General features: G+C 57.6%; 84 protein-coding genes and 5 pseudogenes (2 of these 89 cut by a window edge). 35 read left to right on the forward strand and 54 right to left on the reverse strand.

Annotation, left to right across the window (positions count from 1 at the left end; all coding sequences use genetic code 11):
- Together BOH68_RS10270 and BOH68_RS10275 are read left to right on the forward strand one after the other, a co-directional pair.
- A protein-coding gene (locus BOH68_RS10270; RefSeq protein ID WP_077377558.1) for a CocE/NonD family hydrolase crosses the window boundary here: on the forward strand, positions 1–45 show its 3' end. 2,016 nt of this gene lie to the left of the window's left edge; the window shows 45 of its 2,061 coding nt (coding positions 2,017–2,061); the start codon falls outside the window, past its left edge; its stop codon occupies positions 43–45.
- A 94-nt stretch (positions 46–139) separates the two neighbouring features.
- On the forward strand, positions 140–1,126 hold the full coding sequence (locus BOH68_RS10275; protein ID WP_077377561.1) for a LysR substrate-binding domain-containing protein: 987 nt from the start codon (positions 140–142) through the stop codon (positions 1,124–1,126).
- 34 nt (positions 1,127–1,160) lie between these two features.
- On the opposite strand, the pseudogene BOH68_RS10280 reads toward BOH68_RS10275, so the two are convergent.
- Positions 1,161–1,991: pseudogene (locus tag BOH68_RS10280) on the reverse strand (LysR family transcriptional regulator); the annotation flags it as partial.
- A 206-nt stretch (positions 1,992–2,197) separates the two neighbouring features.
- Here BOH68_RS10280 and BOH68_RS10285 point away from each other — a divergent pair.
- Positions 2,198–3,625: a sodium:solute symporter family protein gene (locus tag BOH68_RS10285; RefSeq protein ID WP_077377567.1), complete on the forward strand. Its 1,428-nt coding sequence runs from the start codon at positions 2,198–2,200 to the stop codon at positions 3,623–3,625.
- Between the two features lie 245 nt (positions 3,626–3,870).
- On the forward strand, positions 3,871–5,157 hold the full coding sequence (locus BOH68_RS10290; protein WP_077377570.1) for an NAD(P)/FAD-dependent oxidoreductase: 1,287 nt from the start codon (positions 3,871–3,873) through the stop codon (positions 5,155–5,157).
- A gap of 175 nt (positions 5,158–5,332) precedes the next feature.
- Here the strand turns inward: BOH68_RS10290 and BOH68_RS10295 are convergent, their stop codons facing one another.
- Positions 5,333–5,521 (reverse strand): CopG family transcriptional regulator, encoded by a 189-nt coding sequence (locus tag BOH68_RS10295; RefSeq protein ID WP_077377572.1) that lies wholly within the window; start codon positions 5,519–5,521, stop codon positions 5,333–5,335.
- Between the two features lie 293 nt (positions 5,522–5,814).
- On the opposite strand from BOH68_RS10295, the gene dauA reads away from it, so the two are divergent.
- Entirely contained in the window at positions 5,815–7,587 is a 1,773-nt protein-coding gene (gene dauA / locus BOH68_RS10300) for a C4-dicarboxylic acid transporter DauA (RefSeq protein WP_077377575.1), read from the forward strand.
- Between the two features lie 121 nt (positions 7,588–7,708).
- Here the strand turns inward: dauA and BOH68_RS10305 are convergent, their stop codons facing one another.
- The 4 genes from BOH68_RS10305 to BOH68_RS10320 form a co-directional block, all read right to left on the reverse strand.
- Positions 7,709–8,410 carry a FadR/GntR family transcriptional regulator gene (locus tag BOH68_RS10305; RefSeq protein ID WP_077377578.1) on the reverse strand — a complete coding sequence of 234 codons (702 nt, stop codon included), beginning with the start codon at positions 8,408–8,410 and terminating at the stop codon, positions 7,709–7,711.
- Positions 8,411–8,571: 161 nt separating this feature from the next.
- The gene (locus tag BOH68_RS10310; protein ID WP_258038306.1) at positions 8,572–10,092 is read right to left on the reverse strand and encodes a tripartite tricarboxylate transporter permease; all 1,521 of its coding nucleotides are present in this window, start codon (positions 10,090–10,092) and stop codon (positions 8,572–8,574) included.
- On the reverse strand, positions 10,092–10,562 hold the full coding sequence (locus BOH68_RS10315) for a tripartite tricarboxylate transporter TctB family protein (RefSeq protein WP_077377581.1): 471 nt from the start codon (positions 10,560–10,562) through the stop codon (positions 10,092–10,094). The genes BOH68_RS10310 and BOH68_RS10315 overlap by 1 nt, the downstream gene beginning before the upstream one ends.
- A gap of 76 nt (positions 10,563–10,638) precedes the next feature.
- Positions 10,639–11,604, reverse strand: coding sequence for a Bug family tripartite tricarboxylate transporter substrate binding protein (locus BOH68_RS10320; protein ID WP_077377584.1), 966 nt, complete (start codon positions 11,602–11,604; stop codon positions 10,639–10,641).
- Between the two features lie 647 nt (positions 11,605–12,251).
- Here BOH68_RS10320 and BOH68_RS10325 point away from each other — a divergent pair.
- The 8 genes from BOH68_RS10325 (at position 12,252) to BOH68_RS10360 (ending at position 21,847) form a co-directional block, all read left to right on the forward strand.
- Complete coding sequence (locus BOH68_RS10325) at positions 12,252–13,028, forward strand: SDR family NAD(P)-dependent oxidoreductase (RefSeq protein WP_054557138.1); 777 nt, start codon at positions 12,252–12,254, stop codon at positions 13,026–13,028.
- Between the two features lie 222 nt (positions 13,029–13,250).
- Positions 13,251–14,846: an aldehyde dehydrogenase (NADP(+)) gene (locus BOH68_RS10330; RefSeq protein ID WP_077377587.1), complete on the forward strand. Its 1,596-nt coding sequence runs from the start codon at positions 13,251–13,253 to the stop codon at positions 14,844–14,846.
- Between the two features lie 144 nt (positions 14,847–14,990).
- Positions 14,991–16,013, forward strand: coding sequence for a sugar kinase (locus BOH68_RS10335; RefSeq protein WP_077377674.1), 1,023 nt, complete (start codon positions 14,991–14,993; stop codon positions 16,011–16,013).
- A gap of 165 nt (positions 16,014–16,178) precedes the next feature.
- Entirely contained in the window at positions 16,179–17,192 is a 1,014-nt protein-coding gene (locus BOH68_RS10340; protein ID WP_077377677.1) for a 2-hydroxyacid dehydrogenase, read from the forward strand.
- Between the two features lie 195 nt (positions 17,193–17,387).
- A complete protein-coding gene (locus BOH68_RS10345) occupies positions 17,388–18,530 on the forward strand; it encodes a LacI family DNA-binding transcriptional regulator (protein WP_077377590.1) in 1,143 nt (380 codons plus the stop codon).
- Positions 18,531–18,705: 175 nt separating this feature from the next.
- The gene (locus BOH68_RS10350) at positions 18,706–19,770 is read left to right on the forward strand and encodes a TRAP transporter substrate-binding protein (RefSeq protein WP_077377593.1); all 1,065 of its coding nucleotides are present in this window, start codon (positions 18,706–18,708) and stop codon (positions 19,768–19,770) included.
- Positions 19,771–19,925: 155 nt separating this feature from the next.
- Positions 19,926–20,543 carry a TRAP transporter small permease gene (locus tag BOH68_RS10355; protein ID WP_077377595.1) on the forward strand — a complete coding sequence of 206 codons (618 nt, stop codon included), beginning with the start codon at positions 19,926–19,928 and terminating at the stop codon, positions 20,541–20,543.
- Entirely contained in the window at positions 20,540–21,847 is a 1,308-nt protein-coding gene (locus tag BOH68_RS10360; protein WP_077377598.1) for a TRAP transporter large permease, read from the forward strand. The genes BOH68_RS10355 and BOH68_RS10360 overlap by 4 nt, the downstream gene beginning before the upstream one ends.
- Positions 21,848–21,953: 106 nt before the next feature.
- On the opposite strand, the gene uxuA is transcribed toward BOH68_RS10360, so the two are convergent.
- Positions 21,954–23,129, reverse strand: a complete 1,176-nt coding sequence (gene uxuA, locus BOH68_RS10365) for a mannonate dehydratase (RefSeq protein ID WP_077377601.1) — start codon at positions 23,127–23,129, stop codon at positions 21,954–21,956.
- A 506-nt stretch (positions 23,130–23,635) separates the two neighbouring features.
- Between uxuA and BOH68_RS10370 the strand changes: the two genes are divergently transcribed.
- The 6 genes from BOH68_RS10370 (at position 23,636) to BOH68_RS10395 (ending at position 30,830) form a co-directional block, all read left to right on the forward strand.
- Positions 23,636–24,382: a ribonuclease activity regulator RraA gene (locus BOH68_RS10370; protein ID WP_077377604.1), complete on the forward strand. Its 747-nt coding sequence runs from the start codon at positions 23,636–23,638 to the stop codon at positions 24,380–24,382.
- Between the two features lie 131 nt (positions 24,383–24,513).
- Positions 24,514–25,569: a Bug family tripartite tricarboxylate transporter substrate binding protein gene (locus BOH68_RS10375; protein ID WP_240499698.1), complete on the forward strand. Its 1,056-nt coding sequence runs from the start codon at positions 24,514–24,516 to the stop codon at positions 25,567–25,569.
- 113 nt (positions 25,570–25,682) lie between these two features.
- Positions 25,683–26,228: a tripartite tricarboxylate transporter TctB family protein gene (locus tag BOH68_RS10380; RefSeq protein WP_077377607.1), complete on the forward strand. Its 546-nt coding sequence runs from the start codon at positions 25,683–25,685 to the stop codon at positions 26,226–26,228.
- A gap of 3 nt (positions 26,229–26,231) precedes the next feature.
- On the forward strand, positions 26,232–27,776 hold the full coding sequence (locus BOH68_RS10385) for a tripartite tricarboxylate transporter permease (protein ID WP_077377610.1): 1,545 nt from the start codon (positions 26,232–26,234) through the stop codon (positions 27,774–27,776).
- 270 nt (positions 27,777–28,046) lie between these two features.
- Entirely contained in the window at positions 28,047–28,643 is a 597-nt protein-coding gene (locus BOH68_RS10390; protein WP_077377613.1) for a hypothetical protein, read from the forward strand.
- A 231-nt stretch (positions 28,644–28,874) separates the two neighbouring features.
- Entirely contained in the window at positions 28,875–30,830 is a 1,956-nt protein-coding gene (locus BOH68_RS10395) for a TonB-dependent receptor domain-containing protein (RefSeq protein ID WP_077377616.1), read from the forward strand.
- 127 nt (positions 30,831–30,957) lie between these two features.
- Here the strand turns inward: BOH68_RS10395 and BOH68_RS10400 are convergent, their stop codons facing one another.
- A complete protein-coding gene (locus BOH68_RS10400; RefSeq protein WP_077377619.1) occupies positions 30,958–31,707 on the reverse strand; it encodes a siderophore-interacting protein in 750 nt (249 codons plus the stop codon).
- A 1-nt stretch (position 31,708) separates the two neighbouring features.
- On the reverse strand, positions 31,709–32,185 hold the full coding sequence (locus BOH68_RS10405) for a MarR family winged helix-turn-helix transcriptional regulator (RefSeq protein WP_077377622.1): 477 nt from the start codon (positions 32,183–32,185) through the stop codon (positions 31,709–31,711).
- A gap of 256 nt (positions 32,186–32,441) precedes the next feature.
- Between BOH68_RS10405 and BOH68_RS10410 the strand changes: the two genes are divergently transcribed.
- Positions 32,442–33,119: an HAD family hydrolase gene (locus tag BOH68_RS10410; RefSeq protein WP_077377625.1), complete on the forward strand. Its 678-nt coding sequence runs from the start codon at positions 32,442–32,444 to the stop codon at positions 33,117–33,119.
- A 470-nt stretch (positions 33,120–33,589) separates the two neighbouring features.
- Here the strand turns inward: BOH68_RS10410 and BOH68_RS10415 are convergent, their stop codons facing one another.
- From BOH68_RS10415 to BOH68_RS10440, 6 genes are all read right to left on the reverse strand, one after another.
- A complete protein-coding gene (locus BOH68_RS10415) occupies positions 33,590–33,925 on the reverse strand; it encodes a hypothetical protein (protein WP_077377628.1) in 336 nt (111 codons plus the stop codon).
- A gap of 115 nt (positions 33,926–34,040) precedes the next feature.
- A complete protein-coding gene (locus BOH68_RS10420; RefSeq protein ID WP_170877455.1) occupies positions 34,041–34,628 on the reverse strand; it encodes an ankyrin repeat domain-containing protein in 588 nt (195 codons plus the stop codon).
- Between the two features lie 89 nt (positions 34,629–34,717).
- Complete coding sequence (locus tag BOH68_RS10425; protein WP_279854845.1) at positions 34,718–36,265, reverse strand: catalase; 1,548 nt, start codon at positions 36,263–36,265, stop codon at positions 34,718–34,720.
- 563 nt (positions 36,266–36,828) lie between these two features.
- Positions 36,829–38,436 carry a BCCT family transporter gene (locus tag BOH68_RS10430; RefSeq protein ID WP_219815834.1) on the reverse strand — a complete coding sequence of 536 codons (1,608 nt, stop codon included), beginning with the start codon at positions 38,434–38,436 and terminating at the stop codon, positions 36,829–36,831.
- Positions 38,437–39,033: 597 nt separating this feature from the next.
- Entirely contained in the window at positions 39,034–40,803 is a 1,770-nt protein-coding gene (locus tag BOH68_RS10435; protein WP_077377634.1) for a GMC family oxidoreductase, read from the reverse strand.
- 89 nt (positions 40,804–40,892) lie between these two features.
- The gene (locus tag BOH68_RS10440) at positions 40,893–42,410 is read right to left on the reverse strand and encodes a CoA-acylating methylmalonate-semialdehyde dehydrogenase (RefSeq protein ID WP_077377637.1); all 1,518 of its coding nucleotides are present in this window, start codon (positions 42,408–42,410) and stop codon (positions 40,893–40,895) included.
- Between the two features lie 471 nt (positions 42,411–42,881).
- Between BOH68_RS10440 and BOH68_RS10445 the strand changes: the two genes are divergently transcribed.
- From BOH68_RS10445 to BOH68_RS10465, 5 genes are all read left to right on the forward strand, one after another.
- On the forward strand, positions 42,882–43,778 hold the full coding sequence (locus BOH68_RS10445) for a LysR family transcriptional regulator (RefSeq protein WP_077377639.1): 897 nt from the start codon (positions 42,882–42,884) through the stop codon (positions 43,776–43,778).
- 66 nt (positions 43,779–43,844) lie between these two features.
- Positions 43,845–44,417 carry a PH domain-containing protein gene (locus BOH68_RS10450; protein ID WP_219815835.1) on the forward strand — a complete coding sequence of 191 codons (573 nt, stop codon included), beginning with the start codon at positions 43,845–43,847 and terminating at the stop codon, positions 44,415–44,417.
- 50 nt (positions 44,418–44,467) lie between these two features.
- The gene (locus tag BOH68_RS10455; RefSeq protein WP_077377645.1) at positions 44,468–44,821 is read left to right on the forward strand and encodes a hypothetical protein; all 354 of its coding nucleotides are present in this window, start codon (positions 44,468–44,470) and stop codon (positions 44,819–44,821) included.
- Between the two features lie 131 nt (positions 44,822–44,952).
- Complete coding sequence (locus BOH68_RS10460; RefSeq protein ID WP_456821147.1) at positions 44,953–45,129, forward strand: hypothetical protein; 177 nt, start codon at positions 44,953–44,955, stop codon at positions 45,127–45,129.
- Positions 45,130–46,298: 1,169 nt separating this feature from the next.
- Positions 46,299–47,510 (forward strand): Hint domain-containing protein, encoded by a 1,212-nt coding sequence (locus BOH68_RS10465; protein WP_077377648.1) that lies wholly within the window; start codon positions 46,299–46,301, stop codon positions 47,508–47,510.
- Positions 47,511–47,629: 119 nt separating this feature from the next.
- Here the strand turns inward: BOH68_RS10465 and BOH68_RS10470 are convergent, their stop codons facing one another.
- The 4 genes from BOH68_RS10470 to BOH68_RS10485 all read right to left on the reverse strand — a co-directional run bounded on the left by BOH68_RS10470 (position 47,630) and on the right by BOH68_RS10485 (position 51,830).
- The gene (locus tag BOH68_RS10470; RefSeq protein ID WP_077377650.1) at positions 47,630–48,298 is read right to left on the reverse strand and encodes a DUF938 domain-containing protein; all 669 of its coding nucleotides are present in this window, start codon (positions 48,296–48,298) and stop codon (positions 47,630–47,632) included.
- 101 nt (positions 48,299–48,399) lie between these two features.
- Positions 48,400–49,452, reverse strand: coding sequence for a glycosyltransferase (locus BOH68_RS10475; RefSeq protein ID WP_170877456.1), 1,053 nt, complete (start codon positions 49,450–49,452; stop codon positions 48,400–48,402).
- A gap of 291 nt (positions 49,453–49,743) precedes the next feature.
- Positions 49,744–50,778, reverse strand: a complete 1,035-nt coding sequence (locus tag BOH68_RS10480) for a glycosyltransferase family protein (protein ID WP_077377656.1) — start codon at positions 50,776–50,778, stop codon at positions 49,744–49,746.
- Positions 50,778–51,830 (reverse strand): phytanoyl-CoA dioxygenase family protein, encoded by a 1,053-nt coding sequence (locus BOH68_RS10485; RefSeq protein ID WP_077377659.1) that lies wholly within the window; start codon positions 51,828–51,830, stop codon positions 50,778–50,780. The genes BOH68_RS10480 and BOH68_RS10485 overlap by 1 nt, the downstream gene beginning before the upstream one ends.
- 321 nt (positions 51,831–52,151) lie before the next feature.
- Here BOH68_RS10485 and BOH68_RS10490 point away from each other — a divergent pair.
- Positions 52,152–53,006, forward strand: a pseudogene (locus BOH68_RS10490) (integrase core domain-containing protein).
- A 161-nt stretch (positions 53,007–53,167) separates the two neighbouring features.
- Here BOH68_RS10490 and BOH68_RS10495 read toward each other — a convergent pair.
- Positions 53,168–53,854: pseudogene (locus BOH68_RS10495) on the reverse strand (DDE-type integrase/transposase/recombinase); the annotation flags it as partial.
- A gap of 60 nt (positions 53,855–53,914) precedes the next feature.
- On the opposite strand from BOH68_RS10495, the gene BOH68_RS10500 reads away from it, so the two are divergent.
- A protein-coding gene (locus tag BOH68_RS10500) for an IS5 family transposase (protein WP_456821148.1) occupies positions 53,915–54,768 on the forward strand; the annotation gives its coding sequence in 2 pieces (ribosomal slippage) (positions 53,915–54,269 and positions 54,269–54,768; 855 coding nt in all).
- On the opposite strand, the pseudogene BOH68_RS10505 reads toward BOH68_RS10500, so the two are convergent.
- Together BOH68_RS10505 and BOH68_RS10510 are read right to left on the reverse strand one after the other, a co-directional pair.
- A pseudogene (locus BOH68_RS10505) lies at positions 54,766–55,004 on the reverse strand (IS481 family transposase); the annotation flags it as partial. The gene BOH68_RS10500 and the pseudogene BOH68_RS10505 sit on opposite strands and share 3 nt — an antisense overlap.
- A gap of 92 nt (positions 55,005–55,096) precedes the next feature.
- On the reverse strand, positions 55,097–57,940 hold the full coding sequence (locus BOH68_RS10510; protein ID WP_077373645.1) for a glycosyltransferase: 2,844 nt from the start codon (positions 57,938–57,940) through the stop codon (positions 55,097–55,099).
- 101 nt (positions 57,941–58,041) lie between these two features.
- On the opposite strand from BOH68_RS10510, the pseudogene BOH68_RS10515 reads away from it, so the two are divergent.
- Positions 58,042–58,857: pseudogene (locus tag BOH68_RS10515) on the forward strand (IS30 family transposase).
- A gap of 343 nt (positions 58,858–59,200) precedes the next feature.
- Here BOH68_RS10515 and BOH68_RS10520 read toward each other — a convergent pair.
- From BOH68_RS10520 to BOH68_RS10650, 27 genes are all read right to left on the reverse strand, one after another.
- Positions 59,201–61,657: a glycosyltransferase family 2 protein gene (locus BOH68_RS10520; protein WP_139345429.1), complete on the reverse strand. Its 2,457-nt coding sequence runs from the start codon at positions 61,655–61,657 to the stop codon at positions 59,201–59,203.
- A 27-nt stretch (positions 61,658–61,684) separates the two neighbouring features.
- A complete protein-coding gene (locus tag BOH68_RS10525) occupies positions 61,685–63,085 on the reverse strand; it encodes a hypothetical protein (RefSeq protein ID WP_139345430.1) in 1,401 nt (466 codons plus the stop codon).
- Positions 63,086–63,094: 9 nt separating this feature from the next.
- On the reverse strand, positions 63,095–64,096 hold the full coding sequence (locus BOH68_RS10530) for a glycosyltransferase family 2 protein (RefSeq protein ID WP_139345431.1): 1,002 nt from the start codon (positions 64,094–64,096) through the stop codon (positions 63,095–63,097).
- Between the two features lie 13 nt (positions 64,097–64,109).
- Complete coding sequence (locus BOH68_RS10535) at positions 64,110–65,126, reverse strand: glycosyltransferase family 61 protein (RefSeq protein WP_139345432.1); 1,017 nt, start codon at positions 65,124–65,126, stop codon at positions 64,110–64,112.
- Positions 65,127–65,184: 58 nt separating this feature from the next.
- Positions 65,185–65,997 carry a polysaccharide pyruvyl transferase family protein gene (locus tag BOH68_RS10540; protein ID WP_077373657.1) on the reverse strand — a complete coding sequence of 271 codons (813 nt, stop codon included), beginning with the start codon at positions 65,995–65,997 and terminating at the stop codon, positions 65,185–65,187.
- A 1-nt stretch (position 65,998) separates the two neighbouring features.
- Positions 65,999–66,982 carry a hypothetical protein gene (locus BOH68_RS10545; protein ID WP_139345433.1) on the reverse strand — a complete coding sequence of 328 codons (984 nt, stop codon included), beginning with the start codon at positions 66,980–66,982 and terminating at the stop codon, positions 65,999–66,001.
- Positions 66,979–67,911: a hypothetical protein gene (locus BOH68_RS10550; RefSeq protein WP_139345434.1), complete on the reverse strand. Its 933-nt coding sequence runs from the start codon at positions 67,909–67,911 to the stop codon at positions 66,979–66,981. Before BOH68_RS10550 ends, BOH68_RS10545 begins: the two co-directional genes overlap by 4 nt.
- Positions 67,911–69,836 carry a rhamnan synthesis F family protein gene (locus BOH68_RS10555; protein WP_077373665.1) on the reverse strand — a complete coding sequence of 642 codons (1,926 nt, stop codon included), beginning with the start codon at positions 69,834–69,836 and terminating at the stop codon, positions 67,911–67,913. The genes BOH68_RS10550 and BOH68_RS10555 overlap by 1 nt, the downstream gene beginning before the upstream one ends.
- 12 nt (positions 69,837–69,848) lie before the next feature.
- Positions 69,849–70,892 (reverse strand): hypothetical protein, encoded by a 1,044-nt coding sequence (locus BOH68_RS10560; RefSeq protein ID WP_077373668.1) that lies wholly within the window; start codon positions 70,890–70,892, stop codon positions 69,849–69,851.
- A gap of 103 nt (positions 70,893–70,995) precedes the next feature.
- A complete protein-coding gene (gene rfbC / locus BOH68_RS10565) occupies positions 70,996–71,544 on the reverse strand; it encodes a dTDP-4-dehydrorhamnose 3,5-epimerase (protein WP_077373671.1) in 549 nt (182 codons plus the stop codon).
- Positions 71,534–72,565: a hypothetical protein gene (locus tag BOH68_RS10570; protein ID WP_139345435.1), complete on the reverse strand. Its 1,032-nt coding sequence runs from the start codon at positions 72,563–72,565 to the stop codon at positions 71,534–71,536. The genes rfbC and BOH68_RS10570 overlap by 11 nt, the downstream gene beginning before the upstream one ends.
- 5 nt (positions 72,566–72,570) lie before the next feature.
- Positions 72,571–73,449, reverse strand: coding sequence for a glucose-1-phosphate thymidylyltransferase RfbA (gene rfbA, locus BOH68_RS10575; protein WP_077373674.1), 879 nt, complete (start codon positions 73,447–73,449; stop codon positions 72,571–72,573).
- Positions 73,450–73,597: 148 nt separating this feature from the next.
- Positions 73,598–74,491, reverse strand: a complete 894-nt coding sequence (gene rfbD, locus BOH68_RS10580; RefSeq protein ID WP_258038193.1) for a dTDP-4-dehydrorhamnose reductase — start codon at positions 74,489–74,491, stop codon at positions 73,598–73,600.
- Positions 74,491–75,564 carry a dTDP-glucose 4,6-dehydratase gene (rfbB, locus tag BOH68_RS10585; RefSeq protein WP_077373680.1) on the reverse strand — a complete coding sequence of 358 codons (1,074 nt, stop codon included), beginning with the start codon at positions 75,562–75,564 and terminating at the stop codon, positions 74,491–74,493. The genes rfbD and rfbB overlap by 1 nt, the downstream gene beginning before the upstream one ends.
- On the reverse strand, positions 75,561–76,235 hold the full coding sequence (locus tag BOH68_RS10590; RefSeq protein ID WP_077373683.1) for a sulfotransferase family 2 domain-containing protein: 675 nt from the start codon (positions 76,233–76,235) through the stop codon (positions 75,561–75,563). Before BOH68_RS10590 ends, rfbB begins: the two co-directional genes overlap by 4 nt.
- Positions 76,235–77,089, reverse strand: coding sequence for a glycosyltransferase family 2 protein (locus BOH68_RS10595; RefSeq protein WP_170877372.1), 855 nt, complete (start codon positions 77,087–77,089; stop codon positions 76,235–76,237). The genes BOH68_RS10590 and BOH68_RS10595 overlap by 1 nt, the downstream gene beginning before the upstream one ends.
- Positions 77,086–77,934, reverse strand: coding sequence for a sulfotransferase domain-containing protein (locus BOH68_RS10600; protein WP_077373689.1), 849 nt, complete (start codon positions 77,932–77,934; stop codon positions 77,086–77,088). The genes BOH68_RS10595 and BOH68_RS10600 overlap by 4 nt, the downstream gene beginning before the upstream one ends.
- Before the next feature lie 3 nt (positions 77,935–77,937).
- The gene (locus tag BOH68_RS10605; protein WP_077373692.1) at positions 77,938–81,351 is read right to left on the reverse strand and encodes a glycosyltransferase; all 3,414 of its coding nucleotides are present in this window, start codon (positions 81,349–81,351) and stop codon (positions 77,938–77,940) included.
- Between the two features lie 33 nt (positions 81,352–81,384).
- On the reverse strand, positions 81,385–82,470 hold the full coding sequence (locus BOH68_RS10610) for a chain-length determining protein (protein WP_077373695.1): 1,086 nt from the start codon (positions 82,468–82,470) through the stop codon (positions 81,385–81,387).
- 139 nt (positions 82,471–82,609) lie between these two features.
- Positions 82,610–83,509: an ABC transporter ATP-binding protein gene (locus BOH68_RS10615; protein WP_077373698.1), complete on the reverse strand. Its 900-nt coding sequence runs from the start codon at positions 83,507–83,509 to the stop codon at positions 82,610–82,612.
- Positions 83,506–84,366, reverse strand: a complete 861-nt coding sequence (locus tag BOH68_RS10620) for an ABC transporter permease (RefSeq protein WP_308457325.1) — start codon at positions 84,364–84,366, stop codon at positions 83,506–83,508. The genes BOH68_RS10615 and BOH68_RS10620 overlap by 4 nt, the downstream gene beginning before the upstream one ends.
- 2 nt (positions 84,367–84,368) lie before the next feature.
- Positions 84,369–86,084, reverse strand: coding sequence for a polysaccharide biosynthesis/export family protein (locus BOH68_RS10625; RefSeq protein ID WP_077373701.1), 1,716 nt, complete (start codon positions 86,082–86,084; stop codon positions 84,369–84,371).
- Positions 86,085–86,311: 227 nt separating this feature from the next.
- Positions 86,312–86,740 (reverse strand): DVU3141 family protein, encoded by a 429-nt coding sequence (locus tag BOH68_RS10630; RefSeq protein ID WP_077373704.1) that lies wholly within the window; start codon positions 86,738–86,740, stop codon positions 86,312–86,314.
- A gap of 62 nt (positions 86,741–86,802) precedes the next feature.
- Entirely contained in the window at positions 86,803–88,713 is a 1,911-nt protein-coding gene (gene cysN, locus BOH68_RS10635) for a sulfate adenylyltransferase subunit CysN (RefSeq protein WP_077373707.1), read from the reverse strand.
- A gap of 156 nt (positions 88,714–88,869) precedes the next feature.
- A complete protein-coding gene (gene cysD, locus BOH68_RS10640; protein ID WP_077373710.1) occupies positions 88,870–89,811 on the reverse strand; it encodes a sulfate adenylyltransferase subunit CysD in 942 nt (313 codons plus the stop codon).
- Positions 89,812–89,975: 164 nt separating this feature from the next.
- Positions 89,976–90,815, reverse strand: a complete 840-nt coding sequence (cysQ, locus tag BOH68_RS10645; protein ID WP_258038195.1) for a 3'(2'),5'-bisphosphate nucleotidase CysQ — start codon at positions 90,813–90,815, stop codon at positions 89,976–89,978.
- Between the two features lie 185 nt (positions 90,816–91,000).
- Positions 91,001–92,779, reverse strand: a complete 1,779-nt coding sequence (locus tag BOH68_RS10650; protein WP_308457326.1) for an SLC13 family permease — start codon at positions 92,777–92,779, stop codon at positions 91,001–91,003.
- A 399-nt stretch (positions 92,780–93,178) separates the two neighbouring features.
- Between BOH68_RS10650 and BOH68_RS10655 the strand changes: the two genes are divergently transcribed.
- From BOH68_RS10655 to BOH68_RS10675, 5 genes are all read left to right on the forward strand, one after another.
- Positions 93,179–95,524, forward strand: coding sequence for a capsular polysaccharide export protein, LipB/KpsS family (locus tag BOH68_RS10655; protein ID WP_077375517.1), 2,346 nt, complete (start codon positions 93,179–93,181; stop codon positions 95,522–95,524).
- Between the two features lie 3 nt (positions 95,525–95,527).
- On the forward strand, positions 95,528–96,982 hold the full coding sequence (locus tag BOH68_RS10660; RefSeq protein WP_077373713.1) for a capsule biosynthesis protein: 1,455 nt from the start codon (positions 95,528–95,530) through the stop codon (positions 96,980–96,982).
- Positions 96,983–97,179: 197 nt separating this feature from the next.
- Complete coding sequence (locus BOH68_RS10665) at positions 97,180–98,073, forward strand: SDR family NAD(P)-dependent oxidoreductase (protein WP_258038197.1); 894 nt, start codon at positions 97,180–97,182, stop codon at positions 98,071–98,073.
- A 125-nt stretch (positions 98,074–98,198) separates the two neighbouring features.
- Positions 98,199–99,950, forward strand: coding sequence for an LTA synthase family protein (locus tag BOH68_RS10670; protein ID WP_077373716.1), 1,752 nt, complete (start codon positions 98,199–98,201; stop codon positions 99,948–99,950).
- Entirely contained in the window at positions 99,947–108,082 is an 8,136-nt protein-coding gene (locus BOH68_RS10675) for a type I polyketide synthase (protein WP_077373719.1), read from the forward strand. The genes BOH68_RS10670 and BOH68_RS10675 overlap by 4 nt, the downstream gene beginning before the upstream one ends.
- Before the next feature lie 101 nt (positions 108,083–108,183).
- Here BOH68_RS10675 and BOH68_RS10680 read toward each other — a convergent pair whose 3' ends face one another.
- The gene (locus BOH68_RS10680) at positions 108,184–108,870 is read right to left on the reverse strand and encodes a Hint domain-containing protein (protein ID WP_077373722.1); all 687 of its coding nucleotides are present in this window, start codon (positions 108,868–108,870) and stop codon (positions 108,184–108,186) included.
- Positions 108,871–109,374: 504 nt separating this feature from the next.
- Here BOH68_RS10680 and BOH68_RS10685 point away from each other — a divergent pair.
- On the forward strand, positions 109,375–109,713 hold the full coding sequence (locus BOH68_RS10685; protein ID WP_077373725.1) for a hypothetical protein: 339 nt from the start codon (positions 109,375–109,377) through the stop codon (positions 109,711–109,713).
- A 280-nt stretch (positions 109,714–109,993) separates the two neighbouring features.
- Positions 109,994–111,370, forward strand: coding sequence for an aminotransferase class I/II-fold pyridoxal phosphate-dependent enzyme (locus tag BOH68_RS10690; RefSeq protein ID WP_374700402.1), 1,377 nt, complete (start codon positions 109,994–109,996; stop codon positions 111,368–111,370).
- Between the two features lie 155 nt (positions 111,371–111,525).
- Here BOH68_RS10690 and BOH68_RS10695 read toward each other — a convergent pair whose 3' ends face one another.
- The 4 genes from BOH68_RS10695 to BOH68_RS10710 form a co-directional block, all read right to left on the reverse strand.
- A complete protein-coding gene (locus BOH68_RS10695; RefSeq protein ID WP_077373728.1) occupies positions 111,526–112,176 on the reverse strand; it encodes a DsbA family oxidoreductase in 651 nt (216 codons plus the stop codon).
- A gap of 114 nt (positions 112,177–112,290) precedes the next feature.
- A complete protein-coding gene (locus BOH68_RS10700) occupies positions 112,291–113,598 on the reverse strand; it encodes an O-antigen ligase family protein (protein ID WP_077373731.1) in 1,308 nt (435 codons plus the stop codon).
- A gap of 251 nt (positions 113,599–113,849) precedes the next feature.
- A complete protein-coding gene (locus BOH68_RS10705; RefSeq protein WP_077373734.1) occupies positions 113,850–115,016 on the reverse strand; it encodes a nucleotide sugar dehydrogenase in 1,167 nt (388 codons plus the stop codon).
- Between the two features lie 99 nt (positions 115,017–115,115).
- Positions 115,116–115,343, reverse strand: partial view of an EpsG family protein gene (locus tag BOH68_RS10710; protein ID WP_077373738.1) — the end only. It continues 765 nt past the right edge of the window; 228 of the gene's 993 nt are visible here — the last part of the coding sequence; its start codon lies off the right edge, out of view; the stop codon is at positions 115,116–115,118.

Below are 115,343 nucleotides of genomic sequence, written 5' to 3' on the forward strand. Positions count from 1 at the left end.
CATCGTCGTGACTGGCAACGCACGGTGCCACGCACCTCTGTCTGAGCGGGCTGCCGCATGAGCTGAATGCACCACGAGCCTCACGGGTCGTCATGCTATCCTTGGCCGAGCCATTCCACGCTCTGCTCCAAGGACTCGCATGCCGGCCCGTGATGCCCTCCCTCCGCTGCAATGTCTGCGCGCCTTTGAAGCCGCTGCCCGCCACGGCAGCTTCACGCAGGCCGGACGCGAGCTCAACCTGACCCAGAGTGCCATCAGCCGACAGATCAAGCGCCTGGAGGATGACCTCGGCCGTCCGCTGTTCGAGCGAGATCCCGAGGGCCTGCGCCCCACTCCCGCCGGGGAAGACTATTACCGCGTGATTCGACGCGTGCTGCGCGATCTCGCCGATGAAACCACTCGCCAGCGCCGCCGTGGCAATGAGCGCCAGCTCACCCTCGCCACCAGCCCGACCGTCGCCTCCACCTGGCTTGCCCGCAGGCTGACCGACTTTCGCGACGCCCACCCCGACATCGAACTGCGTATCCTGACGGTGGAAGACCCCTACCGCCTGGACCTCGCCGAATTCGATCTCGGCATCTACTACCACCTCAGCAACGAGATCGACCCGCCCGGCCTGAGTGCAGAGGCCATCTTCCATGAGGAAGATGTCATTGCCGTCTGCAGCCCCGCCTATCTCGAGCGCTACGGCCCCATTCACGACGCCGAGGACATGCTCGCCAACCACACCCTGCTGGTAGTCGAGGACTTCTTCAAGGACTGGCTGACCTGGCAGCACTGGTATCAATCGCTAGGCCTCGACTGGCAGTCACCCGCCCACAGTCTGCGTGCCAACAGCTATCAGCTGCTGATCCATGCCGCCTTCGCCGGACAGGGGGTCATCCTGTGCTGGTCGCGCCTGCTCGGTGAGGACATTGCTGCAGGCCGGCTGGTCAAGGCATTGCCACATGCCTTGACCAGTATCGGCACCTTCTCGCTGCTCACCCCTCAGCATCGCCACATGAGTCAGGCCGCACAGCGCTTTTCCCGCTGGTTGCTGGGGCAGCGCCCGCCTCAAGAGGCAGGCCATGAAGACGATGAGAGCGCTGCTGCCAGGCCGCCAGCTCCGCCGTCAGATAGGGCATGAAGCGCTGCCCCTGACGCGAGACGGGATGAAAGCGCGAGGTGACCAGCGCGACGTCCAGATTGATGGTCGGTGTGAAGGGCACGATGCGAAGATGGCAATCACGGCGCGCCAGCATCGCCTCCGCCGTGACCGGATCGATCAGGGCGATCCCCAGCCCTTCGTTGACAAGCATCGCGACCGAGGGAAACAGATGGGTCTCGATGCTCGCCTGCAGTGTCATGCCGGCATGTTGGAAGGCACGCGCAAGTTTCAGAGTGCTCTGGTGATGCTGGTCCAGCGTGATGATGGTTTCCCCGGCCAGGTCCGCAGGGCTCAGTGACGCCTTCTCGGCGAGAGGATTGCCTTCGGGAACCGCAAGCGCCATGCACAGCCGGTACTCCTCGAGCACCAGTTCCTCGATGGCGGCATCCGACTCGATCACGCCGAGATCGAACTGGCCCTCAGCGACCCACTCGGCGATCTTGCGCGAGCTGAACGTCTGCAACGACAGGCGGCTGTCAGGGAAGTCGACGAGATAGCGCGCCATCACTCGGGGCATCACAGTGGGAGACAACCCCGGCATCGAGGCCACGGTGAGCTTGCCGGCATGGCCGTCACGCAGACCATCGGTCAACTCATCAAGGTGGCCCACCGAGGCCAGCACCTTGTCGACCCCTTCGGCCAGATGGACGGCTTCCGGCGTCAACTGGGTGCCATAGTGGTTTCGCCGAAAGAGCAGAAAGCCGACTTCACTTTCCAGATTGGTGATCGCCGTGCTCACGGCAGGCTGAGTGATGGCCAGACGACGCGCTGCCTGGGAGAGACTACCCGTGCGTACCACTTCCTGAAAGATCTGCAATTGACGCAAGTTGTGTCTGAGTTTCATGACGGCTGGGCTCTCATCTCATGGCAGGGCTCTGATGGCAGAGCTCTCGCGGTGGGGCACTCATGTCTGGAGTCTCGAGACTAGTCTCCCTCGGGCAGACCCTAAATTATTCTTATGACTTAATAGATCTCCTTTAGTTGTGTTTATACCCCCTGTGGGAGGAAGCTGACTAGACCCTCATAACCAACAACAAAGGGCCACAGACAATGCATATGATCGACCTCATGGGGCTATTGCTGTATTTCGCGATATTGCTCTACATCGGCTACCGCAGTGCCAAGAAAACGTCCAGCAGTGCCGACTTCGCCGTCGCCGGCAACAAGATCATCTGGCCGGTGCTGTTCGCCACGCTCGCCGCTTCCTTCCTCGGCGGGGGCGCCTCGATGGGCCGCGCCGGCAAGGCCTTCGATGAGGGCTACGCCTTCATGTTCGCGGCCTCCGCCTTCCCCATCGCCACCATCATCGCAGGCCTCTACATCGCACCGCGCCTCAAGCGCTATGCGGGCGCCCAGACGGTCGGTGACATCATGGCGCATCACTATGGTCGCAGCGCCCGCCTGCTAACCGGCATCTTCTCGCTGATCTTCTGCGTCGGCATCCTCGGCGCTCAGGCGCTGGCCATCGGCACCGTCTTCAATGCCATCCTGGGCATCGAGATCAGCACGGGCATCCTGATCGGCATGGCGGTAGTACTGGTGTACTCCACGGCCGGCGGCATGTGGGCCGTGATCCAGACCGACGTGGTGCAGTTCGTGATGCTCGCGGTCTTCCTGCCCATCACCATGATCGTCGGACTCGACAAGATCGGTGGCCCAGATGCCCTGATCGCCGCGCTGCCCACCGAGCACTTCAGCCTCATGGGCGATTACACGCCGCTGATGTTCATCAGCATCTTCATCGCCTTCCTGCTCGGCGAGACCCTCGTCCCGCCCTACACCCAGCGCGCCCTGTCGGCACCGGATTCCCGTCATGCCAAGATCGGCTACTCGCTGGCCGGCGGCTTCGGTCTGCTGTTCTATGCCGTCAGCTCCACCATCGGCCTGATCGCGCTGGTGCTCTATCCGCAGATCTCGCCGGATCAGGCGATGCCGGAACTGATTCGTGACGCCCTGCCGCTGGGCCTGACCGGTCTGGTGCTCGCCTCACTGCTGGCCGTGGTGATGTCGACGGCGGATTCCTACCTGAACTCGGCAGCGGTCATCTTCGTGACCGATATCTACAAGCCCTTCATCAATCCTGCCATGTCCGGCAAGCAGCAATTGTGGATCGAGCGCGGCGTCAATCTGGCCATCGGGCTGGGCGCCATCGTCTTCGCGCTTTACGCCACCTCGATCATCGATGCGCTGCTGCTGAGCTACGCGCTGTGGGCACCGACCATCCTGCTGCCGTTCATCTTCGCCGTGCTGTTCAAGATTCGCTGCAAGCGTGCCGGCATCGCCGCGATGCTCGCCGGGGCACTGGCCACCAGCGTCTGGAAGTGGAGCGGCCTGGAGCTTGAGGCATTAAGCGGCATCACACCGCTGATCGCCGGCGTCATCGCCAATATCGTGGTCTTCACCCTCGTCTATCAGTTCTTGAACGCGGCGCCGGACCACAACGGCAATAATGCCCCGACCCAGCCCACCCACTCCTGAGGACCTGACCATGTTCGGACTGACCCTGTATGTGATCTGCCTGCTGAGCATCCTCACCGCCGTGGGCATCGCCATCGCCTCCTGGAAGTTCTACCGCGACAACTGAGCCATCGGCAGGGCCTGCGCCGCTCGACCATGAGTTTTTCAGGCCCTGTTATGGCCCTGACACGGCCCTGCCATCGTCTTCACCACGCCGATCATGTCGGGCAATCCGCCCGGCATGACCGGCAAAGAGAGTACGCGCGATGACCCCGCAATCCTCCGCCGCCGAAGCGGCGAGTCACGCCAGCATTGCCGTCATTGGCGCCGGCATCATCGGTCTGGCGACCTGCCGCGCCTTGCAGGCACGTGGCTATCACGTTCGACTGTATGACCCGAATCCCATCGGCGAAGGCACCTCCTTCGGCAATGCCGGCCTCATCGCCAACTACGCCACCTCACCGATGGCCAGCGGCGATACCCTGCGTCAGCTGCCGGGTCACCTGCTGAGCAGGCAGCCCTCCCTTGCCATCGCCCTGCGCCACACGCCTGCCCTCGTGGACTTCGGCTGGCGTTTCCTCAAGGCGGCAACGCCCTCCAATTTCCAGCGCCACAAGGCGGACCTGATCGCCCTGCTGGCCAATGCCGTCGAACGACAGCATGCCCTGATCGATGACCTGCAGACCAAAACGCCCACTGCACTGGCCAGCCAGACAGGTTGCCTGCAGATCCAGCGCGACACCGCCATCACCCCGGCATCGCTTGAGAAGATGGCCCAGGCGAAACGTCACGACGGAGTCGAATGTCAGGCACTGGGCGCAAACCAGCTGCGGGATTTGGAACCGTCGCTCAACTCGAAGGGACTGGCAGGCGGCCTCTACTACCCTGATACCCGCCATCTCACCAGCCCGCTGTCACTCAGCCGCCAGCTCTTCGCCCAGCTCGAAGAAGGCGGTCTTGAATGGACGGCGCAGCAGGTCGTTGCCCTCACACCGCTTTCCAGTGGTGGCTGGCGCATCGATACCGCCACCACCTCGCAGGAGGTCTCGCATGTGGTGATCTGCGCCGGTATCGCGAGCAATACGCTGCTGGCAGGGCTCGGCAAGCGACTGCCGGTGGTCAGCGAGCGCGGCTATCACATCGAACTCGCCACCTCGCTGCCACTCTCACGCCCGGTGGGCTGGCTGGCGCACCACTTCTACGCCTCGCCCATGGCCGCAGGCATTCGCCTGGCGGGCACCACCGAGTTCTGCGCGCCATCGCGGCCCGCCTCCCCGCAGCGCTGGCAAGCCCTCAAGCAATGGGGTGAGACACTCTTCGGTCAGCCGCTCGACGTCGCCCGCCACTGGGTGGGCGTGCGCCACTCCACCCCCGATGGCCTGCCAGTAGTGGGAGAAATGCCTGGATGCCCCGGCCTGCTGCTCGCCTACGGGCACGGCCATCTGGGCCTGACACTCTCAGCCGAGACGGGCGACCTAGTGGCCCGGATGGTGGCAGGCGAGCCCCTGCCGGAGTACACGCATAGCCTGTCACCGGTCAGGTTCTGCCAATGATCTCGCCTATCTGAGAGAGCTGGGTGAATGGCCTGGCCCATGAACGTGAAAGCCCCTGACAGGCGAACCTGTCAGGGGCTTCTTGTCTCTAGCGTCAGCGCAGAGCTTGTCAGCGCAGGCCACTTCAGCGAAGACCAAGTCACGGCTTGCCAGAAGGCCCTTCACACCCGTTCTTTCAGGAAGATGGTGGTTGTGGACGCACAGGCTGGGACGCGTACTCGACGCCATGCGCCTGCAGATACTCGCGGATCAACTGACGGACGACCTGAGACGGCGTCTGATCCTGCGAGGCACACAGCTGCTCGAAGGCCTGCTTCTTGTGCGGGTCAATCATCAGGGTCAGGCGTGCGGTCTTCTTTTCCATCTTCAGCTCTCCCGAAATCATTAACATCAGATGGTAATGCCGGGACGCCGATACCGACAAGCCAATCCTTGTGAACCCGCGTCGAACCTCCGGGTAAGCGAATGACGATCATGCCAATTACATGTTAATGTTTTTATCATGTGATTAGCATATGATCATGACAGGGCAGTCCGTCACAGACGGCTGGCCTGCTGTCGCCTGGCGCAGTGACATGTTCGGACATGCCACGCCATGCCCTGAAACGGCCAGCACCAGGTTCAGCGTCGAGATCCCCTCCGCGAGGACCCGTCCCGATGACCTCCAAGCGCTCTCCCATGCGCCTGCCCCCGATTGCCACCGGCCTGCGCAGTGCATGGCACTCAGGCTACGGCCTCACCGATCTGCGTCAGGACATCTTGGCCGGGTTGACCATCGGCACCGTGGCAGTGCCGCTGTCCATGGCACTGGCCATCGCGGCCGGGATCGCGCCACAGCATGGCCTCTACACGGCCATCGTCGCGGGGGCAATCATCGCCATGACGGGCGGCTCACGCGTCAACGTCTCCGGGCCCACTGCGGCCTTCGTGGTGATCCTGTTTCCCATCGTTCAGCAGTACGGACTCGGCGGCCTGTTGATTGCCACCATGATGGCGGGGGCGATTCTGATACTACTGGGGCTGACTCACATGGGACGGCTGATCCAGTTCGTGCCCTATCCGGTCGTGCTCGGTTTTACCGCCGGCATCGCCGTGGTGATCGCCGTCCTGCAGGTGCCTGACTTTCTGGGTCTGAGTGTCGGCCAGCTCAGCGAGCACTTCGTCGAGAATGTCGGGCATATTCTGGCCGCCCTACCGACGCTGAATCCTCATGAACTCTCCATCGGGGTCTTTTCACTGGCCGTCATGCTGCTGTGGCCACGCCTGCACCTGCCCATCCCCGCACCACTGGTCGGCTTGGTCGTCGGCGCACTGGCGGCCCATACTCTCGAACTCGCCATCGGCGGCGACACTCAGGGCCCGCTGGTGGAAACCATCGCCTCCCGCTTCAGCTGGGAAGCGGCGGACAGCAGCGGCACGGGCATTCCGCCCATCGCCCCAACGCTGGTGGCTCCCTGGCAGCTGCCCGGCGCGGATGGCCAGCCGCTGACACTGGATTTCGAGCTGATCCGTGCACTGATGGGGCCCGCCATCGCCATTGCCATGCTGGGGGCGATCGAATCCCTGCTGTGCTCGGTGGTATCCGATGGACTGACGCGAACGCGCCATGACCCGGATGCGGAGTTGATCGGCCAGGGCCTGGGCAATCTGATAGCGCCGTTGTTCGCGGGCATCACGGCCACTGCCGCCATCGCACGCACCGCCACCAACATTCGCTGCGGAGCCCGTTCACCACTGGCGGCAGTGGTGCATTCCGCGGTGGTACTGCTTGCGGTGATCGCACTGGCGGATCTGCTGGGCAAGGTGCCGATGGCGACATTGGCGGCACTGCTGTTCATCGTCGCCTGGAACATGAGTGAGGCTCGCCACTTCGTGCATAGCCTGCGTTCCGCCCCGGGAGGCGATGTGGCGATCCTGTTGATCTGCTTCGGCCTCACCGTGCTGTTCAACATGGTGCTGGCGGTGGCAGTCGGCGTCGGTCTGGCGGCGGCGTTGTTCATACGCCGCATGATGCAGCTGACGCAGACCCGCCAGATCACCGACACGCCACAGGGCGAGGCGCTTCGCCAGACACCATGCGAGGGAAGCGACAGCAGCGCCATCGCGCTCTACGATATCGATGGCCCCCTGTTCTTCGGCGTGGCCGAGAAGGCGCTGACCTCACTGCGCCTGGTCGATGATAGGGTCCGGGTCGTGATTCTCGACATGAGCGATGTACCGAGCATGGATGGTACGGCCATCGTGGCCCTGAAATCCCTGATCGATGACATGCGCCACCAGCACGTGGCGCTGGTCCTGTCGGGGCTCCCCAGCCATCTGATCGTCAAGCTGCGCCGGGCCGGCATTCGCAAGCGCACGGGAGAACTGACCTGGTGCCGCAACCTGCCGCGCGCCTTCGCGGTCGCACGGCGCTGGCTGGCAGACAAGTGACGAGCGCAGCCATCACGGGGTCAGCATTGCTCTCCAGAGACGACAATGCCTCTGACCGGGAATGATCAGAGGCATTGTCGTGGAGCTGAAATGGCAGGTGGAGCGCCCGCACCCTGTGAAGCTAGGGCGTGTGCACCCCCTCGAACATGCGCCGACGCGCCCCCTCGAGATGGGCTCGCATGGCGCTTTCCGCGGCGGGGGAATCCTTGCCGGCGATCGCATCGATGATCGCCTGATGCTCATCCTGGACGATCCGCAGGCGCTCTTCGGAGGCACGCAGTGACAGACCGCGCGTCAGATTCATGCCTTCCTTGATGCTCTGATTCAGCGAACGCAGCACGGTGGCGTAGTAGTGATTGCTGGCGGCTTCGGTAATCGCGAGGTGGAACTCGAAGTCTTCCTCGGAGGCGCGATCATGATTGAGGTTGGCCTGATTGATGGCCTCGAAACGCTGACGTATGTGCTCCAGCTGCTCTGGCGTGCGCCGCTGCGCGGCGAGGCCCGCCGCACTGGCCTCGACATTAGTGCGAAACTCGAAGCAGCGTTGTATGTCGGCGATGCTTGAGATCCGTGCGAACTCGAGCACGGCACTGTCAGGCCGATTGATGACGAAACTGCCAGACCCTCGCCGCGACACGACGAGATTGTCCTCGCGCAGACGCGCCAAGGCATCCCGCAGTACCGGACGGGATACCTCATACAGCTCGCAGAGGCGCGCCTCGGTCGGCAGCTTCTTGTTGACGGGATAGTCACCGCTGATGATGGCGGCGAGTATCTTCTCGTAGACCACCAACGACAGTGAATGCTTGGCTGCGTCACTCATCGTGTCATGTCGCCCTTTCTCATCACTCTTGGTCCACCTTCAGGCATGTCAGATGGTGTGCGATTCTACCGGAAACCCTGCCGCATGAGGAAAGGCTACGGGGCAGCTCCCTCAATGGGTGCTCCCCCGCAGGTCCCTCTCGGTCCGACGCGTCATCTCACTCAGGCATCCTGAGGGAGTTCCGATGCCGGTGTCTGCGGTACTCGACGCCCTGCTTTCACCCCGTTCACGATGATCATGGTCCAGACCGCCACTGCGGCAATCGCCAGCACCATGGCGATGGGACGATCCACGAAGGCCGTCAGATCCCCATTGGACTTGAGAATCGAGCGCATGAAGTTGCTCTCGACGATCGGCCCCAGAATCACCGCCAGAATCATCGGCCCGACCGGGAAGTCGTTCTCGGCCATGAAGAAGCCCACCAGCCCGATACCAAGCATGATCCAGATATCGAACATCGCATTGTTGGCTGCGAACGCCCCGACGATGCAGAACATCAGGATCAGCGGGAACAGGATACCGGTGGGAATCGACAGGATGTGTCGCGCCCCACGGATCGCCATGAAGCCCAGCGGCAACAGCAGCAGATTGGCCAGCACGAAGACCATGAAGATGGCATTGACCAACGGTGCCTGGTCGACGAAGACGTCAGGACCCGGCGTGATGCCCTTGGTCATCAGGACGCCGATGATGATCGCCGTGACCGTATCCCCCGGAATCCCGAAGACCAGTGCCGGAATATAGGCCCCGGACAACGAGGCATTGTTGGCGGAACTGGCCGAGACCAGGCCTTCTGGATGCCCCTTGCCAAACTTCTCCGGAGTCCTGGAGAGCTTGCGACTCACGGCGTAGCTGATCCAGGACGCGATATCGGCACCGGCGCCCGGCAAGGCCCCGATCACGGTCCCCAGGGCACCGCCGCGAACGACACCGCCCTTGTATTTCCAGAGCGCTGCGCCAACGCCTTCGAAGGGACGCTTGATGACGGGCGGCACCAGCGGCGCGGTATTGCGGGTTTCCGGCATGCGACGGATCAGCTCGGAAATCGCGAACAGTCCGATCAGCACCGGCAGAATGGAGATACCGGCCAGCAGGTCATAGTTGCCGAAGGTGAAACGCATCTGACCCGAGACGCTGTCCATGCCCACCATCGCGATGACCAGACCCGCTAGCATCGAGATCCCGCCCTTGAGAGGGTCACTGCCGGAGACGAGGATCGCGCAGGAAAGCCCCAGCAGCGCCAGCCAGAAATATTCGTCACTGGTGAACTGGATGGCGAACTCGGCAATGCGCGGCGCGAAGAAGGCCAGGATCAGCACCCCGATCACCCCACCGATCATCGAGCAGGTCACGTTCAGCCCCAGTGCCAGCCCGACCTTGCCCTGCTTGCCCATCGCGTAGGCTTCCTCGGTATAGACCGCCGAGGCCGGTGTGCCGGGAATCCTCAATAACGCCCCGGGAATGTCGCCGGCCACGATGGCCATGGCAGTCGCGGACACGATGGCGGCGATGGCCGGCAGCGGCTCCATGAAGAAGGTGACCGGCACCAGCAGTGCCGTGGCCATGGTGGCCGTCAGGCCAGGGATGGCGCCCATGAAGAGCCCGAAGAGGGAGGCTGCCAGAATGATCAGCATCACTTCCCACGTGAACACCATCGTGGCGGCTTGCAGTAAGTCACTCATCAGTAGATCACCTTTTCCAGCAGGCCCAGCTCTAGCGGAACGTGCAGCAATTGGCCGAAGACTTCCCAGATCACTCCCGTGGCCACCAGCGCGATACCTCCGGCAGGCAACCAGCGACGATGATGGAAGGCATAGAGCAGCAACGTGAGCAGCACGAAGGACACCACCGGGAAACCGATGACTGGCGTCAGGTAGATATAGGCCACGATGGAGGTACAGATGGCCGCCAATGTCATGATGAAGGTGATCAGTGGCACAGGGTGCTGCCAGGCAAACCAGACTTCACGATTGCGCAGCCCACGGACGAGCAGGATGGCCCCGAACAGCATCAGCAGTGCGCCGATGACCGTGGGAAAGGTACCGGCCCCATATTCCTGGCGCGGCAGGTTCTTCAAGTCGAGGGAGGCATATATGACGGCAGCCCCGAAGGCTGCCGTCACCACACCCGTGACCTTGTCGTTGGTACGCATGTGCGGTTACTCATGAAGACTCAGGAAGAAACGGTCGAACACGCTGAATGGCAGACGCTCACGGCGACCCGCGCGTTCAGTTGGCCAGACCCAGCTTTTCGATGGTGGCAGCGTTCTTCTCATCCTGATCTTTCATGAAGGCACGGAAACCTTCGGCATCTTCCCAGACGGTGCCGTAACCGCGACCGGACATGAAGTCCTGGAACTGCTCGGACTTCCAGACCTTCTCGGTGGCTTCTGACAGGCGTGCGGTCACCTCTTCCGGCAGGCCCTTGGGCCCGACCAGGCCACGCCAGGAGCCCTGGATCCAGTCATCACCCGTGACTTCCTTGACGGACGGAATGTCTTCAAAGGAATCGACACGATCATTGGCCAGCACCGCCAGCGCCTTGACGCGTCCGGACTTGCGCATGGACTCGATTTCCGGAAGCGAGGAGAACACGATATCCACACCACCGGCTGCCAGCTCCTGCAGACCCGGCGCGGCACCTTCACTGGGCACCAGTGTCACGTCATTCGGATTGATGCCCTGCTGATCCAGGAAGCCGGCGAAGGACAGATGATAGGCAGCCCCGGGCGCGGAGCCGGAGACGGTGTAATCGCTCGGATTGGCCTTCAGCGCCGATAGGGCATCATCCAGGGTCTTCCACTCGGAATCGGCGTTCACCGTGAAGGAGGCGTAATCCAGGTTCAGCAGCGCGATGGGCGTGAAGTCCTCATAGGACAGCTGCGCGGTGCCGATATGCTGATAGGTGGCAATCTCTGCGGTGCCAAGCCCCAAGGTGTAACCGTCGGGGCGCGCCATCTTCATGGACATGTGACCCACCACCCCGGAACCGCCGGTCTTGTTGACCACATTGACAGGCTGACCGAGCTCTTCCTGAAGACCCGCCGCCAGCTGACGGCCGACCGCATCGCTGCCACCACCGGCAGACCATGGCACGATCAGCGTGATGGGCTTGTAAGGGTAGTCAGCTGCCATCACCGCGGAGGCGGACAGGGTCAGCACGGAGGCACAGAGGACTTGTGACAATTTACGCATGGCGAAGACTCTCTCGTTGTCTTGTTATGGAGGCGTTGCGTGGCTATGTCTGTTGCAGCATTGCAGCGTGGGACAGCGTCATGAAGGTTGGCGTTGGCTGCCCCAGGCACTGAGATCAGTGTCAGCGGGATGCACGAATTTTACAAGTTATGACAACTTGAACTTTAGACCAATCCAAAAATGAGCATCAGGAGGGAGGTAAGGGTTGGCTGTCGTAGGGGTCTGACGGGATCTACCTCTAGGATAGCCGAACCGGGCCAGCGAGACCCTTATCCAATGGCCGCAATCCACGGCGTATCCTGCGCATGTCCGACCACGACCAACCTTTATAACTTATTGATTTTACTTATTTATCTGTCAATCAACGACAAATCACCCTTTCCTTCATTCCAGGAAATCTCGCCTACCCTACCCCGAAACCAGCCCGCGTCCTGCCAGGTGCCATTGGCGGGTGATCCAGAGATACCCAACGGAGAACTGCACTAAAGCACTACTCGCCAGTTGTCATTATTTGTTTGTCGATCGTGTCTGCCTGGGCTAAGGTGACTCGTGCCGAGAGGGAGCCAATGCTCGCCGCAACTTCCTCCACCTTTCATTCGCCATGCCGCCTCCAAGAGCGTACGGCTTTCCACCGTCAGGAATCCCACATGTTCACCGATCTCAAGCAGAAGAAAGTCCTCATCACCGGCTCCACCAAGGGTATTGGTCTGGCAGCCGCCGTGGCCTTCGCCCGTGAAGGGGCAGTGGTCGGCATCAACAGCCGCCAGCAGGATGACGCCGCTCGCGACGCCATCGCCCAGATGGAAGCCACAGGCGCCCGCTTTGAATATTTCGCGCGCGACCTGTCCACCAGCGAAGGCTGCGCTGCACTGGTAGAAGACTTCACCAAGGCCTTCGGCGGCATGGACGTGCTCGTCAACAACGCTGGTGGCCTGGGCGTGCGTGCCGGACTCGAGAGCCTGGATGATGCCGCCTTCGACCTGGTGATGGATCTGAACCTGCGCTCCGCGATCATGACGACCAAATATGCCATGCCGCATCTGAAGGCCTCCGCCAAGGATTCCGGCACCACCGCCAGCGTCATCAGCACCGGCTCCATCGCGGGCCGCGAGGGCGGTGGTCTCGGCGCCTCCCTGTACGGCGGCACCAAGGCCATGTTGCACAACCTGCACCGCAACTGGGTGAAGGAATTCACCAAGGACAACGTGCGCTTCAACATCGTGTCGCCGGGCACCATCGATACCGTCTTCCACGCCGACAAGAGCGAAGAGCTGCGTGCCAAGATCGCCGGCAGCATCGCCATGGGCCGCTTCGGCACCTCCGAGGAATGTGCACCGACCTTCCTGTTCCTCGCCTCCCACGCCACCAGTGGCTACATCACGGGCCAGGTGATCGACATCAATGGCGGCCAGATGTGCCCGTGAGGCATACCGCCCACGACGGCATCGCGCCCATGAGACGCGCCCCAGCAGCCTGAATGTCTCGCCCTCGGCCTCATGACATGTCGGCACGCAACAGTCCCGCCATGCACCGTCAGTCGAGACGAGCATTCCCTTGTCCCGCGTCGCGCCCCATGAGGGCGATGGAGGCGGGACATTCCGGACTGTGCCCACGAAAAGAACGCCCCACGAAAAGAGAGACGCCTTATGTCACCTTCCGATCAGACGACACTGCGCGGCCACCAGATCATCGGACAGCAGAGTCTGCTGGCCGACGGCAAGCCGGTACACGCCATCAATCCTGCCAGCGGTGAGCGCCTGGCGCCGGGCTATCCGGCCGGTGGTGCCCGTGAGGTGGAGCTGGCCTGCCAGCTGGCACACGACGCCTTTGACAGCTTCCGGGAAACGGATGCTGAAACCCGCGCCGGCTTCCTCGAGGCCATCGCCGAGGAAATCGAGGCCATCGGCGAGCAGATCACCGAGCGCGCCCTTCAGGAAACCGGCCTGCCGCGGGCTCGTCTGGAAGGGGAACGTGGCCGTACCTGCGGTCAGCTGCGCCTGTTCGCCGGCGTCGTGCGCGCCGGTGAGTGGCTGGATGTGCGCATCGACCCGGCCATGCCGGAACGCAGCCCGATGCCGCGCGCCGACCTGCGCCAGCGTCGCATCGGCCTCGGCCCTGTCGCCGTCTTCGGGGCCAGCAACTTCCCGCTGGCCTTCTCGGTAGCCGGTGGCGATACCGCCTCGGCACTGGCGGCTGGCTGCCCGGTCATCGTCAAGGCACACTCCGCTCACCCGGGGACGTCCGAGCTGGTCGGCGGCGCCATCCAGCGCGCCGTGACACGTTGCAACCTGCCGGAAGGCGTCTTCTCGCTGCTCTACGGCAGCGGCAACACCTTGGGTCAGGCACTGGTCAATGATCCGCGCATTCAGGCCGTGGGCTTCACCGGGTCACGCAGTGGCGGTACCGCACTGCTCAAGACCGCCCAGGCACGTCCTCAGCCGATCCCGGTCTACGCCGAGATGAGCAGCATCAACCCGGTACTGCTGATGCCGGCCGCGCTGGAAGCCCGCGCCGAAGGGCTGGGACAGGCCTTCATCGCCTCGCTCAACATGGGCGCCGGCCAGTTCTGCACCAACCCGGGACTGGTGCTGGCCCTCGAAGGCGAAGCGCTGGAGCGTTTCCTCAAGACCGCCGCCGACAATGTCGCGGCCAGTGCCTGCCAGACGATGCTGACGCCGGGCATACACGACGCCTACCGGGGTGGCGTGGAGAAGCTCTCCGCCCTGCCCCAGGTACAGGAAGTCGCACGCGGCGCACTGGATGGCGACAACGCAAGTCCGTGTCAGACCGCGCTGTTCCGCACCACCGGCAGCGACTTCCTGAGTGAAGCCGCATTGCAGGAAGAAGTCTTCGGTGCCAGCTCGCTGGTCATCGCCTGTCGCGATCTGGACGAGATGCGTGCGGTCTGCGAGCACCTGGAAGGCCAGCTGACCGCCACCCTGCACCTGGACGATGCCGATATCGACGCCGCCCGCACCCTGATGCCGGTGCTCGAGCGTCGCGCCGGTCGCATTCTCGCCAATGGCTGGCCGACGGGTGTCGAAGTCTGTCAGGCGATGGTACACGGTGGCCCCTGGCCGGCAACCTCTGACAGCCGCACCACCTCGGTGGGCAGCGCGGCCATCGAACGCTTCCTGCGCCCGGTGTGCTACCAGGATCTGCCCGAGGCACTGCTGAGCCCGACCCTGCGTGACGGCACCCAGGGCCTGCCGCGTCTGGTGGACGGCAAGCGCCAGCTCTGAGTCATTGCCCAAGTGACGTACAGTGAGTGACGTCTGACCGACAATACGCAGTACGGCAATTTCCATGACGGCGCGGCTTCGCCAGCCGTGTCGTCATGCAGGACAAGCACAAGGAACGGCTCCAACTACACAGGACACGCCATGATGTCTGAGCAAGCCAACGCGTCATCGACGCCCGCCTCTTTCTCTTCTTCCTCGCCACTGGAAATCCTCGCCTTTGGCGAAGCGATGGCGCTGCTGGTCGCCGAAAGCGAGGGCGATCTTGCACAGGTCTCGCACTACGAGCGACGCATCGCCGGCGCCGATACCAACGTGGCCATCGGCCTCGCCCGGCTGGGATTTCATGTCGGCTGGCTGAGCCGCGTGGGCGACGACAGCCTCGGACGCTATCTGCGCCAGACCCTGGAAGACAACGGGCTGGACTGTCGCCACCTGACCCGCGACGGCGATGCCCCTACCGGCCTGATGTTCAAGGCACGCGCCAGCCAGGGGGAAGATCCGCATGTCGAGTATTTCCGTCAGGGCAGCGCCGCCAGCCGCATGAATGCCAGTGACGCCGATGGCATCGACTTCAGCGCCCTGCGCCACCTGCATGCCACCGGCATTCCGCCGGCCATCTCCTCCAGCTGTCGTGAACTATCGTTCCATCTCTTCGAACAGGCCCGCCAGTCCGGTGCCAGCATTTCCTTCGACCCCAATCTGCGCCCTACCCTGTGGTCAAGCGAGCAGGAGATGCGCGACACCCTCAATCAGCTGGCAAGCCGCGCCGACTGGGTGTTGCCGGGGCTTGCAGAAGGCGAGCGACTGACCGGCCAGAAGACGCCTGAGGCCATCGCCGGCCACTATCTCGAGCAAGGTGCCAAGGCCGTCATCATCAAGCTGGGCCCTGAGGGCAGCTATTACCGCGGGATGATCGGCGGCCAGGAAGCCGCCTTCAGCGTTCCGGGCCTGCGGGTCGACAAGGTCGTCGATACCGTGGGGGCAGGCGACGCCTTTGCGGTAGGTGTCGTCAGCGCACTGCTTGAAGGGCTCTCCCCGAAAGACGCCATGCATCGCGCCAATCTGCTCGGCAGCCGTGCCGTTCAGGTGCGGGGTGACATGGAGGGCCTGCCGGATCGCGCGACGCTCAAGGCGCTCGAAGCGGGTAATGCCGTCAGCGTGTCCTGAGTTCGCGGCCGGTTTTCGGTGATACACCCAGTGGTGACACAACCAGTGATGACACGACCAAGGGTGACACACTCCTGACGGCAGTCTGCCGGTCAGTTCATCGCCCACGCTCTCAAGGAGGCAAGGATGCATGCACAGCACTACTCGGCCCGAGGTAACAGCCATATGACAAGTGACGCAGACGAGTGCGTGACCCGCCGCAAGGTTGTGGTGCTCAAGGCGCTGGATGAGGAGCAGATGGCCACCCTGCGCGAGCGGCATGACGTCGTGCTGCTGGAGGGGCATGACAGCGCCGAGGCGCTGGATGCGGCACTGCACGACGCCCTGCACGATGCCCATGGACTCATCTGCTCTGGACACAGGATCACGGAAGCGCTGCTGGATGCCGCCCCCGCACTGCGGGTGATCTGCACGGTCTCCGTGGGCTATGACAACTACCCGCTTGAAGCGATGGACGCGCGCGGCATCCTGCTGTGCAACACCCCGGACGTGCTGACCGAGACCACTGCCGATGTCGGCTTCCTGTTGATCATGGCCACGGCACGACGCGCGGTGGAGCTGGCCAACATGGTGCGCGACGGCCAATGGACACGTGGCCTCACACCGCCTCACTTCGGTACGGACGTGCACGGCAAGACACTCGGCATGGTGGGCATGGGCCGCATCGGCGCGGCGATCGCGCGGCGCGGTGCACTCGGCTTCGGCATGCGGGTCCAGTACTCGAATGCCTCCCCCAAGCCTGCGCTGGAGAGCGAACTGGGCGCGAGCCGCGTCGAGCTGGACACCTTGCTAAAGACCAGCGATTTCGTCTGCGTCACCGTCCCGCTCAGCGAGCAGACCGAACGCCTGATCGGCAGGCGTGAGCTGGAACTGATGCCCGCCAGCGCCATCCTGATCAACATCGCCCGCGGGCGTGTCATCGATGAAGCGGCCTTGATCGAGTGTCTCGAGCGTGGCGGTATCCGCGGCGCCGGGCTGGATGTCTTCGAGCAGGAGCCGCTTCCGGCAAGTTCACCGCTGACGCGCCTGCCACAGGTCGTGGCACTGCCGCACATCGGCTCTGCCACCCATGAGACACGCCGCGCCATGGCGCAGCGTGCGCTGGACAACCTGCTGTTGGCACTGGCGGGGAAATCGCCGCTGAGTGCGGTCAATGAAGCCAGCTGGACGCGCCGGTAGACCGTTGGCCGGCAGTCCGGTGGCTGGCAGACCTGTGACGCCGCCCCTTCGACACATGGCTGCCAGACCAAAGTGCTGAGGGGAGCGCGGGCGAATTGCTCTATGCTCTGGACATGGATTTGGAACCATCCAAAAACGTCTCCACCCCGGCCATGAGTTCGGGATGACAACAAGAAAACGCCCAGGGAAGACGCCATGAAAGATCCCATCACGACACCGCCGGCCAAGGCAGATGCCACGGTGTCATCGCAGGCCCCGTCATCACAGGTCCCGTCATCGAAGGCCCCATCATCACAGAGCGCCTCGAGCAGCATCACGCTTCAAGATATCGCGGCACATGCCAAGGTCTCGCGCAGCACGGTCTCGCTGGTGCTGCGCGAAAGCCCGCTGGTGGCGAAGCGCACCCGCGAGAAGGTCCATGACTCCATCAAGGCGCTGGGCTACGTCTACAACCGTGGCGCCGCCGCCATGCGCGGCAGCCGCACCGCGACCCTTGGCGTGGTGGTCTATGACATCGCCAACCCCTTCTTCGGCTCCATGGTCGCGGGGATCGATGCCGCCCTCCATCAGGAAGGCTATGTGTCATTTCTCGCCAACAGCGAGGATTCCCCTGAGCGCCAGCAGCGCTTCATCGAGCGCATGCGTGAACATCGTGTCGATGGCCTGTTGCTGTGCCCCGCCGAACACTCAGACCCGAACCTGATCCATCAACTGGCCGACTGGGGCATGCCCTGCATCCAGGTGATGCGCTACCTGGACGCCCCGCCCTTCGATTACGCCGGCACCGATTTCCGGCGCGTGGCCGAGATGGCCGTCAATCACCTCGTCAGCCTGGGCCATCAGCGCATCGCCTTCATCGGCGGCGCGGACCACTCGGTCAGTCATGACCGCTGGCTAGGTTATCAGGCCGCGCTGGATCATCACGGCCTGAGCTATCGCCGCCTGGTGCGCGGCAATGGCGTGACGCGGCGCGTCGGCCATGAGCTGATCAAGACCCTGATGCAGGAAAGCCCTCGCCCGACGGCCGTGGTCTGCCACAACGACCTCGTGGCCTTCGGTGCCATGCTGGGACTGCGCCAGATGGGGCTGGAACCCGGTCGCGACTGTGCCGTGATCGGCACCGATGATGTCGAGGAAGCCGAACTGGGCGACCCGCCCCTGACCAGTATCGCCACGCACCCCTACGCCATCGGGGAGCAGGCGGCGCGACTGGCATTGCGACGGATCGCCAATCCCGGCGGCGAGCGAGAAAGCGTCATCATGCCGCCGGAACTCAAGATACGCCGCTCCTGCGGGAGCCCTGACGACGCCATCGTCGAGACGCCTCGCCCGGACTGACGCCAACGCTTTCTCTGAACGGCGAGTCATGCCTGGAGAGCATCGACTAGCCGCGCACCCCCGAGCATGGACCGGCCGTCTGGAGACTGCCGGTCTGGCAAGCCGCAAGACAGAAAGACTGCAAGACGGAAAGACGCAAGGCACAACAACAAACAACGCCAAGGAAAACGCCATCATGCTGAATTGGATCAATCCAACTACGTCCACCCCTGCTATTTCCCAGCGCTCACCTGTGGGCGCCCGACTGTCCAGAGGGCTGAGCAAGGGCCTAGCCGTCGCGGCCACCACCGGCACCCTGCTGGGCGCCACGCTCGGCTTCTCGGCCAGTGCCCAGGCAATGGAGCTGCGCTTCGGCCACGCCGGCACCGAAGATACCGCCTACCAGCTCGGCGCCGAGCGCCTGCGCGACCTGCTCGCCGAGAAGACCGATGGCGACATCACCATGACCATCATGGGCAACTCGGTGCTGGGCCATGAAACCGAGATGTTCGAGCAGCAGATGGCCGGCGCGCTGGACATGTCCATCGTCAGCCCCGGGCTGATCACCGACTTCTCGCCCACCGCCAACGTGTTCACCATCCCGTTCCTGTATCGCGATGTCGACCACTGGCAGAAGGTGCTGGATGGCGAGGTCGGGGAAGAAATCGCCCAGAAGATCAGTGACGAGACCGATGTAAAGGTGCTGGCCTATTTCGGTGGCGGCAAGCGTCACATCGTCAGCTCGCGCGAAGTCACCTCACTCGATGACCTGCAGGGCCTCAAGCTGCGCACCAATCCGACCAAGCCGTTGATCGTCGCCTGGCAGGCACTCGGGGTCGAACCGAGCGTGGTGGCCTGGAAGGAGATCTACACCGCCATCCAGCTGGGCGCGATCCACGGCCTGCTCAATGAGCCGGAATGGACACTGCGCATGCGCTTCCACGAAGTCGCCCCCAACATCGCGCTGTCCGAGCACGACATCACCGTGCGCCTGCTGACCATGTCCAAGATGTCCTGGGATAACCTGGATGAGCAGCAGCAGAAGACATTGATGGAATCCGCGCACGAAGCGGCGGCCTACGCCCGCAAGGTGCAGCTGGAACAGGACGCGGCAGCCCTCGCGGAGCTGGAGAAGCAGGGTGCCAAGCTGCATGAGATCGACCGTGAGCGCATGCAGGAGATCGTCGCCGAGCCGCTCAAGGAAGTGATCGCCGAGATGGGACTGCAGGACATCTACGACAAGGTACGCGCCGTCAGATAAGGCATGTCAGGCGGGGCGCCTCACCTGCAGCCAACTCTGGCCTCAGGACAGGCGCCCCGCCACCTTCCTCTGCCCCTGGCGCACGTCACCTCGCGTGTCATCACTCTCGTGTCGTCGCTCTCCTTCCCTCGCACTCTTCTTGAAAGGACAGTGCCATGCCTTCTGTGCTCGCAGGGCTCTCACGCCTGAATCGGACGCTCGAACGTCTGCTCTATCTCGTCTTGCTGGTACTGCTGGCAAGCTTCATCGTCTTCATCATCTATCAGATCGCCAGTCGCAACCTGGCCTTCCTGCCTCGCCTGTTCTGGACCGAGGAATTCAGCCGCTTCGCCTTCCAGTGGATGGTGATGCTGGGCACCGCCGTCGGGGTGCTGCATGCCGATCACTTCGTGCTCGAAGCCTTCCCTCGCGGCAGTCGCGCCGACCTCGTCACGCGCTGGATCCGTGATCTCGCCTGCCTGCTGCTGGGGGTGCTGTTCATCGTCCACGGCAAGGACTTCGCGCTGTCGGGCCTGCGCCGCAGTGCCATGGCCTCGGGGCTGTCGATGATCTATGTCTATTCGGTGTTCACCGTCAGTGGCGTCTTCATCGTGCTGTTCAGTCTGCAGCGACTCTTGCATGCCTGGCTCTACGGCATGACCGCCATGGAAGCGGCACTCAATACGCCCAACGAGGCGGAAGAACTGGCGACGCCGGAGGAGACGCAGGCCGTCCTGTCCCCCGTCATCGCCGGCCATGCGCATGACGCCACTGATCGGAGAACACTGCCATGATGCCAATGGACTGGCTCTACCTGATGCCCTGGCTGCTGTTCGGCGTGCTGGGCATCCTGATCGTGACCGGCATTCCCATCGCCATGGCATTGGTGCTGACGGCGACCACGCTGATCCTGCTGGACCCGCGCCTGACCTACTGGATCATGTTCCAGCGCATGTACAACGGCATGGATTCCTTCGTGCTGCTGGCCGTGCCGCTGTTCCTGCTCGCCGGCAACCTGATGAATGCCGCGAGGATCACCGACCGCCTGATCACGCTGTGCATGCGACTGGTCGGCCACTTCCGTGGTGCGCTGGCCCACGTCAATGTGCTGGTCAGCATGCTGTTCGCCGGGGTCTCCGGCTCCTCCACCGCTGACAGTGCCGGCGTGGGCACGGTACTGATTCCGGCCATGAAGCGCGAAGGCTATCCGGTCAGCTTCGCCGTCGCGGTCACCGCAGCCTCCTCCGTGATGGGCACCATCATCCCGCCGTCGATCAACATGATCGTCTGGGGTGCGCTGACCAACACGTCGATCGCCGGCCTGTTTCTCGGCGGCATTCTGCCCGGCGTGATGATCGGTGTGGCTCAGCTGCTGCTCAATACCCGCTACGTGCGCCGCTACAACGTGCCGGTACGCAAGCGTGCCACCCTCAAGGAGCTGGCAAGCTCCGGCAAGGATGGTCTGCTGGCCTCAGGGATTCCGATCGTGATCATCGGCGGCATCACCCTGGGCATCGTGACGCCGACCGAAGCCGCGGTGATCGCGGTGGTCTACGCACTGGTGCTGGGCTTCGTGATCTATCGCGAGCTGGATCTCACCAAGCTGCTCAATGCCTCCACCGACACCGTCAGGCTGTGCTCGCTGTCGCTGTTCAGTCTGGTGGGCGCGGCCATCTTCGGGTATCTGATCAGCTTCTATCAGATTCCGCCGAAGCTGATGGCAGGCGTCAGCATCACGGACCCGACCGTGCTGCTCATCGTGATGACCATCGTGCTGCTGGTGATCGGCACCTTCATGGACGCCCTGCCCGCCATGGCGATCATGGCACCCATCTTCTACCCGCTGGCGATGGCGGCAGGCGTGCACCCCGTGCAGTTCGGTGTCATCGGCGTCATGGCGCTGGGCCTGGGGCTGATCACGCCGCCCTACGGCCTATGTCTGATGATTTCCGCCAAGATCGGCGGCATCCCCCTGCTCAAGGCCATGGCGACCACCATGCTGTACCTGGGCGTGATGCTGGCCGTGATCGTGTTGATGATCCTGTTCCCGGAATTCGTGCTTGCGATCCCGCGCCTGATCGCTCCCGATTTCGTCTAGCAGCCCCCTGGCCAGACAGACCTGTCTGTCTGGCCTCATGAACAAGAACGGCCACCCCGGTCTAGACACCGGGGTGGCCGTTCTTGTTTGAGTGGCGTACCCGCCGTCAGGCCAGTCTTTGGATCGCCATCTCGAGGCCACGGATTTCCGCCAGCCCTTTCATGCGCCCATACAGCGGGTACCCCGGGCGGGTCTCGCGGCGTGCATCGTCCAGGATGTGGTGGCCATGGTCCGGGCGCATCGGCAGGGGGGCTCCACCAGACGCCAGGCGGCGGCGCTCTTCTGCCACCAGCACACGGATGATCTCCACCATGTCCAGATCCCCCTCGAGATGCTGTGCTTCATGGAAGGAGCGCTTGTCCTCGCTGTCACGCCCGGTGGCTCTGAGATGAGCGAAGTGGATGTGAGAGGCAAAGCGGCGCGCCATGATGCTGAGATCAATATCCGGATTGGCACCGTAGGAGCCGGTACAGAATGTCAGGCCATTGGCCGGGCTGGGCACGACACCCAGCAGCCAGTCGGCATCCACCATGCTCGAGACCACGCGCGGCAGGCCAAACATCGGCCGCGGCGGATCATCGGGGTGAATGGCCATTCGAATGCCGACCTCTTCCGCCACCGGCACGATAGCCTTGAGGAAGGTGGCCAGATGCTGGCGCAGGCGCGCGGCGTCAATTCCGTCATAGGCCGCCAGCGCGGCGCGGAATTCCGCCAGGCTGTAGCCCTCTTCTGCACCGGGCAGTCCTGCAATGATAGTGCGGATCAGCCTCTCGCGACTGGCATCATCCAGCGTCTCGAGATGCTGCCGCGCGGCCTGCTGCTCCTCGCTGGTGTATTCGCGCTCGGCGCCGGGGCGCTCCAGCAGATAGAGATCAAAGGCCGCGAAGGCATCCTGATCAAAGCGCAGGGCCGTTCCACCTTCCGGCAGCTGCCAGGCGAGATCGGTGCGCGTCCAGTCCAGTACCGGCATGAAATTGTAGCACACCGTGGTGATGCCACACTCCGCCAGATGGCGCAACGACTGCTGGTAATTGGCGATATGGCGATCACTGCCGGGCGCTGCCTGCTTGATGCTCTCATGGACGGGAATGCTCTCGACCACCGACCACCTGAGACCGGCCGCCTCGATCTGCGCCTTGCGCTCGCGAATGGCGGCCAACGGCCAGACCTCGCCATTGGGTATCTCATGCAGCGCCGTGACGATACCTGTCGCGCCAGTCTGACGAATTTCCTCGAGCGTGATGGGATCCTCGGGACCGAACCAGCGCCATGTCGCTTCCATGTCATCTCCTTGACGGTCAAAAAAGGGGCGGACAACACCCACCGACAAAATATGACAACTTGTGTCAGGTGCTGCCATGCGACCTATGTCGCTGGCGATGACGAGCCGGCTCATGTCGCTTCCTGCCACCGACATGCTTCCTCATCGGAAAGCCGTATCGTGGAACTGGGCGAGACCACCTCTCGCACTGACACCCACAAAATAAATCCATCAATATCAACATATTGAGCGACATTACGAGTAACGAGAGCAGAACGTGACGCTCGCGTGCCCCACGACGTCCTTCGCGTGCCATGCCGGTCAGCCATGGTGATGAGTGCCATTTTCGCTTCCGACACTAGACTTATTGATCATCCAAAGTTGTCAATATTTGTTTGATCAGTCATCTCAAGCCCCCTATAGTGATCTCGGAAACCCCATCAGACGCACGTGTCGACTGATCACTCTGGCCAGGCACGTTGCCGAGAGCCGAGCCTCCTTACCCATAGACTGACGACGGACGCCATATGACTGCCATTACTTCTACCGAGCACGCCAGCTACGCCGAGCTCTCCTCCGTGACCCGCGAGCGTTTGATGCGCGCTTCCACCGCCTCTCTGCACACCCTGCTCTTCAAGCGTGGCCTGCGAAACACCTTCATCCAGAACGTGGTGCAGATGAACCGCAAGACGACTCACATGGTGGGCCAGGCCTTCACACTGCGTTATATCCCGGCACGCGAAGACATCGACACCGTCGCCGCCTTCCGCGACCCCAAGCACCCGCAGCGCCTGGCGGTGGAAACCGTCCCGTCCGGGCATGTCATGGTGTCTGACTGCCGTCAGGATGCCTCGGCCGCCAGTGCTGGCAGCATCCTGCTGACCCGCCTGGAGTATCGTCAGTGCGCCGGTTTCGTCTCCGACGCCGGCATCCGGGATTCCGGCGCCGCCGCCGAGATGAACCTGCCGATCTTCTGCGCCAAGCCCAGCGCCCCGACCAACCTGACCAAGCACCATGCAGTAGAGTTGCAGGTGCCGATCGGTTGCGGCGGCGTGCCGGTCTTCCCGGGCGACGTGCTGGTGGGCGACGCCGATGGCGTGATGGTCATCCCGCTTGAGCTGGCCGACGAGATCGCCGAAGAAGCCAGTCAGATGGAAGATTTCGAGGATTACGTGCTGGAGAAAGTCCGTAACGGCACGCCCGTGATCGGCCTGTATCCGCCGACGGACGAGGCCCGCGCAGAATTCGAACGCTACATGGCAGCCAAGCAGTAATCTGCATGTCGCCCATACCGTCTTGTCCACGGTAACCCCGGACGACAGGTCACGCCGGCCTGTCGTCCACCGCCCCTCCTGCATCAATGCGTATCGAGTGACCACAACCATAACAACACTGGAGTCGTGCCATGCTCTGTCAAGACAATCGCCAAGACACCCGTCAAGCCAACTCACGTCGTCTCACGCCGAGCGCTCGCTCAAGGACCCGCTCCCGTTCACTGCTGGCGTTGCTCGCCCCGATTGCCCTGTCCGGCATGGTCGCGGCCTCGCCCTTCGTCAGCACCGGTGTGCAGGCTGACTATCCGGTGCGTGACATCCGACTGATCGTGCCGTGGCCCGCCGGCGGCGGCGCCGATGCCATCAGCCGCAAGATCAGCAACCTGGCCGAGCAGGACCTGCCGAAATCGATCTACGTCGAGAACATCGGTGGTGCCATCACCGCCACCGGCCTGATGCAACTCAGTAAGGCCCGTCCGGATGGCCATACCGTCGGCGTGATGACCTATGACAGCATCATCACCCTGCCTCGCGGCAACCTGGTGCCCGGCTACTCGCTGGACCGCATGATTCCCTTCGCTCGCATCACCAAGGAAGCGGACGCCATCGTGGTATCCAAGCAATCCGGTTACGAGAATTATGAGCAGCTGATCGAGGCGGCACGCGCCAACCCCGGTACCGTGCGTATCGGTGTCGCCCCGCGAGGTTCCGGCCCCTACCTGGCAGTTCGCCGCCTGGAAGCCGCAGCCGGTGTCGAATTCAATGTCATCACCTATCCGGGCTCTTCCACCGCCGAAGCCGAGGCCCTGCTGTCCGGCGAGATCGACGGTGCCATCTCGAGCCTGGGAGACTTCTCCGGCATTCTGGAATCCGGGGATGCCCAGGGCATCGTCGAATTCTCGTCAGAGCAGAACCCCGCCTACCCGGAAGTGCCGCCGATGAGTGAACTGGGTGGCAATCTGGAAACCGGCAGCTTCATCGTGCTGGCCGTGCCCAAGGGCACGCCGGATGAGGTAGTCAGCACGCTGGAGAATGCCTACCACACGGCCTACGAGACACCGGAATTCCAGAAGTGGATCACGGGCGTCGGCGTCACGCCCAGCTGGCTGGGCGGCGATGAGGTCAATGCCTGGATCGAGGATTACCAACAGAAGACCTTCACCGCCATGGATGAACTCGGCCTGTAGACGTGCCGGCAAGCGGCACCACTGAGTGTCGATGCCACTCGACGTCTACCCGTCCTCCTTCACTTCCATCGTCAAGCGGCGTCCAGCAACGGGCGCCGCTAAGGAATTCTGTCATGTCCTCATCCGCTTCCCCTCCCCGACGCCACTGGTTGATCAGCGGGGCGACACCGTTGACGCTGGTCATGACGGCCGTCAGTGCGCTCTATCTGATCAGCGCCTTCCAGATGGCGCCGCCATTGGACAATGGCCGTCTGACGGCCTCGTTCTTCCCTGCCCTCATCGGGTGCATCGCGCTCGTGCTCTGCGTGGCCCAGCTGGTCAGCCAGCACCGCGCCAGCCGCGGCGCTGCAGCGGATGACGGCAAGGAGTCTTCCACGACCGACGGCGACGCCAGCGCACCGCTGTTCTCACCGGCGCTGCGCCTGATGCTGGTGACCGCCCTCTATATCCTGGCGTTTTCGCACTTGGGGTACCTGCTAGCGTCCGCGCTCTATGTCTTCAGCGTGATGCTGCTGTTCTCGGGGCGTGAGAAATGGATCAGCAAGGCATTGATCGCCTGCGCCATCTCCGCACTGGGCTATCTGCTCTTCGAACAACTCTTCAATGTCCACCTGCCGACCTTCGAGCTGTCCGCTCTCGTCGCCACGAGTGGAGGATGACGCATGGAATTCATCGCTCAGGTATTTTCAAGCTTCGCCCTGCTGCTGGACCCGGTCATCCTGTTCTACGTGGTCGCCGGCTTCGTCATCGGCACCATCTTCTCGGCCATTCCGGGCCTGACCGCCACCCTGGCGCTCGCCCTGCTATTGCCGCTGACCTATAGCCTGGACGTGACTACCGCCCTGATGGCGTGTGCCAGCATCTACATGGCCGGCATGTGTGGCGGCAGCATCACCGCCACCACCATCAACATCCCCGGTGCCCCCTCCTCGATGATGACGGCACTGGAAGGCTATCCCATGCAACAGCGTGGCGAAGGTGCCCTGGCACTGGGTCATGCCTCCTTTGGGTCGATGGTCGGCGGTAGTCTCGGCGCATTGCTGTTGATCGTGCTGGCACCGTTCATCGCCGAAGCCTCACTGCTGGTCAAGACCACCGGCAAGTGCGCGCTGATCGCCTTCGCGCTGATCGTGATCGTGGTCGCCCAGCGCGGCAACATCCGCAAGGCCGGCATCACCGCCTGCCTGGGCCTGATGCTGGCGACGATCGGGCTGGACGCCATGCAGCCACTGGCGCGCTTCACCTTCGGCATCAGTGAGCTGACTGCCGGGATCGACCTGATGCCGGTCATCATCGGCACCTTCGCCATCAGCGAGCTGCTGATCCAGGTCGGCAATCGCAAGAAGGACGCCGCCATCCGCCAGCAGCTCAAGGCCAGCCAACAGCTCAAGCGTCGTGATTTCATTCCGCCGCTGAGCGCCATTCGCGAGATCGGCATCGGCTGCTATCTGAAGTCGACGCTGATCGGCTACATGGTCGGCACCCTGCCCGGCGCAGGCGGTTCGATGGGCGGCTTCCTCGCCTACGTGGAAACCGTGCGCACCTCGAAGAAGCCCGAGAGCTTCGGCAAGGGCAATCCCCAGGGCATCGCCGCCGCCGAAAGTGCCAACAATGCCGTCTGTGGTGGCGCTCTGGTGCCGATGCTGACCTTCGGGATTCCGGGCGATCCGGTCACGGCCATCGTGCTGGGCGTACTGGTGATCAACGGCATCCAGCCGGGGCCGCAACTGATGGCGTCACAATCCGGACTGATCGCGCCGATGCTGGCCTCGCTGCTGTTCAGCGCCCTGATCCTGATTCCCCTGACGCTCTATCTGATGGGTCCCTACTTCCTGCGCATCGTCACCATCCGCAAGGACGTGCTCTACGGTGCCATCGCATTGCTGGCCGTCGTCGGCAGTTTCGTGGCCACCTACTCCGTGTTCCAGATGATGATGACGCTGGTGCTGGGCATCGTCGCCTACCTGATGCGCAAGCATGATTATCCGGTGATCACGCTGCTGCTCGGCTTCATTCTCGGCCCGAATCTGGAAGAGTTCCTGCGCCGCGCGCTGACACTCTCCAATGGCAACCCGATGACCTTCCTCACCACCCCGGACAGCCTGTTCTTCGTCGTGCTGACAGTGGTCTTCGTCTACTTCCTCGGTATCCGCAAGCCGGTGCAGTTGAAGCAGGCGGCCCCCGAGAAGGCAGGCTCGACGGGCTGAACGCTCCTTCGCGTCTCGCACCTGCGAGGCGCTGAGTGATCCAGGCAAGAGTCGCCTGAAACGCTAGACGTCGGTGAAAGACAAGACAGCCCGCCATCCATGATAGCGGGCTTTTTATGCGTTATCGCAAATAAACCGGACCCGAGTGATTCTCTTTCCGTGACTACGATATATTTACGTGACAAGTATCACATCGCATACTGGCCGGCGAAGACTCGATGAAATCAGTCCTCTCATACCAATATTGAATTGAATGATAGGGAACATCATATGAAATATTTCGCTGGCATTGCCATATCGTTTGGATTGTTTTCAGGGTGTGCCGCTCTGCAGTCAGAACCCGCTCACTACGACAATAAACAGAACGCTTTCCTGGCTCCTGGCTTCCCGATGGGACGCGTCAACAAGCCTGAAGGGTTCAATGTTGTCGCCATTGATTCAAGCAGCGAAGTCAAGGACTACACAGCTACCGCTGCGGATGGGCAAGCAAACGAGAATATGCAGGCTGTCGCTTGGAATACCACGGAAGATAACACCGCGGTAATGACAGTTGCAGCTTTCAAGCTGACCATTGGATCGCGCTACCTTGAAGAAACCGATACCGATGGCTACACGTTCCAGGGTAGACACAAGATTCAATACAAATTCTCTGATGGTCGTTTTCAGGATCTAGTGCCAGATACCAGCATGCTTCCACATTTAGCGCCTGATTGTGCAATATCCATTACTCTCGGTAGCAATAATGAACGCAAACGAATCGTCGGCACCTATATGGAAGGCGTGACCTGCTACGATCTGCCGTTGATCAATGATTATCATCGCGAGCAACTTCGCCAGAAAGCCTTCCGTCTGTTCGGTCTGAAATAACGCGACTCAGTACATGCCTCTGGCACCGCTTATCGCCAGAGGCATCGGTTGATTCTCACCCTCTACCGCCCCGGCTCACCTACCACAGCGCAATCCGCTCGCGCCTGACAGGCTCGTGACGACTCAGGAGAGGCGTCTGACGATAAATTGTGCAAGGATCTTGCAAACAGTTAGTAAGAACGATTAGCATTGCCAACCGTTAGATATAACTATTCAAGCAAGGGAATCCACGTGCATCTCCGTCTCCATCCGCTTACCGCCGCCGTCCTTTCCGCCAGCACACTGACTCTCGGCGCCACGAGCCATGCGCTCGCCGGCGACATGTCCACGCTTGTCGTCAGCGAAGACCGTCTTGAACAGAATGTCGTGATCAGCGCCGAAGAGATCGAAGAACGCCAGGCTCGTGACTTGGAAGACCTCTTCCGTGCCGAACCGGGGGTCAGTGTCGGTGGCGGCATCGCCATCGGCCAGAAGGTCTATGTTCGTGGACTGGAAGACACCAACCTGAACGTCACCATCGATGGCGCGCGTCAGGGTGGCTATCTCTTCCACCATACCGGCCGACTGACCATTGACCCTGCCCTGCTCAAGCAGGCGGAAGTCGATACCGGCCCTGCGACGGCGGATGATGGCCCGGGGGCGCTTGGCGGCAGCCTCCGCTTCGAGACCAAGGATGCGCAGGATCTGCTCAAGCCCGGTCAGGATATGGGGGCGCGCGTCTCCGTCGGTACCGAGAGCGCGGCGGACGCCACCTCCGGCACCACGGCGTTCTATGGTCGTCTGGGAGAGAATCTCGGTCTGATGGGATATGTCAGTGGCCGCAACAGCGATGATTATGAGGTCGGCGGTGGCGGTGAACAGGAGCAGACCGCAGGCCAGCAGCGCGGCTACCTGCTCAAGATGTCTCTGCTTGACGTCAATGATCAGGACCTGCGCATCAGTGCCGAGCGCACCACCGATCACGGCACCTACTTCACACGCCCTCACATGCCGAGCTTCAGCAGCCAGCAGCCGACCTATCAGGAAATGGAGCGTGAGACCTTTACCGTCAATCACGCCTGGCACCCGGGCAATGACCTGATCGATACGAAGACCACCCTCTATCACACCACCCAGGAACTGGATCGTGTCGAAAGTGGCAGCACCAGCCGCTCCCGCGAATTCGGCGCGGATGTTCGCAACACCTTCCGCCTGAAGACGGGTGATGTGGCGCATGCCCTGACGGCTGGCGTGGATTTCTATGATCAGGACACCCGTCGCTCCGATGACGCAGGCAGCTCTGGCCCCAACAACGAAGACACCTCACGCAACCTGGGAGTCTACGCCCAGAACCGCATGACACTGGGCCCGTGGGCTCTGTCCGTTGGCGCGCGCCTGGATGATTACGACAGTGATTACGGCGAGGCGGGTAGCGTCAGTGGCAGCGAGGTCTCCCCCAACGCGATTCTGAGTGTCGATGCCACTGACAACCTGACCCTGCATGCCGGTTACGGCGAGGCCATCCGGGGTGCCAAGGCGCGGGAAGTGATCCTGATCGGGGATGACGTCACCATCGCGGAAGGACTGGAGCCGGAACGCGCTCGCCAGCACGAGATCGGTCTCGATTGGCACCAGCAGGATGCGTTGACCCAGGGCGATCGCCTCGGCTTCGCGCTGACCGGCTTTCATACCGATATCGAGAACTACCAGGCCTATGATCGCGGCAGTGATCCGGCGGTGCTCTACAACCTGGATGGCGACGTCGAGAGTCGTGGCTATGAAGCCAGCGTGAACTGGGGAGTCGGTGGCTATGACACCCGCCTGGGCTACGCCAAGGTCGTCATGAAGAACAACGACGGCGACCCGCTGGGTGACGAGATGAACATCGGTGCCTCCACCGGCGACAAGTGGACCTGGGATCACCAGTACCGTCTTCCGCACCACGACATCACGCTGGGCTACACCCTCAATGCGGTGGAGCGCCTGGAGCGCGTGGCACAAGGCGATGAGGAAAAGCCGGGCTACGTGACGCACGACATCCGCGCCCAGTGGACACCGGCCGCCTGGCAGGATCTGACTCTGACCTTGGCAGTCAACAATCTGTTCGACAAGCGCTATAGCGATCACAGCAGCTACCTGCTCAGCAGTGGCGACAGCATGCTGGAGCCAGGTCGCGACATCCGGCTGGGTGCCAGCTACCGCTTCTGAGTTCATCCGCTGTTTGCGGGTCAGTCAGCCGATGCTCGCGATGCGTTGACCGTCAGATTGCCCCACAGGCCTGCCTGTGGGGCTTTTTCGTGTCCGGACCACCCGCCTTGCACCTGACGCGCCGGTGTCAGTCCGCCTGCTCGGTCTCGGCGTCCTGTTGCTTGGCCAGCTTGTGACCATCTTCTGACTGACCGATCTTCCAGTAGCTCGAGACATAGAAGTGGGACTTGGGAATCTCGTAGGCCTGCTTGAGGTGAGCACGTAGCGCACGCATGCTGCCGAATTCACAGGCCGCCCAGACAGAGATCTGACCTTCCAGTCTCGGCAACGAGGCTACCTTCTCCAGCAGCGGCTGGCCTTCCGGGTCTGGCTGCGGGTTGATCAGCCAGTGCAGCTCGATTCCCGGCGGGTGCTCAAGCGTCTGGATGTCAGCCGCATCCGGCACTTCAATGATGGCGTGTCCTCGGGCATCCGCCGGCAGCTCGGCCAGATTGACACTGATCGCCGGCAACGCCGTCATGTCACCCGCCAGCAGGAAGCTGTCGGCCGCCATGTTGATCAACTTCCTGGGCCCCGGGCCGCCGATGGTGATGCTGTCACCCGGCCTGGCACTGGCCGCCCAGACAGACGCCGGGCCTGCCTCTTCATGCAGCACGAAATCGACATCGATCTCGGTCGCGCGCTGATGACGAATGGTGTAGGTGCGCATCATTGGTCGCTCACCTTCCCCACGCGCGAAGACCAGCTTGATGTAGGCACTCTCCTGGTCTTCGGGAAGGGAGCCGATATTCTCGCCCCCCAGCGTCACGCGCAACATGTGTTCGGTGACACGCTGGGTACGAATCACCTCGAGGTCTCGCATCGCGGGCTTGGCCATCTCACGCACTCCTGTCGTCGTTGCCATTGGGCACATCAGCACTGAAATCCCCGCATGCGGAGACGTTGTCCATCATGCGAGTCGCCGTGTTCAGAAAGGTCGCGATCTCCTCATCACCGAGATCACCGGCCATGCGCTGGGCCGTCTCCTGTTCCAGCACCTTGACTCGCTCCAGCATGTCACTTCCCGACGCGGATACCTGCAGCAGCTGACTGCGCCGGTCCTGCGGATTCTGGTGTCGTGACACCAGCCCGCGGGTCTCCAGCTCGTTCAGGACGCGAGTGACACGCCCCTTGTCCTGCCCGAGCAGCTGCCCGACCTTGTGGGCGGTGCATTCGGGAACCCGGACGATGCTCTTCAACATCCGGATGTGCAGGACAGGCAAGTCGATGCCGTGCTGCTGGATGCCATCGCGGAGCTGCTTGCGATAGACGTGCATCAGACGATGCAGCACTTCATGCAAAGCGGTCGTTGCCATGGTCTTCCATCAGTTGGTTGCTAAATAGCAACTATATGCACAGTTGGTTGACACTGTCAACAAATATCCAAAGAAGACGTATTCTCATTGGATCGCCCAACTCAGTCGCCCATGTCAGTCGCGCCGGGCAACTCCGCCGCCCAGACGCATTTCATGCGCCATGAGAGGTGTGAATTCAACGACTTGTCCCATGGCCGCCACCCTCAGGAAACTGCTAATGTCGTGACTATCACTTCCGACACTCCACGAGGCATCAATGGCCGAACTCTGCCTGCTGTTTGACTCTGACGGGACTCTGGTAGACAGCGAAGTCCTGCTGGCAGAAGCGCTTGCCAGCACGTTACCCGGCTACGGCCTGCCCTTCACGGCCGCCCGGTATCTGGATCATTTCCGGGGCGTACGTTTTCGCAGCATCGTCGCGGAACTCGAGGCACATCATGGCGCGCTGGCCCCCGAGCGGCTGGATGAGATGGAGGCCCGCATGCGTGCCACCCTCGAGGACCTGATGGCGGCTCGCCTCACGGCCATGCCCGGCATGCCTCAGGCACTGGCGGAGCTCTCCGGCTACCCCTGCGGCGTGGTCACCAACGGGCCGGAACGCAAGGTACGCCTGGCGCTGGATACCACCGGGCTGGCGCGCTTCTTTGACGGCCATATCTTCAGTGCCTACACCCTGGGCGTCTGGAAACCGGACCCACGCCTCTATCGCCTTGCCGCCGAGCAGATGGGATTCGCGCCGCAGCGCTGCGTGGTGATCGATGACGCCGCCGTCGGCGTGAAAGCCGGGCTGGATGCCGGGATGCATGTCATCCACTTCGCCCACCATGAGGACGGCCTTGGCACGCCCTCCGGGGCACTGAAGATGCGCAGTGCACGCGAGCTTCCGGCGCTGATCAGAGAGATCTCGCAGCGCGTGGCACGCCTCGACCCCTGATCGGCCAGAGCCGGATTCCTGGAGAGCTGATGCACCGCGAACCGGCGCGCAAGACAAAAAAGCCCGCACGGAGGCGGGCAAGGAATGTCGGGACAGGACATTCAGGGCAGGGTCATCTTCCGACAAGGTCACCTTTGGGCAAAGACACGTCCTGCATGCTGCTGCATCAGGGGCGATGGCCCGAGTCAGTCACATGCATTTGCGCAAGGATGCCATCGCGGCGGGCAATGCTCGCACGCTTCTGACGACGCGGCCTTTCGGCCGGCGCTGAGCGCGGAGGCAGAGTTCCACGTGTGGTCCTGGGGGCTTTCCCGGGACCTTCTGCGAGCCTCTCTCCAGGGCTTTCTTCAGGGCTTTCCAGAGATCTTTTGAGTCATCGAGCGCGAGGCAAGGACGGGCTTCGTCTTGAGTCAGCCATTGATGGTGTTGTTGCTGGTCGCCAGACGCTCAATCACTCGAAATGCGGGGCTTTACACGCTGTCGTTGAGCGCGTGCTCTACTCGAGTTGCAGAAACACTCTTGCCAGCATCATTGGCCTGATAGCGGGCTTTCATCATCCCACCGGCGGCACCGCGCACGCCTTGCAGCGGCTGCTCCAGCGCCTGCTGCACACGCCCTGCCGAGGTGCTCATGCCGGTAGCGGCAAAGACGGCCCGCCGCGTGGACGCCGCGTGGGCGTGACCCGCGATCAGAGGCTCGCTCAAGGCAGCACGTACCCGGGCATCGGAGACGCTATCTTCTGCGTGACTGAGAGTGCTGACGGCAGTGAGCATGGACAGGCAGACAAGGGGAACCAGACGTTTCATTCAGAGAGACTCCAGGTGGTGTCGAGTGAGCACCCCAGGGGAGCGGCACTCGGGTAGAGGACGGCCGAGCCGTCCAATGGTGCTTCGGGCATGGCAGAGGCAACCTCTGCACGCCTTACAGGTTGAACTTCACCAGGGTGACGATGCGTGACAGGCCCTGAGCGGCGGCCAGAGACTCGGCGGTATTGCCTTGCTGATCCGCAATTCCGGGGTCGGCCCCGGCATCGAGCAGATGCCTGATGATGGTTTCCCGCCCGAACAGCGAGGCCATCATCAGCGCCGTCTGGCCACTGGCATTGCGATGATTCACATCACAGTCGGTATTGGCCAACAGCCAGTCTGCCGTCTCGACATGCCCACGAAAGGCCACGCCCATGAAGGCATTGCTGCCTCTTTCATCCACGGCACAGGCGTCCACCCCATACCCCTTGAGCAGGGCCAGAGTGCTGGTATGCCCGTAATAGGCAGCCATGATGAACGGCGTATAGCCGTGGGATTCCGTGATCGACAGGTCTCCGCCCTGGTCGTAGTAGCGTTCGATGGCGGCGTTGTCGCCCTCACGCGCGGCATCCATGATGTCCATGCCCTCGTTCGCCTGCGCCGGGAGGGCGAGCAGACTCATGACGGCGACGCTGAGCGCGAGCATCAAGGTGACAAGGTTCGTGATGGATTGCCTGATGGGGGCATTCACGGTCAAGGTCATGGGACTCTCTCCTCGAGGTTGGTCCAGAAATCGGTCGGGAAGATGGCAGGGAGGCATTGCCCCCCTGCCCTGTCACGCGACGCGTCAGATCACTTCTGCTGCGCGTCGATCAGCTCCTCGACATCGTCCATGTCCACGTGAGCGACCTTGGCCAGACGCTCGCCGTATTCGTGGTCGGCCTGATAGAAATAGCTGACCATGATGTTGCGGATCTCGTCGTTCTTGACCTTGCCCAGATCCCCACCCAGCACCTCGATCAGGTCATCCTGATCTTCCTCGGAGAAGGAGCGGTACAGCTCCCCGGCCTGAGCGAAATTCTGCTCCTTGCCGATGGGCTGCTGCTGGGTAGTGCCATTGAGGGTGTAACGCTTGTATTCGTACTGGCTGTCGTCCACCAGCGAGTCAGCGTTGCGGCTCGGCTGGTAGTTGATGGAGCCGGAACGCGGAGCGGAGTAGCCCGCGCCATCCTGATGGTTGTTGTGGACCGCCACCTTGGGGGCGTTGACCGGCAGCTGAGAGTAGTTGGCCCCCAGGCGGTAACGCTGGGCGTCGGCGTAGGCGAACAGGCGCCCCTGCAGCATGCGGTCTTCCGACGGCTCGATGCCCGGTACCAGGTTGGCCGGCGACATCGCCGCCTGCTCGGTTTCCTGGAAGAAATTGTCCGGGACGCGATTCAGCGTCAGCTCACCGACCTTGCGTGCCGGGATCAGGTCTTGCGGCCACAGCTTGGTGGTATCCAGCGGGTTGAAGTCGAAGCTGTTCAGTTGGCTGGGGTCCAGCGTCTGGATATAGAGATCCCAGACCGGGTCATCGCCTTCGTCCAGATGGGTGTAGAGATCATCCGTCAGGTGATTGAAGTCGGTGGACTGCACCTTGGCGATCTCTTCCGGCGACATGCCATGGTTGCCCTGACGCGACTTCCAGGTGAACTTCACGTATTTCCAGTCACCTTCGCCATTGACGAACTTGAAGGCGTGGACCCCGGAGCCATCCATCTCACGCAGGCTGGCAGGCACGCCCAGCGGTGAGTACAGATAGGTCAGCATGTTGGTGCTTTCCGGGATATGGCTGAAGAAATCGAAGTAGCGATTCGGGTCCTGCAGGTTGGTGCGGGGGTCAGGTTTCAGGGCATGGATCATGTCCGGGAACTTCATCGCATCGCGGATGAAGAACACCGGGAAGTTGATGCCGACCATGTCCCAGTTGCCCTGGTCGGTATAGAACTTAACGGCGAAGCCACGCGGGTCGCGCAGGGTCTCGGGCGAGCCCTTGCTGTTGATCACGCTGGAGAAGCGCACGAAGACCGGCGTCACCTGGCCCTTGTCCTGGAAAGGTGCCGCGACGGTCAGGTCGGTCAGATCCGCGGTGGCACGGAACTCACCGTAGGCCCCGATACCGCGCGCGTGAACCACGCGCTCCGGAATGCGCTCACGCTCGAAGTGCCCCAGCTTTTCCAGCAGGTGGTGATCCTGCAGCAATGTCGGGCCATTCGGACCTGCGGTCAGGGAGTCCTGGTTGTTGCCGATCGGCGCACCATTGGAACGTGTCATCACTTCCTGCTGCGCCAGACTGCTTGCAGAAAGCCCCAGCGCCATCACGGCTGTCAGGGTCTTCATGGGAAAACGTACGCTCAGCATCTCGGAAATTCCTCGTCAAATCAGGGAGTAACGAGGCGAGGAGTATTCGCGAGAAGTTCCCATAGCAAAAATAAATAATAGCTAACCCTGAAATAGCGAAAAACTAATACGATGCAGGATCAGCACCAATTACTTCCACTCTCAAGCAAGGACTGTGGCGTAGTTTCCTGTTCGCGGGCCAAGCTTGCCGCGTGTGCCTTGAGCCAGATGTCCCGATGACGAGGCTTTCAAGCCAGAGGTAAGAATCGCCTGCCTTGAGCGAAAGCTTTCCCATGGCCTGAACGCCAGCAGAGCTGGCCACGATTGTTGCACCCAGCTATCCAATCCAGGCATACATTCCCGTCATACATTCCCGTCATACATTCCCGTCATACATTCCCGTCATACAAACCAGGCATGCAATCCAGGCATCGCGAAGCCTCAGGCCGTGGCCCACCGTTACCCCGGAGGCGCTCTGATTCGCTCCACTGCCAGAAACGACAACGGCCCCTCATGTTGAGGAGCCGTAAGTGAGGAGCCGTTGTCGTCAAGTCTTGCGACAGATCTTTCAGCGCATCCAGCCACTACGCCTGGCGCTTCGCCTTCTTCGACTTGCGCTGAAACGCCGGCATGTCATCGATGACCAGCACCGGATTCAGCTCTTCCTTGGGGAAGTCATTCTTGAGCCAGCGCAGCATGGAGAGCGCCAGAATCAGCATCACCGGAATCATCGGCAGCGCCACCACGATGGTCGAGGTCTGCACGGTCTGCAGGCCACCCAACTGGATCAGCGCAACCCCGACGGCCGCGATCAGGAAGGCCCAGATCAAGCGGAACGAGCGCTTGGGCTCCTGATACCCGGACAGCTTGCGTGACGTCACCGAGGCCAGCACGTAGGCCGAGCTGTCCAACGTGGTCGCCAGGAAGATGAAGCACAGCAGGATGAAGGCCACCGTGACCAGCTTGGCATACGGTAGAGTCTGCAGAATGCCTTCCACCGCCAGCGGGATACCGCCACTGTCCAAGAGCGCCTTGATGTCTAGCGCGCCACTGATCTGCAGGTCCAGCGCGTAACCACCCCACACCGCGAAGAACACCCAGGTCCCCAGCGAGCCGAACACCAGCTCCGCGATGATCAGCTCACGGATGGTACGGCCGCGCGAGATACGGGCCACGAACAGGCCCACCATCGGCGCGTAGGCAATCCACCATGCCCAGTAGAAGACGGTCCAGTCCTTCCAGAAGGTGGAATCCCCCGCCGGGTCGGTCCACAGGCTCATCGGGATGAAGTTACCCAGGGTCTTGCCGAGGCTGTTGACGAAGCCTTCGACCATGAACTGGGAGTCACCGACGATGAAGGTGAAGGCCAGCAGGAAAATCGCCAGAATCACGTTGACGTCGGAGAGGATCTTGATGCCCTTGGCCAGACCGAACCAGACACTGGCCGAGAACATCGCCGTCCAAATGCACAGTACCGCGACTTCCAGGCCGAAGTTGGCTTCCATGCCGAGGATGCCGCTGACCAACTGTGACACCAGAGGTACCGCGAGCCCCAGCGAGGTGCCGACGCCGCCGACGATCCCGAACACGACGATGGAATCCAGCAGCACGCCCCAGGCGCCATCCGCATGACGGCCCAGTACGCCGCGCGAGGCGACGGACAGACGCACGCCATCACGCTTCTTGACATACATGGAGTAGGCGATCGGCAGACCCGGCAGGCAATAGAAGGCCCACGGCGTCAGCCCCCAGTGGAACTGACCGAAGGTCAGCGCCCACTCCGCGGCCTCACGACTCTTGGCCGCCACGTGATAGGCCGGCGAGGTGTAATAGTAGATCGGCTCGACCCACGCCCAGTTGACGATCGCGATGCCCATCCCGCAGGTGAAGATCATCGCCACCCAGCTGAAGTAGGAGAAATCGGGCGTGTCTTCTGCCCCACCCAGACGGACGTTGCCGTAGCGGCTGAATGCCAGCCAGATGAGGAATCCGACGACACTCAGGCCTGCCACCAGATACAGCCAGCCGAACTTGCCGGTCGCGAAGGCGAAGGCGGCATTGATCAGCGCGGTGCTGGCTTCCGGGAACAGGATGACGGGACCGATGAAGGCCATGATGACCAATACGGCGGGAATGAAGACACGGGGGTCCAGATGATCGCCATCACTGGCGGGGGGAACGGCTTCTTGCACGACTACCACCTTAGTGAGAAAGCCCGAGCAAGAGAGGCGAGACGTCGCTTTTGCTCGGGCAGTTCGCTGTGTTCAATAATTTTTCGTAATGAAAAGAGCGCGGTATTATACATTTTTTCATTCCACGCGCATTATACTTTCCCGGCAACCGCGGGGAGCATGAATCGCGACACGGTATTTTCTCATTCATACATGAATTTCATTCATCAATCTTGCGCTACACACTCCCCCTCCTGCACTCTCCGCGCGCCTTCCTTGCGCCCTCCTCGACAACGTTTCCACCAGACGCGAACAGGCCGCCGACACGTCAATGCCGGCGGCCTGTGGGTCTCAAACACTCATGAGCGGCGACTGTCCCGCAGAAGCCAATATCTGACGCGGCAGTCTTTCCCTCCCTTGCATCGCGAGGATCACGCCAGCCGATGCGCCACTCTCATGAGCAGAAACCTCAACGTTCACCTCGTGTCTCAAGACGCCCAGCGCTTGAGCACTTCTCATGCACCTGGCTCGAGCTGACCCATGCAAGCTCAGAGTCAGATGAGTCGGCCTTGAGCGATCAGCAATGGCTGACGCATTGGGGGCATGCAGGGTCTCGTATCAGTCCCCTCCGACAGCAGACGCCAGAATCCAGCCAGCGGCCTTCTCCGCGATCATCAAGGTCGGCGAGTTGGTATTGCCGCTGACGATGGTCGGCATGATGCCGGCATCCGCCACCCGCAATCCCTGGATACCGCGCACACGCAGACGACTGTCGACCACCGCCATCGGGTCATCCGCACGCCCCATGCGCGTGGTGCCCACCGGATGGAAGATGGTGGTGCCGATATCCCCCGCTAGCCTGGCGAGTTCGTCATCAGTCTGGTACTCGACACCCGGCTTGATCTCTTCGGGCTTGTAGCGCGCAAAGGCGGGTTGTTCGGCAATGCGCCGCGTGACGCGCAGTGAATCGGCAGCGACCTTGCGGTCTTCCTCGGTGCTTAAATAGTTGGGCGCGATGGTCGGGGCCTGACGCGGGTCGGCGCTCTGCAGACGCACCGTGCCACGACTAGCGGGGTTGAGATTGCAGACACTCGCGGTGATCGCTGGGAAGGGATGCAACGGTTGCCCGAAGGCCTCGAGGCTCAGCGGCTGGACGTGGTACTGGATATTGGGATGGGCGTAGGCTTCGCTGCTGCGCGTGAAGGCCCCCAGCTGTGACGGCGCCATGCTCATCGGCCCGGAACGCTTGAACAGGTACTGCATGCCGATGCCCATCTTGCCCAGCAAGGTGCTGGCCATGGCGTTCAGGGTCTTGGCATTGGTGACCTTGTAGACCGAGCGGATCTGCAGATGGTCCTGTAGGTTCTCGCCGACGCCGGGCAGGTCTTTCACCACATCGACGCCATGCTCCTCCAGCAGTGCTCTGGGCCCGACGCCCGAGACCTGCAGCAGATGTGGCGAGCCGATGGCACCGGCACACAGCACGACTTCACGCTTCGCCGAGAGGTTGATGACCTTGCCGTCACGTACGACCTGCAGCCCCGTGCAGCGCAGATCGGTAGCTTCTTTCGCCGCCCCTGTTTCAGCCCCCATGCCCTGCTCGCCGCCCGCAAACAGCAGACGATTGACCTGGGTGGAATGCCACAGCGTCAGGTTGCTGCGCTTGAGCGCGGGGCGCAGGAAGGCCTTGGCCGTGTTCCAGCGCCAGCCCGCACGCTGGTTGACCTCGAAATAGGCCACCCCTTCATTGCTGCCACGGTTGAAGTCCTTGGTGCGCGGAATGCCGGCCTGCTCGGCCGCACTGGCGAAGTCATCCAGTACTTCCCAGTTGAGGCGCTGACGCTCGACGCGCCACTCCCCACCGTGACCATGGAAATCACGCTGCTCAGGATCACTGCTGGCGCCGTCATCCAGCAGCGCGTGGTCCTCGTGACGCATGAAGTCAGCCAGACACTGCTCCCAACGCCACTCGTCATCGCCGGACACCTCAGCCCAGTGATCGTAATCCCGCGCCTGGCCGCGCATGTAGATCATGCCGTTGATGCTGGAACAGCCGCCCAGCGTCTTGCCGCGCGGATAGATCAGCGAACGGCCATTGAGGCCCTTGTCCGGCTCGGTGCGGAACATCCAGTCGGTGCGCGGGTTGTTGATGCAGTACAGATAGCCTACCGGAATGTGAATCCAGTGGTAGTTGTCACGTCCGCCCGCCTCGACCAGCAACACGCGGTGGTCAGGGTTGGCGCTGAGGCGATTGGCCATCAGGCAGCCGGCGGAACCGGCGCCCACGATGATGTAATCGAATTCAGAGAGATCGTCGCCCGGTTTGGCGGGGCGAGCGTCCTGCTCGCCCTCCGGGGATCGATGCGGGTTGTTCTTGTTGTCTGACATGGCGCGTCCCTCTCCAGACAGTTGGCGTATGCTGGTAGGTAACCAGAATGCAGATGGCGACAGTGCAGATGACCGCAGTCGCGAGCGACTTACTTGGCCGTCGGCATGGCGAATTCGGCACCGGCATCGATGGAATCCGACCAGCGCTGCATGATGGACTTCTGCTTGGTATAGAAACGCACACCCTCTTCTCCGTAGGCGTGGGTATCCCCGAACAGGGAGCTCTTCCAGCCACCGAAACCGTGCCAGGCCATCGGGACCGGAATCGGCACGTTGATGCCGACCATGCCGACCTGGATGCGGCGTCCGAATTCACGCGCGACACTGCCGCTCTCGGTGAAGCAGCTCACGCCGTTGCCGAATTCGTGGTCGTTGATCAGCTGGATGGCGGTCGCGACGTCCGGCACGCGGACACAGGCCAGGACCGGGCCGAAGATCTCTTCCTTGTAGATGGTCATGTCCGGCGTGACGTGATCGAACAGCGTGCCGCCCATCCAGAAGCCTTCAGTGCTGTCGCCGCCGATGTCGTTGCCGGTGAACTCACGCCCGTCGACGATCATCTCGGCGCCTTCCGCGACGCCCTTGTCGATGTAACCGCAGATACGCTCATGCGCCTGACGGGTGACGATCGGGCCCATCTCGGCGTCCAGATTCATGCCGTCCTTGATCTTGAGCTCGCGGGCACGCTCGGCCAGACGCGGCACCAGGGTATCCGCCACATCGCCCACCATCACCGCGACACTGATGGCCATGCAGCGCTCACCGGCGGAGCCGTAGGCCGCGCCGATCAGGGCATCCACCGCCTTGTCGAGGTTGGCGTCCGGCATCACCACCATGTGATTCTTGGCGCCACCCAGTGCCTGGATGCGCTTACCGTGACGTGCGCCGCGCTCGTAGATCAGGTTGGCGATCGGGGTCGAGCCCACGAAGGACAGGGCGCGCACCTTGGGATGATCGATCAGCGCCTCGACGGAATCCTTGTCGCCCTGCACCACGTTGAAGACGCCATCCGGCAGACCCGCCTGCTTGAGCAGGTCCGCTATCATCAGCGAGGCGCTGGGGTCCAGCGGGCTCGGCTTGAGCACGAAACTGTTGCCTGCCGCGATGGCGACCGGGAACATCCACATCGGCACCATCACCGGGAAGTTGAACGGCGTGATGCCGGCGACGACGCCCAGCGGCTGGCGCATCGTCCAGTTGTCGATGCCGGTGCTGACCTGGTCGGTGAAGTCACCCTTGAGCAGCTGCGGGATACCACAGGCGAATTCGACGATATCGATGCCGCGTGCCACTTCGCCCTGGGCATCGGTGAACACCTTGCCGTGCTCGCGAGTGATCGCTTCCGCCAGCGCGTCCTTGTGCTCGTTGAGCAGCGCGAGGAACTTGAACATCACCCGGGCACGGCGAATCGGCGGCGTGTCTGCCCAAGCCGGGAAAGCGGCGTCGGCAGCAGCCACGGCGGCATCGACATCACTGTTGCGTGCCAGCGCGACTTGGCCGGTCACCTTGCCGGTGGCCGGATTGAAGACATCCTGAGTGTCGCTGGAATCGCCTCGGGTCACCTGGCCGTTGATGAAATGCTGGATAGCGTTGGCTGCTGTCGTCATGGTGCTGATCTCCGCTGGCGGTGTTTTATAGGAATAAGCCTGTGTCATGCATATGTCTGGCGCTGAAGATTCTTCGCTTGGTCAATGACGTTCGCCTGGTCAATGACGAACGAAGACATGCCATCAGCAGGTGTTCATGAAATTACGCCGCCATGCGCAGGGTGCAATTGAGTAATTCTTGGGTGAGATATAACGATTGCTGATATCTGATTTCGCTGAGAAAATTCTCAGCTTTCATCGAGAACCAGAGCAAAATTTAAGCCCTTACAATCAATCAGTTATAACGACAAATGCGAAAGGAGTGCCGACAGCGACAGGCGTCTCGATCACGATGCCTGCCCCGAGTGAACACGGCTTACCGAGACTAATGGCCAATAGGTGGCAGCGAACGCATTCAGGCCACAATGTGCGATGCAGGCCCAGCAGCACGTGTCTCGCCAGCCAGAAAATCCCAATACATGGATGCCACTGATGCAGGATCTGTCCCGACTCAACGCCTTTGTCACCGTGGTACGTACCGGTAGCGTGTCGCGAGCGGCGCAGGCGTTGCATCTCACCCAGCCCGCGATCAGTCTCAAGCTCAAGCAATTGCAGGAAGGTTTGGGGCTGAGCCTGTTTGAGCGTCACCCCCATGGCCTGTTGTTGACGGCCGATGGCCAGGCCTTGCTGCCCAGTGCCGAGAAGACCCTCGCCAGCGCGCGTGGCTTTGAGCAAGCCGCCGCGGCACTGCACAGCACACTGCGCGGCAAGCTGCGCATCGGCACCATCGTCGACCCGGAATTCATTCGCCTGGGTAGCTTGCTGCGCCATCTTTTGGAACGCGCGCCCAATCTGGAAACGGAACTCCACCACGGCATGAGTGGCTGTGTGCTCAAGGCGCTTCGCCAGAATGAGCTGGAAATCGGTTTCTACCTCGCACCGCCCGGAGAAGGACCACGCGATGACTCCCTCTGTTATCGCGAGCTGGCATTCTTCGACTATTTCATTCTCGCCCCCACCGGCTGGTCAGCGCGCCTGACAGAGACTGACTGGCCTTCCCTGGCCGCCCTGCCGTGGATCGTGACGCCTGAGAATTCCGTCCACTCACGTCTGCTGGCGCATGCCCTGCGCGACAGTCAGTGCACTCCTCACCGCGTGGCGCAGGTGGACCAGGAAGTCTGCATGCTGGACCTGGTACGCGCCGGCGTCGGACTGACACTGGCTCGCGATGTATTGGCGCTGGCCGAGCGCCAGGAACGAGGCCTCAATATCGTGCCGGACACCCGCCTGCCCTGCGCCTTGAGCGTGGTGTGGCGTCACGACAAGCAACACGAGCCCTGTGTCGAAGCCGCCCTGCAAAGTCTCGAAGAAGTCTGGCCATCTGAATAAGGGCGCTGGCCTCCCGAGATCGGTCAGCAAGCTTCACGCTGACCAGAGAGGCCAGTGTACGTTCCCATGTTCTCTATTCTTGCAGCACACTTGATAGCGCCGGAGCTCTGGTGTCAGGGCACGGGGCTACTCCGTTGGCGCGGGATGGATTATTCTAGTCGTGATACGGAAAAAAGCCGCATGTCCCGCCAGAGGCCGAGGGATGGCCCCGTCTCATGCGCTATCGAAGTATCCTCAGATGGCAGCACTATCGAATCACAAGGTAACACAATGATAGATTTCAATAATAAAGGCTTTTTTAAACTCAAACAGAACGATGAATATGCCGAACGCGTCAATGACCTGTTGATCGATGGCGAAGAAATCATTTCAGCCTATAAATCAATGCGTGACGGGGTCGTATTTACCAACAAGCGTATTATCGCTGTCAATATTCAAGGATTGACGGGCAGCAAGAAAGACTTCACCTCTCTCCCTTACAAGAAGATTGAAACCTATTCCATCGAAACTTCCGGCACCTTTGATCTTGATTCAGAGCTCACGATCTACTTCTCAGCACTCGGTACGGTGAGATTTGAATTTACCGGCAAGACACGCCTTACCGAAATCTCGCAAGTCATCACCACCTATGTGTGTTGATTCCCTGCTGCTTCAGTTGTGAATTCCTTTGATCAAACGAGGTTATCCAGATGAGTGACATGTCAGTCGAGCAATTCGAAGAAAACATGAAACGCGAACTCGACAAGTTCGTGCGCACTACCAACAGAACCGCCAGCTCCACTTCCCGTGACACCTCCCCTCGCGCTCGTCCTGAAGCCCCGCGCGCCAGAGAGACCACCACCCCCCTCAAGGGGCTGAGGGTGACGCTTGGCGTCAAGCAGAAGCGACTGGCATTGGAAGAGCCCTTCACGGTGCAGACCGACAGCATCTCGCGAATGGAAGCGCGTATTCATGCCGAGAAAGCGGCACGCAAGGCTGGCTGGAAGATCATCAGCCACGTGATCGACTGGAATGATACCGAGCGAGAGCCCGACGTTCGCTGATACTTCGGCCACTACGCCGGAAGGGTTGAGATCGGTTACACCACTAGCCCATATTGAGATTACCGAAAGGCAATCACGCCTCGGGCGGCATAGGCTCTATAGACACACTCACGGTCTAGAGGGGTATGCGCATGAAACACTTCGATTCATTGTTCTCACTGTTCGCGGCGGTCCTGTTGTCAGCCCTTCTGCCCTTTACTATGGAAAGTGACGCGAGGTCTGCCTCTCACGATCCGCAACCTTTCTTATCCCCACTGGCAGGAGGCTCGCTCAAGGAAGACGACGGTGAAGAAACGCCAGACGCGTGAGTCACCACCGTCGGGCTGGCCTGATGTGTGGCAAACTTGCGCTGATGATTGCCACATTTGGCCTTTCGCGACGCCTTCATCTGGAAGCGTGTGTCCCGGTACGCCACCTTACTCGATGCTGCCGCTGAGTCACCCCAAAGCCGGTGCGATCACTTCCGTTTGCGGCTACTCCTTGCACGCAATTGACGGAGCAGGGTTATCTGTAAATTCGTAGCGCGAGGGACGGTCTGTAGTATTCCCCTATCTCACGGCAGTCATATCGAAGCATCAATAGGTAGGTAGATAGCGGCCATTATTGAAGGTGAATCGCCAAATCAATCACTTGGCTGGGCCCAGGAGTTCGGCCTAGCCTGCCTCGACGAGGCCATCTGGCGAGACATCTTGCCGAAGATGCTCTGCTCTGTAGGCATCACGTGAGCCCGTGACGACGAACGGCATACGTTCGCTCTGACTTGCACCCCGCCTGCCTCACCCTCCCTTCGCACCCCTTCCGCGCTCACGTCAGCGGCTCTACAGGGATCATCCTCTCCTCGCAGCACACGCCGTTGGGTGGGCTGCACGCTTGCCGGGGCGATGCCATTTACCGACAGAACGAATCACTCCTCTCTGTCACGTATTTCGCTCACGGAGCCCCACGCGAGCGCGTGGAACGCCCCTCCAGCTCATCCATGACACCTTCAGGCGAATACTGTTGCGAGTCCTGTCGCGGATACCTGACAGAATCTCGTGTTCACAGGATAGGGCGATGACGCAATCTCCTGCCCGAACTGAGTAGCGACTTGTCATCTCTCGCCAGAGAACACGAACACAACCATAAACTTTAGTCTAATTAAATTATTAACCGATAACTTAACGGTTAAATCGAATATTTACCGTTTAATTATCTTATGGCGCGTGACTGAGGGGTTCTTCAGTACACCAACACATCCGTAGCATGTTGTTTACCAAAGGAAAATAGAATTCATTGTCCGCTGAGTACTACTTTCTTCCTCATTGCGATTGAAATTGACAGATTCTTGCGCATACTCTTAGTTACACGAAGGCGGAGACCTTCGACAACAATATATGGTTAAACGAAAAAATAACGCTTATTGCCCTGCACATCTCGGCGCTAGCTGTCGCGGTGAGCAGACACAACAGTGAAACCGTAACGCAAAAGGAACATCGCGATGGCAGTGCTGAATCTGAATCTTGCTGGTACTCAAACAGAAGTCATTGATACTCCAAACGATGGTGTCAACATCACCGCGCTGGGCTCCTCTGAGCTGGTGTCCGACGGTGTTGAAACCAATGTGCTCAGCATCGCAGGGGTTGAACTTGGCGCCGCGCCGACCTTCACGGCGACCAACGGTGGTCAGCTCAATATCGACCAGGGCCTGCTGAATGTCAGCGCCCTCAGCAATGTCACTTACAACATTGATGGTGCAAGCGGCATCAGCGTCGATGCTTCCAGTATCTCTGCTTTATCAGGGCTCAGCTCCTACGATGTGAACTTCACCGGAGAAGGCGCTGGTAACTTCACTTACGACGCTTCAGATGTCAGCCTTCTGGACACCACCACACTGAATGTCACAGGTCTCGGAACAGGCGACACGCTGAGCATCGCTGGTGATACTTGGCAGCTGGATGACGGCGTGTTCACAGAAGCCTATCGAGATGGCGCCCTACATATCACCAACTCAGGTAGTGGGGTTTTAGGCGAAGGGGATGTCGTCGCCAATATCCCCATGACCGAAGAGGAAGCTCAGGCCTACATTAATGATCCAAGCCTGCTAAACGGTGAGAACGGCTTCACCCTGGTTTGCTTCGCTGAAGGCACCATGATTGCCACGCCGGAAGGTGAGGTCGCTGTCGAAAATCTGTCGATCGGCGATATGATCGTGACCGCCGAAGGTAACACCGTGGCCGTGAAGTGGGTGGGTCGTCAGACGGTGCGCCCGGCAAAGGCGCAAGACAAGTTCCAGGCTATTCGCTTCCAAGAAAACGCTATTGCACCAGGGCTGCCAAACCAGGATCTGACAGTCACTGCCAGTCACGGCATGATCATCGATGGCTTGGTCATCAATGCCGGTGCACTCGTCAATGGCTCAACGATCACCATCGTTGAAGCGAGCGAGCTTCCCAAGGAAGTCACCTACTATCACATCGAGACAGAAAATCACGAAGTGATTCTCGCGAATGGAGCTGCCACAGAGACCTATATCGACTACGTCGATCGCAAGGCCTTCGAAAACTATGATGAGTACCTGTCACTGTACGGCATGGACACAACCATCACCGAAATGAAGCGTCCGCGCATTTCCGCACGTCGCCTGCTGCCACTGGCCATTCGCGAGCGTTTCGGCATTCAGGAGCCGCAACTGTCGATCCAAGCTGCCTGATATAGCACTATTTTCAGTAGCTCATAGACACCCGCCTAGCAGCAAGTCGCTGCCAGGCGGGTGTTTTTTTACGACTTAAAATGTATTGATATTGCTAACCCTGATAGGGGGGCAAGCCATTAGCGACGAAAAATAATGCTTAGATTATTGGCCGGCATCTCGATAAACTTATCAAGTCGCAAACCATTGCGATTCGCTTCCTCGATCACGGCTTCCAAATCGCGCACACCCCATAGCGGGTTGCGGCTCTTGAGCTGGATATCAAACCCTTCGTTGCTGGGAGACGTGTGCTGTCCCTCCCGCTTATAGGGGCCATAGAGATACAGCACGCCACCTACAGGGAGCCGTCGCCCGGCCCGTGCCATCAACTCGGACGTGACGCGCCACGGAGAGATGTGGATCAGGTTGATCGCCACCAGCGCATCACAGGCCACTTCAGGCCACTCGGCCAGCACATCCAGCGTGATGGGGGCCTTGAGATTGGCCAATCCTGTCTCTTCACGCCAGTCCGCGATCGACTCCAGCGCACGTGGGCTAGCGTCACTGGGCTGCCACTCAAGATGAGGCAGGCCACGCGCGAAATGCACGGCATGCTCGCCGCTGCCACTGGCCAGTTCCAGCACCTGACGACGCTCGGCGAGAACATCACGCAAGACATCGAGAATCACGTCACGATTGCGCTCGACCGCGGGGCTTGCCAGCCGTCGGGAGTTCTCCAGTACAACATCCTTTTGAGCTGCGTGGCGTGCTGGGTCCTTGGGATGTTCCGGTAATACTGACGAGGTCATGCCCTGCTCCATTGACAGACTGAAGCTTGTGATCATACCAAAGCGCCGCACCCCATGGGGCGCGGCGCTTTAAGACATGCGTGAGATCGCAATGGCACGCCTCAGCGTGTCGGGGCCATCGTACTGCGGGCCCGCCAGAAATCCAGCACTCGCAGGGGGTCACCCACCTCATGTGCCTTGTGCTGAGCGTTGTGCGCCATGGCGCGAGTGGCATTCCGATCACTCAACAAATGGTCTAGCGCCGTCAGCCACTCTGCCGGGTCATCCCCGACCAGTAGGCCGTCGACGCCATCCTCGATCAGCTCACGATAGGGGGCGCGACGACTGTAAACCCCTACTCCCCCCATGCACGTAATATCGAGAAACCGCCGCCACGACATGTCGTGGTTGGCCGAATCCGCCATCAAGGGCGCGAGACCGATGGCGATCCGCCGTCGCGAGCAATAGTCTTGGAAAGCCTCCCAACCCAACGCCTCCATGGACTTGAGGCGCGGAATGTCACTCAGCGCCAGCGGCAGATGACGCCCCATCATCAACTCCACCTCGGTATCGTCGTGACGCGTCTGGATATCGCGCAGTACCGGTGCCAACGCCACGATATCGTCGCGATGCGCCAAAGTGCCATGAAAGCCGAGGCACCAGTCCTGACTATCGAGATGGCGAAGGTCCGGCAGCGCCCCTATTAGCGGTGGCGTCAACAGACTGACCTTGGGATGCAGGCTCGCCAGAGCAGTCTGCAACTGCTCGCTGACCACCACAACCTCATCCGCCAGCGCGAACAATCGCTGCTGCAACTTAGCGGCTTCAGACTCAGAACCTGCTTCAGAGGTGGAATTGCCCTGCTCCGCTCCCAAGAACTCAGGTGAATACAGATGATCGACGAGGTAGCAGATGCGACCGTGCTGCTCATGGTGTGCTTCCAGCATTTCAATCCATTCTCGCCCCAGGCTCCGCGCGATCAGCAGGCAGGCGCCGGTAAGGCGCGCCTGGGCAAGCTTGGGGGAGAACTTCCAGCGGCGGGTTTCAAAACGCTCGACACGTGTGCCTTCCTTGCGCAACGCGGCCATGGCAGGCAGGAAGAAGTAGATATCTTCCAGCGCCTGGGCTTCATCACTGAGTACTATCCAACGAGGAGTGGTCGGGAAGGCGGTCATGTCAGTCTCCTTTACTCGAGGCATTCATGGTCCCGGCACGTTCAGCGATATCGCCAAACAAGCGCGAGCGAGAGCACACACTGACTCTGGGACGCTTACTTTGAGCTTAATGATTTCTGCGCATCACACCACTCAAATTTTTGCTGGCATGTAGCGGATGTAATCAACGTGTTAACTTCGTTGGACACTGAAACACCACTGGCAGTGGCGGATTGGACGGCCCCAGGCCCAAAAACTACAAGGCCCGCAGGGTTAGCTGCGGGCCTTGTGGGTTGAGTCATCTCGCCTAAGTCATCGCAAACGCCAGAAGTTCGTACATGTCTGTACAGCACCAATATCTCGGGCTTTCTGCAGTGCCCGCTTTGTCATTACCTCGGTTCCCTGTTGATCTCCCAGTAACCGTTCGAGTGCCGCCTGCCAGTCAGCAGGATCATCCCCCACCAGCAAGCCATCGACGCCGTGTTCGACTATCTCGGTATAAGGCGCTCTGCGGCTGTAGATGCCGACGCCGCCCATCGCCGCGATATCGAGAAACTTGATCCACGACTTGCCGCGATTGAAGGGGGTCTCGAGCAATGGGGCCAGGCCAATCTGGATACGCCGTGTTGCCTGATAATGCTGGAAGGCCTTCCACGGCAGAGCCTCTGGCGCTTCCAGCCGGGCGATGTCGGCAAGAGCATCCGGCACATGTCGCCCCATCATGATCTCGAGGCGTACCCGAGGATACATCTCCATCACCGACATGAGTGCGGGTGCCAAGTGTGCGATGTCATCACGATGCGCACGTGTACCGTGATAGCCGATGGTCCAGTCAGGCCGAGTGAAATCGGCCGGCTCAGTTGCTGACGCCAGCATTGGCGGTGTCAGCAGCGAGACATTGCCGTGCTCTCGCCTAAACTTCTCCACCAGCGCCTCACAACAGGCCACCACCTCATCCGCGAGCGCAAGCAACGCGGGCTGACGCATCGACAGACCGCTCAAACGCGCCACGTAGGCGGTAGGCAAGCCATCGGTACCGGTCACGGCACCAAGATCATCATCGATCAGATACACGATACGCCCGAAGCGCTCACGATGACGTTCTATCAGGCGCACCCAGCGCTCGCCCAGCGAACGCACGATCAACAGATTGGCACCTGCCAGGCGCTGCAATACCCATCGCGTCGGTAGGTGGTAGCGGCGCGTGTCGAAACGCTCGACGATGGCCCCATACCGGCGAAGCGCAGGCGCGGCTGACTCAAGAAAGTAGATGTCCTCGGTGGGTCGAGCACCATCGCTGAGCACGACCCACCGTACGCCTGCCAAGGATGATGTTTCAGGCGACATCAGGACGGGTCCTGCGCACGTAAGGACTCACGTACCACGACATGCCAGGAAGACTCGACACCACGCGCTGCGGCACGCTTGTCATCGCGCGCGCGCTCCGCCTTGAGCACACGATACTGCAGGCGATTAAGCCATTCGCAGCCTAGCCCCGGCAACGGCAGGAAGGGTGTCGTGCGACTCATCCCCCAAAGCGCCAGACGCGAACTACCTGCTTCGGCAGGGCCACGTCCGTGCATGCCAAAGGTGTCCGCGATCAGCAACGTGTTGGCAGGCACCTTGAACAGCGTGGGCGCATTGAGACCGAAGTGAGCTAGTGCGCCCTCCTCGACCCGGAAGGACCCTCGCTGGGTATAGCGATTGGCATGCTCACGCGCCGTCAGACTCATGTGATATTCCCAGTCCAGACGCCCCGGGTTCAACTGAGTGGACTGCGGTACGAACATGAAGGGGCCGTTGTGCTCGCTCACATCTTCCAGATAGAGCCAGAACTTCATGGTGGGCTGGAAGGTATCAACATGCAGGGACTTCTGTGGGTCGGCTTCAACACTCTCGCGGGAGCCATTGAGCACCTTCTCCAGATGCACGATGGGCAGACGACGATGGCCAGCGCAGAAACGCAGCAAGCGCTTGAGCTGAGGGTCAGCCAGCACTTGCCGAGCCACCGGCAGCTCGCTCAGGGTCTCTGGGTCTAGCAAAACGCGATGTGTACGAGTGTCCCCCTGGCAGCATTCCCGCACCTCACCAGGGCCCTGATCATGTACGGTTTCAAGCTCTACCTTGAGCCGCTCGAACACCTCTCGCGACAGGAAGTTCTGCTTGAGCAGGTAACCATCACGCAGATAGGTCTCACGCTCCGCAGTCGGCACGCCACGACTGAGCATGGCCATTCGCCAGCGCATGATACGAGACGCCGCCTTCACCCGCCAGACGTGCAGCCCGCGGCGATTCAGACGCTCACTTCCGATCAGCGGATTGGCGACGAATGACTTGGCACCGGTAAACAGCGCAAGACCCCACAAGGGAGCCTTGAGCAAGAACTGTGAGCGGGACATGACGATCCTTGAGATACAAAGGTGATGAAGGTGCGATAGACAAGCGTGAACCAGCAACAAACTCGAACTCTATCGGACGTTAGCACAATTTGTTACACACGTAGCACGCATGGCGATTCTATGACTCAAGCGAATCCAATCAGAGCGAACACTATCTGACCTTGCAGCAGCCATGGATACCCACCTAAGCGATCATTCGGGCTTAGGTGTTCAGTCCCTGGGTGGAGTGGGCTATGGTATCAACCATTATCGGAGGAGGACCCATGGCTGAAGTACTTCACAAACGCGCCAAGACTACGCACGCCATCCGAAAAGACATACATCGATCGTCAGCTTCGCGCGGAGTTGAGTCGTTATTACAACCTTAACCCCAAAACGGGGCGTAAGTGGCGGTATCGCCATTCCGTGGAAGATGAACGCATGGGCCCCAAGCAGCCAAGCTCTACCTCTTTGACAGATCTTGAAGAGACTGCAGCCATCACCTTTCGCCACACCACTTGGCTCGGCTTGGATGCCTGTCTCTTTGCGCTCCAGCGCTTTATTCCTCATCTGACGCGTTACGGCCCCCGCCTGTATACGCGTCGCGGTATCAGTCAAATACCCCGTCAGCCCCAGAAAACAACGTACAAACCATCGTTCAAATACTATTCGATCGGTTATCTGCATATCGATATCTGTGAAGATCGCACCGGAGAGGGTGAATCGTGTTTGTTCATGGCAGCTGATCGTACCTTAAAGTCTGCGCATGCCCGGCTCTATCAGATAGGCAGGCGGGAGCAGGCCGCTGAGTTACTCGGAGATACGCTTCAATAGCTGCCGTATCGGATCCACACAGTACTGACAGACAACAGTGTGCAATTCGCTAAGCGGCGCGGCGCGGAACAGAGTATTAAAAACCGCACCCATTTGACGTGATCTGCCATCGATATGGCATCGAACATCGCCTGACACGCCCTTTCCATCCGTGGACCAACGGACAGGTTGAACGGATGAATCGGACGATCAAGGAAGCCACTTGTGCACAGCTTTCATTATGCGACCTTAAGCGAGCTTAGTGCCCACATGGAGGACTATTTCTGGGCCTATAACAGTGCTCGGCCGGTGCGTGCGCTCAAGGGCAAAATACCCATTGGTTTCATCCTCGAACGTTGGCAGGATGACCCAGAACGATTCTAACAACATCCCGTCCATTACTTCCCGGGACCATACACCTAGCATCACTTACTCACTAATTATTAACATTATGGGTTCAGAAAAGATAAAGACCCATTATATCTGTTACGTCTCGGGTTCCGGTGATTTACTAATCGATTGGTAAATAACTCAGGCTGCTTGATCTACCATTCCTGCATCGTTGCAATCGGCGACTAATGGTGCAGCGCTTTCTGCGGGATGGGGTGATTGTACAGCCAAAAGTAGCGCTTGAGTGTCTGCTCCAGGTCCTCGCCTGAGACATAACGTCGGGTCGCCAGCACATCGCTGATACAGCCGTTGAAGCGCTCCACCATGCCGTTCGTCTGTGGCCTGCGCAGCTTGATCAGGCGGTGTTCGATATCATGGGCTTGGCACTCCTGGTCAAAGGGGTGTCGCCCACTGGGCTTGCACTCATCCGCCCGAGTGAAGCGATCGGTAAACGATTTACCGTTGTCGGTGAGTACCGTCTGGATCGTGAAAGGAGACTTCTCCTCCAACCGCTTCATGAACGCCCGCGAATCCTTCGCGGACTGGCTACGCCTGACTTCTATATAGACCCACCGCGTGGCACGATCGATGGCGACGTACAGGTAGCGTTTTTGCTCCTCGTCGGGCATATGAGGTAGGTGCTTAATATCAATATGTACGAAGCCCGGCTCGAAGTCCTTGGAGGGCTTGTATTTGGGTTTCTCGTTATCGCCAGCGGCTTGTCAAGCCAGTGTCGGCACCTCCCGCCGTTTGAGCATGCGATGCAGGCCGGAGGAGCGAGACAACCGCGGATTCAGGAACTCACGCGCCACGACGAGCAGATCATCCAAGCCGAGGCTTAGGTTTTGTACGAAAAGTCGTTTTTGCTAATGTGACCCATGCACATCCAGCATAGGTGCGGTATGACAGGACGCTACGAAATCTCTGATAGCCAATGGCAGTTGATCGAAGACATTGTCTCACCGGCTCAATCGATGGGCAGGCCCAGGAAAGACGACAGGCAGATGCTGAACGGTATCTTTTGGGCCCTCTGCTCTGGCGCCAAGTGGCGCGACCTTCCCGAACGATATGGCCCTTGGAGTACTGTCTACGCCAGGTTCCGACAATGGCGTGATGACGGTACCTTTGAGGCGGTCTTGTCGCGGCTTCAGCTTCGGCTTCGTGAAGATGGCCTGATGGATCTCGAGACCTGGATGATCGACTCAACCGCCGTTCGTGCAACGCGCGCCTCCGCTGGTGGAGGCAAAAAGGGGGATTTGAAGAACCCTTAGACCATGCGTTGGGCCGGAGTCGTGGGGGCATCACGACCAAAATCCATATGATCTGTGATCGTCTTGGCTGGCCCATCGCTTTCACACTATCGGGAGGCCAAGAGTCGGATACCCGGTACTTCATGCCCACCCTGGAAAAAGTTCACCTACCGGGGAGTCTCGGTCGGCCACGAAAACGTTGCCGCTACATCGTGGCAGACAAGGGCTATGACAGTGATGAGCTGCGCCGTTACTGCGACCGCGTTCGAATCAAGCCGATCATCGCTCAACGAAAGATGAAGCGGAAACCCCGGCCAGGTCTCCCACGCGGTTTCGATAAACCCATGTACCGTAAGCGGAATATCGTGGAGCGCTCTTTCAGTTGGCTGAAAGAGTTCCGTCGTATTGCGACGCGGTACGAGAAGTTGGCCCGTAGCTTTTATGCGATGGTATGTCTAGCTTGCATACGTCGCTGTCTACGAGCCGACTTTTCGTACAGAACCTAGGAATTCGCGGGCCGTAATCAATACCTCTTCCTGCCCGGAAGTCAGCGTGGCCAACAGGTTGTGACGCGTGTGAGAACGGTCATGGACATCGTCACGGTGCCGCCACCGCCGGATAGTCGCGGTGGCAACGCCATACTGACGGGCGAGCTCGCTATCCGTGATGCTGGAGGCGCTGCTTGTATCTCGGCACGGATCTTCCGTGTTGTCGTCGCTTGCTTATGAAGCTTGATGCCCATAACCCTGCTCCCAGATGAATTGCTGAAGAAGCTCTCTGGCTGCTAGCAGAGGATAACCCCTATAGGCGATCTGATCACCCGGGACCTTACAGTTACGCTAAAGATAATTTTCGAGCTGAGCTAGAATTCCAATAATTACTGTTATTTTTATGGGGTAATTTCATGTGAATCTTAACTTCACGCTTGAGTTTATAAAGTGGATAAATCAGCAAGTCGTCGTCAGAAGTATGGGATGCGGCACTAGATAAATAGTATGCTACGGCTCTTGTAAATAGTCCTGGTCCAGTTTTATGCCAAGTACTTTCATTATCACGTGACAATAGAGATTCAGCAGCTAGTTCACACGCAAGCTTGATCGCTGGATGGTTTGGTGAAACAGCAATAAAATTATTAGCCAATGCCCCAAATTGCTCTCTAAAACATAATAATCTTACGCCCCTTGGTATGAGATTATTCAAATCACCATATAAACCATCGTCTGCATCAGCATAAACCCCACCATTGATAAACAAATAACAAAGCCTAAAGAAATCAGCTTCTTCCGCAGGATTATTCGACAACCTGAAAGCCTTTAAAAACTTCTTATCGAAATTTCTACTAATGAAGAGCGACGCTGTTTTTTTATTGTATATACTATAACTAAAGTCACACTGACCTTGCCAAGTTGCCATTAAACTAACAATAAAATCAGGGGGAGTAACCTTGTCCCAGTATTGACAAATAGTCTTCGGTATAAGTTCCTCACGGCAGGAAGAGAGATAAACGTCCTTTACATGCTTTTCTACCACTTTAATAGAAGGATGGGTATAACGCAACAATAAATCCTGATTACATCCACTTGAATAACTAGCTCTTACTTCATACTCATAAAGCTCTAAGTCCCTTAGTAGTGCACCAATCAGCGATAGTGAAGAATGGGGACCTAAATAGTTTGCTTCAAGTCCTTCCTCATATCCTTTATGCAACAAAGATTTGGCCTTTTGAGATTCTTTATTCAGAATAAAAAATTGACTACGCGTCATGATGAGATTAGTACTTGAGGCTAACGATCTTTTATTTAGTTCCAAACCAGCTTTTTTTATCTCATTAACTTCAAGCAGACAAAAAACTTTTAAATTTGTAACTTCAACATTAGAAGGATTAATTTTATTCAACACGCCAATTGCAAGTCTTGGATAACCTCTATCAAACAATGCTCGCGCGAATTGCATATTAATTTTCATATTGTGCGGCCATTTTCTTCTACAAAACCTCAGATATCGAAGACTCAATTTCTTAGTATCTGCCAACATGAGAAACCTTGCCAACTCAGTCGCTTCAACAGGGTTTCTATTCTTCACACTTTTAGTCTTAAGAAGGTTTAAGGCCGCTTGTGGTCCTTCGTGCATTAAAGTGAGTTCTAGATTTAAAAAACTTACTGAGTTATTTTTTTTCTGACTTGAATCAATCCTATCATGAAACCATGTAATATTTTCAAGCATATCTTGTTCAATGTTTTGGATCATCCACAAAATATTATGATCGGATTTAACACCCTGTGCAGATATCTGGGAAATAACAGCTGATACTTGTTCATTACTCAAGTATTTTTTGTATTTTTTAAGCACGTAGAAAGCTTGCTCTTCATTAAGTCTACCTACGTTATCTATCAAATTCTCCAGAAGCTTTAACCAATATTTTAAAAGACCTCGATCATCATTAAGCTCTTTGTCTTTCACGAGTGAAAGTAAATGATGAGTTATCGCAATTGTAAAACTAGTATATTGACTAGAAATTACTTCAGAATAGAAATGTACTTTTTCATACAAATCATTCCTGTTTATATCAGCAAGTATTGTAAGCTTGAGGTTATTAGCTAGCACATGTTTAGGGTAAGATTCAAGCACAGTACTAACTAGCTTATATGCTATACTGTATCTCTTGAAATATAAAAATAAACGTGTAGCGGACATAAGAACTTTAGGAGAAGACATATATTGAGATCTGATAGCATGCAGCAGTCCAAAGCTATCCGATTTAATATCAAGCTGCTTAATAAGATCTAGCTTTGTAAGAACTAACTCTTCGTCTCCCAACCAACTCGGTAAAACTTTTTTTATCTTACTATAAGCCTTCATAGGCTGGCCGTATATTATATCAAGTCGAACCTCCAAGGAGAGGGTTTTAGGATGATACCGGCCTATATCATGCAGTTCTTTTATATTTCTCTCTACATAATGAAATTTTTTATTCACGATAAGGCAATTAGTCAGAAACCTGGTCACCTCAGCATAGTCGTCAGGGCTGGAATACAGCTTATATTCTAGCTTGACTTTCTCAGCTTTTCTGAAAAGACCTTTATCGACTAAACCCTTTATTTCTTCGAAAATGATTCTCTTCAAAAAAGAGCAAGCATACTGATGTTCTTTATTATGCCTAAGGGTAAAATATAGTACACTTTTTGCGACGCGAATGCGTTTACGAGAATATAAAAATCTAGTGAAAGCCATATTAATTGGTGATGCTTTAGATAAATTCTTATTACCTCGTATCTCTCTTAAAAACTCAAAAACAAACTTGAGCAAACCTAGATCTGACAACAGGTCTATTTTAATGCTAATCAATCCTATACTATTTGGCCATTTTGTCAGACATGCATCAACCTCAGTGAGTGCTTCATTTAACTTGCCCATTTTTTTATTCAATTGAGCTTTCAATACATGGCAGTGAGGATCCTCGGGATCAACTTGAATAGCCTGCTCTACTGCTACAATAGCAGATTCATTATCTTTTAGTTCGGATAATATTTTAGACTTCAATTTCCATACAGTGCTGCTCTTCGTGTTATTTATTAAAAGAGACTTCAATATATCAAGTGCTTCTTGATACTTACCATGATTTATATTTCGTTTAGCTTGCACTATAGCTGATTTTTCTTCATCGGTTGTTTTATTCATCAAACTCACTTTTAAAATAAATTAAATAATTTTCTTTCAATAATCCCTTGGCCGCAGATTCTGAGTACAATACTTGAGTTTCCCTGTAAGGTATTGCTCTCATGTCATACTTAGAACTCAGCGTTACCGATCGTGCAGCTATCCAGGTTTGCCTCTCTCAAGGCTTGAGACTTCGAGATATTGCTCGCTACCTAAGACGATCCCCTTCCACTATCAACCACGAAATTCGCCAAAATAGTTAGTCGGGCAACGACTACCGGGCTGAGCGCGCTCAGGCGTCGGCGTTTGTCGGTCCAAGCGAAAGCTATCCAGCGATAACGTGCAGGTCCGGCTTATCAAGTACCTTCTTCGACGCAACTTGTCCACAGAGAAGAGCTCCGGCAAGCTGCGGCACGGAAAAGTACACGTAAGTCTCGTCGTGGTGAGACGGACCGGCGAGGTCAGACCCCCGTCACGATCAGCATTCACCTCCGCCCGACCGAGGTGGAAAAGCGCGAGATGACAGGGTATTGGGAAGACGACTTAAGCAATGCCACAGCGGTTGGCACTCTTGTAGAACTCAATAGCGGGTACTTGATACTGGCAAAATGCATGATGCGACTTCTGCCCTAGAAGACTTAAACGCCGCCCTGAACAGAGTGCCGTTGGTAGCACGAAAGACTTTGACGTATGACTAGGGGCGAGAAATGGCCAGACATGCTGCTATCAAGCAAAATACTGGCGTCACCATCTACTTCTGTAACCCTCATAGCCCTTGGCAAAGAGGCAGCAACAAGAATATCAATGACCTGATTCGCCAAAAGAGTACGGAACTGTCACTGACCAATCAGGGATAGCTGGATACCATTGCCTTCGAGCTGACTATGTGGCTTCGGAAATGCTTCGACTTCAAATGCCCTATCGAGGTGATAATTTAACTGATGGCAAATCCCAATGAAGCACCACACTCAATTCAATAGGATGTTGCACTCAGAGCCTGCATCCGCCCAGAAATTATTTCCAATGCACTTATTTAATACTGTCTCGCGATTCCATGAAAAGACCACAGAAAACAATCACATAGATATGATTCACCCGCTAACGTACTATTTTCGCTGATTGAATCTATTACTCTGACAGAACGATTGAGAACAATAAATTACTTGGTAAGATTGGATAGTACAAGGCCCTAAACAAGAGCCTTGAACAAGAACTGCGAGCAGGACATGACGAGATGATATTAATGAGAAAATTTCAGATTTGACGAGAATAGGACTCTACTCAGCGTAACGAAAAGTCTTCGTGGACGAGAGTCAGATTGGGGTTGTAAGCCGGATCATTATCCAGCTGCTCTGCCCAGGTGGTGCGCATGTACTCACATTCAGAGAGCCAGCGCGCTCGCTTCTTCGGCGTATCATCAGCCCCCCTCGAAATGGATTCGTGATGATACAGCTCGGCGTAGGGCGTCCAGAGATTGCGGTAGCCTGCCTCCCGCACCTTGAGACATAGATCCACATCATTGTAGGCAACCGCCAGATGCTGCTCGTTGAGGCCATTGACCTCTTCGAAGACCGAGCGACGCAACAGCAGGCAGGCAGCAGTGACCGCAGACAGATTCTGGGTCGACTTCAGCCGTCCCTGGAAACCATCCTCCTCGCGATGGAAGAAGCGATGCGCATGACCGGCGATGCTGCCAAGTCCCAGAATCACCCCAGCATGCTGGATCGTACCATTGGGATAGTAGAGCTTGGCACCGACACACCCGATGTCCGGGCGGCATACCTGCGACACCATTTCCGTCAGCCATTCGCCATTCATCGGCTCGATATCATTGTTGACCAGGCCGATGATATCGCCACGCGCCTCGCGGGCGCCGAAATTGTTGATCGCCGAATAGTTGAACGGCGCATCCCAATGCAGCACGCGCACACGCTCATCGCGTCTGGCGACGTCACGCATGTACTCAAGGGTCCTCGGGCAACAGCTCTGATTGTCAAGAATCAACAACTCGAAATGCCGGTATTCAGTCTGCGCGAGGATGGCATCGACACAGGGCTTGAGTATCTCGACGCCATCCCGAGTGGGCACCAGCAAGGAGACCAGTGGCTGTGATTCCGGCAATCGCCATCGCACGCGCACATTTTCTCCGGTTCCGTCGTTGGCCTCCATCAGCACCTTGCCAGGCTCAGCCACTGCCGTGACAGCATGACGGGTGAGATAGTCGCCGATACGTGCCAGATGACGTGCCCCGGTATCTTCCAGGCCAGTCATTGCCGAAAGAAGATGCCGCTCGGGCACATGAACGAGGACCTGAGGCACTCGCCATACCAGCGACTGGTGACTCATGCGGGTCGAAGCGATCATCTCCAGCGCCAACAGGTGGATGAGATCAGTGGCCGTAGCCGTCAGGACATTCTCAGCCTCGAGAGAGCCCCGACAGGCTTGCCACTGTTCACGGGACCACAGCCCCAGATGCCCGAGATACGGTGTGGAAAGCAGCAGATCCGGGTTCCAGCCAGGCTTGAAGTTCGGCGAGTGACGATGTCCGTCGCTATCGATGCGGTCTTCATCGCAATACAGGAAACCCGCCTGCGGTTTTTCCTTCATCAGCCGCGCAAAGCACGTCAGCGCATCAGCAGACAAAGTGGCGCCCGCCGTCATCAACCCGACCCAGTCACCTACTGCCGCACTGCTGATAGCCGCCAGCGGATCCGTGAAGCGTCCAGTGGCCCGCTCGGGCTCTACCAGCAACGTGGTTCGCTCATCACTCGCGCAGCAAGCAGCCAACCAATCGTGCTTCTTCAAGGCCCTGTCCGAGGCAGACACCACCAGCTGCCAACGTGGGTGAGTCTGCGCGATCAGGCTTGTCAGGCTATCGCCGAAGGCTTCCCGGCCGGTATCTTCATTGACGATCATCCAAAGGCTGAACACCATGTCGGAGGTAATCTCCGGCGCGATACGATCGGCCACCTTCGCATTCACGAGGCCTTGCCCCAGTGATTCGACCATGTCGATCCACTGTTGGTAATTGTGCTTGGAGCAGAGGCTGATGAAGGTACTGTCGTAATGGCGAAGCGCCACGACTGACCAACGCTCCCCCGTCTGCTTCACTTCATGCTTGATGGCCTGGATGACCTGCTGCCTAGGGAGGCCGCGGAAATGTCGGTGGGCCGTGACCAGTCGCTGGATCAGGCGACCTCTGGCAAAGGAGGGTGTCAGCCATACCAGTCTGAAATGCTTGAGCCGGAAAGTCCCTCGTCCGTTGATAGGGCACAGGGTAATACGACGGACTCCACGTGGGACACGCAGCATGCGCCGGGTGATCTTTCCTGCGCGCAGCGGCAGCTCCATCGTGTGAATCCGCGTGTCAGTCTGGAAAGAGATGACAGCAGCGGCGCCCGTGATGGAGCGCTCCATGTCAATCTCGACCATGTTCCAGCCGGGTATCGGTTTCGGGCCTTCCCAGAGAAAAGCTGACGTGCTGGAGAGTGAACGCCATTCCCCATCTTCCAGAGGCTCAAGATCTCGATCAATACGCAGGTAACGAGGAACACGAATGTGTAGGGGAAGTGAAAGAAAGGTCGGGGCTTTTGCAGTAGAGGATTGTAGCTGTGACCCCTCCAGAAATGATGGTATCGGCAAAGCTTTCTTCCCTGACAAGGAAAAGGTGACAGGCAGATTTTCTGTCAGATGACGATAAGGCAAAACCCCACCCGGGTATACCGGGCGAAGTGTCAATCATGGCATGAGGCATAGGAGCAGATGCTACTTAAGGGAGCTGCCTTCAAGCGCACTGCCCGAGGCATTGACCTGCTCCAACACCGATTTCTTATCAGCAATACGTCGCCGAAGCTTCTTGATGCTTCCGCCTCCGGGACGCGATTCCAGCGCTTTTTCCAGCAGCAACAGGGCATCATCCAGCAGCCCCTGCTGCTCAAAATAGGCGCCCAGCTCTCTGAGTCGGTCAGCTTCCTTCATCTTGCTGCTAGCGATGATACCGCGAGCACGCGCGCTCAGACCTGTTTGTGCAGCGGGTTCCATGAAGTCTAGCCCCAGCAGATCCAGCAGCTTGAGGAAGGCATATCCCTGGCGACCATTACGATATTGCGTCAATGCCTCGCACTTGATGACTTCCAGCTCTTGCGGGCACTGGGCCTCAAGATAGGCCAGGGGCCGGTAGGGATTTCTCTCCTCGGCCGAATGAGCGCTCTTGCAGGCCTGAGGAGGGAAAAGAACATCATGGTCCAGCGTTTCGAAGCGACGCAAGACAGGCTTCATCGCCGCCAGAAACATGGCGTTGATCTCTTGGTACAGCGCCTCAGGGATATCCTGACTCCCGAGGGAGCCTTCCTCAGGATGCAAGTCAGAATATCCCTGCAAGGCCCAATCGACCTCTCTGCCAATCTCGGGAGGCAATTCTCCCAGCACCGTATTCAGTATGCGCTTGAGTTCGAGCGCAGAACGGGCATAGCTGCGATTGGTGATCTTGCGCTCAGGCAACAGTCTCGCAATCTCTGTACCTTGCATGCCCAGTGCCTCAAGAAATACCGCTTCGATCTGTGGATGATCTGCCTCGGGTTTGCGGTACGTCAGAAATCGACAATTGTCGTCACCAAAGGCATCTGCCCACTGGATCAGTGGCCCCCCTGCAAGACTGGGCTTTCCACTGCGCAACACGGGAGCCAGATGATTGGAAAGACGCCATGTCTCACCATGACGTTTGATGCCCTGATTGTGGTTGCCCATCAGGTAATCGATCGGCGCACGCACGAAGGCAACGACACGAACGTCCTCCGGAGCCAGCTGGGCATGCTCATGCAACAAGGTATGGAGCGCCTGAGCCTGATTGAAGAAAGACTCAGAGGAAAGCACCAGCTTCAAGCCCTTCTTGCGTGCATGAGCCAGCCACTTGTCCAGCACCCCGCGGGCACCTTCAAGGTCACCCTCACGCAGGGCACCGCCCAATTGCACATGTCCACCTGATACACCATTCTTGTCGATGCCATGCTCCGGGTAATAAAAGCCATGCTTTTCAAGAACCTTACGCGAACTCAGCATGAAATTCTGCAACGCGGAAGATCCCGCCTTTGGTGAGCCAATGTGAATATTTATTGTAAACGTTTCACTCTCAACGCCTTTAACATCAAATAGCAATTTTTTAATCATACAGCACCTTTAGCGACGTAAGTACTTACTGTCATATCTAGTGCCGCGAGCTGCTTTATTGACAACAGAACGTGAATTCTCATCACTAGCCAAGAGCATATCAAATTTCTTTTCAACCAAATAAGCGTTAGACAAAACTCTATCTTGAGAATAAGATATTAACTCTTCTGCATTCAAGTTCTGCATAAACTCTCTTTTTTCCGACATATACTTATTATATGCTTCTATTGGCCAATCAAATCTCGTGCCCATATTGGAATGCACAGAACGATAGCCCTGCCGGTTTGTTTTAATATCAGTCTTACCTGAAACCTGGGGCTTATAAAGCATAGAAAGATACTCTACTTCAGACCTATACATTCTATGGACAATATACGCTTGTTGATCTTTAGACGGCGTATTTCGTAATTTCTGAGGATTACCTTTATCAAAAATAGAAATATCACCAAATGGGTTATAAACTCTACCTTTACGAAGTATTGGTTTATGAACCCTTACTTTTCTTATATTTTCCCATGGTTTAGGAACAAGGGTTTTTACGTGTCTTCCACAATAAAACTTAGAATCTGGCGAGAATTGAGAAAACGGGATTTCAGAGCCAAGCTCACAATACCAAGGAAATGCTATACACTTTTCATCTATAGATATAGAGTTAACGAAATCATTAATTTTCGTAGAAAAATCGCTTGGAGTCCAAAACTCATCAATATCGATAGGTAGCCAATAATCAACATCCATGCTTTTAGACTTATTTATATCATAAGCGTAAGCTATGTTCTGAATATTACTTTTTACAGAGTCATTACAAAAATCAATCCAATCTACGACTTCATAATCAAGACCAGGCACAATTAACTTTAACTTCTCTAATATTTGATTAGAATTATCTGTTGTTCTGTTAACATACACCGTTATACTATCAAATCCAAAATAGTGGTGATGAAAAACCCATTCGGAAAGATATGCACCTTCATCCTTAGCTATAGCACAGATTTTAAATTTTCTTTTCATCTTATGATTCACACTATAAAAAGGATGTAATTAAAGACGTATCGATCATCATGTTCATCGAATGATAATACTCTCGCTCATTCGCGTAATCCATATTGGCGACGTCGATCATGCTTCCCTTGGCACCGGCAATCTGGATCGGGCGGTACTCCAGGTTTCTTGAGAGAGACATCTTGTAGAATTCAGGGGAAAGATGTGCACAATACAACTCAAGCACCTGAGTGCCAGGGCGGGAAAAGATGATATTGGCCAGCCCCGCACCGTGGGGAGCGATGACATGGGACGCATTGCGCATCACGGCAGCCGTTGTGGCAACGGAATGGTCTTCACAGTAATACGTCTTGTACCCCAGTGCCGAGATTTTCTCGATGAAGGCCGCTTCATTCAATATCCGCCGCGTATTCCCCTTGGAACGCGAGATGTACACCTTGGATGGCATGCCCTGCGCATCCCCCTGACTGAAGAGATCATTGACGAAATCAGCGACCCAGGTGGGGGTATACAGGCGTGTTCGGGGGGCCGTTACTGTCACCAGCTCGTCCGCGATGAAATACTTGGGATGTGTCCTGTAATCCCAGACCTTGCTCTCATCGATCCCTAGCAGACGAAAGCTTTCACGCTTGAAGGCACTGCCATAGAAATTGACGATGATTCTGTCGAAATCATTGGCGACATCATATCCCGCCTCCGTCAGAATCTTGATCTTGGGAAGGAGGTCCAACAACCAGTGACTATAGAGGTTGGAGCCCGGGGTCACGAGATCCAGAACACGTCCGTCAATGCGCTCAAGCTCTCCCGTCATTCTTGCGGAGAGCTTCTTCCTGCCAGGAGCAGTGGAAATGCCATCGACGAAGCTACCCTCGTCATGAAACGCCTTCTGGTTTTCCAGGCAGGCGCTGACATGACTCCCGCGATACACATGTACGGGGGGGTCATGCTCTTCTGGCGTCAAGGAAAAGAGCGCGTGATCGTGCTTAAAAGTATGATTGACCGGCACTCTCGTGCCAGTCCGCAAGGTTTTCTTCAACAAGGTAACTAGTACTCCATGATCACGGAAGGCGCCTCACCATGCAAAAGGGAGACAGGTATCACATCACCTTATTGAAGGCAGCAATGATATCCGATTGGATATCCCGCAAGGTCAGCTGACTCAGCTCATGCACCTGAGTGTCCTGAATCATCGAAGCTTGCAGCGGCGCCTCAGCCACGCTCAACTTGCGGGAGAAATCACGGCCGATGGAAGAGAAGTAATCGTAGAACTTGAACTCCCCGCCACCATGCAGGGTGCCGGCATCTATCCAGATATTGGGAATGCCAAGGGAATCAGAGAAGATCAACCCATGCAGGCTCTGGCTGAGGATGATCTCGCACTCCGACATCTGCCTGAAAATGGCATCGTGATCATTGGTTCTGAAGTCGATCACCTGTACATCACCCAGTTGCGAAAATTTGGCGATGAACGCCTGATCATCTACCTTGGAGTGATGGGGAATCAATCCGAACTTGACCTTCTTGGTGGGGCTGGTCGTGACGAGTAGAGACGCCAGAAGTCCAGGATCACCGATAGTGACATCATTGCCCTTGGCCCCGAGAAGTGACTTAGTGAGATAGCCACGTACAGAGTGGATATCCAGGAATTCATTTACCTTGTTCTTTCTTTCGATGTTGGCGACAGGCTTCATCAGGCCAGAGCCAACGACAGCCAGTCGGCGGCGCCCCGGCTTCCAGTCATCACGGTTGTAGACCCAGTTAAGGATGCTTCCGGTACTGATTAGATCAGCATTGAAGATGTTGGTCTTGGAATGCTCCACCTGGAAGTGGTTGTCCAGCAGGATCGAGGTGATCTCATCACCCAGATTGTTCATCCCTTCCGGGCTTCTCCACCACGTCACGTTCAGCATGTCAGCAATCCTTACCCAAAATTTTTGAAAACGTTAATGTCATAACATCGAGTGCTTCCGACAGGGAAGCAGATGACGGTGAAGACGGCGTCTTCTGATAGTGGCACCAGCCATTATCGCCGACGAAGTTCTCGGAGATGAACTGATTATCCTTCGCGTACTCTTCGAGGATCCGTGCCCGGGACTCGGACGAAAGGTAATCATCGTCACGAAGGTACAAACCCGGGTGGCCCGATGCATGAGCTTCAAGCTGGTGCTTGATGCTCTCATCATGGATATCCCGGAAGATATGATTGACACGAGACAAGGCCTGACACAGATACGGGTTAAGGCTTTTGTTATCGATGGAATCCGCAGGCTTCTGCACCCCTTCGCGGATGCCGAGACGGGCAAAAAAGTCACTGACGAGATCTCCCTCAATCAGACTTCCCCGCAAAAGAGGGACAACCGTAACATTTGCCTTGCCATAAAGGTTGCTGAAGGCACTGGCGATGACGCGGTAATTCGGATTTTTGACCTTCAATGCCTGCTCGACAAATGCCTGCAGCGACAGCCCCTTCTTGTAGCCCCACTGCTGCCAGGCAGACATGATGAACTGGTCCTGTCGACGGATGTAGTAGATGACCTCATGGCTATCGAAGGCATCACGCAGCAGGCGGTGGATATTAAGACCCGAGGGCCCCCCGAGCTGATTGACGAGATTCTCGGCACTGATCAGGACCGTACTGTCGCTGTTACCATGTTTCTCCTTGAGGCGAGCCAGCTTCTCCTTCAAAGGGCCGAGATCCTTCTGCTCCATCACATGACGGAAAAAGACTCGTGGTGTCTCACCATGAGGATTAAAGTCATCGTCACCATTGGTGCGCAGCTGGGGATCGGGAATGATGTATCCATGAGATTCCAACAATTCACGATTCTTGATGATCGCCTTCTGAATCGTGGTAGAACCGCACTTGGAGTGGCCCGGGTGCAATAGCAGTTTCATGCCAGATCATCCAATGAAAGACTATCTTCAGGCAAGATTTTGACTGGCGTGTAATCTGTCTTGATCAGCCCTTCTGATGGCAATTCAAACCATTCAATCAATTTCTGGTTGCCTTGCTTGAAATTGGCATCAAACGCTTGCTGTTCAGCCACCGAAAACAGCGTATGGTGATCGTTATCCGCATCAATTGCTTTTGACAAGTCGATAATCTTGTCGCGCCTACGCGCAAATTCCCCGTTGCTTAGCTCACCTCTGCCGAGGTGTTGCACGAGCCGCAAGCAGCGTGTGGGTAACGAAGGATTGATGATGGCCGTCTCGTCAGGCTGGCTGGCCTCATGGCGATACTCGATATCGAATGCCTGAAGAAAGTCCTGTACGACCCTACGGCTATAAGAAAGCACTGCCAGATTTTCTTCACCGACATGTTTTTCCCACTGACGAATATGGTTCAAATAGTTCAACCATCCAATATTGCGCATCGCCAAGGTAAAGAGTGAGGCGTCATAACGGATATTAGGGTCTTTCACCAACTGATTATACAGCGACAGCAGTAGTTCAGACTGCGGACGCACGGTGAACAACACTTTGACTGTCTCAAAATGCTCTGCGACAAAATGACGAAAGCGTGGATTGTTGAAATACATCGGCGACAGTTCAGAAGACAGCAGCACGCTGGGCGCGGGGCTTGCCTCCATTTCCAGCCGCAGCTTCTCCAAGGCATCCGCTGGCGACATGTCACTCTGATACGCACCACTACCCTGGAAAGACAATGCAAAGGGGTGATGAGAGTGGTCAGGCCACTGCAAGGACTGAGGGTACAGAATCCCCTTGCTCAGAAAGTCAGCATGCTGAGCCTGAATCTGGGACTGGACTGCCGATGTGCCCGTCTTCGACCAACCAACGTGAAGGTATAAGGTATCTTTTTTCATCATTCACCAATAAACGGATTACGGCCGATCTGGCTCACCAGAGCGCCCCATTTGAGAATCTGGGCTTCATCCAATGCATCTTTGCCATTGAGGACATCGGGCATGCCCAATGCACGCCACTTGTCCATTGGATGCAGGATATGGAAACACACGAGCCCCATATCCCCCGGACGCTGAGCATCGGCAACGACATTGTCACCGATATGCAGATGACTACGGCCATGCTCATTGGCAAGGTCTTCCTTCACCATGGCCCACATGGTGCCGCTGTCCTTGCGCTTGCCTTCCTCGCTGGACACCATCAGGCGATAGGCCGCCGCTACCCCCGCCTTGCGCAACATCAAGCCAACCTGATCACGTGTGTAGTAGGTATCAGAGATGACCCACAGGACGTGGCCGGATGACCCGAGATGATTGAACAGCTCCACCATCTCATCCTTGGGCTGAATCATCGCGAGGTCCAGCTCGAACTCACGCTGCATCCACCCTTGTGCAACGTCCTTTGTGACCTTCAGAACATCCGCTAGTTCATCGTAGATGGCATCGATACGAATGTCGCCCTGGAAGTCGGCACGCTTGCGTAACGTGAACTCCGCCTTGTTACGCAATGCCACGAAGTCATGCGCAGATGTCACGACGCCTTGCTCTACCAGCCACTTGCCCAATTTGAGCTTAGCGTAATCCGGCACGGTAAATTCACGGCGGACCAAGGTATCGAACACATCGAAGCTGATGATCTGGTGCGACTGGATCGCTGGTAAATGTTGCTCAATGGAGCCATGGTAACTAGCAGTGATATAGCTCTGGTCAGCCGTAAAATCACCACCAGAAGGGTGATAGAAGAATTGCCGATAGCCAAGATTCTCAGCCTGTGCACCCAATACGCGCTCCAATGCATGCAGCTGCGAGCCGTCATTGGGAAGTGGCTCCTCCGGGAAGTCCTCGTAATTCCAGACTCGATCCGCAATGCCCTTCAGTGCCATCGGTCGTGCCCAGAACATACCACCGGCTGGGTAGCTCAAGAAATCATTTACGTGCTCTATCTCAAGGGATTCCTGCCATTCACGCATGAAGCCCTTGTTCATGGTCTGATGGTTGACCCAGCTCGGCATCATCCAGAATGTCGTGGGGTAGTAGAGCCCCAAGGTATAGTCTGCAGCGAAAGCGTTCAGTGCACGTTTGACCACAGACTTGTCGCGCAGAAGAAACTCGGTGAGATAGTCCGCCCACTGGGTCTGCTCACGCCCTGAATATAGCGATTTCTTGGAGTGCAGATGACAGAAGAGATCATAGTCTTCGAGTTGATCTGCGTATTCGACCAGCAGCGGGCCAAAGTTACGTCCACGGTTGGGAACCCGCCGTGTTTCGACACGAGAAACGCAGGCATGACGCGCAAAAGTCTTGCGAGCGCGAGTTTCATCGACCCCAGCTGCCAGGGTCAACAGAACATCAACCTTGATAGGCATGTCATTGAGCGCCTCTGCAAAGCGATCAATGAAATCTTCATAAAAGATGTGCAGGCAGATGGCCATCTTCAACTGACTGGCAGCTTCTGTCAGAGCGGTATCCAGCGCCATACGGGAATTTGGCACCCAGCGAGGCGTCAGTGGGACATGCTGGCGTCCTTCCTGCTTGCCGTTCTTCAGATAATGAAAGAGTGGGCTTTGCTGGTCATAGAATACATCCATGTACATGCGATGGTAGCTCTCACCATCGAAGGCTGGTGACGGATGCACCGGTGCAAAGCGGGATTTGTGGAGATAGTCCTGAAAGGCATCTGCCGAGCTCGCGAACTTCTGGCCGTATTGCTGCTGATACCAACCCGCATCGAAGAGACCAAGCGCCTCCGCTTGTTGTAATTGGGTCTGGTCCACGACGGGTAAGGCCTCTTGTCTGCGCTTGTTGAAGATGTTGAACGTTTTCATGATGCCTCTCGATCAAATGTTGAATAGAGCAAGTGGATTAAGAATCCCGTTACCCGAGAAGTCATCATCGACAAAGAACAGGTGCCAGGCACACTGCGGTATGGCTCCCTGTCGTGTGGTAAAACTCTCATACATCTGCTCGACTTCTTCGGCGGTAAAAGTAACCCCATCTGCCATCCAAGTCGCAACCTGCTCAATGGCGCCATCAAAGACTTGCTGTAAATCCTGAAAATGTCGCTGTGTCGCTGCCTGGCGCCCATAGCAGAACTCGAAGCCACCATCGCTGTCTTCACGTACATCGACCACCTGGCCATGCGGTGCTGTCATCAATGATTCAAAGAGCAAGGAGCGGTCCAGCATCTGGAAGCCGTCTCCCCATGAAGCGTTCTCGCGGAACACACCTTCCAGAGTCGCCACAGCTGTACCATGCTGGTTCCCACTTTGCTTGGTCGTGACGTAATAGAGTCCGTGAGTGTCACGCTCCAACATGCGAGTCAACAATTTCTGAATGGTTCCTGAGTATCCCAAGTCAAGCATCATGGGCTGCGGGCCTGTTTTCAAACCCAGTGCCGCCAGATACGCCATCACACCCTCCAAGGTAGGTGCGACCAGGGCTTTCAGCCTTGGCACATGGGGCTCCAGCCACATGATGGCATCTGTTTGCTGCTCAGGGAGCTTGATCTGCATCTGCAACAGCTCAACAGGCAAAGCGCTGAAAGCTTCATGCATCTGCAACCCGAATCGCTTGCGCATGAGATCTAGCATTGACCCTTCAAAATCGTTGGCAAGCGCTAACGGCCAAAGGAAATCATGACCGAGGTTCGCGCGGAACAACAGGGTGCGTGAGACCTTCAAATATCGAGGAGCATATTCCAGCTCAATATGTCCCTTAGTACTCAGATGGGACAACAGCCGCTCGAAGCACCAGCCCTCTCGGGCCAGACATACTGGTACTCGCCCTGCTCCTTTCGCTTCTACTTCCTTGGCGTACACAAGAAAGGCTGGTCCCATAAAACTGGCACCAAACTCTCTGAGAGCCTGACGAGTATTCTTCATCTTGTCACCAATCCCTTAATTTACGATCTCGATATACTCTTGACGATGCTCAGACATATGACGATATGATCATATTTCAATACAGCAGTGATATGACTTCCTGTCAGGCGAAAACAGACGCCTCTTCAAAAGACCTGCCTTCTTCATCCTTGCCAGAAAGCTGGGGCGACTCTCCGCTGACCAGAGGCCATTCAATACCTACCGTGGCATCATTCCATTTCAGCGAATACTCATCGCCCGGTGCATAATAATCCGTGCACTTGTACTGGAATTCCGCTGACTCGCTGATGACATAAAAGCCATGTGCGAATCCCGGCGGTACCCACAGCATCTGCTGATTGTCTTCGCTCAGGTGCGCCCCCACCCATTTACCGAACGTCGGGCTGCTCTTGCGCATGTCGACGGCGACATCAAAGACTTCACCTTGGGTGACACGCACCAGCTTACCCTGCGGCTGATTCAGCTGATAGTGCAGACCACGCAGGATACCCTGACGCGATTTGCTGTGGTTGTCCTGCACAAAGGTGTAGTTACCACAATGCTCAACAAATTCGCTCTGACGGAAGGTTTCCATGAAGAAACCGCGCTCGTCACCGAATTTTTTCGGAGTCAACAGTACGACATCTGGGATAGCGAGTGATTCATAGTTCATTTTTTTCTTCCATTCTTGCCAGTGCAAGAGATCGATATTTATTGATCTCTTTACCATTAGGATTAATTCTTATCAGTACATTAAGTAAGTCGAGAGAACTCCGATAGAGACCGGAATCATATAAAAATATTGCCTGATCACGTAATAGAGCGACATCTCTTCTCGAAATAATTAGACTCGAATCTTTCTTCGCCAAGTACATACGATAATGCTTTTTTATAACCTGTCTTCTCTTAGTGGTTAAGTGCTTATTAGCTCCACTCAACATCCACTTAAAATATCTATCATAGCCTCTTCTGTCTCTAGCCTTATTGTAAAAGAAAGTATCGAAACTCTCATTTTTATAGAAGGCTTCGAAACATAACTTAAGCATATTTAGTTTTTTTAAGTGTATAGGCATCTGGTGCCCAACACCAGGCAAACAGTAATGATCTAGCGCTGTGTACCTTTTAGCATGTTTAGCGTCTAGATCAAATATAGGGTCATAGATAACAAACCCTGTACTGTTAGTCTCTGCCCCATCCTTGAATCGAGAATCCCATTCTAAATTCTGTGCATCTAAAAATCTTTTTTCAAACGGAACTAGTTCTTTATTTAAAGTACTAACTGGATTAAGCAGTAGAAGTCTTTCAATACCTAAGCAATTTGAAAAAGCAGAAACGGCATATCCACCCATACTTCCACCATAGCCTAGTCTAGCAGGGAAGTATTTTAAACAATCAGATAGATCAACTAGGAAGTCGTGAAAAGTTGCATCACGGTACCAGTTAGCCTTGCCAAGGCATGAAAAAGACAATACGTTCAACTTCATGCCTTTAATATAACCATATCCCCAAATGTTATCTTTATTAAGTAACCATTGATTTTTTGATACGGTTTCACCTGCATTCGAAAACGTAATCACCAATGGTTTCTCATAAGAATAAACAGTTAATCTTCCGCATACACCTCCCACTGAGAAACTTGAGTCACCTATTTCCTGGTTAATTAGAAAATCATTAATCGAAGAGGATTTTTTCACGAAACTTATAACCCTCTTCTCAATAATGTCAATAAATATTGACCATAACCAGTTTTCTTTAAACTATTGGCAATGTAGCTAAGCTGATCGTCTGTAATCCAGCCATTTACCCAAGCTATTTCTTCTAGGCAAGCCACCTTCAAACCCTGACGATGTTCGATAGTCTGCACGTACTGACCGGCCTCCAACAGACTGTCGTGGGTGCCGGTATCCAACCATGCGAAACCGCGACCAAAACGCTCAACACGTAGATCGCCGCGCTCCAGATAGGCATTGTTGATACTGGTGATTTCCAGCTCGCCGCGCTCGGACGGCTTGACAGCCTTGGCGATCTCGACCACATCGTTATCGTAGAAATACAGACCCGTCACTGCATAGGGAGATTTCGGGTTCACTGGCTTTTCTTCGATTGAAATGGCCTTGCCGTCTTCATCGAATTCCACCACACCAAAACGCTCCGGGTCCTGCACGAGATAACCGAAGACCGTCGCGCCGCTTGATTGATCAGCAGCACGCTTGAGCTGCTCGGAGAAGTGCTGGCCATGGAAGATGTTATCCCCCAGCACCAGACAGACCGAGTCATCACCGATGAACTGTTCACCGATGATGAAGGCCTGCGCCAAGCCGTCCGGGCTTGGCTGTACAGCATACTCGAGACGCAGGCCATATTGATCGCCATTGCCTAACAGCTTTTCGTATTGCGGCAGATCTTCCGGCGTGGAGATGATCAGAACCTCACGGATTCCGGCCAGCATCAGCACGGAAATCGGATAGAAGATCATCGGCTTGTCGTAGATCGGCAGAAGCTGCTTGGACACACCAAGTGTGATCGGGTGCAGGCGTGTACCGGAACCACCGGCTAGGATAATACCCTTACGTGCCATATAGAATGTCCTTGTCGTATCGACGTTTAGTGTTACACGGTAAAATAGAGTCGCCCAGTCTGCTCAATAATTACAATCGAGTAATCACGACGTTAATTGAGTCAATCTTTGACATCAGAAGCAAAAGCTTATAATGCACGAGTCAAGCTCAACGATCGAGATGTTCTTGCAATGTCAGTGACAGCTGAGACTGCCAATCAGGCATCGTGAGTCCGAGAGCGTTTTCCAGCTTGGCCAATGATAAGCGCGAATTCAACGGGCGCGCAGCTGGGGTTGGGTAATCTGCGGTCGGGATTCCGCCCAGTGTCTCGGGATCAATAGCCAGCACTTCACCCTGCTCTATCGCCAGGCGGAAGATGGACTGGGCAAAACCATGCCAGCTGGTAGTACCCTGTGGCGCCAGATGATACAGGCCACCTTCGATATTCTGACGCAGCGCTTCACAGGTCAACTGTGCAATAAGACGTGCCGGAGTCGGCGCGCCAATCTGATCATTGACGATATTCAGCATATCGCGGTCACGACCCAGCTTGAGCATTGTCTTCATGAAGTTGTTGCCGCGTGCGGCATACACCCAACTGGTGCGGAACACCAAGTGGCGACAGTCACTCGTCAGCACTGCTTCGTCGCCAGCCAGCTTGCTTTCCCCATAGACAGACAGCGGCGCTGTCGGGCTATCTTCGCTCCAGAACTGCTCACCATCTCCCGGATAGACATAATCCGACGAGTAATGCACCAAGGTAGCGTTCAAGGTACTGGCCTTTCCAGCCAGCAAGGCAGGCAGCTCAGCATTGAGGCGCATGGCGCCGTCACGCTCTGCTTCAGCCTTGTCGACGGCCGTCCAGGCAGCCGCATTGAGAATCACCTGTGGCTGATACGCCGCGATGAATGCTGCAACAGCGTCGAGATCGCTGACATCGACTTCACTGCGACTCGGCGCTCGCACCTCACCGAAAGGCGCAAAGCTGCGTTGCAGCTCAAAGCCAACCTGGCCATTGCCGCCCAAAATCAGAATACGACCGAAGCTATTAGAAGACATCATCAGCTCCCGGTGCCCAAACGTTCACCACGATAGCTGCCATCCTGCACACGCTTCCACCAACTTTCGTTGGCTAGATACCACTCGACGGTCTTGCGCAGTCCGGTCTCGAAGGTTTCCTGCGGCACCCAACCCAGTTCACGCTCGATCTTGGCGGCATCGATGGCATAACGCACATCATGACCGGGACGATCCGTCACGTAGTTGATCAAATCTTCATACTTAGCAATGCCAGCCGGCTTCTGCGGCACCAGCTCTTCGAGCAGCGCACACAGTGTCTTGACCACTTCGATGTTCTGCTTCTCGTTATGGCCACCGATATTATAGGTCTCGGCGATTTCCCCGTCGGTCGCAACCTTGATCAGTGCACGCGCATGGTCTTCCACGTACAGCCAATCACGCACCTGCTTGCCATCGCCGTACACCGGTAGCGCCTTGCCAGCCAATGCATTCAGGATCATCAGTGGGATAAGCTTCTCGGGGAAGTGGTACGGGCCATAATTGTTGGAACAGTTGGTCACTATCGTCGGCAGGCCATAGGTACGCTGCCAGGCACGCACGAGGTGGTCCGAGCTTGCCTTGCTGGCAGAGTACGGAGAGCTGGGGGCATAAGCCGTTGTCTCGGTGAAGAGATCTTCCGGTCCTTCCAGATCGCCATATACCTCGTCAGTCGAGATATGATGGAAACGGAAGCCAGCAGCCTTCTCGGCATCAGTTTCCTTCAAGCCCTTCCAGTACTGACGCGCTGCTTCCAGCAGCTGGTAGGTACCAACGATATTGGTCTCGATGAAATCTGCCGGACCATCAATGGAGCGATCCACATGGCTCTCGGCGGCCAGATGCATCACGATATCCGGCTGGAATTCCGCGAAGACCGCCTTCATCTTCTCGCCATCGCAGATATCGGCCTGCACGAAGTGATAACGCTCAGAATCCGCAATATCAGTCAAGGATTCGAGGTTACCTGCATAGGTCAACGCATCGAGGTTGATAACAGTATGTTGAGTAGAATGGACCAGTTCACGGACGACCGCCGAGCCAATAAAGCCGGCACCACCAGTTATTAAAAAATTCATTTCACCATCTCATATTCAAAAAATTTAAAGTCGTCTTCGTAAAGACTATTAATTATACGCAAAGTCTCAGAGTTTAAAATATCTAAATATTTACCCGCGCTAGGCATTGGCTTTGTATTCTGCATTTTTACGTCAGAGGAAACCAATTTATAGAGATCTTCATTAAGAATTTTTATTTTTTCAAGACCAGGTTGCATATCTTCCAGCTTTATCACAACATCGACAATATTCTTTCCTTGATTATTGGCATATAAAACTTGTTTAGTGAAATGGCGGTAGTGAATCTTCCTACCCAACACACATACAGCATCCATGTTAGAAGCAAAATCATTTACCTTAGCACTATACTCCTCCAATGAAACCTTGCTTTCCGAATATTCTTTATAAAAACTCTTGTGTATCTCGTTAAAGGCGGAGATAAATCTCGTGTAGGGGTTCCTACAAAACATGAAACTGGTATAACTCAAGGCTTTATTGTAATCAACAGGATGATAGCATTGAAATATGTACAGTGGCATATGTGCCTTGTCAACTTTAACCCCATAATGATCACCAAATAACCAGTAGGAATTGAATCTATCATCCCAGTCTTTCAAATGCCTACGAAAAGAAGTCCCGCCACATTTGGGGTTATGAAAAAAGACAAATTTCATTCGGTCAGATATGATCATTACAAGTTTGCCTCACCCTTGATACGGTGTAATGCTTCTAAATAACAAGGCAACCTTCTTAATATGTCGTTTTCATAAACAGACCCTTTATCCATCTTTTTCCTATAGCTATCTACTCTATGATTCTCTTGAAGATTATGGTCTAGACCATTACCACGTTGCATTTTATATCTTAGCTCTTCCAAAGACCTGATAGTATAATGATTGATTTGAGCTAGCGTATAGTCTACATATGCATCTTTTTTTCGGAAACCGGGCTGTCTAGCGGCGAAAGGCATTACCTGACCATCCGAGAAAATATAATTCAAGTCATCTTCAGAATTATTTTTATATAAAGCGCGATGATGGAATCGAACCAAATCATCTCTATACTTAAATAAAGACTTGAACTGATGATGCGCTATATCATCATCATTAGCGCATAACAGAAAGCGCTCGATAGTTAACCCTTCACCTTTATACTCTATATTAGAGCTACCGAAAATTTTCCAATTGATTGCAATCGCATCGGCCTCAGGAAACCTATTCAAATAATCACTTACACTATTATCTTCTTTAAAGAAAAGAAATTCGTCCATATCTAGACAACAGCACCAATCTGGTTTTACCTCATGCAACCATTGGGTAGCTTTATTAAAAGCGTACATTTGTGGGCTTTTATCTACAGGAGGCTCTAATACAAAAAATTCAACATATCCTGCTTTCTGAAGCTTCTCAAGTATTTCTAATGAATCATCAGTATTGTTATTCGTAAATATTACCACTTTATCAAAACCTAAAGATATATTCCAGGAAACCCACTCTAAAATATACGGTGACTCGTTCCTGCAACTTGTCAGCACCACTTTACTCATATCTTTCTCCATTCATCAGGAATATGAGAGAAATTCTTATTCATGAATTTATACACATGAGATAGTTCACGCTGCGCTGTTATTATAACCTCTTCTGGAAACTCAAATTCATCAGTTGCATTCACTCTCTTATTTATTCTTTCTAAGTCCAGCTTAACTTTTTTAATATCTAAAAACCCACATACTTGATCTATCGCAGACTGCTTGTCTTTCATGACATCTTCATAAAACAAATACTGGACATCTTCTTCTTCAAAGCATTGCTTTAGATCACTGATCGTAATCTCGTAATCTGACATGCTGACCATAAGATTTGATTTAACCATCTCGGATAACTCCGATGTAGTTTTAGTATGAATGTCTTGTCCATTCATTTTATAAAAATATCGGACGGCAGAGAGAGCTCTATCGACAGGGTCACGCATCATATATATTATTTTTTGTTTTTTTGAAACTGCTTTGACATTTTTATAACCTTCACGGCCAATCAAAGCATACTCTGGGGTAAAGTCAGCACAATAATGCTTTTGACAGCCTTTAAACAAGCTGATATACCACTCGTCATCAACAGGAGAAAAAAGCCTATGCATTCCCTTATCTGGTATACTTCCTGAAGATATATCACTAAAATATTTTTCAACAGCATGAGGGTTGTTATTGATGACACGCTTTATATGCTCGACCTTGCGACGAGCTAGAAGAATACTGCCATTATGAATAGTATTAAAATAGTGAACTTCTTTTACATCAGAGAAAGAAATATCGGGGTGATCATTTAATTGTGCATTTAGCCAAGTAGTACCAGCCTTCTGAGCACCCACACATAAAAGCAAATTGTCGATCATAACCTACGCCTCATATAATCCTACGAGTTCTTTAATCTGAAAAATAGAAGTTTTAATTTCCTCAGGAAAGAGTTTTTGACTCTTTTTTCTCTCCAATATTTCAAGTTGACTTGATATTTCCTCAACGGTTGGACTAATTACAGTACCGGTACCAGAGGTTACATCTTCACCAATCCCTCCTAGACTGGAGGTTACAATCCAACAGCCACAAGCGGCAGCTTCTCGAGTCACCAAGCCAAAGCTTTCTGGCCAAGTAGAAGGAGCAAACAGGACATCAATTTGTCGATAGATATCGACAACCTTGTCTTGACTGGTACGCCCGATGAATCTGACTGGTACATTTCCCCAGAATTGGCGTGATTCATAGCCTTCTTCCTTGGAGTGGTCTACCACCAGAAATTCCATATTCTGTGGCTGTGTTTCCATGACGGCTTGTTTTAGAAGGAAATATCCCTTGTGCTCTGCCATCCCTCCCACATGGCCGCCTACGACACGCTTGGTATAGGCCGTATCCTTTGGGGCCCAAGGCAAGTCATCGGAGATGCCGTTGGGTATTACTTCGATGTCAGCGATATCATTCTTGCGGTAGATATCGGCAAACGCATTGGACACCGTGAGGACTTTATACGCACTACCCAGCAACCCCTTCAGATATAGCTTGCGCTCTACAGAGGCTTCTTGCGTGATACTCGGCGGTAGATCGATGGTCGCGAAGGGGTCCGGATGTCCTTCTGGATATACCGTGCCCTCATGATCTACCAGGAATTGGAAATCAGAGATCCACCACGCATCATGTGCCGTCACGATATAAGGTACCTTGGCGTCACGCGCAGCTTCTACGACAGAGCCTGTCAGGCGCTGTACACAGTGGAAGTGAACCATGTCAGGCTGTTCACACTCCAAGAATTCGGTGAACATCTGGTGCATGCGTTCATCCTTGGCATGCCAATCCATGTTCTCACGCCAAAGAGTCGTCGTACGATAGACACGAACTCCATTATGCCGATACATGCTCAATTGATGAGGAGTACGACATTCACTATCCGCGGTAAACACAACTAGTTCGAAGTCATCATCATAGTGCTTGCGCAGTGCCTTGAAGTTGTCGTCTACCACACGGGTAGCGCCACCGATGGATTGCGGCGGGAAGAAGACATTGACAAGGGCAATCTTGCGTTTCTTGCGAACCAGGACAGTTTTCCCGTCCCCTCCGTCGACGTGACTGGCACTCTCCATCAAGCGATTAGCGTGATCTTCCAGGCTAGAGACGAGTTGGCTACCCAGCACTTCGAGTGAATACTCATCGCGAGTGCGTTGTTGAGCCGCCTTGCCCATTGCATGACGTAGCGACTTGTCTTCAACCAAGCGAGTAATCGCAGATTCCCAATCATCTGCAGTCACCGCCAGGAAGGCATCTTCCCCATCGCGAATCACGTCGCGATAGTTCTGCGTACTGCTGACCACTGAGGGGACGCCATGACATGCCGCCTCAAACCATTTCAGTTCGGACTTGCACTCATTCATAACATCGTCATGCAGGACCGCCAGATTAATATCAGCGCGACGCAACAGGGACCAATAGCCCTGAACACTTTTCAAGGGAGGGATCAAGGAGAGTTGATTAGCGAAACGCTCAGTGAAGAACTTGGGTAGCTTCAGGTAGCCTACGACGACAAGGCGCAGGTGTGGATATTGATCGAGAAGCTTTACAATCGCCGGTAATGCAAGATCGATGAAGTCCTGATTGTGCGCTTGTGTCCCGCTTCCATAGAAGATGTCGAGTGTCTTCTTGGGAGAATCCAGTGGCTGGCTGAACTCATTAAGGCTATCCAGTCCATTGCGATGCAGCAGACATTCCTTGCCAAATACCAGTTTAGCAAGTCGCTCTTTCAAGGGTTCTGTCGATGCCAAGCCCAAACGACAATGACGCGCAGCCGCGTGAAACAGGGCCATACCACGCGTAAGTTCCTGGTACGTCTCCAGTGAGACATAACCACCATAGCTGGCAAGCGGCGGGGGATAGACGGGGTCAAAGATCAGGTCGTCTATTTCGTAGATACTGAGCTTGCCTACGGCATTGGTCTGGGCCATGGCCTTCAGAATCTTTGGCATAGCCGGCACACGGTAGAAAATGACAACGTCATGCGTGGCCAAGGCTTCAGCATGCTGGTCGATCTCGAGCCAGTTGATTGCGGTCACTTCCTTGCCGACGGCTTCCAGCTGTTCGACTTTCTGATTGATGCGATAGCGCTCGCACTGCGCGACATGGTAGTCGCCAACGATCAGGATTCTATCGAGGTTGAGGCTCGGCAAGATGACAGGATTCTCGCTTGTCCCGCAGGCGCGCAAATAGGCGTCGTAAACAACATCACTGAAGACATCAAATGCCCTGACAAGCTCCTCTCGATTGCCCTGTCCAACGTAGCTCAATAGCGCAGGGAATACGTTATTCCAGGCTTCTTCTGAAAACTCATCGAGCTTTTCATGTTGGAAAGTGAAGTCTCCATAAGCTTCCAACCCTTCTGCAAGACTGGTCAGTGCTTTCTCATATTGTTGAAGCCTGACAAGACAGGTAGCTCTATTGAAATAGAGCCATTTGGGCGGATTGCTCAACGCTTTTGCAGAATTGTAATATCCCAATGCAATCCTATTATGACCTTGATCAAGATAAAGATTGCCCAACAACTCCAAACTTGCAGAGAGACTGAAGAACGAATTAGAACTCTCCAGTAGCTTTTTCGCTTTTATCTTATCGCCAATCTCTAGATAATATCTTGCTATGCGCAGATAAAACTCTGCATTTTTCTGATTATCTTCGTAAAACGAAACAGGCACATTGATTTCCGCGGAGAATGTACCCAATACATCCTTGAGGGTTACGTCAATGCCCAGCGACGAGTTTAATTTACAGATTGTTGCATAATCAAAGTCATGTGAGACAATAACTTCTGGATAGCCGTGCCCTTTCAGCCATTGCGAGAGGGTGGCGATTCTCCCCTCTGGCTCTCCAAACATTTCATAATGCTTGTAGAGTTTCTTTGCTTTATGGAATTGGGTCTTCTCCAGGTCAGGATAAAGAGCAGTATAAAAAGCGTCATCGAAAGGCATCATCGACGGCGTATCCTGCGTCTGTTTGACCGTCTTGAAGTCAGTCGCACTTTTCTTTTCCGAACTATCAGTTACTGCGTTGACAGAATTTTCCTTGGCTTTGGTATCATCGGCTTTCAACATCAAACTCTTGGCATGCTCCCCCGAGCATACCCTGCCTTCAGGTTTGCCATAGTTGTGCCAATGATTGATGATCTGTGCATCTGACATCAATTTCAAATCATGGTAACGCGACTTATAATACTGCAAATCTAGCGCATGGTCTGTGACAACTTGATCTTTATTAGCTGTAGTTCCCTTGTCTGACATTTTCCGCTTCCTTACTTAATCGACTTAATCGACTTAATCGCGATGATCTTTAATGATAAGAACTAGCATACTGAATATGAAGCCAAGGAATATCATTACCAAAGCAAAGATCGTGACATTATAGAGTCGCTCAGGCTTTTCCGGATATTCTGGTAGTATCGGGCTTTGCAGAATACTGACCTGCTTGAGTTTACGTGAGGCTTCTATGCGCGTATTTTCCAGTGCCGCCAAGGCATTGGAGTATGACTGTTTGGCAAAATCTGCACGCAACTGCAAGGTCTCGTATTGGCTGGATACGCTGTTGAGCGCATTGCCGGACTGACGGGCCAAGCGTTCCTTTTCCAAATCAATCTGCTTCTTGATGGCGTTGATCTCGCTTTCGACACGCACCATCTCACTGGAACGCTGGCTCTGGTAGCTTGCCAACGCACTCTTGCGCGCTTTGTAGGTGGCCAGCTGGGCTTCCAGTGAGGAGACGACGGTGTTCAGACTTTCCACTGTCTGAGTCGGGGAGACCAGGCCATTCTTGTTTTGGTAATCCAGGAGGTCCTGCCGGGATTGCTCGAAGTTGTCTTCCAGCAGTGAAACCTGCTTATCGAGAAATTCCACCTGGTCTTCCGCAAGCCGCTGCCCCATTTGGTTCATGTGGCGCTCGCCCTCTTTCAGCAAGAGCTGAGCGAATTGCTGGGCAAATTCGGGCGTCCAAGCCTGGACTTCCACATTCAATACACCTGCATATTCATCCATCTCGACATTGATGCGTTTGAGATAGTAATCATGTAACTCTTCTATGGGAGCTTCAGCATTGTCCAATCGCGCGAAGAAGTCACCGTGTTGGCTATAATGGCCTCTAAAATCAAGTTGCTCCTGTACTTTCTTGAGCATATCAACGCTCATCAGGTATTCACGCAGCAACAGAAGATCGCTATCGGTTTGATTTCCCGATAACAGTGATCCAAAGTTGACTTCACTCGAACCGCTCACTTGAGGGCTTTCAAGTACTACCGTCGCCTTGGAGACATAGCGGTCGTCGGCCCAGGCCAGCCAGTAGAAACCGACGAGCACAATAGATAGTAGAACGACGGCCCATTGCGGATAGCGTTTGATAAATGAGGTCATGCGTATTCCCGTTGAAGGCGCTCACCGAGTGCACCGGCGGCAATGATGTGAAATCGATGGGGTCGTGTGATGCGTGCGCTTGGAGGCCGCGGGTACTGAACATTCCTGAGCCCCCCTCGCATAGCGAGGGTCACTCGCCTTACGTGTCTTCAGTGGGGCGCGAAGCCCTGGCTTGGCGAGATTCGATTTCCTCGCGTACTTCGTGCAGTGCCTCCCGTGCGGCACGCAGGGCGTCACCGTAGGGTTTCTTCTCACGTGGTGGCAGGGTCTCCGCGGCTTCCCGAGCTAGCTTGGCATCCTCCATCACGGCGCGACGTTCCTTGCGCAGCTTCTGCAATGCCTGCAGGGTCATCTTGTCGAGCTGAGGACCATCACAGTCTGCGTGATAGGCCTTGATAGCGTCGTGAACGCTGTCATACCAATGTGCCCGCCCTTCTTTCAGATAAATCCCGGCCTGACATAGCTCCTTCAGGATGCCTTCCCCATGCGAGACCATGATCAGACTGGCTTGGCCGACCTTGTCCTTGAAGGCCTTGGAGGCCTTGGCCTTGAAGGAGCGATCCCCCACTGCCGTCGCCTCATCTGAAAGATAGACATCGAAATCGAAGGCCAGAGACAACCCGAAGTTGAGGCGCGAGCGCATGCCAGAGGAGTAGGTGCGAATCGGCTCGTCGAACGCCGGGCCGATCTCGGCGAAGTCCTGCACGCGTTCGATGATGCTGTTGATGTCATATTCAGTGCCATGCATGCGCGCGACGAACTTGACGTTTTGGCGCCCTGTCATGCTGCTCTGCAGACCTGCGGCTAGACCTATCGGCCATGACACCTTGGAATGGCGTATCACCCGCCCCTTCTGGGGAGTATCCATGCCGGCAATCAAGCGTAGCAGCGTCGATTTTCCCGCGCCGTTAGCCCCCACCAATCCGACACTGACACCTGTCGGAATGATGAGATTGATATCCTTCAGCACCCAGTGATCATCACTCTGGCTGTAGTGCGAGTGGTAATAGCGCTTGGAGAGATTCTGGATTTCAATCATTCGCTTTTCAGGCGCTCCTTGAATCGCACGTGCATCAACAGCCCCAATGCCAAGCAGGACAGTATCCATGCCCAGAAATACGCCAGGCTAGTACCATGTACTACCTGATAACCATCAAAGAAACCATGACGGAGATACTCAAGTCCATGCACGATAGGATTGAACATCAAATATTCCAGCAGATAATGCGGTAGGCTATTGAGAGGCATGATGACACCGGACAGAATCAATAATGGCATATTTACCATACGAATGATCTTGGCCATCTCAGGCACCAGAGTTCCTATTACGGAGGTGAGTAATCCGAGTCCTAGCCCGAATAACCAGAGTGACAACCAGCCGCCAATGGCTTGGAAGCCATTGTCAGGGCGGAAGTCCGTGCTCAACATCAGCCCTCCCACCATGAACAGCAGGAAGATGACGGTACGAATCAATCCATCCAGCGCGTTGCGTACCAGTACACCATCTATCGGGTGTACCTGACGGTAGGCAAATAGCGCCTTGTTGGCATTGATGGCCCCCAGCCCTTGCTGCATCCCTTCCCTGACTAGGAAAAAACCCATCATTCCGACCAGCATCCAAGGGATGAACGGTGCATTCACAATGAGATTGTCACCTCGGATGAAGCTGCGAATACCGATCATCACAAGCAGCAACATTGCTGGCTCGGCAATCATCCAGAACCATCCCATGCGATCGGTCATGGTGCGCCCGATAGCCTCCCGCATGAACATGGCAAACCAGACGCTGCGCGTGACTGCCCAGGCAGAACGAGCCGTGGGCCCGCCCTGTACATGCATCGCATCAGATTTTCGATCAGATGAATTATCCGATGAGTTGGCGGCGTTTTTGTTCATGATTACAGGTCTAGCGCGATTTTTGTGGCGACGGCCACTTGGTAAAGAATCTGTGTGATACTTCCCGCCAGCTGAAGATTGTTGGTGGGGGGCGCCGGAAGTACGAGGATTTCATCTCCCGAACGAAGATTGACATCTTCGGCGTGACGCACCGCACCATTCTGACGTACCACCAGGATCTGGTCATCATCGGCATGTTGCGTGAACCCGCCCGCATTCTCGATATAATCCATCACGCTCAGACCGGGGGTATAGACAGCAGCTTGGGGTACGACGACTTCTCCACTGACCAACAAGGAATCGCTGACTTCGGGTAGGGTCACGACATCGCCGTCCTGCAACCTCACATCAGCAATTTCTCCATCATTTCGCGCGACAACCAGTCTGCCTGTTGGCTCTGTCTCGCGCGCCTTTTCCACGAACTGCTGGATGAGACTGGCTTCCTGCTCACGCGACGATGCTTCATTGCTGGTCGACGTCGGTGTGCCAAGGTAGGTCATTTCCAAGCGCCTGAGGCTCTCTTCCAACGATTTGGCTTGCTGTTCCTTCACGCTTTCACGTCGGATAGACACACTCTGATAATCGGTCAGCCCCTTTGGTACGCCGACGGCATTGAGCAATTCACCAAGATGCGCATCACGTGGTAGGGCATAACGCGAAGGGCCATAGAAGCTGCCTTCCAGTTGCACGACGATGGTCTCGTCACGCTGGTCGGCGCTGTAGAGCACCTCATCTCCGGCACGCACCTCCGCATCACGAAATTGTGCAATAGGCAGATAACGCGAAATTGGGCCGTCCGTGCGGGAGCCACGCAGTAAGACATGGGAGACACCGGCTTTCAGGCGGGCCAGCTTATTGACATCTTGACCGTTCAGCCGTGTGGAGGTGAGCTCGTAACGATAGTCACGCTCGACATCGCCAACGACACTGATGGCCGGACCACGTTCTTCGACGACGACAGTATCTCCATCGCGGAATTGCGGACGGGCAATCTCGCCATCGATCAGAAAGTCGTAAAGATCGACATTGCTGATGATGCGGCCGTTACGCTTAATCTTGATCGAGCGATAGCTGCCGAGTGACTGGTCAATCCCGCCGGCCTGGTCGAGGAAATACAGCATGGAGTCATTCGGGGTACCGGCATAACGGCCCGGATTCTTCACGTAACCGGTGACAAAGACACCGACTGGCTGAACCCCCTGCAGATTTGTGTAGACACTGACATTCTCGGGATAGACTTCCTGGATGGCAGCACGCACCTGGCCATCCAGCTGGGCATTGGAGATGCCCTGTACCTTCATCGGTCCGATTCCCGGCAGGAAGATGTTGCCCTGGGCATCGACCGACAGCACTGACTCGATTTCCACCCCACCCCAGACGCGCAGCGTGATCTGGTCGCCCGGCTTGATGGTGTAGTCGCTATTGAGGCCATCGGCGACCATGCCACGGAAACCACCGGTAAACAGGTTTTCACCAAACGGCGGCAGGGAATCCGGGTCTTTCTTTGAGTCGGTGGTGATCGGCCCATACGTTCCACTGCGCCAGTCAGCACGCGCCGAGTCATCCACCTTTTCAGTCTTCTCGGGAATGCTCGCAGCTTGTTCGCCACTGGTCAGGAAGGAACTGCTATCGAGCCCAACGGCCATCGCGGGGCTGGCGTTCAGGCACGCTACCGCCACCAGGCACCTGGCCCGGAACAAGAATCTGGAAATTGTCATTGGGCAAGGCCCCTCGTAATGCGGTGTTGGTCAGGCGGCTCAGTAGTGCATGACATCGCCTGACACCAGTGTCTTTTAAATCTGTCTAGCAAGTCTGTCTTTCTAACAAGTCTGTCTGGCCAACCTGCCTACCCAATCTGTCCAGCAAACCTGACTTGCATCGCCAGCAATCGAAGCGAGCGATCAATAGGCGCAGGCGCTTGTGGGAAACCATGTCACGCTGAGCGTCAGCGGGCGTCTTCCAACAATCCAACGATCAGACGCTGCGTCACCCAGGTGCCCTGTGTGGCAGCGCCCGTCTTGCTGGTGCGGCACGCGAGTTCCTTGCCGGGCAAGTCACGACCGTTGGAGACGGTCAGGTGACGACAGGTCAGGCCGCTAGCCGAGAAATAACGTTCGCCGGCGACCACTTCGACATTGCTGCCCCAGGGGCTGCTGGCCACGGACATAACGCCACCAATTGCAGCGGTATCCAGAAAGGCGGAAACATCCCCCGAGAGCGGCGCCGTACCGCGCAGGCTGGAAAGATTCTGGCTGCCACTGCCGGTCGATATCGGATAATCGGTGGCGCAACCAGCGATGAGGATCGCAAGACCCGCCGTTGCCGCGAAACGCACGACGCCCGGCAGGCGTTGCTTGAATTGGGATTGAGTCATATGAGGGTCCTGAAACTGCAAACGCCCCCACCTGACGGCGGGGGCTTATCAGCGGGAAAGAATCAGCCGATGACGTTGTAGTGCTTGAGCTGGCTGACCAGCTTCAGCGCGGTCTGCTCGAGACTCAGTTCACCGGTGTTGATCTCGATTTCCGGATTCTCCGGGGCTTCATACGGGGAGCTGATACCGGTGAAATCACTGATCTCGCCGGCACGCGCTTTGCGGTACAGACCCTTGGGGTCACGCTCTTCGCAGACGCTGATCGGTGTGTTGACGAAGACTTCGATGAACTCGTCAGTGCCGACCATGTCACGCACGGTCTGACGATCTGCCTGGAACGGCGAGATGAAGCTGACCAGGGTGATCATGCCGGCATCGACCATCAGCTTGGCGACTTCGCCGACACGACGGATGTTCTCGGCGCGATCATCCTCGCTGAAGCCGAGATCCCCACACAGGCCGTGACGCACGTTGTCGCCATCCAGCAGGTAGGTGTTGTAGCCCATGGCGAACAGCTGACGCTCCAGCGCGTTGGCGGCGGTGGACTTGCCGGCGCCGGACAGGCCGGTGAACCAGATGATGCACGGCTTCTGCTTGTTGCGTTCGGCGCGGCGCTGCTTGGTGACCGCCATGTCGTGCCACACGATGTTGCTGGCACTCAGGGTCTCCTTGACCATGCCCGCACCGATGGTGATGTTGGACAGACGATCAATGAACACGAAGCTGCCGGTATGTGGCGAACGCTGGTAGCTGTCCATAGCCAGCGGCTGGGTCAGTTCGACCTGCACGCGGGCGATGCCATTGAGCGGGATGTTCTCCGCTTCATTGCGCGCCATGGTGTTGACGTCTGTCTGGTGAATGATGCGCCCGACGCGGCCGATGACACTGGAGGTACCGAGCTTGAGCTCGTATTCCTTGCCGACCACCAGCGGGTTCTCGTGCATCCACACCACGTCCGCGGTGAAGGCGGTGCAGGGCTCCATGTCGGAATCCACCGCCACGATCATGTCGCCGCGCGAGATGTCGATCTCATCGGTCAGTGTCAGCGTGACAGCCTGGCCCGGCCAGGCGATGTCGAGATCGCCGTCGAAGGTGACGATGCGCTCGACCGTGGAGGTCTTGCCGGACGGCAGTACCTTGATCTGCTGCCCCGGTGAGACGGTGCCGGCGGCCAGGGTGCCGCAGTAACCACGGAAGTTGAGGTTCGGACGATTGACGTACTGCACCGGGAAGCGCAGATCGGTCAGGTTGCTGTCCTCGGTGACATCGACGGTCTCGAGGATGTCCATCAGCGGACGGGCTTCGTAGGCGGCATCGTCATACCACGGGGTATTGGCGCTGAGGGAGACGACGTTGTCGCCTTCCAGTGCGGACAGCGGCACGAAGCGGATATCCGGGACTTCCAGGTCCTTGGCGAACTCCTGATAGTCCGCGACGATCTCATCGAAGCGTTCCTGGGAGTAGTCGACGATATCCATCTTGTTGACCGCGACCACCAGGTGCTGGATGCCCAGCAGCGAGCAGATGTAGCTGTGACGGCGGGTCTGGGTCTGCACGCCGTAGCGCGCATCGATCAGGATGATCGCCAGGCTCGCGGTGGAGGCACCGGTGGCCATGTTGCGGGTGTACTGCTCGTGCCCCGGCGTATCAGCGATGATGAACTTGCGCTTGTCGGTGGAGAAGTAGCGGTAGGCGACATCGATGGTGATGCCCTGCTCACGCTCTGACTGCAGACCATCGACCAACAGCGCCAGATCTACTTTGCCGGTGGTGCCGCTCTTCTTGGAATCGCGGGTGATGGCGGCCAGCTGATCTTCGTAGATCATCTTGGAGTCATGAAGCAGACGACCGATCAGGGTCGACTTGCCGTCATCCACGCTGCCGCAGGTGATGAAACGCAGCAGATCTTTCTGCTCGTGTTCCTTGAGATAGGCTTCGATGTTTTCCGCGATCATCGTTGACTGGTGTGACACTGTCATTCTCCCTGAACACGGTCTGTCCGGCGCGAGCCTCCCATGAGACTTCCAGCGCTGCGAACATCCCGTATCCTGTCAATTTCGTTGAGTCTTGCTTGCCTGACATCGTGCAGTAGCCGTTATGGGCTAACGCAATACTGATGCGCCCGCCGCTTAGAAGTAGCCTTCGCGCTTCTTCTTCTCCATGGAGCCTGCCTGGTCGTGATCGATGGCACGCCCGGAGCGCTCGCTGGTACGGGTCAGCAGCATTTCCTGGATGATTTCCGGCAGGGTCGCGGCGGTGGATTCCACGGCGCCGGTCAGCGGGTAGCAGCCGAGGGTACGGAAACGCACGGACTTCATTTCCGGCACTTCGCCTTCTGCCAGCGGCAGACGGTCGTCGTCGACCATGATGTCGAGGCCATCACGCTTCACCACCGGACGCACGGCGGAGTAGTACAGCGGCACGATCTTGATGGACTCGAGGTAGATGTACTGCCAGATGTCCAGCTCGGTCCAATTGGAGAGCGGGAAGACACGGATGGACTCGCCCTTGTTGATCTTGGAGTTGTAGATATTCCACAGCTCCGGACGCTGGTTCTTGGGGTCCCAGCGGTGGTACTGGTCACGGAAGGAGTAGACACGCTCCTTGGCGCGTGAGGCTTCCTCGTCACGACGCGCACCGCCGAAGGCAGCATCGAAACCATGCTTGTCCAGCGCCTGCTTCAGCGACTGGGTCTTCATGATGTCGGTGTACTTGGCGCTGCCGTGCTCGAACGGATTGATGTTCGCCTCGACACCCTCCTGATTGATGTGCTCGATCAGCTCCATGCCGACTTCCGCGGCCATCTCGTCGCGGAACTTGATCATCTCCTGGAATTTCCAGGTAGTATTGACATGCATCAGGGGGAAAGGCGGCACGCCCGGCGCGAAGGCCTTGCGCGCCAGGTGCAGCATCACGGCGGAGTCCTTGCCGATGGAGTAGAGCATGACCGGATTGGAGAACTCGGCCGCCACTTCACGAATGATGTGAATGGACTCGGCCTCGAGCTGCTTGAGGTGGGTCTGACGTTCCGGCGTGATACCGAGTTTTTCAGCCGTGGAAGATGCTGTCATTACAGATTCCTTGAGATCACTCTGCTAGTTGTTCCTGCCCTCTTCACTCGCAGGTCGTATTTGAAGTCCAAAGGAGTGAAGAGAACACCTTGTTTTCTGACATGAGACTGACATGCACAGACGTCAGTCCTGTGACGTAGCGACTCATTACACACAGTCGCGCATCACGCCCAGGGGGCTGCCGGTCTGGCACATACGATGAAATAGGGATTCAGCACGCTATCGTGCTGGTTGTAGCGCAGCGCCTGGCGAGTCTCAGCATTGAGCACCTGCCCACCGGCAGCCTCGACGACGGCATGTGCCGCGCCGGTATCCCACTCACAAGTCGGGCCGAGGCGCGGGTAAAGATCTGCCGCCCCTTCCGCCACCAGGCACAGCTTCAGTGAGCTGCCCATGGCGACGATGTCACAGGTATGGAAATCGGCGACGAAGGCCTTGAAGTCATCGCTTTGGTGGGAGCGGCTGCCGACGATGCGCCAGCTGTCTTGCTCACCGGGCACATGAGCGACGGAAATCGCCTGGCGCTCGCCATCACCGACCTGCTTCTCGGAGATGGACGCTTGGCCCCCACTCTGCTGGGCACCCACATAAAGTGTCTCGATGGCCGGTGCATAGACGACGCCCATCGTCGGCACGCCCTGCTCGATCAGCGCGATATTAACGGTGAATTCGCCATTGCGCTTGATGAACTCCTTGGTGCCATCCAGCGGGTCCACTAACCAGTAACGCGACCACTCGCTGCGCACGTCCCAGCGAATGTCGGCATCTTCCTCGGACAGGATCGGCGTGGCGCCGAACTCAGCCTCCATCTCCTTGAGGCCCTCGACGATGACGGCATGTGCCGCACGGTCTGCCGTGGTCAGCGGGGAGTCGTCCGCCTTCATGTCGACAGTGAAGTCGCCACTCTCATAGATATCCATGATGGCGGCGCCGGCCTTGCGAGCAATCGACTCGAGCGCGGTCAACATCGCGCGTGTGGTACTTGCCGCAGTCGTGTCTGTCATGTGCCTTCCTGTGCGTATTGATGTCTTGTACTGAGGTGGATTGTGTCGCTAATGGCTGAGGTGGTACGCGCCTGTGCCGCCATCAGGGTTCTATTGTTTCAGCAGTGTTCTGCCAGCGGGGCCACACCGCCTCATCTGAAGAAGAGGCAAGAAACCTGCCATCACCACCTCCCGGGGTCCTTGATCTAACCAGTGAATGGCCAGATCACGGGGATCAGAACGACGGACGTCACCCCGACGATGAGACTCATCGGCAGCCCGACCTTCATATAATCCGAAACCTTGTAGCCACCGGGCCCCATCACCATCAGGTTGGTCTGATAACCCAAAGGCGTGAGGAAACTGGCTGATGCGGCAAACATGATGGCAATCGCATAGGGCATCAGGGAGACGCCCATCTGTTCGCTCACCGCCATGGCAATCGGGAACATAAGCACGGCGGCGGCATTGTTGGTGATGATTTCGGTGAAAAGTGTCGTGGTGAGATAGACCAACACCAGCATCAGGAAGGGAGAGCCACCGCCGAACTGCATCAACTGGTCAGCCACAATCTGGGCTGCACCACTATCGGTCATGGCCTGACCCAGTGCGAGGGCGGCGGCGATCACGACCAGCACGCTGCCATCGATGCTGGCACGCGCCTGGGCAGCAGGCAGACAGCCGGTGAAGACCATCAGAATGGCGGCAGCGACAGCGGCCTCGACGAGTTCGACCATGCCGGCCAGATGCGTGACGATCATCAGGCTCATGATGGCAAGCGCGATGGGCGCCTTGGTCAGGTTGGGCATGCCGTTGCCGTCCAGAGTGCTAACCAGCAGGAATTCACGGTTATAGCGGTGCAAGCGCGTGAAATCGGCCGCGGCTTCCAGCAGCAGGGTGTCCCCGGGGCGCAGCACGATATCCCCGACCTTGCTGTTGATGCGTTCACCATCCCGCGAGACAGCCAGCACTACGGAGTGATAGCGGGTACGAAAACGTGCTTCCTTGATACTCATCCCGACCACCGGCGAACTGGGCGCGATGACGGCTTCGACCATGCGACGCTGGTGATGGTCGAGATCCAGCCCGGCCGCATCGCTCTCGAGCCCGCGGAAGGCGCGGACTTCATGGGCGGTATCCGCTACACCGACGAAGATGAGGCGGTCGCCGGACTGCAGGATGGTGTCAGGCCCGACCATGGACAGCAGCTTGCCGGACCGTTCGATCTCGGCTAGGTAGCCGTACTGCAGACTGCGAAGCCCCGCCTCTTCGATGCTTTTGTCGTGCAGTGGCCCCTTGTCGGCGACGCGCATGGCCACGGAGTATTCGCGACCATTGCCAAGCTGCTCGACCAGGCCCTTGCGCTGCGGCAGGAATCGCCAACCCACCAACACCATCCAGAGCGTGCCCGCGATAAGCACCGGGATTCCCAGCGCAGTGATGTCGAAGATGCCAAGCCCGGGCTGCTTGGCCTGTGACTGCAACAGTCCATCCACCACCAGATTGGTACTGGTGCCGATCAAGGTACAGGTGCCGCCGAGAATGGCGGCATAGCTCATCGGCATCAGGAGACGGGAGGGAGAGATCTTCATGCGCGCGCACCAGCCCTGAACGAGACCAATGAACAGTGCGACCACGGGGGTATTGTTGAGAAAGGCACTTAACAGTGAAGTGATCGGCATCAAGCGTGCCAATGCAGAAGACGGTGAGGTGGGACGTCCGAGCAGACGCTCAAGCATCCAGCGCAACGCGCCAGTCTCCTGGACTCCGGCTGCCACCACGAAGAGTGCACCGATGGTCATGATCCCCGGATTGGCGAAACCGGACAGGAAGGTGGTGGGAGAAATGACTCCCAACAGGATCAGCAGCACGGCAGCTGCCATCATCAGCCACTCAGCGGGCCATCGGTTCCAGATCAGTCCTGCCAACACACCTATCGTGACGACGAGTGTAATGACAGCATCCATGTGCTGCGTGATATCCATCTACAGATGTTCCCTTGGCATCCTGCCGCTTCTCGTCTCTGCTCAGCCCGTTCATTCATGAGTGCTTGACCCACCGAGCTTGCCGAGGAGACATTCTCTATCGAAGCGGGACACATTAGCAGCAAATCTCATGCCACTAAAGCATGCAGTTAATAAGACTAACATGAGGCAAAACGCTCAGACTAATCATTCGCCTGCTACCAGCTTCATCCACGAAGACTTTGATTGAATTCATCCGTCACTTTGCGTACTTTCCCTATTTGCGGACTCTGCGTCAACGGTAATACTGCAAGAACGGCAATGACATCACCATCACCACGAGTGAGCAGTCACTTTTTCACAGTGCAACGGATATCTTGCATGCTGGTCGCAATCAAAAAACACAGATGGTGGCTTTTCATGCAGTCTCGCTGCACCTCTCACGCGGCCCCTTCGAATCGTCGCCTCCCCCCAATATGCGGGGCTTCCCGGCAGACACTGTGTTTTTCACGTGGAATCTTTCGCCAGCCTCACCTTGAGGTTTTCATTCCGGAGCTATTGCCACTGAAGAAGGTCGGCATTGCGGCATCTCTCGGCGTGGCATGCCGTCCGCCTGCATGTCACTGCACCTCGTGTCGCCCGAAAAACGCCATCACTACCACACATGCGCCCGGGAAAAATGTAACAAAATTACCACTTTTTACCTTTTTACTTCGCCATAAAACAACGCCTACCAAGGCCCCCCCCCCCTCTTCGGCATTCGCCTTTAGTAGTAAAAAAAATACTAATGTATGCGATATTTTCCGCACTAACTTTAGCGCTGTTGTCGGATGGGGCCATAAGGTAACGGCGGCCCATGCTCGCGCGTATGCCAATAAACATATGCTGCCCTATATCGCACTGGAAGACGGCTTCGTGCGCTCACTCACGCTGGCAAGCGCTGGCTATCCCGCCATGTCAATGGTGGTTGATCATCAGGGTATCTATTACGACGCCCACCAGCCGAGCGACCTAGAGCAACTGATTCATGAGGCGCCTGGGCGCCAGAACGAAACGCTTCTGATGCGTGCACGTAACGGCATGCAACTTCTACGCCATCAGCGCCTGAGCAAGTACAACCATGCTCCGGAGCGGCAGCTGCCCGCCAAGAAGAAGATGCGTCGCGTGCTGGTGGTGGACCAGACATCCGGCGATGCCTCGATAGAAGGCGGCATGGCAACGCAGGCGACCTTTCTCGACATGCTGAGAGAAGTCTGCGCTGAGCCCGAGACCGAAGTGTGGGTGAAGACGCACCCGGATGTGATCGCCGGCAAGAAGCAGGGCTATCTGGTGGAAGAGGCGCGCCGACAGGGGTGTACTTTGCTCAGCGACGACATCAATCCCTGGTCGCTCTTCGACCAGGTGGACGCCGTGCATGTGGTGACCAGCCAGCTGGGCTTCGAGGCGCTGCTGGCCGGCCTACCGGTGACCTGTCATGGCCTGCCCTTCTATGCCGGCTGGGGGCTGACCGAGGATCGCCAAGCATGCGAGCGCCGCGGCGAATCACGCCGTCTGGAACAGGTCTTCGCCGCGGCGTACCTCGAGTATTCTCGCTATGCCAACCCCTACACGGGAGAGCGCGCTTCGCTGGAGGAGGTCCTTCAGCTGCTGGCAGACCAGAAACGCCAGAGTGAATATATGGCAGGCCATTGGATCGCACCTGGCTACTCGCGCTGGAAGCGTGGGTTCTTGCCAGCATTTCTCGGCCCTTGGGCAAGATGCGATTTCACTCGCCGAGAGTCTCAAGCGCTGGAGACGCTCACTAACGCCACCTCCGCGCAGTCTTCTCCCTCTCGCGTTCTCAGCTGGGCCAGCAGGACCACACCGGGATTCGTCAAATCAGTCAAAAATCTGGGAGGCGATCTCTGGCACATCGAAGACGGTTTTCTGCGCTCGATCGGTTTGGGGGTGGATCTCGCCCGCCCCCTGTCTTTGATCGTCGACGACAAGGCGATGCATTTCGATGCCCAGCGTGCCAGCACGCTGGAGAACTGGCTTGAGTACCACGAGTTTGACGACGCCGAACTTGCGCGTGCGCGGCGTCTGCGGGAGCGCATCGTTGCGCTTGGGCTGAGCAAGTACAATGCAGAACATGACACCCTGCTTGACCTGCGAGCCCTGGCCGGCGAGCGCGAGATCGTGCTGGTGGTCGGCCAGGTGGAGTCGGACGCCTCGATCCGTCATGCCTGCCCGGGCATCAAGACCCACCTTGAGCTGCTGGAAGCGGCGCGGGAATTGCATCCTGATGCCTACATGATCTACAAACCGCATCCTGACGTTGTCTCTGGTGGGCGGCGTGGGGAGATGTCCGGCGAGAACACGCCAGAGGACCTGGTGTTGACCTCGGGAGATATCTGCCAGCTGTTCGAACAGGTCGATCATGTCCACACGCTGTGTTCCCTGGCGGGCTTCGAGGCACTGTTGCGCGGAGTGGAAGTCACGACTCACGGACTGCCCTTCTATGCCGGCTGGGGGCTGACCCATGATCGCGTCAGCTGTGAACGTCGCACACGGCGCCTGAGTCTGGATGCGCTGGTGGCGGGTGCCCTGATCGAGTACCCACTATACGTGGACCCAGTGTACGGGCATCACTGCAACGCCGAGACGGTTGTCACGATTCTGGAACAACAGCGCGCCATGCTGAGAAATGGCGGCAACAACTATTCGCTGCCTTGGAAAACAAGGCTCTACCGCAGCTATCGCGCACTCTTCATCGGAAAGCACTGACCTATGCGACAAGGAAGTCTAGCGTTACCGATCAACAGTTCGCCATTCTCAAGCTTATCGCTTGCAGAAGAGCTTGACAGCGCAATAGATAATGATGCGTCAAAACTTCCCTTGCGCTTCAAGCTGTCAGAAGACGGTAACTTGGTACATCCCTCTCCTACTGCATTAACTTCAGGACAAGCTCCCACGTCGACATCACACCACTTTGGCAAGCATCCAAGCTTTGGACGACGTAGGGTCTTCCTTTTGCTGCAAGGGGTCTGCTCGCCCTTCTTCCTGCATCTAGCACACAGGCTCAAGCGGGATGGTCACGAGGTCATCAAGGTCAACTTCAACAGTGGTGACAGCTTCTACTGGCGTCACGAAAAGGCCTACGCCTATCGAGGCCGGAGTGAAGACCTCGGCGAATGGATCGCCGAACTATGGCGCAAGCACCATGTGACGGATCAGGTCCTGTTTGGGGATCGTCGTCCTGTGCATCGGGCCGCTGTACTCAAGGCGGAATACTTCGGGATTCGCACCCATGTCTTCGAGGAAGGCTACTTCCGTCCTTTCTGGGTGACGCTGGAGCGCGAGGGCGTCAATGGCCACTCCCTGTTGCCGCGAGACCCAGACTGGTTCCGTGAGGTGGGCAGGCAGCTAGACGACGCCCCAACACCTCAACGCTTCAAGTCTTCCTTCTGGGAACGTGCTCGTCACGATATGACCTATCATCTAGCGGGTGCCGCCAATCCACTGCTGTTCCCACGCTATCGACCACATAGTATCAATGCTGCAGAAGAGTACTGTGGCTATGCGACACGCCTACCGTTGATGCGCTGGTATAAGCGACGGGATGCCGGGCGCATCGAACAGCTGATGCATAGTGGCGCCCCTTTTTATCTACTACCGCTACAGCTCAATACTGATGCCCAGATTCGGCATCACTCACGCTTCTCCAATATGCAGGAGGTCATCCAACGGGTGATGAAGAGCTTTGCTTTGAACGCACCACTCGGCGCGCGCTTGGTGATCAAGAACCATCCACTGGACATGGGGCTCGTAGACTATCCGAAGCTAATTCGTAAACTTGAGCGCCGGTATGATGTGATCGGCCGCATCATCTATCTGGAAAGCGGAAACCTTGAGCACCTGCTGCAGCATGCAAAGGGAATGATCACCGTCAACAGCACCGCTGGAAACGTTGCGTTGCAATATCGATGTCCAACCTACTGCATGGGTGATCCGATCTTCAATCTGCCCGGCCTGACCTTCCAGGGGGCATTGCATGAATTCTGGGCCTATGGCGAGAAGCCAGATACAACGCTGTTTCGGCAATTCCGCAATACTGTCATCCATACCGTTCAACTCAATGGGGGGTTCTACAGTAAGCCTGGCATGGAACTCGCGGTTACTGGAGCCTCGAAGATACTGTGTGCGGAACGCTCGCCATTGGAGCAAATGTTGAGTCGCTGCTAAGCCTCTGTACTGTAGCCCTAGTCATTGAACTGGAGTCACTGGCAGGGAGCCATTGTCGACTGTGAGAGCTTGTATGACGCTTTGGAGAAATCCCCCTGTAGTCACGCCCCGTGTCTACCTCTGGGCCTCAAAAGAACGACCATAAACAACGCAAGGGAACTGCCGACCGAGAGTGTCGGGATTCAAGGGAGACGAGCATGACGGCAATGCCCCCGCAGCAGCCTGACACCCAAGCACCGTCCGCACGGGATGACACCACGACCACCGAGCAGCGTGAAGGAAAGCAAGGTCTAGATAGCGCACCGCAGCAGAATTCGCGTCCCGCCACTGCCCTGCGCCGCGTGCTGATCACGGGCGCGACCGGCGAGATCGGCGGTGCGCTCGCGCGCGCCTATGCCGCCCGTGGCACCACGCTGATCCTCACCGGTCGCAAGCAGCGCAAGCTGGATGCCATTGCCGGCGAATGTCGCGCACTGGGTGCCGAGGTGGAGTGCACGGTACTCAACCTGTGCGATGAAGAGACACTCTTCACCTGGCTGGATGAGGTCTGCGCATACGGGGTACCGGACATCGCCATCGCCAATGCCGGCATGAACACCGACATCGGCCCCCAGGGCAATGGCGAGCGCTGGGAAGACGCGCGTCGCCTGCTGCAGACCAACGTGGTGGGCACCTTCGGCATGGCGCATCATCTGGCCATGGCGATGAAGGCGCGAGGCAGCGGCCAACTGGTGCTGCTCAGCTCGCTTGCCGCTTGGCACGGCCTGGCACTCACGCCGAGCTACAGCGGTAGCAAGGCAGCAGTCAAAGCCTACGGGGAAGGACTGAGAAGCTGGCTAAAACCGTTCGGGGTCGGCGTGACGGTGGTGATGCCCGGCTATGTTACCTCCCCGATGTGTGAATCGATGCCGGGCCCCAAACCTTTCGAGATGCCTGCCGAGCAAGCCGCACGCCGTATTCTCAAGGGTGCGGCACGCAACCGGGCACGTATCAGCTTCCCCTTCCCGCTCAATTTCGGCTGCTGGTGGCTCAGTGTGCTGCCAGCCGGTATCTCACAGCGTCTGCTGGGATGGTTCAATTACACTCACTGAATGGCTGCCTCCCCCGCCCTGTCCGACGCATGCCAGGCATCGCGGGCAGGGTTCCAGACGGTTTCGGTCTGCGCCAGAACATTACACAGCTGCTGCTTTGGCAGAGCTAACGAGGTCGGCATTACATGGAGTTTGTCATTGCGTTCGTGTCTTTCATGATCTGGCCACTGCTGGCAGGCCTACTAGTCACGCTGGTGCTGGAGCATCTGATCCTGCGCCAGATGGACTCGGCACCAGTGGTCTTCTGGCGCCGGGCCTGGAGCGCCCAACTCGCCCATGTGGGGTATTGGTGCGCGAGCTGGGCACTGTGCACCATAATCACGCAACGCCCGTGGTTTTCCGTGGTGGTCGTCAATGCCCTGTGGCTGGTGGTGCTGCAGGTCAGTCACACCAAATACGTCTCGCTGCGTGAGCCTTTCCTGAGCCAGGACTTCGAGTATTTCACCGACGCCATCAAGCATCCCCGGCTGTATATCCCCTTCTTCGGCATCGGCCTGACGATTGCCGCCCTCTGCGCCGGCGCACTGGCGATCGGGACGGGTCTGTGGCTGGAACCCGCGCTGGGGTTCTCTGCGCGCTACGCCGATGACACCAGCGCCTGGCTGGTACCGCTGATCGCCCTGCTGCTGGCGAGCGGCGCCATGACCTATGCGCTCGGCAATCGACTGACTCGAGACATCATGCTGTTCCCGGAATATGACCTGCGTGAGCGCGGCATGGTCGCCTATCTGTTGGCATACGCTCGCCTGGCCCGTCGTCCGCTGATGCCGGATCACGATCCCCTGCAGACGGCTGGGCAGACGGCGCGTGAGGCGCTGGAGGCGATCGGCAACGAAGCTGCACAAGGCTGTCTGCCCCACGTGGTGAGCGTTCAGAGCGAATCCTTCTTCGATGCGCGCCGCGTCTACCCCGCGGTGCGCGATGACCTGCTGCCGAATCTGGACCGCTGTCACTTCACCGCCCTGTCTCAGGGGCTACCCTGCGGGCGGCTGGCCGTACCGGCCTGGGGTGCCAATACCGTGCGCACCGAGACGGCCTTCCTTACCGGCCTGACCGCCGAGCAGCTCGGCGTGCACATGTTCAACCCCTACCACCAGCTGGCCAGGCGTGATGTCTCCAATCTGGCCGCCAGCTACAAGGCGCTGGGCTATCGCACCCTGTGTATCCACCCGTATCCGGGCACCTTCTATCTGCGCAATCAGGTGCTCAAGCGCATGGGCTTCGATGAATTCCTCGACATCGCGCACTTCAGCGATGCCGACAGGTGTGGTCAGTACATCAGCGATGCCGCCGTGGCCGCCAAGGTGGAAGACTGTCTGCTGGCCGCGGGCGATACCCCGTTGTTCATCCAGGTGATCACCATGGAGAATCACGGGCCACTGCATCTGGAGCCATTGGACACGGCTCGCCTGTCGGAGTGGCATGACGGCGATCTGCCGGACAACTGTCAGGAGCTTGGCATCTATCTGCGTCACCTGGTCAACGCCGATGCGATGATCGGCCAACTGACCACGGCGCTTTCCAGACTGCCGCGCGGCGGGCTGCTGTGTTTCTATGGGGATCATGTACCGATCATGCCCGAGGTTTACGCGACCCTGGGAGAACCCAATGGCGTGACCGATTGCTTCATCTGGTCCAGCGCCCTGCCGGAATCCGACGACACCGCGCGCCAGACCATGGCGACCGTGCGCGACAAGGACCCGGAGCTGATGGAATGGGCCCTCGATAGCGACGGGCCTTTCAAGACTGACGAGCAATGCCGCAAGGGCGACCCGCGCGTCACCAATATCGACACATTAGGAAGTGCGCTGCTGGAGGCGACCGCCCGTCATGCTCGCCACAGCGCCGCGACTCAGAAGTTCAGGAGCCTCTCATGACCCGACGCGTTGCCATCATCGGCGCTGCCAGCCGTTTCCCCGGCACCACTCAGGCCACTCTGTGGGACGACCTCCTGGCCGGCAAGGACATGGTGACCGAAGTCGCCGATGACCGCTGGAGCAAGGACTCCCTTTTGCACCCGGATAAGAAAGCCCCGGGGATGAGCTACAGCTTCGCCGCCGGTTCACTGGGCGATATCACGGGTTTTGACCCAGCGTTCTTCGGCATCAGCCCGCGCGAAGCCGCCAGCATGGATCCCCAGCAGCGCATGCTGCTGGAAATGAGTTGGGAGGCCATCGAGCACGCCGGCATCTCCGCCGAGAAGATGCGCGGCTCACGCTGTGGTGTCTTCATGGGCATCGCGAGCCTGGATTACTCCTATCGCATGGCGGATGACCTCAGCGCCATCGGCCCGAATACCGCTACCGGCAATACCTCCAGCGTGGCCTCCAACCGTTTGTCGTATGCCTTCGACCTGCACGGCCCGAGCCTGTCACTGGATACCGCCTGCTCTTCTTCAATGGTCGCCTTCCATCAGGCCTGCCAGTCGATCCGCAGCGGCGAGACCGACATGGCACTGACCGGCGGCATCAGCCTGCACCTGCACCCTTACGGCTTCCTGATCTTCTCCAAGGCCACCATGCTGTCGAGGACCGGCCGCTGTCAGGTCTTCGATGAAGCCGGTGATGGCTATGCGCGCTCCGAAGGCGGCGGTGTCTTCCTGCTCAAGAATCTCGATCAAGCCATCGCCGATGGCGATCGCATTCTCGCCGTGGTGGCCTCTTCCGTGGTCAATACCGATGGCTACAAGTCCGGCCTGACCGTGCCCAACCCGGCGGCGCAGATCCAGTTGATGGAACTGGCCTGCGAGCAGGCTGGCATCAGCCCGGACGAGATCGACTACCTCGAGGCCCACGGTACCGGCACCGCCGTCGGTGACCCACTGGAAACCCACGCCATCGGTGCCGCCATCGGCCAGAAGCGCTCAAGCCCGCTGCCGATCGGCTCGATCAAGAGCAACATGGGCCACCTGGAGACGGCCTCCGGCGTGGCGGGGCTGGCCAAGGCGCTGGGTGTGATCGCCCACCGCGAAGTGCCGGCCACCATCAAGATCCAGCGTCTGAATCCGAAGATTCGCAGCGACGAGTGGAATCTCGACATCGTCACCCAGCCGCGCAAGCTCAAGGCCTCCGGCCGTCTGGTGGTCGGGGTCAACTCCTTCGGCTTCGGCGGCGCCAACGCCCACGTGCTGCTGGAAAGTGCCCCCGAGCCGGCGGTAGCGCAACCGCCGGCTGACGGTGAACAGACGCCGCCGCTGCGCATGAGCGCCCGCTCCCCCGAGGCGCTCAGACAGATGGCGCGCGAGCTGGCCGAGCACCTGCGTGAGACGCAGGCGCACGATGCCGCCCCGAGCCTCTACGACCTCGCTTGGCACCTGGCGGCCCGCCGTGAGCATCACGTGCACGGCGCGCTGCTGAGTGCAGACAGCCTGGAGCAGCTGATCGAGGACCTCGAGACCCTGGGCGGTGACGCTGCGCTTGGCGATCATCCGCGCATCACCCTGGCGGACCGCCTCGCCCCGCTGCCCGCCGAGAGTGACAACGGTGCCTCGCCGCGCAAGGCGGCCGGTGCGCCCTCACTCACTCGCGAGCGTGGGCCGGTATTCGTGTATTCCGGCAATGGCTGTCAGTGGGCCGGCATGGGTCGCACTCTGATGCAGGAATCCGCCAGCGTGCGCGCCTGCCTGACCCGACTGGATGCGGCCTTCCGCGAGTTCAATGGCTTCGAGCTGCTCAAGGAACTGGACGGCAGCCTGGTCGAGGACGGCGAGAACCGCCTCGACGCCACCGAGATCGCCCAACCGACCCTGTTCGCCCTGCAGGTGGCGATCACCGAATGGCTGATCGAACGCGGCATCCAGCCGGTGGCCGTCACCGGCCACAGCGTGGGCGAAGTGGCGGCGGCCTGGGCCAGCGGTGCCTTGAGCCTCGAGCAGGCGACCCGTGTCATCTTCCAGCGCAGCCACCATCAGGGACGCACCCGCGGCAGCGGCGCGATGATGGCGGTGGGCCTGGGTGAGAGCGAGATGTGCGAGTGGCTGGAACTGCCACAATGGGCCTCGCTGTCACTGGCTGGCATCAACGGCCCGCGCGGCACCACGCTGGCCGGCGATCGTGAACGGCTCGAGGCCCTGAGTGCCGAGCTTTCCGCACAGGGCACCTTCGCCCGCGTGCTGGGGCTCGACTATGCCTTCCACAGCCCGGCGATGGACCCGATCAAGGACGGCCTGCTCGCCTCCCTCGAAGGGCTGACGCCCCGCGCCACCCGCATTCCCTTCCTCTCCACCGTCACCGGCAGCGTGATCGAAGGCGAGCGCCTGGACGCCAGCTACTGGTGGGAGAACATCCGTCAGCCGGTGCAGTTCGAGGCCGCCGTCACGCGTCTGGTCAGCTGGCAGACCGCCAGCGAGGCGGGCCTTGGCCGTCATCGTCTGCTGGTCGAGATCGGTGCTCATCCGATTCTGCGCAGCTATCTGAATGATGTGCTCAAGGCGCGCAGTGACGAGGCGCCGGCGGGACAGGTGCTGGTCAGTCTGGAGCGCCGTCATGATGGCCTGGAAGCGCTGGAGCATCTGCGTGGCCGCCTGCTGCTCTCCGGTGCGGTGGATCTCACTCGCCTGTTCCCGGTGGCCGGTCGCTTCGTCGACCTGCCGACCTATCCCTGGCAGCGCACGCCATGCTGGGTGAAGACCACCAGCGAAGGCCAGCGCCTGCTGGAACGCCATTACGTGCATCCGCTGCTCGGCTATCGTCTCGCTCAGCAGCAGCTGACCTGGGAGGCGCAGCTCGATACCCGCAAGGTCGCGTGGCTGGCCGATCACCAGGTCGGCGAAAGTGCCGTCTTCCCGGGAGCCGGCTATCTGGAGCAGTGTCTGGCGGCCGCCCACGAATGGCAGGCCGCTAGCGCGGAGGAGGATTCCCTGCCCGACGTGCTGGATCTCGAGGACTTCGAGATTCGCGCCCCGCTGCTGCTCGATGACACCACCCTGCGCCTGACGCGTCTGTCACTCGACAGCCGCAACGGTGCTATGCGCCTGGAAAGCCGCGAGACCCGCGCCGAAGATGCCGACAAGTGGAACCTGCATGCGGTAGCGCGCGCCTTTACGGCCACGCGTGGCCGTCTGCTGGAGCGTCGCGCCCCGGCGTTGCCCACGCGTGCCGCCGACCTGGATCGCGAGGCTCACATCGCGGCCGCCGCCCGGCTGGGCCTGCACTACGGCCCGCACTTCCGCGCCGCCGAGCAGATCTGGGTCGAGCGTGGCAGCGAAGGCGCAGTCAACAGGCACACCGTCGGCGCAGCCCCGCAGGTGCTGGCGCGCTTCGCGCTGACCCCGGAAATGCTCATGCAGGACGGTGACTTCCACCTGCACCCCGGGGTGCTCGACAGCGCCTTCCAGCTGTTCATCCCGCTGCTGGGCGTGCTCAAGGGCCAGACGGCTGCCAGCGATGGCATGGCCTTCGTACCGGTGCGGGTCGGCCGCCTGCAGGTGCGTGAGCAGGTACGTGCCTCACAGATCACTATCGCCCGCGTGGTCCTGCGCTCGCGCGGTCCGCATTCGCTGTGTGCCGATTTCGAGCTCTACGATGCTGACGGGCGCGCCGTGGCCGTTGCCGAGGAAGCGCGCTTCCGGGCCGTGCGTCTGGGTCGCGATGGCACGGCCCACCTCGATTATCTGGATATCGCCCTGACGGCGGCGCCGCATCCGTTGAGTCCGCGCCCTGCCGCCGCCCTGGCGCTGGAATCGCTGGTCGCCGAGGCGATGGCGCCCGAGCTTGCCCACAGCGACGACAACACTCATCCGCTGGAAGACAGCCAACGCTTCCGTGATGAGCTGGAACCGCTGCTCGACAGCCTGATGCTCGCCAGCGTGCACGAGACACTGATGCGCCACGCGGCGCCGGGCGATCCGGCAGCCCCGCACCTGGATCACGAGGCACTGTCCCGCTGGCAGCGCCGCAGCCCGCTGTTCACCCGCGTGCTGCTCGACTGGGCGAGTGCCCAGGGCTTGACCGAATCCCGCGAGAGCGGCGACTGGCAGATCCACCCGCTGGACCTGCCGGCGGCCCGCGACATCTGGCAGCTGCTGGTTCGTGACTATCCGGGGCAGTTCCCGCTGACGCATGCGGCAGGCCGCCTGCATCTGCACCTGGACGAATGGCTCAACCGTGGCATGCCGATGGGCGGCACACCGTTGGGCGAGTCCGGGTCCGGGGCTGAGTCTGAAGCCGACGCCACCGATGCCCTCGACGAGGCCGAGCAGCTCTTGCCTACCGCTCAAGTCTCCGGCGTAGAGGGCCTCGCCACTGACCCCCTCACCCAGGACGCCGAAGCGGCACTGGCACAGTTGCGCCAGCCGTTGATCCCCAGCCTGCTCAAGACCGCCGTCGGCAATGCCGGCTGGCAGTGGCTGAGCGCGCAGCTGGATCAACGTCTCGCCCGCAGCCTGAGTGAACTGCCCTCGGGCCAGCGTCTGTCGGTGCTGGAACTCGGTGCCGGCGGCCCGTGGCTGGGACAGCGACTGGAAGCACTGCGTCTCGCCGACCGGCGTGAACCGTCTTTCGATGCGCTGGATTACACATTCCTCGCCGCCAGCCAGAATGCGTTCGGCGAGGCCCAGCGCCTGCAGGAAGACCTGCCGCTGATCGATGTCACCGCCAGCGAGGGCTGGGAAAGCCCCCAGGCGCCGGTGCAGGTCGCCATCGTGCATCTGGACATGGAAGCGCCGTCTCAGGCCCGCGAGCTGCTCAGTCAGCTGGTGCAGCGCCTGGCACCCGGCGCAGAAGTCCTGCTGTGTGGCTGTGAGCCAGCCGCCTGGAGCGGCCCGATAATGGCACTGGATGATGGCGAGCAGCTGCGCAGTCATCCGGGCATGGTCCAGTGGCAGCGTCTGCTCGGCCAGCTTGGCCTGAGCCTGCCGGCGACGGATACCAGCGCGACGCCGATGTCCGGTGCCTGGTGCCTGGCCGCGAGCAAAGCGATGGCCGAGGACTCCGCTCAGTCAGATGCGCCACAGACGTCTATGAAGATCGCGCTGCTGGATACCCCACAGGCGGCTGCGGACCAGGCGCTGATCTCGTTGCTGTCGCAATCCCTGGAGGCGCGTGGCCATCAGGTGGCGCACGTGACGCTGCCGCCGCAAGACACCCCGGAGGCGCTATTCGCTCGCTTCTCGAGCGTCGATCATCTGGTCGCGCTGCCGGCCAAGGCCAGCGACGCCGCTGCCACCAACGCCCGGCAATGTGCCCGCCAGCAGCTGCTCACCGAGGTCACCCAGGCCTTCGAGGCGGCGCAGGAACAGGATGACAGTCTGGTGGCGCCGACCCTGTGGGTGCTCACGCATGATGTGGCCGCCATGTGGCAGTCACCGCCCTCGGGGGATGCGGCTGCGACCGAGGCGCCTGCAGATGCCGCCAGCTGGGGCTATGCGCGCAGCCTGGCCAACGAGAGCCAGTCACTGGATATCCGCCTGCTGGACACGCCGACGCTGGGAAGCGACGCCGTCAGCACATCAGCCTTGATCAACGCGCTGGTACAGGAAATCGAAGCCCCGGATCACGAGCAGGAAGTCGTGCTGGATGCCAATGGCGCCCGCTTCGCGACGCGCCTGCGTCAGGTGACAGCCCCTGCACAGGCAAGGCTTGCGATGGCCGCCGAGCAGGCATCCCACGAGACGGCGGCAGGCCAGAGCGAGACAGCCCGGAAAGATCGCCGCAGCGTGAGTCTGGGCTTCAGTCAGCCGGGCCAGCTGCGCAATCTCGAGTGGCAGCCGCGTCACCTGCCCGAGGTGGCACGCGGTGACGTCGAGGTACGTGTCGAGGCCACCGGCCTCAACTTCCGCGACGTGATGTACACCCTGGGGCTGCTGTCGGATGAAGCCATCGAGCACGGCTTCTCCGGCCCAAGCCTGGGACTCGAGTTCTCCGGTGTGGTGACACGCGCCGGTGACAACGCCGAATTCGCGGTCGGTGAGCGGGTGGTCGGCTTCGGCCCCGCCAGCTTCTCCGACCGTCTGGTGATCGTGGATACCGCGCTGGCCCGCGTGCCTCAGGGCGTCAGTCTGGAAGCGGCAGCGACCATCCCGACCACCTTCTTCACCGTCTACTACGCCCTCAAGCATCTGGCGCGTCTGGAAGCCGGCGAGAAGGTGCTGATCCACGGGGCTGCCGGAGGGGTGGGCATCGCGGCGCTGCAGATCGCCGAGTGGCTGGGCGCCGAGGTGTTCGCCACCGTCGGTTCGCCCGCCAAGCGTGACTTCCTGGCGCTGATGGGCATCGAGAACGTCTATGACTCGCGCAGCCACGGCTTCGCGGAGGACATCCTGGCCGATCTCGCCGCCCGCCAGCAGCGCGATCCGAGCGTGGATGCACGTGGTGTCGACGTGGTGCTCAACTCGCTGGCCGGTGAGGCCATCGTCCAGAATCTGCGCGTGCTCAAGCCCTTCGGGCGCTTCTGTGAGCTGGGCAAGCGTGACTTCTACGAGAACACCCCGATGGGGCTGCGCCCGTTCCGCAACAACCTGAGCTACTTCGGTATCGACTCTGATCAGTTGATGAAGGAATGCCCGTGCCTGACCACGCGCCTGTTCCGCGAGATGATGGCGCTGTTCGAGAATGGCACCCTCGCGCCGCTGCCCTACACCACCTTCGATGCCAGCCAGGTGGTGGAAGCCTTCCGCTACATGCAGCAGGCCCGCCAGATCGGCAAGGTGGTGGTCACCCAGCGCTCCCTCGCGGCACCGCTGAGCGAGTCGCAATCTGCTCCAGCCGGTTCCGGGACTTCTGTCATGACCACCGGCGGCTTGGCGGTGCAGTCCGGCGAGCTGCACCTCGACCCGGCGGCCAGCTATCTGGTCACCGGCGGTCTCGGGGGCTTCGGGCTGCGCAGCGCCGAGTGGCTGGCCGCACAAGGCGCCCGAGAACTGGTGTTGCTGGGGCGCTCCGGCGCTGCCAGTGACGAGGCTCAGGCAGGTGTCGCGCGTCTCGAGGCACAAGGCGTGCGTGTGCATGCGCTGGCCTGCGACGTCGCCGATGAAGCGGCGCTCACGGCCGTGTTCTCACGCTTCATCACGTCGGGGGATGCCAGTGAGGCGAAAGATGCCATCGCGCCGCTCAAGGGCATCATCCATGCCGCGGCGGTGATCGACGATGCGCTGATCCGCCATCTGGACGCCGAGCGCATCCAGCGGGTGATGACCCCGAAACTCGAAGGCGCACGCCTGCTGGATCGTTTGAGTGCCGAGCATGCGCTGGACTTCTTCGTGCTCTACTCCTCGGCGACCACGCTGTTCGGCAATCCCGGTCAGAGTGTCTACGTAGCAGCCAATCACTGGCTGGAAGGGCTCGCCGCCAGTCGTCGTGCGCGTGGCCTGCCAGCCACCTGTGCCCGCTGGGGCGCGATCGAGGATGCCGGATTCCTGGCGCGCAACGAGAAGACTCGCGAAGCGCTCAAGAATCGTCTGGGCGGTGATGCGCTGATGGCGGATCACGCCCTGGCCTGTCTCGGCGAGATGATCGTCTCGGATCAGCAGGCACTGGCACTCGGCAAGCCGGGTCGCTCGCTGGGCGTGCTGGAACTGGAATGGGGAGCGCTGGCGCGCTTCCTGCCCACGGCCGCGACACCGCGCTTTGACGAGATCGCACGGCGCGCCGGAGACGATGACGGCAGTCAGGCGCAGCAGGACGATATCGCCGCGGCCCTGGCGGGCTTGAGCGGTGAGGCGTTGCAGACCGCCATCGTCGAGATCCTCAAGGGCGAGCTGAGCAAGATCCTGCTGATCGACGTGGCCGCCATCGACGTCAACAAGAGCGTCTATGACATGGGCTTCGACTCGCTGATGGGGGTCGAGCTAATGACGGCGGTGGAGGCGCGTCTGGGCATCAGCATTCCGGTAATGATGATCAGCGAGGCTGCCACCCTGTGGCGTCTAGCCGACAAGATCGCCCAAAAGATGTCACGTGAAGAAGAAGTGGACGAACCTCAGCAGCCAAGCAGTACTTTGGCACAACTCGCCAAAGTGCATGGTGAAGACCATGTCCCAATCCCCCTAAACGAGGCGTCTGCCGTAAAATAGTGACAATCTATAGTAGCTAAGGTAGTAGTTTCGCTATAGTACTCGATAAAAAAGACCAGCCCACTTAATGTCGGCTGGTCTTTTTCATTACGAAACTGCGATTAAGCCATCAGCGAATGATCCATTCCAATATCAATCCCTAAACGCTGGCATACTTGCATGGGCAGAAGACGACGAGCTGAGATTCTAGGACGACACATTTCTTGAATTCTCGCTTCTGATTTATAAAGTGCGAGATACTCATCATAATTATCAAAGGATGCCCTATCCTTATAGTCAATATACGTCTCTGCCGGAGTCCCATTGGCGAGGATGGTTTCATGTCCCCATGACTCGATATGGTAATAAGTGACTTCGTCGTCCAATTCCTCTAAAGGGACATAGTCAATGGAGCTTCCATTCACCAACACACTAGCGTTGATCAACAGATCATCAACAACAATACCGTGCCCTGCCGTGAGGACCAGATCAGATGTCGGAACGCCATGGGCAATGGCGTGCTTTCGGATCTTGATAGCTTGCAGGTTCTCGTTGAAATCCTTGGGCCTGGTGGTCTGCCGACCTATCCACTTGATGCTTATCGTTCGGTTTTCCGCTGTCATGATGTCATCGCCCACCTGAAGCGTTTCTATCGGTCGAGCGCCCTTGGGGGTCATGATTTCTGTTCCTTTGGCAAAACAGTTGATATCAACAGATATCAGACCATCAGAATCCAGTAGGTCGACATCAATGACATCATTGCTATCATCGGTATCGCTATCTCCAACACTTACGTCCAATAGTGCCATGATACATACTCCCTATGAATTATGAGACTAAGACTAAAGTTTATTACAACTAATATATCTCATGCTACATTCTTAGTATCGTATATTAACAAGTTTTTATGTGTGTAAAAAAATAGCAAAGAATTCCTTTTTCTTTACGCTTTTAAGACATATTTCTTAAGACGTTAACGCTCGGCGAGCATGAAATGAATCAATAAAAACTTACTTATTATTAACTTTAAAAAGTGAGCGATTGATGCCAAATCATCAACACGAGATCGGCATGCTCAGCAATATCCACAAAGCACTACCGCTCGGCACCCCTTTAGAATACTAATGCAGTTTTACCAGACACCGTGCTACGCTTAGCATTAGACGCGTGATCAGATTGTTTTCACGTTGCATAAAAGTGCGCCTTTCTTATCACACGAAGGAACGCACTGAGTAAAAGTGTCGCTTCATACGCACTGGCGTAGCATGCCCGGAGTCGACATGGGCAGGTGGTAGGATTAAGGAGAAAATTTCATGGACGAAATGCGTATCTTATCTATCAACGAGCATCAAGATCTCAATGCTCACTCTCCCCTGGCGATCATGTCAAGCGCGGACGGCTTCACATTGCTCCTCGCAAAAACACAAAACGCCACGTATCTCGTGATCGCGCAACATATGGGGCGTACCGTCTCAACCCTAGAGCTCGCGTCTGCTCGCTATGCCGAGTTTGTGATTCAGCTGATTGATGAGCATATCCGGCAACATCCCGGCCTGCAGAGTGCAGATCTCAACACGCACATTGTCCTCAAGGCCAGGGATCATTTACCTCGTACTGCCATGCCCGGCGATTTCCTCGGCCCTGCTGCGTGATCCTCAATGACCATCTACGCAGCTCAGCCTCGGATGGCCGCCCTACTGACATTGTGGTAACGCTTTGATTTGGAATGGCATCATCGGTAATGGGCATTATCGTGGGTGGCGCTTGAGCGGCCCTGACGGGTGACTCGACGGCCGCACGCGCGCAACCGCATGTGGCGGGTCCTCAGCAAGTCCCATCGAGATTCGTTCCCACGCGCGCAAAGGCTTGCCCTCTTGCCGACACCCCATCATCATCAAGGGAAAGACCGCTTCAACTTCAAGGACTTCCTCTTTGGCAACACGTCACTCCTCCGGCCTCTCTCCCCGCGACATGAAACAACAGCTGCTGGACAAGGCGCGTGCCCGTCGTACCCAAACGACCGCTCGCGTGGCGGACGACGCAGGCGACGATATGTTTGCCAGCAAGCCAACACCGCTTCAGATCAGCGATGACTTCGTGCGTTTCGATCGCCAGCCCGGTTATCAGCAGCTGAGCATGATGCAGCAGGCCGGCGCCGCCTTCGGCGTGCCGGAGCCGTTCTTTCGCGTGCATCAAGGCTGCGCCGGCGCCACCACACGCATCGATGGGCGTGAGCTGGTCAACTTCGCCAGCTACAACTACCTCGACTATTCCCGTCATCCCGAGGTGATCAAGGCCGCGGCCGAGGCGGCGGCCCATTACGGTACCTCGGTGTCGGCCTCACGCGCCGTCTCCGGTGAGCGTCCGATCCATCGGCAGCTGGAAGCGGCGGTGGCGCGCACCTACGAGGTCGAGGATGCGGTGGTGTTCGTCAGCGGTCATGCCACCAACGTGTCCACGCTGGGCTATCTGCTCGGCCCGAAGGACCTCATCCTGCATGACGAGTGGATCCACAACAGCTCGCTGGTCGGCGCCCAGCTCTCCGGCGCTCGTCGCATGCCCTTCGCGCACAACGACCCGGACGCGCTGGAAGCCCTGCTCAGCAGTCAGCGCGGCAAGTTCGAGCGCGTGCTGATCGTCACCGAAGGCCTCTACAGCATGGACGGCGACGTGCCGGACCTACCGCGCCTGATCGCTCTCAAGCAACAGTACCGCTGCTGGCTGATGGTCGATGAAGCCCACTCCTTCGGCGTGCTCGGGGAGCGTGGGCTCGGCCTGAGGGAGCACTTCGACATCGCTGCGCGTGACGTCGATATCTGGATGGGCACGATGAGCAAGACGCTGTCCGGCTGCGGCGGCTACATCGCCGGCTGCAAGGAACTGGTCAGCATGCTGCGCTACTTCGCGCCGGGCTTCCTCTACTCGGTGGGCATGCCGGCGCAGGTCGCCGCCCCGTCACTGAAGATCCTCGAACTGCTCCAGGGTGACGATGCCAGACTGCGCATCGCCCGCCTGCATGCTGTCTCCGGCTACTTCCTTACACGCGCCCGTGCGCTGGGGCTGGATATCGGGGACAGCCTGGGCGTCGCGGTGGTGCCTGTCATCCTCGGCAGCTCCCTGGTGGCGGCACGCCTCTCCAACCAGCTGTTCGAGGCCGGCTTCAACGTCCAGCCCATCCTGCACCCCGCCGTGCCGGAGAAGAGCGCCCGTCTGCGCTTCTTCCTCTCCTGCGAGCACACCGAAGCCCAGGTGGATGCCGTCCTCGAGACCCTCATCCAACAGCTGAACGACATCAAGGCAGGGCTCTGAGGGTTGTCAGCCCACACATGACGGATCGATCAGTTCTGCAATTTCACACCCTCAGAACGAAAAACGCGGCCCTGCTCTTCAGCGGGGCCGCGTTTTTGTCACGGGATCGTCACTACCGAAAATCAGTGCTTGAGTGGCACCTCAGTCGGTGAGCCTCAAGCCTGATCTCCCGAAAGCTCGCTCAACACCTGCTCGAACACCTCTTTAGGCTGGGCACCGTTCAAGGCGCTGCGACGATTGAAGACGAAGGTCGGCACGCTGGAGATACCCATCTGCTGCCAATGGGCTTCGCGCGCCCTTACCTGCTGGAGGGCTTCCGGGTCGTCCAGCTGTGCCAGCCCTTCGGTGGCATCCAGCCCGACCGCAGCCAGAGAGTCCGCCATCACGGCGCGGTCCGACATGTCCTTCTGCAAGGTGAAGTAGTCAGCGTAGAACTGCATCATCAGGTCATGCTGCATGCCCTGTTCGGCGGCGTACTCGAGCAGGACGTGGAGCTCGAGGGTATTCACCATGCGCATGTCGTCGAAGAAATTGAAGACCAGGCCTTCCTCGGCTGCCAGTGCGGTCAGATTGCGACGTGCCTCGGCACTGGCCTTGGGCGTGGTGTCGTACTTGCGCTCGATATGGGCGCGCAGATTCTCGCCGTGTGCCGGCATGGCCGGATTCAGCTCGAAGGGCTGCCATTCGATCTCGACGCTATCTTCCAGGCCAAGTGACTGAATGGCGCTCTCGAGGCGCTTGTAGCCGATCACGCACCACGGGCACATCACGTCGGAGACGATGTCGATCTTGAGCTTGTCTTGCATGTCAGTTCTCCTGAGTGGTGAAGTAGCCTCCTTCACCCCACGTGAATAGTCGTGAGCGATTGCTCAAATTTTGCGCGTACTGTAGACCTGTCACCTTCGCAGGTCAAAATACTCTCAGGGTGCCTGCAGTGTCTCGAGGCGTCGCTCGTGGGCGCGCAGCGTGCCCCACACGATCGCCAGCCAGAAGGCATAGACCATCACGCCGCTGGCCTGGGAGAACATCACCCAGGTCATCCCGAAGTCGAGGAAGGTCAGCGGCAGCAGCACGCCGGCGACAGCCAGTGAGCGCAACGTCAGGTCGTCGCTGTCCAGGCGTCGGTAGAAGAGCCGCAGTGGCACCAGGTAGAGGGCCAGCAACGCCAGCAGGCCCAATACTCCGCGCTTGACCCAGGCATCGAGAAACTCGTTGTGGGGATGCTCGTAAGGTTGGACGTGGCGACTCAGCTCTCCCCGCTCGATCATCACATCACGCGCTTCGGCATACCCCGTCTCGCCCCTGCCCAGCCACGGCTGCTCGACGATCATGAGCAGAGCGCCCCGCCACATCTCGAGTCGCGCCCCCGCGGAGGTGCCGGCATTGCGGTCCTCCACGTACTTCGTGACATCCGAGACACCGGCTTCGACACGTTGCTGGATACCGGTCGCCGGCGTCATCACCATCAAGGCGATCACCCCGGCGCACATGAAGACGCCCAGCCTGAGCACACGGCGTGAAATCACCTCCCCATAACTGCGATACAGCACCCAGGCCGCGAAGGGAAAGCCGATCCAACCGCCGCGTGTCCCCGACATCAACGAGCCGATGATGCCGAACGCCCCGCCAACCAGCAGCGCCAGTATCCAATAGCGCCGCCGGGCACCTGCCTGACTCATGGCCCAGCCAAGTCCCGCTAGACACATCAGCCCCATCAACATGCAGATATCGCCGAAATTGATGGTGTTGGTAAAGCCACCGGCGCGGTGCACGCCCCACACCAGCTTCTGCCACATCGCCCAGCTGCCGGTCAGCACGCTGCCGAGGATCAACCCACCCCACATCGCCCCCAGCGACGGAGGACACGACAATACGAGCAACAGCACCGGCACAGCCAGCAACAGGCGGATAGGCACGCCTGCCGTCTGCCACGCATCCCCCTGCAGCAGGATGCTCACCAGCAACAAGGCTGCGAGGCCCGCCATCACGCCGATGACTGTCACGTCCTCCTTGCCAGGCGCGCGCAGCAGCGTGCGCGGCTCGCGCAGCAACCAATAGCCACTGAGCAACACCAGCAGTGCCGGCCCGATGCTATAGCCAGAGGGCACGACCAGGCTGAGCAGACCGAACAGGAAAACGCCGCAGGACACGGGGCGCGACGTCACCGAGGGAACATCGGCGTCAACGGGGGATGAAGCTGAACGAGCGAGGGAATCGTATGACAGCATACCTGGCCTTCCTGACCCAGTGATGACTCTATGAAGGATGGCACGAGCCACTCAAGCGCATGCTGCAGAGGGCTATTGAGGACTCCGTGGGAGGGATAGCCTGACACAACTTCCCTCCTCCTTGGCATCAGGCAAGCAGCATGAAAGTCTTCACCTATGTCCTCTCTACCCGGTGCCCTGTGAAACCATATGAAAACGCCGCATCACGTGGATGCGGCGTTGTATTTTCGATCAAGAACCAGCGCTCAGAATCAATCGTTGCCGAACAGATCGCGGGTGTAGACCTTATCGACCACATCGGCGAGCTCTTCCGCCATGCGATTGCTCAGAATGACGTCAGCTTCCTGCTTGAAAGCCTCGAGGTCTCGCATGACGCGTGAACCGAAGAAGGTGTCCTCTTCCAGTACCGGCTCGTACACCACCACTTCCACACCCTTGGCCTTGATGCGCTTCATCACGCCCTGCATAGCACTGGCGCGGAAGTTGTCAGAGCCTGACTTCATCACCAGGCGATACACCCCCACTACCTGCGGGTTGCGCTTGAGCACGGATTCCGCAATGAAGTCCTTGCGCGTGGTGTTGGCATCGACGATGGCCTGGATCATGTTGTTGGGCACTTCCTGATAATTGGCCAACAACTGCTTGGTATCCTTCGGCAGGCAGTAACCCCCATACCCGAAGGACGGGTTGTGATAGTGCTGGCCGATGCGCGGGTCCAGCCCCACCCCTTCGATGATCTGCCTGGCATCCAGACCATGTGATTCGGCGTAGGTATCCAGCTCATTGAAGTAGGCGACGCGCATCGCCAGGTAGGTATTGGCGAACAGCTTGATGGCCTCTGCCTCGGTGCTGTCAGTGAAGAGCACATCGACACCCTGCTTGATGGCACCTTCCTTGAGCAGCCCAGCGAACACCTCGGCACGCTCGGTGCGCTCACCGACGATGATGCGAGACGGATGCAGGTTGTCGTACAGCGCCTTGCCTTCACGCAGGAATTCCGGCGAGAACATCAGATTCTGAGTCTGGAAACGCTCACGTGCCCCCACTGTATAGCCCACCGGCACAGTGGACTTGATGACCATCACCGCGTCTGGATTGATATCACGCACATCCTGAATCACTGCTTCCACACTCTTGGTGTTGAAGTAGTTGGTGGTGGCATCATAATCCGTCGGCGTCGCGATGATCACGAAATCGGCATCGCGGTAGGCCTCTTCCTTGTCGAGGGTAGCGCGGAAATTCAGATCTCCACGCGCCAGAAACTCATGAATCTCATTATCGACGATAGGTGAGATACCACGGTTCAGGCCTTCCACCTTCTCCGGCACGATATCCAACGCGACGACTTCATGATGCTGAGACAGCAACATGGCGTTGGAGAGACCGACATAACCGGTGCCTGCGATGGCAATTTTCATACAAATTCCTCGATTATATTTGCAAACAATAATTATAGAAAAAATACTTAAAAAATTACAACTATAGCCTCAAAACCAAAATCTTAAGTATAACGAATTTCAATTTATCCCTGTAGTGAGCATATACAAAGAGCTAGGAAATACAACAGTAGGCAATATGAGTATCGTGTAAATAGTCGCTCTAGTAATTTTTACTTGCTTATAATTATCCTCAATAGCTTGAACTACAAATACTAGACATAGAGCCAAGGAATACATACCAACTCTCTTTGACTGATTGCCTCCCATTAAAGCAGCCGACAAGAGCATTATACACAAAATAAATAA

The organism is Cobetia sp. MM1IDA2H-1, from assembly GCF_002916775.2.
Lineage (GTDB): Bacteria > Pseudomonadota > Gammaproteobacteria > Pseudomonadales > Halomonadaceae > Cobetia > Cobetia marina.

Bases quoted from the DNA above. Each gene is read 5' to 3' on its own strand.
- BOH68_RS10275 (WP_077377561.1), top strand. From the start codon at position 140: ATGCCGGCCCGTGATGCCCTCCCTCCGCTGCAATGTCTGCGCGCCTTT.
- BOH68_RS10285 (WP_077377567.1), top strand. From the start codon at position 2,198: ATGCATATGATCGACCTCATGGGGCTATTGCTGTATTTCGCGATATTG.
- BOH68_RS10290 (WP_077377570.1), top strand. From the start codon at position 3,871: ATGACCCCGCAATCCTCCGCCGCCGAAGCGGCGAGTCACGCCAGCATT.
- BOH68_RS10295 (WP_077377572.1), bottom strand. From the start codon at position 5,521: ATGGAAAAGAAGACCGCACGCCTGACCCTGATGATTGACCCGCACAAG.
- dauA (WP_077377575.1), top strand. From the start codon at position 5,815: ATGACCTCCAAGCGCTCTCCCATGCGCCTGCCCCCGATTGCCACCGGC.
- BOH68_RS10305 (WP_077377578.1), bottom strand. From the start codon at position 8,410: ATGAGTGACGCAGCCAAGCATTCACTGTCGTTGGTGGTCTACGAGAAG.
- BOH68_RS10310 (WP_258038306.1), bottom strand. From the start codon at position 10,092: ATGAGTGACTTACTGCAAGCCGCCACGATGGTGTTCACGTGGGAAGTG.
- BOH68_RS10315 (WP_077377581.1), bottom strand. From the start codon at position 10,562: ATGCGTACCAACGACAAGGTCACGGGTGTGGTGACGGCAGCCTTCGGG.
- BOH68_RS10320 (WP_077377584.1), bottom strand. From the start codon at position 11,604: ATGCGTAAATTGTCACAAGTCCTCTGTGCCTCCGTGCTGACCCTGTCC.
- BOH68_RS10325 (WP_054557138.1), top strand. From the start codon at position 12,252: ATGTTCACCGATCTCAAGCAGAAGAAAGTCCTCATCACCGGCTCCACC.
- BOH68_RS10330 (WP_077377587.1), top strand. From the start codon at position 13,251: ATGTCACCTTCCGATCAGACGACACTGCGCGGCCACCAGATCATCGGA.
- BOH68_RS10335 (WP_077377674.1), top strand. From the start codon at position 14,991: ATGTCTGAGCAAGCCAACGCGTCATCGACGCCCGCCTCTTTCTCTTCT.
- BOH68_RS10340 (WP_077377677.1), top strand. From the start codon at position 16,179: ATGACAAGTGACGCAGACGAGTGCGTGACCCGCCGCAAGGTTGTGGTG.
- BOH68_RS10345 (WP_077377590.1), top strand. From the start codon at position 17,388: ATGAAAGATCCCATCACGACACCGCCGGCCAAGGCAGATGCCACGGTG.
- BOH68_RS10350 (WP_077377593.1), top strand. From the start codon at position 18,706: ATGCTGAATTGGATCAATCCAACTACGTCCACCCCTGCTATTTCCCAG.
- BOH68_RS10355 (WP_077377595.1), top strand. From the start codon at position 19,926: ATGCCTTCTGTGCTCGCAGGGCTCTCACGCCTGAATCGGACGCTCGAA.
- BOH68_RS10360 (WP_077377598.1), top strand. From the start codon at position 20,540: ATGATGCCAATGGACTGGCTCTACCTGATGCCCTGGCTGCTGTTCGGC.
- uxuA (WP_077377601.1), bottom strand. From the start codon at position 23,129: ATGGAAGCGACATGGCGCTGGTTCGGTCCCGAGGATCCCATCACGCTC.
- BOH68_RS10370 (WP_077377604.1), top strand. From the start codon at position 23,636: ATGACTGCCATTACTTCTACCGAGCACGCCAGCTACGCCGAGCTCTCC.
- BOH68_RS10375 (WP_240499698.1), top strand. From the start codon at position 24,514: ATGCTCTGTCAAGACAATCGCCAAGACACCCGTCAAGCCAACTCACGT.
- BOH68_RS10380 (WP_077377607.1), top strand. From the start codon at position 25,683: ATGTCCTCATCCGCTTCCCCTCCCCGACGCCACTGGTTGATCAGCGGG.
- BOH68_RS10385 (WP_077377610.1), top strand. From the start codon at position 26,232: ATGGAATTCATCGCTCAGGTATTTTCAAGCTTCGCCCTGCTGCTGGAC.
- BOH68_RS10390 (WP_077377613.1), top strand. From the start codon at position 28,047: ATGAAATATTTCGCTGGCATTGCCATATCGTTTGGATTGTTTTCAGGG.
- BOH68_RS10400 (WP_077377619.1), bottom strand. From the start codon at position 31,707: ATGGCCAAGCCCGCGATGCGAGACCTCGAGGTGATTCGTACCCAGCGT.
- BOH68_RS10405 (WP_077377622.1), bottom strand. From the start codon at position 32,185: ATGGCAACGACCGCTTTGCATGAAGTGCTGCATCGTCTGATGCACGTC.
- BOH68_RS10410 (WP_077377625.1), top strand. From the start codon at position 32,442: ATGGCCGAACTCTGCCTGCTGTTTGACTCTGACGGGACTCTGGTAGAC.
- BOH68_RS10415 (WP_077377628.1), bottom strand. From the start codon at position 33,925: ATGAAACGTCTGGTTCCCCTTGTCTGCCTGTCCATGCTCACTGCCGTC.
- BOH68_RS10420 (WP_170877455.1), bottom strand. From the start codon at position 34,628: ATGACCTTGACCGTGAATGCCCCCATCAGGCAATCCATCACGAACCTT.
- BOH68_RS10425 (WP_279854845.1), bottom strand. From the start codon at position 36,265: ATGCTGAGCGTACGTTTTCCCATGAAGACCCTGACAGCCGTGATGGCG.
- BOH68_RS10435 (WP_077377634.1), bottom strand. From the start codon at position 40,803: ATGTCAGACAACAAGAACAACCCGCATCGATCCCCGGAGGGCGAGCAG.
- BOH68_RS10440 (WP_077377637.1), bottom strand. From the start codon at position 42,410: ATGACGACAGCAGCCAACGCTATCCAGCATTTCATCAACGGCCAGGTG.
- BOH68_RS10445 (WP_077377639.1), top strand. From the start codon at position 42,882: ATGCAGGATCTGTCCCGACTCAACGCCTTTGTCACCGTGGTACGTACC.
- BOH68_RS10450 (WP_219815835.1), top strand. From the start codon at position 43,845: ATGTTCTCTATTCTTGCAGCACACTTGATAGCGCCGGAGCTCTGGTGT.
- BOH68_RS10455 (WP_077377645.1), top strand. From the start codon at position 44,468: ATGAGTGACATGTCAGTCGAGCAATTCGAAGAAAACATGAAACGCGAA.
- BOH68_RS10460 (WP_456821147.1), top strand. From the start codon at position 44,953: ATGAAACACTTCGATTCATTGTTCTCACTGTTCGCGGCGGTCCTGTTG.
- BOH68_RS10465 (WP_077377648.1), top strand. From the start codon at position 46,299: ATGGCAGTGCTGAATCTGAATCTTGCTGGTACTCAAACAGAAGTCATT.
- BOH68_RS10470 (WP_077377650.1), bottom strand. From the start codon at position 48,298: ATGACCTCGTCAGTATTACCGGAACATCCCAAGGACCCAGCACGCCAC.
- BOH68_RS10475 (WP_170877456.1), bottom strand. From the start codon at position 49,452: ATGACCGCCTTCCCGACCACTCCTCGTTGGATAGTACTCAGTGATGAA.
- BOH68_RS10480 (WP_077377656.1), bottom strand. From the start codon at position 50,778: ATGTCGCCTGAAACATCATCCTTGGCAGGCGTACGGTGGGTCGTGCTC.
- BOH68_RS10485 (WP_077377659.1), bottom strand. From the start codon at position 51,830: ATGTCCCGCTCACAGTTCTTGCTCAAGGCTCCCTTGTGGGGTCTTGCG.
- BOH68_RS10510 (WP_077373645.1), bottom strand. From the start codon at position 57,940: ATGAATAAAACAACCGATGAAGAAAAATCAGCTATAGTGCAAGCTAAA.
- BOH68_RS10525 (WP_139345430.1), bottom strand. From the start codon at position 63,085: ATGATTAAAAAATTGCTATTTGATGTTAAAGGCGTTGAGAGTGAAACG.
- BOH68_RS10530 (WP_139345431.1), bottom strand. From the start codon at position 64,096: ATGAAAAGAAAATTTAAAATCTGTGCTATAGCTAAGGATGAAGGTGCA.
- BOH68_RS10540 (WP_077373657.1), bottom strand. From the start codon at position 65,997: ATGCTGAACGTGACGTGGTGGAGAAGCCCGGAAGGGATGAACAATCTG.
- BOH68_RS10545 (WP_139345433.1), bottom strand. From the start codon at position 66,982: ATGAAACTGCTATTGCACCCGGGCCACTCCAAGTGCGGTTCTACCACG.
- BOH68_RS10550 (WP_139345434.1), bottom strand. From the start codon at position 67,911: ATGAAAAAAGATACCTTATACCTTCACGTTGGTTGGTCGAAGACGGGC.
- BOH68_RS10555 (WP_077373665.1), bottom strand. From the start codon at position 69,836: ATGAAAACGTTCAACATCTTCAACAAGCGCAGACAAGAGGCCTTACCC.
- BOH68_RS10560 (WP_077373668.1), bottom strand. From the start codon at position 70,892: ATGAAGAATACTCGTCAGGCTCTCAGAGAGTTTGGTGCCAGTTTTATG.
- rfbC (WP_077373671.1), bottom strand. From the start codon at position 71,544: ATGAACTATGAATCACTCGCTATCCCAGATGTCGTACTGTTGACTCCG.
- rfbA (WP_077373674.1), bottom strand. From the start codon at position 73,449: ATGGCACGTAAGGGTATTATCCTAGCCGGTGGTTCCGGTACACGCCTG.
- rfbD (WP_258038193.1), bottom strand. From the start codon at position 74,491: ATGATGTCTTCTAATAGCTTCGGTCGTATTCTGATTTTGGGCGGCAAT.
- rfbB (WP_077373680.1), bottom strand. From the start codon at position 75,564: ATGAATTTTTTAATAACTGGTGGTGCCGGCTTTATTGGCTCGGCGGTC.
- BOH68_RS10590 (WP_077373683.1), bottom strand. From the start codon at position 76,235: ATGATCATATCTGACCGAATGAAATTTGTCTTTTTTCATAACCCCAAA.
- BOH68_RS10595 (WP_170877372.1), bottom strand. From the start codon at position 77,089: ATGAGTAAAGTGGTGCTGACAAGTTGCAGGAACGAGTCACCGTATATT.
- BOH68_RS10600 (WP_077373689.1), bottom strand. From the start codon at position 77,934: ATGATCGACAATTTGCTTTTATGTGTGGGTGCTCAGAAGGCTGGTACT.
- BOH68_RS10605 (WP_077373692.1), bottom strand. From the start codon at position 81,351: ATGTCAGACAAGGGAACTACAGCTAATAAAGATCAAGTTGTCACAGAC.
- BOH68_RS10610 (WP_077373695.1), bottom strand. From the start codon at position 82,470: ATGACCTCATTTATCAAACGCTATCCGCAATGGGCCGTCGTTCTACTA.
- BOH68_RS10615 (WP_077373698.1), bottom strand. From the start codon at position 83,509: ATGATTGAAATCCAGAATCTCTCCAAGCGCTATTACCACTCGCACTAC.
- BOH68_RS10620 (WP_308457325.1), bottom strand. From the start codon at position 84,366: ATGAACAAAAACGCCGCCAACTCATCGGATAATTCATCTGATCGAAAA.
- BOH68_RS10625 (WP_077373701.1), bottom strand. From the start codon at position 86,084: ATGACAATTTCCAGATTCTTGTTCCGGGCCAGGTGCCTGGTGGCGGTA.
- BOH68_RS10630 (WP_077373704.1), bottom strand. From the start codon at position 86,740: ATGACTCAATCCCAATTCAAGCAACGCCTGCCGGGCGTCGTGCGTTTC.
- cysD (WP_077373710.1), bottom strand. From the start codon at position 89,811: ATGACAGCATCTTCCACGGCTGAAAAACTCGGTATCACGCCGGAACGT.
- cysQ (WP_258038195.1), bottom strand. From the start codon at position 90,815: ATGACAGACACGACTGCGGCAAGTACCACACGCGCGATGTTGACCGCG.
- BOH68_RS10650 (WP_308457326.1), bottom strand. From the start codon at position 92,779: ATGGATATCACGCAGCACATGGATGCTGTCATTACACTCGTCGTCACG.
- BOH68_RS10655 (WP_077375517.1), top strand. From the start codon at position 93,179: ATGCAGTCTCGCTGCACCTCTCACGCGGCCCCTTCGAATCGTCGCCTC.
- BOH68_RS10660 (WP_077373713.1), top strand. From the start codon at position 95,528: ATGCGACAAGGAAGTCTAGCGTTACCGATCAACAGTTCGCCATTCTCA.
- BOH68_RS10665 (WP_258038197.1), top strand. From the start codon at position 97,180: ATGACGGCAATGCCCCCGCAGCAGCCTGACACCCAAGCACCGTCCGCA.
- BOH68_RS10670 (WP_077373716.1), top strand. From the start codon at position 98,199: ATGGAGTTTGTCATTGCGTTCGTGTCTTTCATGATCTGGCCACTGCTG.
- BOH68_RS10675 (WP_077373719.1), top strand. From the start codon at position 99,947: ATGACCCGACGCGTTGCCATCATCGGCGCTGCCAGCCGTTTCCCCGGC.
- BOH68_RS10680 (WP_077373722.1), bottom strand. From the start codon at position 108,870: ATGGCACTATTGGACGTAAGTGTTGGAGATAGCGATACCGATGATAGC.
- BOH68_RS10685 (WP_077373725.1), top strand. From the start codon at position 109,375: ATGGACGAAATGCGTATCTTATCTATCAACGAGCATCAAGATCTCAAT.
- BOH68_RS10695 (WP_077373728.1), bottom strand. From the start codon at position 112,176: ATGCAAGACAAGCTCAAGATCGACATCGTCTCCGACGTGATGTGCCCG.
- BOH68_RS10700 (WP_077373731.1), bottom strand. From the start codon at position 113,598: ATGCTGTCATACGATTCCCTCGCTCGTTCAGCTTCATCCCCCGTTGAC.
- BOH68_RS10705 (WP_077373734.1), bottom strand. From the start codon at position 115,016: ATGAAAATTGCCATCGCAGGCACCGGTTATGTCGGTCTCTCCAACGCC.